This window comes from Actinocrispum wychmicini (genome assembly GCF_004345645.1).
Lineage (GTDB): Bacteria > Actinomycetota > Actinomycetes > Mycobacteriales > Pseudonocardiaceae > Kibdelosporangium > Kibdelosporangium wychmicini.
Genome location: NZ_SLWS01000001.1, coordinates 735,647 through 848,450 on the forward strand (window position 1 = coordinate 735,647; position 112,804 = coordinate 848,450).

Here is a 112,804-nt window from a genome sequence, read left to right on the forward strand (position 1 = left end):
TCGACTGGGGTCGGTGAACCTTCAGCACGCCGCGGACCTGCGGGACTACTTCGACACGATCACCGACCCGCGGGACGCACGGGGCGTGCGGCACTCGTTGGCCGCGATGCTGGCCAGGGCGGCGGTCGCGGTGGCTACCGGGGCGAGGTTGATCATGGCGATCTGGGAATGGGCCGCCGACGCGCCACAATGGGTGCTGCGTGCGCTGGGGGCGCGGTGGGATCCCCGCCGCACCCGGTACGTCGCACCTGGTGAGGCCACCCTGCGCTGAGCGTTGAGCCTGGTGGACGGCGACCTGCTCGACAGTGCGGTCAGTGCCTGGGTGCGCGACCAGTGCGGATCCAGTCAGCCCCCGACCGACGGTGTGCCGCATACCGCGATCGCGCTGGACGGCAAGTCACTGCGGGGCACCTTCGCTCGCACCGGCGGCGCCGGAGTGCACCTGCCCGTGCTCGACCATGTCGGGGATCTGACCGGGGTGGTGATCACCACGGACACCTTGCACACCACCCGAGATCACGCCCGGTACGACACCGGCCACGGCGGCCACTACGTGTTCATCGTCAAGAAACAACTCTTGCGCATGTTCGATCTGCTACACGCCCTGGACTGGACCCAGGCCGAGGTCCACACCAGCTACGACACCGCCACGGCCGAACCGAACACCGCACCCCGCGCCTCCTCCCCGCCCCTGAGGACGTCGGGTTTCCTGGTGCGGCACAGGTGTTGCGCATCACCCGCGAGCGCACCGACCACAGCAGCGGCAAGCGTGAGATCCACACCTGGGTCGGTGTCACCAGTCTCGCGGCCCACCAGACCGATCCCGCCCAGATCGCCCTACTGCTACGCGGGGCACTGGCAGATCGAAAACCGCTTATACGGGGTCCGCGACGTCACCTACAGCGAAGACCACTCCCGGGTCCGCACCCCGCGCCATGGCCACCCTGCACAACCTCGCCATCAGCGCCCTACGCCTAGCCGGCGCCACCAACATCGCCCAAGCCCTCCGCGGCATCACCCGACCACTCACACCGCTCGGAATCCCCCGCCTGGCCAGCACAAACCGACTTTGACGGAACCCTCCCGGAGAGGGTGGGGGCTGATCTGTTCGTCGATGTGGCGCCTGGCCATGCGTAGCGCGAGCGGGTGGATCGACCATGCGGTGTCGGTCCGTTCGGCAAGGAAGCGGTCACGGAGGTCCCCGAGGGCGATGGCCGCCGTCAGCGCCGGGTCGTGGTTTTCGTCGACCAGCCCGAGGCGTTCCACTTCGGCGGCAACCATGGGCGCCGGCACTGGCGCGCCGTTCAGCCGGAGCGCGAGTTGGAGCACCAGCCGCTGCGGTGCTGTGAGTTCGGCGATCGTGGAGCGGAAGACGCCGGCGACGTCGATCGTGTCCATCACACTGGACCGCTGAGTGACGGCCTGTTCGTACGAGATGATTCCGTGGCTGTCCCGGATGGCCCGGCCGATGTCGCTGAGGGCGCCGGCGTGGCCGCCCACAAGGTCGATGAGGCGATCCCTGGCCAGCCGGTCGCTGGGCCCCCGCGTCGGTCGCCAACTGTCCAGTAGCCCGGCGGCATCGGAACTCGCCAGGCCGCCGATCCCGATCACCGGCACGAGTTCGGCAAGATGCCGCTGGTCACTGATCAGCACGGTACGTACTCCCGGGCCCGCTGGGAGCACGAGATCATGGACGATCGAGGGGGCGAGAACGCCGGAAACGTCGTCCACGATCCACAATGCCGAACCCTTCTCGGCAGCGAGGTGATCCGCGACGGCGCCCAGTACCCGGTGGCGGTTGCCCGATCCGATGTCGAGCCCGAGGAACTGCGCGATGTCGAGCAACTGTCGGTCGTAGCTGGCGAGGGCTTCGCGCCCCTTGCCCGCCAGACGGGTCCAGTACACGCCGCGGTCGAAGGCGGACCCGAAGTTCCACGCGTACGCCGAGACCAGGCTCGTCTTGCCGGCTCCGGGCAGTCCGGCGACGCACACGACCGGACCGCTGGACTTCTCCTGGCTCAACGGCAGGTCGGCCGCGAACAGCGCGCTGTGGATGGCCCACTGTTCGCGGTACCGCCCGACAAAGCCGACCGCACCAGCGATCTTCCCGTAGTGACGACGGGGTCGACGCCGCAGGTTCACGTCCCCGATCACACCGGCCACGGCCGCGACGCGGTCGCAGATCAGCCGGACCTGGTCGGACACGGCAACGGACGCGGACATGTAGCGCGCGTCCGACAACTCGGCCGGGAACAGGTGGTCGTCGTCCGGCTCGGGGTTGATGACCAGGATTCGCCGGGTCGGGTCGCCCTCCGCCTGGCCGGCCAGGAACGCGGCGGTCAGTTCGAGTTGGCATGACGGCCGTTCCGGGTACGTACGCGAGTAGTAGGCGACGAACGTCTTCGACGAACGAAGCGCCTGCTCGATCTGGCCGGTGATGCCGCCGAAGTAGCCGATGTCGTCCTCGTCGACGAACACCCGCAGTCCGTGTTCGCGCAGCCGTGCGGCCAGATGCCTGCCCTGGTCGCGGTCGTTTCCGCCGAGCGACAGGAAGACGTCGTATCTGGCAACGCCGCTGCCGGTCACAGATGCCCGTCCCACGACTGTGCGCCGCCGTCGAACGCGTACGCCAGCGCCAGCCCGGTCAGCATGCCGACGAGGCCAGCCGCCGCGATGCAGACCACGATGACCCACACGCGCAGGCTCACCTGGTCGCGCCAACGCCGGATGACTCTGATGGCGACCAGGCCCACCAGCACGAACAGCGCGGTGGCGCCGATCGAGATCGCGATGGCCATGATGGTGCCTACGTATGGTGAGATGAGCTGCTGGAGGCCGATCGCGACCCCGAGGACCGTCAACACTTTGATCAAAGTGTTGACCTCGTCATCTCCGGGCGACGGCGAACGTCGCCCTGGTGTCCCGTCCGTGCCGGTATCGGTCATCGCGCACCTCTGTCTCTCTTCACGATCGATATCTCCAGAGTGGCGAGTCAACGTCGTGGCGGCTGGCGTTGCGGTTTGCGCGCTCAATGAGCAACACCGCGTGGTCGAGCAGGAGCCACCGGAGTAGCGGCGGTCACTGCGATAATGAAGCGGTTCCCGTGCTGGCACTGATCCCGGCGGATGGGGGTGGGCGACGTGACTGAACCGACCTTCGGTTCGCTTCTCCGGAAGTTGCGCGAGGAAACGGGGATGAGCCAGCGGGCACTGGCCGGGAAGATCTTTCGGGATCACAGCCGGATCAGCCGGCTGGAAAGCGGCGACATAGCGCCGACGGTCGAGTACGCGACACTGCTTGACGAGGTATTCGGGACCGCGCCCACGTTGACCGCCATCGCCAGAGAAGTGGAAGCCGGCGCACAGCAGGCACGGCGCCGGAAGTCGATCGGACGAAGATCAGAGCTTCCGCCAGTGCCGGCGAACCTGCTCGGCCGCTCCACGGAGGTCGCGGCGATCGTCGACCGACTGCGTCCCGACACCGCCTCCGGATCCGCGAGGTCAGTCCGGGTCTGCCTGATCTACGGCATCGCGGGCATCGGGAAGACCGCCTTGGCCGCTGTCGCGGCTGACCGCCTCCGCGAATACTTCCCCGATGGCCAGCTGTACCTGGACCTGTACGGGTACGCGACAAACGGGCCAGGCATGTCCGTCGAGGAGGCACTCGAAGCGCTCCTGATCCAGTTGGACGCTCCAGGAGGCAGCAGACGCGCGGGGCGGTCGAAACTGGTAGCCGACCTCCGTACCCAGGTATCGGAGCTGCGGTTGCTCGTGGTGCTGGAGAACGTCCCGGACGCCGAGCAGGTCCGACTGCTCACATCGGCGTTGCCGGGAAGCACTGTGATCGTGACCAGCCGCAGCCGTCTTACCGCTCCGGACGAGGTGTGCCGAGTCGCACTTGGTGTCCTGCCGTTCGAGGACGCCGAGGACCTGTTCAGGCTCATCGCCGGGCCTCGGGCGAACGGGGCGCCCGGTGACGGGACTCTTCGGCCACAGATCCGCAACATCGTGCGGATGTGTTACCGGCTTCCGCTGGGCATCCACCTCATCGCCACCCGGTTCCGGGACAACACCACGTTTACCTTGGACGACATCGAATCGGCACTGACGTCCAAGGACACGCGCCTTGACGAGATCGGCAACGGGGAACAGAGCCTGGCGGAGGTTCTCGCAGCGAGCCACGCGCTGCTTCCGGAGCGGGAACGTAGTGCGCTCGCGGGGCTGTCAGTTCACCCAGGAGTGCGGATCAACCGTTACTCCGCCGCGGTGCTCTTGGAAACCAGTCCGCGGGAAGCCGATGGCGTCCTCAACAGCCTGCTGCGAAGCAGCATGGTGGCCGACCACTCGTCCGGGGCATACGAGTTCCACGACCCCATTCGGGACTTCGTCCGGCACGGACCTGTCGGTGTCGTCCTGACCGACCGCGAGCGTCGCCGGCTCCTGCACGTGCTCTTCAACTACTATCTGAGCACCGCCGCGGCAGCGGAGCTGCAGATCTCGCCGCACCGGATCCAGCTCGACCTGTCCGGTGTTCCCGAATCGCGATTCGGTCCCGTTTTCGACTCCGCGCAGGCCGCGCTCCGCTGGATCGGCACGGAACAGGAGAACCTCCTGCCGCTGTGCCGCGAGATGCTGAACCGGGACTTCGCGGAGACCTGCTGGCAGTTCTGCTACTACCTGCGTGGTTACTTCTACACCACGATGCGGTGGGCGTCCTGGGTGCCGGTCTTCCGGCTCGGCGTCCAGGCCGCGGTCAAGCTGGGTCAGCGTGGCCCCGAGGGACTGATGCTCAACAATCTTGGTCTCGCCCTTGCCGAGAGCGGCGAACCGGACGAGGCCGCGCGGTACCACCTCGCCGCGCAGGCGGCCTTCGAAGCCGCCGGTGACCGGCCCGGCCAGGCGGTGGCAGAGGGACATTACGGTTGGGCCCAGTATCTGAGGCGTGACTACGGCGAGGCGTATCGATCCACCGCGAAGGCGCTGAGTTTCTTCCGTGCCAACGGCACTGACTGGCATGTCGCCACAACGCTGGAGTCCCTGGCGCACATCGCGGGGAAGTGCGACGACAAGGAGCAGGCAGCGGCCTGCTTCCGCGAAGCCGGGCGGATATTCCGTGAACTCGCGCTGTCCGGTGACGCGGCCAGGATGGAGGATCAACTGCGGGCACTGTGAGGACGGGTCAGGCGCGGACCATGCCGATGTTGTCCTCTTTTCGGTCGATGACCCAGCCTTCGGGCAGTTCGTTCTTCATGTCCAGGGAGATCGTCATGCCGTAGGTGTCGGCGGTGGCCGTCGCGGCGGCGGACATGTCGAGGCCGCCGCGGAACGAGCTGTGGTTGAGGTCGACCGGTTGGGCGAAGCGGCTGCCGCGCAACACGACTTTGCCGTCGAACTTGGCCTGGGCGAGTTTGGCCACGCCGTCGAACTTGGACTTGTTGAAGTCGACCAGTTGGTCGGCTTCGAAGTTGGCGAACCAGGCGCGCTTGTGGAAGGTGGTCTCCTGGGCGATGAACTTGCCCCAGCTGTGCGCCGCGGTGAACCAGGCGTCGCCGTAGATCTCCATGCCTCGGAAGGCGTTGGCCTCGTACAGGTTCACCGACCGGGCGGTGAGTTGGCCGACGACGCGCTCGGAGATGTCGAAGTACTCCAGGGTGGCGCCGGTCAGGTCGAGGTCGTAGGTGGGGCCGCGGCCGTTTCCGCTCTGCGGCAGCAGTTCGCCGATCAGCCGCTGGGCGGTCAGCCGGACCTGGCGTTCGCGGTCGGCGTCCGGGGAGTCGGCGATGGGGTTCTGGTCGCCGCGCAGGCGGGCGTAGTGGGCGTGGTCGAACGGGCGACGGAGGTACGCGCAGAGCACGTCCAACACCGTCTGGGTGTATTCGGGCCGGCTGCGGGACAGGCCGGCGAGGGCGTGCATCGAGCCGACCCGGACCTGGTCGGCGTCGCTGCCCATCAGCTCGATGGCACGGGCGAACCGCTCGTCCGTGGACCGTTCGCGGTCGTGCTGCGCGCGCTGGGTCTCCAGGTTCTGCCGGGACTGTTCGAGCTGGTGCCGTTGGGCTTCCAGGTCGTGTCGGCGGCGTTCGATGTCCTGGCGCTCTTCGTCGATCCTGCGCCTGCGGTCACTCAGCCACAGCGCGTACAGCAGGACGATGGCGGTCGCCGCGAGACCGCCGGTGCGCAGGGCTTCGCTGAGGGTCGCGCCGCCGTCGAGCAGCACCCAACCGGCGACGGTGGCCAGCACGCCGATCGCGCCGACCAGCGTGCCCGCCAGGGCACGGCCCTGTTGGGCGACGAGGAACCCGGCGCCGAACAACAGCAGGATGCCGACAATCACCAGGGCCAAATCCATCCGCACATCCTGGCGGCATCCGGCCCTGGCGGATAGAGCCGGATGCACCATAACTCAGGCGTTGTCCAGCTTGTCGATCTCCGCAGGGGACAGTTCCAGGTCACTCGCGGCCGCGGAGTCGCGGATGCTCTGCGGCCGGGACGAGCCCGGGATCGGGATCACCACGTCGGCCTTGGCGAGCATCCACGCCAGGCACACCTGCTGTGGGCTCACCTCGTGGGCCTGGCCGACCTCGGCGAACACCGCGAACCGGTCGCCCAGTCGGCCGGCGTTGTCGCTGCCGCCGAAGGGGCTCCACGGCAGGAACGCGATCCCCAACTCGGCGCACAGGTCCAACTCGGGTTCGCTGGACCGGAACGACGGCGAGAACTGGTTCTGCACCGCGGCCAGCCGGCCGCCGAGGATCGAGTTGGCGGCCCTGATCTCGGCCGGATCGAAGTTGGACACGCCCGCGTACCGGATCTTGCCCTCGTCCAGCAGGTCGCGCAGGGCGCCGACGGAGTCCGCGACCGGCACCCGCGGGTCCGGCCGGTGGAACTGGTACAGGCCGATCGCTTCGACGCCGAGCCGCTTCAGCGACGCCGCACAGGCCTGCTTGATGTGTTCCGGCGAGCCGTCGAGCGTCCACGCGCCGTCCGCGGTCCGCACGTGGCCGCCCTTGGTGGCGACCAGGACGTCCGAGGTGTCCGACCCGTACGTGGCCAGTGCCTTCGCGATCAACGACTCGTTGTGCCCGGTGTCCGCGCCGCTCAGGCTGTACGCGTCCGCCGTGTCGATCAGGGTGATGCCCGCGTCCAGCGCCGCGTGGACGGTGGCCAGCCCCTGTGGCTCGTCCGGCCGGCCCTCGACGGACAGTGGCATGGCCCCGAGGCCGATCTCGCTGACCTGCGTGTCGCCGATCCGACGAGTCCGCATCAATGTCACTCCTCTGTGGATGGGATTCCTGTCCAGTCTCGCCGCCCCGGTTTATTCTGTCCAACAGAACGAACTGATCCCATTCAGCAGTGTGAGTGATGAATCAAAATGGAGCTGCGCCAACTTCAGTACTTCGTCGCGGTAGCCAAGGATGTCTTAGCGCATACTTGAGCCATGAGTACTGCACCGTTGCGTCGTGAGCGGGGTCGGACGCTGATCGACCAGGCCCCTGACCAGCTAGTTTGGGCGTTGTCGGCTCGTGAGTCCAAGGTGCCATCCGGGCGCGGTGCGGACGAGCAGGGCCAGGTTGACCACCAGTTGAGTGATCTTCGCGAGTTCGTCGCGGGTATTGGCGGGCGGATCGAACGTGAGGTTCCTGAACCGAATGTGTCGTCGTTCAAGCGGAAGCGTGTTCAGTTGCCGGATGGCACGTTTGGTTATCGGGTTGTTCGACCGGATTGGGAAGCGATTCTGACCGCGTTGCGTCGGGGTGAGTGTAACGCGCTCGCGGTGGTGGATATTGATCGTGCGACGCGTGACCCGCGTATTTTGGAAGACCTGATCGATGTGGTCGAATTGTACGGCGTGTATGTCGTTAGTATGACGGGGAACGTCGATCTGTCGACGGATGCAGGTATTGCTACCGCGCGCAACCTGGTAAATCAGCGAAATTCCGAGTCTCGGAACACGTCTCGTCGGGTGATCGATGGAAAGCGGCGGGCGGCTTATGCGGGAAAGAATCATGGCGGACGGATGCGTCCGTTTGGCTGGCGGAAGGACCGTCTGACGTTGAATAAGCGCGAGTCCGCGCATATCAGGCAGGCGCTGCCACGAATTATCGCTGGGCTAAGTGCGTTGACATTGGCGCGTGAGTGGAACGAGCGCGGGATTAAGTCGGTCACCGGCGTGGCTTGGCGCGGGTCCACTATCCGTGCCATGTATTTCCGTCCGCGTATTTCCGGGCTGGCCGGTCGGTACGGTGAGGTGTTGCGGGACGAGAACGGTGAGCCGGTGCGCGGTCGGTGGGAACCGATTCTCACCGAAGACGAGCAGGCTGCCGTGATGCGGGCCTGGGCGCCTGCGCAGAAGGGGAGCGGGGAGCAGTCGCGGTTGACCGCGAAGGGGCGCGGCTACCGCACCACGTACTTGTTGTCCCCGTTTATTCGGTGTGGCAAGTGTAACGCTCGAATGGTGGGGGGAAAGCGCCGTGACCCTCGTTCCGGGGTACTCATTCCAACTTACCGATGCCCGAGTAAAGGCGCCGGGGGGTGCGCTGGCGTGGGACGTGTGGCTGAGCCGATCGACGCGTACATCAAGGCCCTGGTGATTGCGGACCAACAACGGATCGAGTCGCGCAAAGTCGAAGAGCTCCCACCGTGGTCGAAAGAGAAGGAACTAGCCGGTTACCTGTCTCGGATCGAGGAGTCTATCCGTCGATATGAGGCAGGCCAGGTTTCCGCCGAGAACCATTTCCCTAGCCTGGCGCGGATGGAGGCCCAGGTCGCGGAACTTCGCCGCGAGCAGCGTCGATACGACGCGCAGGTGGACGCGCGTAGGAGCTTCGTTGCGAATCTGGCGGATGAGTGGGAGAAGCCGACGTTCACGATGGAGCAGAAACAGGCCGCGATCGCGAAGAGTCTGACCGCTGTCGTGATCAATCCGGCAGGCAAGGGTGTCCGGTTCCATCCCGACCAGATTACGCCCGTGTGGCGGGAAGAAACCTAGAATCGCGGCGTAACCATGTCAATTCCGCCGTTGCCCCGATCCGGCGTCAGGAACTTGCCGGAACCACGCCGCCGGACCGGGGTCCCAACCGTCAACAAATCAGTCAGGAGAGACCAATGGTAGCGCAGCAACAGCCTGCGAAGATCTACCCGTTGGGGCACCCCGAGTGCGGGTGTGACAGCAGGTTCACGTTCGGCTTGGTGCTGGATGTCGCGGAGGTTCTTGCCAGGCACGGTTACCCGGACATCGTGTCGGCCAAGTCGGCCGCCGACCATGTGGATCTGCGCACGTTGCTGTTCCAGTTCATCTACGGCCCGGTAGGCAAGCAACGATGAGCAATGCGTCTTGCTGAGTTCCCCAGACTCAGAGAATTCGATGGCGAGAGGCCCCTGGCAGTGCGCCAGGGGCCTCTCGCTATCGGTGGAGCCCTCAGTCCTCGGTTGGGAGATCCAAGCCGTAGATCGCGGCCACCGATCGAGCCCACGCGGGGGAGCGTGGTGGCGCGTTCATCAGTTGTTGCCGTGCCCATTCCTCCGGCGTGGGTACACCGTCGGTCGCAGACTGCGCGTGTGAGCCCGACGCGGCGCTGGCCGGAGTAACTGACCTCCGACGCCTCTTCGCGCGCCGTGCGGCCGTCTGAGACCGTCGTAACGGGTCTCGCTGCCGTGCCTGCGTCGCGTCGCCCTGTCGTTGGTCGTGCTGATCGGTTTCCGTGTCACGGTGTGGTTCATCATCGCTTCCTAGGGTGTGGGGTGGCTCGGTTTCGGTCTGCTGTGGTGTCTGCGTGTCCTCAGATGGGGTTCGGTTACCCGTCATCGCTGCCCCAGTCGTCCGGGCTGTCGACGGCGGGGAGGGGATCAGGCGCGGACGTGCCCACTCCGTGTTTTCGGGGGTTTTCGGGTGTGTCAAAGAGGCGCGAATGTGCCTCCCCCGCCTCCCCCGATGGATGTTTGCGCTGGTCAGACCGTGGATTGCGGGACGGGGAGGTGCGGGGGTTGCCTCCCCGTGTCTCGGTGTCCTCCCCGTCCGACTCCCCGCCTGGTTCCCCGGTCGTGTCCTGAGCGCGTGCGGTGAGTTTGGCGGTGACGTCTTCGCTGCGGACGGCCATGTTGCCGTGTGACTTGACCGGGGTGATGCCCTGCTCCGTGAGTGCGGCGGTCAGGTCCGCGAACGTCCATCCTTCGTACTCGGCGGGGTTGTGTTCGGCCAGCCGGGAGAGCATGACTTGGGTACGGACTCGGCGTCCGTCCCGCATCACCGCAGCGATAGCGGCGAGATGATCGACCGGCGCGGCGTCGATCTCCAATCGGTCCGGCGTCTGGATCTGTATCTGTCGCCCGGTTTCCTGCATGATCGCCAGGGCACGGGCGATCACCGGTGACACGTCGTCGGTGCCGTCTTCGAACGGTACGTAGAACGTGCGGACCAGTTCGAACGTGGCGTCGGTGACGCCGACGGCGACGCAGGTTCCCCGGTCGGTGTTCATCCGTAGGTCGGTGGCCCGGATCCCGGCCCGGTACTTCCCGGACCCGAGCAGGCCGTCATTGGCGATCTGGTCGGCCACCGAGAACGCCACGCCGCAGGAGATGTTGCGGGTGACCTCACGCGGGATGCTGTCCTTGGTGGGCGACTGGGTGGCCAGCAACAACACGATGCCGTACTTGCGGCCTCGTTTGATCAACCGGATCGCCATCTCGGCGGCCTGCTTGCCGTACTTGGGGTGTTGGAACAACTCGTGACACTCGTCGATCGCGCAAACCAGGGGATGCAGCCCGAGATGACGTTGGTCGGCCAGCTTGCGAGACACCTTGGGTGGCCTGCCGGGCTGTTGCCCCAACACTTTCCCGCGTCGTTCCATCTCCTCCAACAAATCGGACAACCCTTGCAACGCGGCCTCGGCCACCGCGTCGTCCATCCCCATCCGGTAGCGGGCCAGCCGGGGCGTGAACGGGTCGAAGTCCGGCGACTCGCCCATCACGAACACCCACAACTCGGCCGTGGGGTCCAGCGCGGCACCCAACAGCAGGGTCCGCAGGCACGCGGACTTGCCCTGTCCTGGTCGGCCACCGACCAACCAGTTCGCGCCGATCAACGGCGCGTTGATGACGAGCCCACGTTGGGTGAGTCCGAACGGGACGCCGTCGAACAGGTCCACCTGACCGTCGGTCAGCAGCGGCCAGTCACCGGCGCCGCCGTTGAGGGCGCCTTTGTCGGCCACCCAGAGGTCCAGGAGCCCGTCTTCCTCACCCTTGGTGGGCCAGGTCTCCAGCGAGGCTCTACCGAGGTTGGCGGCGAGGGTGGGGCGGCGGGCGGCCACCATGTCGGCTGTGACGCCGAGCGGTAGCCGAATCTGGGCGTAGGTGCCGTCTCCGTCCTTGCGTGCCGCGACGGTGTAGGCGAGTGCGCCACCGTCCTTAAAGAACCGATTGAGCGGGGTGATTCCCAAGTGTGCCAGCGCGACCGAGATCATCCGCTCGTCGATCCACGAATCGTTGTCGTCTCGTTCGGGGTGGACCAGCCAGCCGGCGCCTGGGGTTTTGTCCCGTCCCTCGAACACCGCCGCGACGAGCCATGCCAGCGGTGCCAGCCAGAGCACGATCGGCCCGGCCACAGTCAGCACTGACCACACCGCGTCCATGCCGGTGTAGACGTCGGCCAGCCACGGCCACATGTCCGCGCGGTCCAGCCAGGAATCGGTCGCCCACAACACGATCGCGACCGGCCCGAGCACCCGCACCGCGACCACGATCCGGCGGACCGCGATACCGACCTTGGCCCATCGCGCTTTCGCGTCCGAGCGGATCAGCTCCTGTGCCGTGCGCCTGGCCTCAGTGTTGCCCGCGAGCCGGGCAGAGCGCGCGTCCGCGCGTAGATCGGCGTAGGTGGCCCAGTTCCAGAACTTGACCAGCCACCGCCAATGTCCCCGCGCCACGAACCACGCCAGCCGCGCTACATCCATCGGGAGCTTGCGCATCCGATAGGCGGCCACCGACCGGGCTCGGACGAACGGGCTGGACTGCCAGGCCCGCCGCAGCAGGCCCGCCAGCCACCGGGCGATCCGGGTCCGGGTGTGGCGTCGCCCGGCGGGTGTCCACCGCCGGATCCCGCTGGGTGCCGGACGCGGGGTGTCGTCGGTGACGAACTCGGCGTCGTAGATCTTGCGTTCCAACTCCGCCCCGGCAGGAGCATCGTTCACGGGGTGTTCGTCGGCGTTCATGGCCGCGCCCCCGGTCCAGGCACAGTGTCGCCGTCGCTGTTGGTGCGCTGGTCGACTTCGGCGTTCAGGGCGGCGGCCAGCCGGGAGGACAAGCCGCGTGAGCATCCGGTGACCTGACGGACCCAGGCCGGGGTGATCCGTATCCCCGGTTGCAAGGCGTGCCGTGCCCTGGCCAGGTACTCACCGGCCGACGTCCGCCGTGGCCGTTCATGAACCCCCGCAGTGTCCTGTGTGCACGCCATGGACGGGGTGGGGTCGTCCGTGGACGGTGTGGGCGGGGTGGCGTGTCGGGTGGCGTCGGTGAACGCCGCGTGGACGGCGTCGGTGAGCTTGTCCCGTAGATCGGTCACCGCTTCGGCGGCGGCGAACACCACCAGCGGCGGCACCGAGTGCAGCACCACCCCGGCCACCGACCCGGCCGCGTAGGAGGCCCAGGTGTTCATGACGTAGGTGGCCGTGAGGGTGAACCACTTCGCCCGTCGGACCCATGGGCCGGTACGGACCTGGTAGCGCGCGGTCACCTGTTCGGCCCGCAGGATCGCCAGCAGGACGACCGACACCGTGGGGTCGAGCAGCCAGGCGGCCAGCCAGGGCAGCGACCACGCCGACGACCCGGCGGCGGCGAAGGTCTGGACGTTGGTCATGGTGAACGCCAGACCGAGCATGATTCCGGCCCAGCACAACCGATCCACCTGTACCCGGACCCGTTCCACCCGCAACGCGATCACGTCCGGATGGGTCTGGTACGCCCGTAGGTCGGCGGCCTGTGCGGCGTCCCGCGCGAGCTTCGCCCCGCGTGACACCACCGCCTGTGCGTTGTGGGGTGTGGTCATCGTCGACCACCCCGCCGACGTGGTGCGTCCATCGTGGTCACCGTCAACGCGCGTGTCAGGGCGTAGGCGGCGAACAACGCCGGAAGCCCCAACACCGCCAGCAGCAGCCACTTGTTCGAGGCGGCATGGGCGATGACGATCCACTGAACGGCCACGATCAGTGCCGCCGTGAACATCACCCGCCCGGCCAGCGACAGCACCCGAGCACCCGCCCGCGCCGCATCGGCGGCAGCTCGCGCACGGCGCGCGCTGGCCCGCCAGGACACGAACAGCACGAGCAGGCCGCCCAGCCCGGCCAGAATCTCCGTCGGTGTCACCGTGATCGGATTCATGGCGCCACCCCTTCCCACCCGTCGGCGGGGTCAGTGGGGTCCTCGGCGCGGTCACCGCGTCGACGCCAGTGCGGGTACAGCGCGCGCCGGTCGTCCTGCGGGAGCGCGCCCCACACGCCGACGGTCTGTTCGCCCGCCGTCCGCAGTTCCAGTTCCAGACATTCGTCCTGGACTGGGCATCGGGCACACAGCCGCGTGGCCAGGGCGCGGTCCACGGTGTCGTGTCCGGTCCACCGGGGTGGCTCACCGTGGGGGTACTCCGAAGTGCACACCCCCTGGTCGGTCACGATGTCGGTGAGCACGTCCCGGGGCACGAAGCGCAGGCGATCCAGCCGCCAGGCGATGCCCTCCAGCCACATGTCACGGTCGGGGGTACTCACGGCCTACCCCCTGTCAGCGGGTCCGGCGTGCCGTTGTCGGCCACGGCCAGATGGGCCAGGGCATGAGCCGGGACCACCATGCGCGACCGGCGCTTGGCCACCGGCAGCACACCGACCCGGATCAACTGGCACACCCGCGACTCGTCAACCCCGAGAATCCAGGCGACTTCCGGGATGGAAAGCCATACACGCGAATCAACAGGAATAGTGTTTTTGGTGGTTTTCATGATGTGGTTTGGTCCTTACTCGATGGTTGCGATCCCCTTCTTGGAGGCCGCTGCCATCAAGTAAGCCGCCGCCGCGACATACCATCCATGTCGGCATCTGAATACGTTATTTTGTGTAGGAATAACCGCAGGTCAGGCAGGCCGCGGGACGCTCGATATTCCTAGAAAGAATGTCCCGCGGCAGGATTATTCTGGCCCAGAATATTCGATAACCCTGCCCCGCGCGGACCAGCTATGGGGCCATTCCTGCCGACTTCTGGACGGGGTGGACTGACCTGACTGGGTGATACGCGCGGGCAGTGAGTACCTGCCTGCCAGGGAATATTCCAAGGCTGACATGCGGCATGCCGACATCGATATAGATTCCGTCGCCCGGCGCGGTCACGGTGGGCGCACACGCCTAGAACCACCACAACAACCCCACGCTCGGCCACACCCGGTCAGCACGCACCCCTTCCGCTCAAGGGAAAGAACAGCGACCGCACGCATGATCCTCACCGCATCACTCAGCACCGGCGTGGCACGCGTCACCAACGGAATGCATGAATCCGTGCGCATGATTGACGAGATCCTGATCATAGAACACGCCGAATGGGAAACCACGCTCTCCGTCGGGGACACCGAGTTCCGCCGCACCAAGGATGGGCCGTACCCCAACCATCAACTCCGCATCAGCGTCAGTCCGTCCACTGGTTTGGCGGCCCTCAACTATATGGACCACGACGACCCACACATGCCGATCGCCAACTCCTACAACCCGAATCGCCCCCTGCCCGCCGTGGATCTCGTCTTCAACGGCAGCACAGGCGCGGTGTTTCCCCGCACGGCGGCGATCCCCATTCCCGCCGCTCGGACGGCATTACTCGAATGGCTCGAAACCCGGAAACGACCGACCTGTATCGAATGGCGCCCGTATGACAAGTATTAGAGTTCGACGATACGGCGCCTGCCTGACCGCAACCCCTGCAATACCAAGGAGATGCAGGCATGACTGCCCAGAAGTCACAGCACGTTGGGGAGAGCGTGGCCACTCTGCAACAGGCGTACAGCGTGCGGCCAGCACTGCCGCCAGCTAACGCGACAGTGCAACAAAAGCGCGACTTCTACAGAGACCGTGCGGCAATGTTCACCAGCGTAGCCAAGGCGGACCGAGATCACTACCACGAAGCAATGGCCTGTGCCTGGATTGAAAACGAGAACGCGGACCAGTTAGAGCATGGCGGTAGCAGCGCGAAAAGCAGGTAGTCAAGCCGTCGTAGGTTGTGGTGGAGATGTCAAAACGTTCGCGGTCATCGCGAAACCTGGCCGGGCTGCTGAGCAAAGTCACAGGTGTCTTCGTAATGGTCCGCTATCGGCACAGAAAGAGCCGGTACGAGGTTGTATGGGACGCAGATATCGGACCTGATGTTCTGCGGATGCAAGAGCTTGCATCTCCCTATCTGGTTGAACTTGCTCTGGGGCGCGTTGAAGATTTCGATTGGTCACGACGACAACCAGTTCGAGGGCAAAGCTTGGTAGCTTCTAGACCAGATTTCGGATCGGCAAAACGCGCCAAAACTATCTGGCGTCGAGAGGGGACTCAATGTCGTCGTCCATCCAAGTAACCGCGTCGATTACGTTGAAAAGTGACTTCGACATTGGCTATTCTATTCAAACCGAGGATGGATTTGTCGAATTCCTCATTGGCGAAATAGATAGCCCAGCCGTCAAGCTTATATTTACCAGAGAAGCTCTCCGTCGGTGCATGGCGCAATTCGCCAGTGCGATCGTTGACCTGGAATAGAATCGGTGATCTATGATGCCCGGTCGTATGGTTGTTGATTTGACAGCACTGTCGGACAGGGAGCTGGTAACGCTCGTGCAGGGCGACCAGTCAGCATACGGCGAACTGTACCTCCGACACCGACAGGTAGCACTGGCCCATGCCAGGAACATCTCACGTAGGCACGCGGAGTGGGAAGACCTAGTGGAGGAAGCGTTCGTCCACGTGCTTGCCAGAATCCAGGCAGGCTGTCATGTGAACCACTTCCGCGCGTATCTGATGACAGCGATACGAAATATCGCGATCACCGAGTCTCAGGCGTGGGATGCTCGATGGGAATCCTACGCCGTGGTGGACCTACCTCGGGTGGCCCACTGCCCCGAATCCATCGCGATGACGGCCCTAACGGTGCGTGCCGCGTTCGAGAATCTACCGGAGCGCTTCCGCTGGGCGCTGTGGTTGTCGGCAGTCGAGGGATGGAATCCGGGCCACCTGAGTACGCTATTGGGCCTCAGCGCAAATACGTGTGCGGCGCTGATGTATCGAGCGCGTACGAGGTTCAAAGCCGTGTACCAGTTGTCCTTCCCGGACTGAACTGGGCCGATGGTTGTGACAACCAAACTCTAGTCAACTTCGACGAATGGCTACGACAGAAAGAGAACGATGGTACGTAGTGCGCGGGACGGATGGGAATGTGAAGGCTGCAATGCGAAAACATTCCCTGACCGAGCGACAGCGGTAGCGCACGAAGACCAAGACCGGGCACAGAGAGACGAAAATCTAAATCGACTTGGCGGCAGCATGGACGACGACTGACCCGTCTGTCCAGACCAGACACCAACCAGACCGTCTGCTGTGGGTACAACTCGCCGATTGTGTCCGACTTTCGGAACACTTCAGAGTGTCCTAATGTGCGAGAAGTCAACGCTTGAGTTCGTTGAACAACTCGCGGAAGTCCACGCCCGCGCTTGCGCCGTAGGTGGCCAGTTCATGTTCCAATTCGGCAGCGACCAGCAGCAGAGACGGGCGGCTCTGCCTCCCGTACTGCAACGCCCGAATACCTAGTGTGGCTGCTTCCTCAACATCACCCTGTCGAGCGGCAATGACACCCAAAGTTAGTTGGGCTTCGGCGTTGCGCATAGGGGAAATAAGCGTGCCCTCCGGGCTGACGCTACGGCGGATCACCTCTTCGGCATTGCGCCTTGCCAGTTGGTCTTCACCGACAATGCGGTAGGTATCCATTGCGTAGAAGTCCCACTTGTCGGGATCGACCACAAAGTGGTTTTCAGGTCTATCCGGGTAGGGAAGCCTGTCCAGCAGTGCTCGGCCCTGTTCAAGGGCTTCGTGCACCTTTTCAGGCATCTGCATACGCGCGTAGGCTTTCGCCTGTTGGCCGTAGAGTTGCACCGCGACTGAATGAGACGGAGCTTCGCGGATACCCGCTTCAGCGGCTGGGATTACCGCACGGAAGTTGCCTGCTGTCAGATGGAACCATGCGAGCATCTCATGAGACCAGCCTACGATGCCCGGGTCGCCAGACTCTTTGCCAAGTGTCCACGCCATTCGGCGTGTCGCTTCTGCCGATCGCGTGTCGGCGAGATCGTATTCGAGACAACCGACGAGAAGGGCGAGCATTCCGGCATTGTGGAGTATTTCGCGGTGCTGAGCCAATGTAAGACGGTTGTCGAGTAGCTCGGTCACTTTACCAAGCCATTTCTTGCCCGTCGTTATCAACTCACCAGCGTCAGAGTGAGCATAGTCGCAACACAATTGCTCAACGGTGATGTTGAGCGCGTCGATTGTCGACGAGTCGATCGCCGATACACGTACACGTCGGAGCAGTTCGAGCGTGTCCATTCCCGTATTCGCGATCAGTATGTCATCCTGAGACGGAGGGACAATCAACCCGTCGCGCGCACCGTCAACGGTGCGTGGCGGTACAATGAATCGGCTTTGACCTGGAAAATCGAACCATAGCATGTGCTGAGGAAGGTGGAGGATTTTGGCGTAGTTCCGCAGCGTTTCGAGGTTCTGTTCTGGCTTGCCATTTTCAAGCTTGCTTACCTGAGCCTGTGTAAGGCCCAGCCATCGCCCGAGAAGTTCCTGATTGAGCGCCTTACCGTAGAGTTGAAGATGGCGAGGGTGATTCCGATATGCCTTGAGGACCTTACCTATATGTTGGCTCTCAAAGGCCGCCCTGAATTCGTTGGTCTCAAAGAATTCATTCCTGAGCTGAGCTGGTGGGGTGCGGAGTTGGTCCCGTTGCTCTCTGTGACACCTGCTGCACAGGCGCGCCGTGTTGTCGGCAGCGAGCACAGTCCCACAGCCCTGGCAACGGCGACCGCCGGGCATGCTGATTGATGACTGTTGCTGTGGGCCTACCGAACTCATTCGATCCCCACCCTTAGAGCCGATTCGCCTCATGTCCAGCGTATACCCGACGTTGATCCAGAACCGGCATATAGCCTGCCTACCGGGGGCATGCTGGTGCCGGTCGTCCGTGTCGCACCGAGACTGGTGCGTCTCGCCTGGTAGAGGATGATTGAAGAGTGCTGTAGAAAACTTGTGGTTGTCGCCGAGGAGAGCCATTTCACCCGCGCGGCCAAACGCATGCACGTCGCCCAGTCCGGTCTTTCCGCCGCGATCCGGTCGCTGGAGCGGGAACTGGGCGCGCCCCTGTTCGTTCGCAGCACCCGACAGGTCGAACTCACCCCGGCCGGCCGCGCCCTGCTGGTCGAAGCCCGCCGGGCACTGAGCGCGACCGACGCGGCCCGTGACGCGGTCGCCGCGGTGCAGGGCCTCGTCCGGGGCAGCCTCGCCATCGGCTCGCTGCAGTGCCTGCACGTGGTGCACCTGCCCGCCGTGCTCGCGACCTTCCACGCCGCCCATCCCGGCGTGGAGATCACTCTGCGTCAGGGCGGGTCGAACGAACTGTCCGAACAGGTCCGCGCGAAACGGCTGGACCTGGCGTTCGTGTCGTTGCCGATGCGGAGCACGGACAGTGTCATCGTCCGGCCCCTGCAGGGTGAGCCGTTGGTTCTGGCGTGCGGTCCGGACCATCCGTTGGCCCGGCGATCAGAGGTGGCGCTCGACGACCTCGCCGGCGAGCCCTTTGTGGACTTCCTGCCGGACTGGGGATCGCGGGACGCGGTCGACAGGGTGTTCGACGATCGCCGGATCGCGTTCGAGGTCAACGACGTGCACTCACTGCTGGACCTCGTGGCGTACGGCCTCGGCGTCGCCCTTGTGCCGCAGTCGTTCTCGGTCAAGACCGACAAGGTCAGGTTCATCGGTCTCGCCGGTCTGCCGCCGCGCTGGGAGACGGTCGTGGTCACCGCGCGTACGCCAAGTGCCGCGGCGATCGCGTTGCTCGACGCGATCGCCGCGGCCAGCCAGATGGCTACTTAGCCGTTGGCCAGTGCCTGCAGCCGGTCGTAGGCGCCGTTGAAGACGTCCTGGTCGATCGGGCTGTCGCTGTACTGCCAGAAGGTGTAGAAGCCCCACGCGAACGGCAGGGCGCCCGCGGAGGAGGCGTACCTGGCCACCCAGAGCGGGTTGGTGGACGTGAAGTCACCCTGGTTGCCGGTGCACTGCGACCACCAGGTGGTGGTGGTGTAGATGACCGGCCAGACCCCGGTGCGGGCGTGGTACTGGTTGCTGAAGCTCACGATCCAGTTCACCATGCCGCCGGCGGACAGGCCGTAACACGTTGCGCCACTGGGGTTGTACTCGATGTCCAGGGTGCCGGGCAGGGTCTTGCCGTCCCGCGACCAGCCGCCGCCGTGATCCACGAAGTAGTTCGCCTGCGTCGCGCCCGACGTGGTGTCCGGGTGGGCGAAGTGGTACGAGCCGCGGATCATGCCGACGTTGTAGGAACCGTTGTACTGCTGGGCGAAGTACGGGTTGGTGTAGTTGGTGTTCTCGGTCGCCTTGACGTACGCGAACCGCTTGCCGGCGTTCCACTGGCCGGCCCAGTCCACATTGCCCTGCCAGCCGCTGACGTCGATGCCGTAGACGGCGGCCTGGATGCTGGCGCTGTCCGGATGTACGAGGACCATCGGGGTGCCTTCGTGCAGCCGGATCTGGGAGCCCATGGGGTGGTCGTAGAGCCGGACCATCTCGTCGATCGAGCTTTGGTGATCTTCAATTGGCTGGGCCGTGGCTGGTAACTGGCCAAGGACCAGAACGGTGGCGGACACCGCCGCGGCTGCGGTCAGCAGTCGGCGGCCCCTTCGGATTGCAGGGATCTTCATGGGGATGCCCTTTCCTTGCCCTCACGGGAGGTGGCCCGCCTCGTAAGGTAGCCACCTGGTACGGGATTGTGAGCCTCTAACTACCTATTTGTCACGCATTGGTGTGAAAGAATCACTAACATTGCCGAACGGCCGACTTGCGCGGCTGAGTACCTTCCTGTTCAGAGCCGGTAAGGTTGCGCTCGGCCGGCCCAGTTGGATCGATCCCACGAGTGGGCGAAGGGTGTTGCACGGTGGAGAGCCCGAGCTGGCCCGCGGCCGAGGGGTCAGGCGGGTACGAGCGGTTCGCGCGAGCCTGGGCCGCGGCCGTCCGTACCACGAGCTACGTGGCCTTGGACAACGAGGAGATCGTCGACCGGCTGCGGGAGTTCACCAAGGTCCTGATCGACTCGACCGCGCAGGAGGCCTTCCTGCCGGAGACGGTGGAGTGGGTCGGCGTCGAGCTGGTACGAATGGGCTTCGCGGAAACGGAGTCACTGGCCGCGTCCGTTCGGGTGATCGGCGATGGTCTGTCCGCGATCTCCGGTTCCACCGATCGGGTGATAACCCGATTGCCGAGAATTCTCGCCGCACTCGTCACCGGATTCAACGAGGCGACGCGCGAACACGCTCTGGACGAGCGGGAAGACGTCCGAAATGCCGCGATGGACGCCCGCCGCGGCGCCCAGGCCGCCCTGCGCGCGAGCGAGGCTCGGTTCCAGGCGGTGTTCCACGAGGCCGCCGTCGGCATCGGCATCTGCGACATGCGCGGCAACGTGATCGACGCGAACCGTGCCATGTCCGAGCTGCTCGCCGTCCCGCTGACCGAGCTGCGGTCGATGAACATCGAGGAGTTCTTCGAGAAGGACATGCCGGTCGGGCTGCGTGCCGAGTACGACGAGGCGCTCGCCGGCCGGCGCGACAACTACCAGGTGGAACGCAGGTTCCACCGCCGTGACGGCGCTACCCTGCGGACCAACGTGAAGGTCTCGGTCGTCCGCGACGACCGGGGCCGGCCGCAGTACCTCGTCGGGATGATCGAGGACATCACCGAGCGGCACATCCTGCAGCGTCGCCTGCGCCACGAAGCCACCCACGACCCGTTGACCGGCCTGCCGAACCGCGCGTTGTTCCAGGAACGTCTCGCCGAGGTGTTCGCCGCCGGCCGGGACACCCGGGTCGGCCTGTGCTACCTGGACGTCGACGGCTTCAAAGTGATCAACGACAGCCTCGGCCACGACGTCGGCGACCAGCTGCTGGTGGCGGTCGGCTCCCGGCTCGGCGCGCTGGTGCACGGACACGACCGGATGGTCGCCAGGATGGGCGGCGACGAGTTCGTCGTCCTGGTGCAGAACTGTTCGTCCATCAAGGAACTGCAGTTGCTGGCCGAGAAGATCCTGGCCGCGTTCCGGGAGCCGGTCCGGATCGCCGGGCACGACCTGACGGTGTCGGCCAGCATCGGCATTGTCGAGCGGGGGATCGAGGGCACCACCCCCGCCGACACCATGCGCGACGCGGATGTGACGCTGTACTGGGCGAAAAGCGACGGCAAGGACCAGTACGCCACGTTCGACCCGGTGCGCAACGCGCACGAGGTCGCCCGGTTCACGCTCTCCGCGCGGATGCCCGCGGCGCTCGAACGCGAAGAGTTCTATGTGGACTACCAACCGATTGTTCGGCTGCCCGACGGCGAGCTGCACGGCGTGGAGGCGCTGGTCCGCTGGCGGCATCCGGAGTTCGGCACGCTGGGTCCGGACAAGTTCATCGGCCTGGCCGAGGAGACCGGCTTGATCGTCCCTTTGGGACGGTGGGTGCTGCGGACCGCGTGCGTGCAGGCGAAACACTGGTGGGACCGGTTCGGCGACGACGCCCCGTACGTCAGCGTCAACCTCGCCGTCCGGCAGTGCCGCGACGCCGGCCTGGTCGACGACGTCCGGAAAATCCTTGACGAGACCGGACTCCCGGCGCATCGCGTCCAGCTCGAGCTGACCGAGAGCGCGATCATGGGCGCCACCGGCGAACCGCTCGAAATGCTGCGCACCCTGGTCGACCTCGGGTTGACGATCGCGATCGACGACTTCGGCACCGGCTACTCGAACCTGGCCTACCTGCGGGTGCTTCCGGTGCGCACCTTGAAGATCGCCGGTTCGTTCCTGGAAGGGCTGCGCGATCCGGGCAACGCCAGCCTGGTCGACACCCAGATCGTCCGCACCCTGGTGTCCCTGGCGCACCTCTTGGGCCTGACCGTCACGGCGGAGGGCGTCGAGACCACCGAACAGGCCGAGCGGCTGCGCCGGATCGGCGCGGACTGCGCACAGGGCTGGCTCTACGCCAAGTCCGGCCCGCCCGAGGAGATCGAGCGCTGGCTCACGACACCAGGTGAGCCGGGAGGACCGCGCTGATTGGCCCGACCGGGTTGACCAGCAGCGGATAGCCGTCCAGCAACGGGCCGAGCTTCGAACCCGGCACCTCCCGCCACCCGGGCCAGGTCGCCGGCACGTGCTCCGCCGCGGTGCACACCGGCACATAGACGTTCCCGTCGGCGTCCGGGAAGCCCAGCACGTCGTACTCCGCCGCCGACCTGGCGTAGATGAGCAGCGTCGCGGCCCGCACGGCCGGCGCCAGCTCCTCCACCTCGCGGTGCCCGGTCCGGATCAGCTGCAGCAGCTCGTCCAGCGGACTCGGCGGAGGCGGCATCCGCAACGCCTGCGGCGACGGTCGGTACCGGTCGTTGGCCTGGAAGTCGTCCTCGATCTCGCCACCCGCGTCCACCGGGAACGCGCCGACCACACCCCACGGCGGCACGTCCACCTCGGACTCGAACAGCGGATCGATCACGTACAGCCATGTGTTCGGATTGGACTTCGCACTAGCCCGCATCTGGGGCGTGATGTCCGGCCGCTGCGCCATGCGGGGCATCGTAGGGGTGCATCTGGGCCGTTCGCCGGACGGGCACGCGTCCGTTCGGTACCGTGCTCAACCATGGGGAGCTTTCGGGTGGGTGCGGCGCTGGGGGCCGTACTGCTGGCACTGGTCGCGGGGTGCTCGACCAAAGAACAAGGATCACCCAGCGCCGGCGGAACCACCACCACGACGACGTCCCGCACGACCTCGTCGCCACCCGTCAGCTCACCAACATCGCCATCCGCCACCAGCAGCAGCAGTCCCCCGGTCAACCGCCCGAAAACGATCGACCTCAAAGGGACCACGAGCTGCAAGATCCTGAACGCCATGCCGGCGGCCGAGTTCGGCTGGGCGGGCCGGACCCCCTCCGAGGGCGACTCACTGGCATTCCCCGGCACAAAGGACTGTCTCGTGAACAGTCCGGCGAGCCACTTCGTCTTCAGTGTCACCGCTGTCGTCACCCAGGGCGTGGCGGAATACACCAGCAATGGCCAGATGCCCGGCATCACGCCGACGACCATCGCCGGATTCCCCGCGTTCGTCGTCCCGGGCGGCGTGGATGGGTGTGCGGTCACCATCGACGTGGCGGACGGACAACTGCTCGACGTGGGATGGGCACCCACTGGCACGCAGGCCAGCCCGCCGAGGGAGACGCAGTGCGCGAACGCCACCAAAGGGGCGGTCGGTGCGATGAAGGTGCTGGGCGCGTCATGATCATGAATTTGGCCGGTCATCTATTCACCAGATCGACTTACGAGGTTGCGGGAACCACTCCCCGGTTTCCGGCATCAGAGCTACAGTCATCGCAAATGCACAGGTACTTCTGGGAGACGAACCGTGATTCCAGCTGATGATGGGGGATCAGCTACCCCCTCGGGTCCGCAGACGCTGAAGGTTGAGCCGGCATCCATTCCGGGAGCACGGGACGCCTTCCTCTCCGCCGCCGACCAGGTCGACCTCCTCGTGGGTCGCTTGCTTCGCACGACTCCGTCATGGGCGGGCGACCCGGTGAGCCGCGAAACCGCCCAGCAGTTCGACTCAGGCAGCGCGGGCGGGGGTGGCATGGGGCAGCGTGCTGCTGTCGACGCACTGAAGGCATATGGCCAGCAGTTGCGCGACTCCGGCAATGCGCTGAACGACGCTTACAACCAGTATGTGGCCGTCGAGGGTGCGAACACCGCGAAGTGGAAGGGCAAGCCGGAGCCGGCTTGATCCACCGAGGACACCGAAGAAATCAGCTGAGGGGTAAGGACCATGGGTGACATTCGGTGGAAGGGCCTCAACCACGAGACCATCCACAAGATGATCAACGAAGGGCCTGGGCCGTCCGCGTCCGGGCCGTTCGCGGAGTTCTACGGAAAGCTGTCCGAAGGACTCGCGAACATCAGCAAGGACCTGCACGGCAAGCTCACCACGCTCAAGGTGAACTGGGAGGGCGCCTCGGGTGACGCGGCGCAGGCCGGCATGTCGCCGCTGAAGGACTGGGCGGACACCGCGCAGACCGGTGCGAATGTGATGAAGATCTCGTATGAGGAGCAGGGCACCTTCGTCGGCCAGGCTCGGGCTGAGGTGCCCAAGCCGGTCAAGGTGACCACTCCGTCGCCGTCCGGGTGGGATATCGCCGCCGCCGCTGCCGGGGTCGTCATGGGCAACCCTGGGCCGGCCGCCGCTGTCGCCGCGCAGGCCGCGGACCACGAAGGCCAGGAGCGCGCCCAGGACGAGGCCGCGCGCAAGGCCGTGGACGCGATGAACAAGTACCAGGACTCCAGCAAGTTCAACGCCGAGACGCTCGGCCGGTTCGAGGCGCCGCCGCAGGTGGTCGTGTCGACGCCGCCGCCGATCCCCGGCTACCACAGCGAACCCGTGGACACCGGCGGGCTGCACAAGAGTTCGACCTTCTCGCACAGCACCACGGACCCCAACCACTACACGCCGCCGACGTCGCACATCCCAGGCCCGCCGCCGCCGACGCACGTCCCAGGGCCGACGCCGCCGCCTGGGACCCCGCCGCAGCACGTGCCCACACCGCCGCCGCCGGGGACCACGCCGAGCCAGCACTTCCCGACACCCACGCCGACTCCGACGCCGGAGCCGCTGCCGCGCCCGCCGTACCCGAACCCGACCCCTGGGCCTGGGTTCCCGCCCGGCGAGGGTCCGTTCGTGCCCGGCCAGGGTGGCTGGAACGCCGGCGGTCAGAGCGGCAACACCTATGGCAACGGCGGTCTGAACGAGACCGGCGGCCGGGGTGGCACCGGCGGCCCGGGTGGCCAGGGTGGTCGCGGTGGGGTCGGCGGCCAGGGCAACTTCGGCGGCGCTGACGCCGAGGGCCGGCAGATGGGTCGTGGTGGCGCTGGTGCCGGCGCGAACCCGTTCGCCCAGGAGGGTGTCGGTCGTGGCGGCGGCATGGGTGGCAACGCCGCCGGTGGCCGTGGCGGGGCCGGTGGTCAGATGGGCGCCGGTGGCGGTCGCGGCCAGGGCGAGGACGACGAAGAGCACGAGACGCCGAGCTACCTGGTGGAGACCGAGGACGTGTTCGGTGACGACCGGATGGTGGCGCCACCGGTGATCGGTGAGCGGCCCGAGCAGTGATCGATCTGGGAGCACCGGTGCAACCCAGGCCCGTCACGATCTCGGCGCTGGAGTTCGACGTCCTGTGGGAGCACCTCGGGCTGGAGGACATGCCTCTGGCGGTGAAGGTGCCCTCACCGGGCGCGACGCACACCGAGCGGAAGCAGCTTGTGCAGCAGGCGTGGGCGGAGTTGGAACAACGTGGCCTCGGCCGGTCGGTCGACATCCACCCGGGGATCAGCACCGGCCTGCATGTGCTGGCCCGGCCGGACCGTGAGGTCGACGGCCGGACGTGGCTCGGCCGCAGTGTCCGCTTCCTCGCCGCCTCGCGCGGCGAGGACGCGGTGCTCGCGATCCTGGCCGACAACTACCTGACCATGCACAGCATCGCGCCGACCGCGTTGCCGAGCGTGTCGATCGGGGTGTTGGCGCAGGTCCCGGCCGGTCCTGGCCAGTCGGTGAGCCTGCTGTCGGCTGATTTCGAGACGGCCGCGAACCAGGGCGGCGGGACGCGGCGTGGCTTCGAGGACGCGCTACGCGGCCGTGGTGTGCGCGAGGACGACGTGGTCACCCTCGCGGCCATGATCAACGACGTGCAGGCGACCGGGAACTTCGGCGCCGCCGCGCGGGACAAGTGGGGCAAACGGCACCGGGCGGACCGGGTGGTGGCGTTCTTCGACACCGAAGAGGGCCGGTATGTGCAGCTCCGCCGCGCGTCCCAGGACGGCAGTGTCTGGACCACGATCGCGCCCACCGACAACCGGCGGCTCGTCCATCACGTCGAGCAGTTGCTGAACGAGATCGTGCAGAACTCCGAAAGCAGGTAGTTGCCCAGAAAGCCGGTCGACCCGCACGAGCTGCGGGCCGCGGTCGCCGCGGTCACGCCCTGGCTCGACGGCGACGAGGACACGCCCGCACGCCCGGTGCTCGCCACCGCCGTGCGGGCTTCGTTGCGCACACTTGAACAGATCGCGCCGGGTCACAGTGTCGAAGTTCGCGTTCCGCCGTTCGCGGCGATCCAGTGCGTGCCGGGCCCGCGACACACCCGGGGGACGCCGCCGAACGTGATCGAGACGGACCCGAAAACGTGGCTGGAGCTGGCGACCGGCCGGTTGGCGTTCGCCGACGCGGTGGCCGACGGCCGGGTCACCGCGTCCGGGACCAGGGCGGACATTTCCGGCCTGCTGCCGATCGTCAGGATCTGACAGAGTGGGGGGCACCACAGCTGAATCGCCCGAACGGACGCTGCCGCCCCTTACACTGCATAGGCAGCCTGCTTTCGTCCCCAGGGAGCCCCTGAAGTGGTCACGGACCAGTCAGCCCCCCCAGCCGGATCCGTCGACGCCGAACCCCGCGAGGAATGCGGGATCTTCGGGGTCTGGGCGCCGGGTGAGGAAGTCGCCAAACTGACCTACTACGGGCTGTACGCGTTGCAGCACCGTGGCCAGGAGGCGGCCGGCATCTCGGTCGCCGACGGCCGGCAGGTCGTCGTGTTCAAGGATCTCGGGCTGGTCAGCCAGGTCTTCGACGAGCAGGTGCTGCTGTCGTTGCGCGGCCACGTCGCGGTCGGCCACTGCCGGTACTCCACGACCGGGTCGGGGACGTGGGAGAACGCCCAGCCGACGTTCCGCACCACCGCGGCCGGCACCGGCCTGTCCCTCGGCCACAACGGCAACCTGGTGAACACCGCGGAGCTGTTGGAGCGCTCCCGGGCGGCCGGGATCAGCGTGAAGAACGGCGCGACCACCGACTCGGACCTGATCTGTGGCCTGCTGGCGGCGAACGCCGCGGACAAGGGCATGGAACAGGCCGCGATGGAGCTGCTGCCGACGTTGAGCGGCGCGTTCTGCCTGGCCTTCTCGGACGAGTCCACCTTGTACGCGGCGCGCGACCCGCATGGGGTGCATCCGCTTGTCCTCGGCCGCCTTGAGCGTGGCTGGGTGGTGGCGAGCGAGACCGCGGCGCTGGACATCGTCGGCGCCTCGTTCGTGCGCGAGGTGGAGCCGGGTGAGCTGCTGGCGATCGACGAGGGTGGCCTGCGGTCGTCCCGGTTCGCCGTGCCGGAGCCCAAGGGGTGTGTTTTCGAGTACGTGTACCTGGCCCGGCCGGACACGACGATCTCCGGCCGCAGTGTGCACGCGACCCGGGTGGAGATCGGCCGCCGGCTGGCCAGCGAGCACCCGGCCGACGCGGACCTGGTGATCCCGGTGCCGGAGTCCGGCACCCCGGCCGCGATCGGCTACGCCCAGGCGTCCGGCATCCCGTACGGCAGTGGCCTGGTGAAGAACGCGTACGTCGGCCGGACCTTCATCCAGCCGTCGCAGACCATCCGCCAGCTGGGCATCCGGCTGAAGCTGAACCCGCTGCGGGACGTCATCCGCGGCAAACGGCTGGTGGTGGTGGACGACTCGATCGTCCGCGGCAACACGCAACGCGCCCTGGTGCGGATGCTGCGCGAGGCTGGCGCGCTCGCGGTGCACATCCGGATCGCGTCGCCGCCGGTGCGGTGGCCCTGCTTCTACGGCATCGACTTCGCGTCCCGCGCCGAGCTGATCGCCAACGGCCTGGACCAGGACGGCATCCGCCGGTCGGTGGGCGCGGACTCGTTGGGGTACCTGTCGCTGGAGAGCCTGGTGGCGGCCAGCGAGCAGCCCCGTACCCGGCTATGCATGGCGTGCTTCGACGGCCGTTACCCGATTCCGTTGCCCGACGAGGCCATGATCGGCAAGCACTTGCTGGAAGGCCTGGAAAAGGGTGTCGCCGGGGCGGCCACACCTGTCATGGTCAACGGGTACGGTGCCGAGGACGCCCTGCAACGTCCGTGACGCCATGACAGACGAAGGTGGAGAGCCCGCAGTGACTACCCAGTCCGACGGTCCCAGGACGACGTACGCGGCCGCGGGGGTGAGCATCGACGCCGGTGACGAGGCGGTGGAGAAGCTCAAGCCGTGGGCGACCAAGGCGTCCCGACCGGAGGTGCTGTCCGGGATCGGCGGCTTCGCCGGGCTGTTCAAGCTGAAGCTGGACCGGTGGAAGGAACCGGTGATCGCGGCGTCCACCGACGGCGTCGGCACCAAGATCGCGGTCGCCCAGGCCATGGACGTGCACGACACGATCGGCCTCGACCTGGTCGCGATGGTCGTCGACGACCTGGTGGTGTGCGGCGCGGAACCGTTGTTCCTGCAGGACTACATCGCGGTCGGCAAGGTCGTCCCGGAGAAGATCGAGGCCCTGGTGAAGGGCATCGCGGCCGGCTGTGTCCAGGCCGGCTGCGCGTTGCTCGGCGGGGAGACGGCCGAGCATCCCGGACTGATGGCCGAGCAGGACTACGACGTGTCCGCGACCGGTGTCGGCGTGGTCGAGGCGGACAAGGTCCTCGGTCCGGACCGGGTCCGCCCCGGTGACGTGGTGATCGGCATGGCGTCGTCGGGCCTGCACTCCAACGGCTACTCGCTGGCCCGGCACGTGCTGCTGGAGATCGCCCGGATGCCGCTGGAGGGCCAGGTCGAGGAGTTCGGCCGGACGCTCGGCGAGGAGTTGCTCGAGCCGACCAGGATCTACGCCAAGGACTGCCTCGCGCTGGCCGCGGAGGCCGACGTGCGCACGTTCGCGCACATCACCGGCGGCGGCCTGGTGGCGAACCTCGCGCGGGTGATCCCGCCGGGCCTGGCCGCGGTGCTCGACCGGGGCACGTGGACCCCGGCGTCGGTGTTCGCGGTGATCGGCCGCCGTGGCCGGGTCGAACGCGACGAGCTGGAGCGCACGTTCAACATGGGCGTCGGCATGGTCTCCGTGGTCAGCCCGGAGGATGTGGACCGCGCGCTGGCGGTGCTCACCGCACGGCACGTGCCCGCGTGGGTGCTCGGCGAGATCACTGTCGCTGAGGTTGACTCACCCCGTGCGGTACTGCGTGGTGATCATCCGAGATTCTGAGGCAACCCTGGACGGAGTTGTCCCGTGTTAAGCGGTGTGCACGATCGGGACCGTGACTTCGGCGAGTACGTCGACGCCCGGGCCCTCGTCATGCGCAGGACCGCATACCTGTTGTGCGGTGACTGGCACCGCGCGGAGGACCTTGTCCAGACGGCTTTGGCAAAGATGTACGCGGTCTGGCCACGGCTCGTCCGGGTCGAGTCGCTCGACGCGTACGCCCGGAAGGTCCTGGTCCGGACGGCGATTGACGAGTCCCGCCTGGCGTTCCGACGTCGGGAGACCGCGGTCTCGGCCGTGCCGGACTCGGCTTTCGACAGTGCCGACGTGGCGTCCCGCCTGGACGTGCGCGCGGCCTTGGCCGCCCTGCCCGCCAGGCAGCGCGCGGTGGTGGTGCTGCGTTACTGGGACGACCAGTCCATTGAGGAGACAGCCCGAATTCTGGGCTGTAGCACGGGAACAGTGAAAAGCCAGGCGTCCAAGGGCCTCGCCGCCCTGCGCCGCCTGCTGGAACCAGCCGGGGAGGTGCGGTGAGCGACGACATCCGCGACTTGCTGAACACGGCGTTCACCAACGAGCCCCCGCTGCGGTTCGAGCGCACGGCGGTGATCACCCGGGGGCGTCGCGTGATCCGGAAACGCTGGATGATGGCCGCCGGCAGCGCGGTGATCAGCGTCATCGTGCTCACCGGCGGAATCCTGCTGGTCGCCGGCCTGCAGCAGGGCTCTTCGGCACCGCTTCAGCCCGGTACCGCCAAGACGTGTTTGACGCCGTCCCCGTCGGGTGAGCGCGGCGGGTCGTCGTCGGCCTGTCCGTCGTCCGACGCGAACTGGAACAATTCCTGGCCGGGCATCATCCCCTCGGACGACCTTTCCGGCAGCGACCACTCCACCGACGACAACAGCGCGCCGCCGAGTTGATTTTCGTTTCGAGTCCGGGAGCTTGTGCGTCACAATGGGGGCATGGCGGAGGACTTGATGGTGACCGGCGCGCTGGTGATCCCAGCGGCCGAGTTGCGCGAACGGTTCTCCCGGTCGTCCGGACCTGGTGGGCAGGGGGTGAACACCGCGGACAGCCGGGTGGAGCTGTCGTTCGACGTGGGCGCTTCACCGTCCATTCCAGACAGTCTGCGGCCGGCGATCATCGAACGCCTCGGGCGCCGGGTGGTGCATGGCGTGGTGACGGTCGCGGCCAGTGAGTTCCGCGCGCAGCTGGCGAACCGACGGGCGGCGCGGGAGCGGTTGGCGGCGCTGCTGAGGTCCGCGGCCAAGCCGCCGGCACCCGCACGGCGGCCGACCAAACCCGGCCGGGGCGTGCGGGAGCGGCGGCTCGCGGACAAGCGCAGGCGCAGCGAGACCAAGCGTGGCCGTCAGGCCGTCACCGACTGACGATCTTGTCGTACGCCTGCTGGTCGTGCGCGCCCTCAGTGTTGATCAGGACGACTGTGGCGGCCGGTGACACCCCCAGCGGGTCACCGGCCGCGAAGTAAGCCCGTGCCCCAGCGGCACTTGCGGCGCCGCACTCGCCGGCGACGATGTTCTCGTCGGCCAGTGCGCGCATCCCCCAGTGGGCTTCCTCGTCGCTGATCGTCACCGCGGCGTCGACGCCGCCTTTCAGGTACGGCCAGGCGGGTCCGTCGATCTCACCGGTGTTCAGACCGGCCATTGTGGACGGATGAGGCCCTGGTACGGCCACCGGTCGCCCGGCCGCCAGGGATTCCGCGAGGCACCCGGCCTTCTCCGGCTCGACCGTGAGGATGCGTGGCCTCGGCCCGGCGGTGCGGTAGTGGCTGACGACACTCGACCCCAACGTGCCGCCGCCCACCGGGACTACCACCAGGTCAGGCGCGCCGAGCTGCTCGTCGATCTCACGCATGATCGTGCTGTATCCCTCGCGCGCCCACAGCGGTGTCATCGATTCGCCCACATCGCCTACGAGCAGGGCTTTCCCGTGTGCGTGCGCAGTGGCCTTGCCGACCGCGACCTCGTAGTCGCCGTCAACCAGATGCACGTTCGCGCCCTCCGACCGGATCGCCTCGACGCGGGCCGGCGCCGTGCCGGCGGGGATGAAGATGTCCGCGCCTACCCCCAGCAGGCGCGCGACATACGCCACAGCTCGGCCGTGGTTGCCCGCGGTCGCGCTCACCAGTGTGGTCTCGGGATCCACGTCGATGTCGGCGAAACCGCCGGTGACCCCGCCCAACGCCCGGAATATCGCCCAGGACGCGCCCAGGATCTTGAACGACGGCAGCCCGGCGCGCAAGTGTTCGTCCTTCACCAGCACCCGCTTGACGTTCAGTTCGCGGGCCAGGGCCGGTGCTTCCAGCAGCGGCGTCGGCATGAAGCCGGGCAGGGTCCTGTGTAACTCCAGCGGGTCACCCGCCTGTGGGTGGGGCGGCGCTGACCAGGTGTTCGCCGTCGGATTGAGGTACATGATCCGCACTCTACATTCTGAATTCAGAGTGCGGTACTCTGTCCAGTGTGGCCATCATCAAACGCCCGCTCCGCGAGCAGATCCGCGACGAGGTCCTGCTGCGCATGGTCCGTGGTGACCTCGCCGTCGGCGGCCGGATCAACGAAGGCCACCTGGCCGACGACCTGGGCGTGAGCCGGACACCCCTGCGTGAGGCGTTGGCGAACCTGGCCCAGGAAGGCGTCCTCGAACTGCGCCCCAACCGGGGTTACTGGGTGGCCCCGGTCACCGCGGCCGAGGTCCGTGAGACGTACCCGGTGATCGGCGCGCTCGAGGTTTTGGCCCTGCGCGGCAGTTCACCGGCCGAACTGGTGGCGCACGCGCCGGAGCTGATCGAGCTGGCGGACGCGATGCTGGATGTGCCACCCGGCGAGGCGGGCGCCGCCGACGACCGGTGGCATGACGAGCTGCTGCGGTTCTGCCCGAACCAGCGGCTGCTGCACCTGATCAAGACCCAGAAGACCGTGGTGCACCGGTACGAGTTCGCGTATTTCTACGAGGAGGGCCGGATCGCCGAGTCGGCCGCGCAGCACCGCCGGATCGCCGAGGCCGTGCTCGCCGGTGACCTCGACCTGGCCGCCCGTGAGCTGCAGGACAACTGGGAGATTGGGATGCGCCTGCTGATCGACCTGATCACGTGACCACTAGTGTCGGGGCATGATCGAGGAGTTTCAGGTGGTGGGACCGGATGCCGGCCCGTACGGCGTGGTCACGGGTCCCGACGGCGCGTTGTGGTTCACCGTGGTGCACGCCGGCCAGGTCGGCAGGTTCGTCCCCGGTTCCGGCGCCGAACTGCACCAGCTCCCGTCCGCCGGCAGCGGGCCCACGGTGATCACGCCGGGCCCGGACGGCGCCTTGTGGTTCACCGAGTACCAGGGCCACCGGATCGGCCGGATCAGCACCGCGGGCGAGGTGACCGAGTTCGCGCCGCCCACACCCGACTCCGGGCCGTACGGGCTGGCCGCCGGCGCCGACGGGGCCCTGTGGTTCACCGAGATCAACGCCGACCGGATCGGCCGGATCACGCCGGAGGGCGCGATCACCGAGTTCCCGCTGCCCGTCAAGGGCGGGTTCCCGTCGATGATCACGGCCGGGCCCGACGACGGCCTGTGGTTCACCCTCAACCAGGCCAACAGCGTCGGCCGGATCGACCTCGGCGGCGACATCACCGTCCACCCCCTGCCCACGCCGAACGCGGCACCGGTCGGCATCACGGCCGGCCCGGACGGCGCCCTGTGGTTCGTGGAGATCGGCGCGGCCCAGATCGGCCGGATCGCGGTGGACGGCCACATCGACGAGTTTCCCTTGCCGGACAAGGCATCCCGGCCACACGCGATCGTCGCCGACGACACCGGCGCGCTGTGGTTCACCGAGTGGGGCGCCAACCGGGTCGGCCGGATCACCCAGGCCGGCAAGATCGACGAGTTCGACCTGCCCACGCCGTCGTCCGAGCCGCACGGCATCACCCTCGGCCCGGACAACGCGATCTGGACAGCGCTGGAAACCGGCTTCCTGGCCCGCGTCAGCGGCTAACCGTGCGTCGGGAAGCCCAGGTCGATGCCTGACTGCCTGGGCCACCGCGCGGTGATCGCCTTGGCGCGGGTGTAGAACTTCACGCCTTCGGCGCCGTGGACGTGGGTGTCGCCGAACAGGGAGTCCTTCCAGCCGCCGAAGGAGTAGTAGGCCATCGGCACGGGGATCGGCACGTTCACGCCGATCATGCCGACGTGGACGCGTCGCTGGTACTCCCGTGCGGCGAGACCGTCACCTGTGTAGATGGCCGTGCCGTTGCCGTAGGGGTTGGCGTTGACCAGGTCCACGGCCGCGTCGAAGGTGGGCACGCGCACGACGCTCAGCACCGGGCCGAAGATCTCGTCCTGGTAGATGGTCATGTCCGGGGTGACGTTGTCGAACAGGGTCGGCGCCAGCCAGAAGCCGTCGGCGTGGCCGGCGGGTGCGAAGCCACGGCCGTCGACGACCAGGGCGGCTCCTGCGGCGACGCCAGCGTCCACATAGGACGTGACGCGGTCCCGGTGCACGCCGGTCACCAGCGGCCCCATCTGGGCGGCGGGGTCCGTTCCCGGGCCAGTCGTGAGTTCGGTCGTCCGGGCGGCGATCGCGGACACCAGCTGATCGGCGATGTCACCGACCGCTACGACCACCGAGATGGCCATGCAGCGTTCGCCCGCACTGCCGTAGCCGGCGGAGACGGCGGCGTCCGCGGCCACGTCGACGTCCGCGTCCGGCAGCACGACCATGTGGTTCTTCGCACCGCCCAGGGCTTGCACACGTTTGCCGTTGGCCGTGCCGCGCGCGTACACGTGCCGGGCGATGGGTGTCGAGCCGACGAACGAGACGCCGGCCACGTCAGGGTGGTCCAGCAAGGCGTTCACGGCCATGGCGTCACCCTGCAGCACGTTGAACACGCCGTCGGGCAGCCCGGCTTCCGTGAACAACTCGGCCAGCCGGACCGACGCGGACGGGTCACGTTCGGACGGCTTGAGCACGAAGGCGTTCCCGGCCGCGATCGCCAGCGGAAACATCCACATCGGCACCATCACGGGAAAGTTGAACGGCGTGATGCCGGCGACCACGCCGAGCGGCTCACGTACGGAGTACGCGTCCACCCCACGGGAGACCTGCTCGGAGTGCTCGCCCTTGAGCAGATGTGGGATACCGCAGGCGAATTCGACCACTTCGAGCCCGCGCTGGACCTCACCGGCCGCGTCCGAGAGGACCTTGCCGTGCTCGGCCGTGATCAGGGCTGCCAGTTCGTCCCGGTGCGCGTGCAGCAGGTGCCGGTACTCGAACAGGATCTTGCTCCGGGTGGCCAACGACGACTCGGCCCACTCCCGGCCCGCCTTCACCGCGGCGGCCACCGCGAGGTCCACATCGGACGGTTCGGCCAGGGCGACCTGGCGGGCGACCGCGCCGGTGGCGGGGTTGAAGACGTCGCCGGTGCGCACGGACGCGCCTGTGGTCCGGGCTCCGTCGATCCAGTGCTGGACCAGTTCTGTCATGAAGTACTCCTGGCTTGAGTGGTCGAACGCACCACGAGCGACGGGTGCAGAAGGCATTGGACCGGAGATGTGCGTTCGCCACGGATCCGTTGCAGCAGAGCCTCGCCGGCGAGCCGGCCGATCTCGTGGCGGGGCTGGTCGACGGTGGTGAGCGACACGTGCCGCAGGCCGGCCAGCGACGTGTTGTCATAGCCGACGACCGAGATGTCGGCGGGCACCCGCAGCCCGGCCTCCTCCAGTTCGGAGATGGCGCCGACCGCGTTGAAGTCGTTGGCGGCGACCAGGGCTGTGGGCAGTTCGTCGCCGGCCAGCAGTTGGCGGACGGCCTTGGCGCCGGCGATGTCGGTGTACTCGCTGGGGATCACCCACGGGGTCAGGCCATGCCGTCGCATCGCGGCGATGTAGCCACGGCGGCGTTGCGGCGCCTGCGAGCCGACGCCGCCGTCGAGGTGGGCGATCCGGGTGTGGCCCAACGCGACCAGGTGGTCGACCGCCAGCCCGGAACCGGCTTCGCCGTCGTCGTTCACAGTGTCCAAAGTCGACAGACGGGACGACCGGGCGACCAGGACCACCGGGGACTGCTCGGCGGCCATCGCCAGGGTCGCCGGCGGCACGACCGGACCGAGCAGGGCCAGCCCGGCCGGCCGGAACCCCAGCAGGCTGGTCACGGCACGTTTCTCCCGGGACGCGCTGCGCCCGCCGGTGTTGATGATCAGCTCGAAGCCCTCGTCCCGGGCGACCGAGTCGAGACCGTCGACGATCTCGGCGAAGAAGGCGTTGTGCAGGTCGGAGACCATCACACCGAGCACGGTGGACGTTCGGCTGGCCAGTGACCGGGCCATCGCGTGCGGCGAGTAGCCGAGCTGCTCGGCCGCGTCCAGCACGGCTTTGCGCCGCTGCTCGCTGACCTTGGGCGACCCGTTCATCACCAGGGAGACCAACGCGCGCGACACCCCGGCGACACGGGCCACGTCCTCCATGGTCGGGCGGGTCACGGCACCCTCCGGCAAGTCACAAGCGGCTAACACGGTCTTGACACGACCAGACGCACGCTACAGCATTAGAGCGCTCCAACCAATAGAGCGCTCTAACAGATACTGATCTTGACCAGCGGATACCTTGGAGAAGCATTGCGTATCGGAGTAGCCGGGGTCGGTCGCATCGGCGCGATGCACGCCGGCAACCTGGCCTCGCTCGACACGGTCGACGAGGTGGTGTTGTTCGACCCGATCCCCGGCCGGGCCGCGGTGGCCGCGACCGCGATCGGCCAGGCCCGAGCCGTGGACGACCTGGACACGCTGCTCAAGGACAGCGACGGTGTCCTGGTGGCGACTCCGACGACAACGCACCCAGAGACGGTCCGCCGCGCGCTCGCCGCGAAGGTGCCGGCGCTGTGTGAGAAGCCGATCGCCAGCGACTACGACGAGATGAGCGCCCTGGTGGCGGACATCGAGGCGGCCGGGGTCGAGGTGCTGGTGGGTTTCCAGCGCCGGTTCGATCCGGCCATCGTCGAGTTGTACCGAAGGATCCGTGGTGGTGAGGTCGGCAAGCTGTACCTGGTTCGGTCGATCGGCAACGACGCCGAACCACCTGACTTCGGCTACCTGCCCGCGTCCGGCGGGATCTTCCGTGACCTGCTGATCCACGACCTGGACGCGGTGCCGTGGCTGGTCGGCGAACCGGTGGTCGAGGTGTACGCGGCCGGCTCGGTCCTGGTCGACAACGCCTTCGCGGAGGCGGACGACGTGGACAACGCCGTCGTCACGCTCCGGTTCGCCGGGGGCGCGCACGCGCTCCTCGCGTGCGGCCGTCACGACCCGCTCGGCTACGACCACCGCATCGAGGTCCTCGGCAGCAAGGACTCCCTTACCGTCGGCCTGGATCCACGCACCCCGTTGACCTCGCTCGAACCCGGCGGTCCGGTGGTGGGCGCGGACGCGTATCCCGGGTTCCCGGAACGCTTCCACCGCGCGTACGTCAACGAGATGGCCGTGTTCGTGGACGTTGTGGCCGACAAGGTGGCGAACCCGTCGCCCGCTCGGGACAGCCTGAAGAGCCTGGCCCTGGCGTTGGCGTGCGACAAGTCGCGCCGGTCGGGTGTGCCGGAGGTGGTCGCGTGAAGATCGCGGGTGCCCCCATTTCCTGGGGGGTGTGCGAGGTCCCAGGCTGGGGCCTGATGCTGGACCGGGACACGGTTCTCGCGGAGATGTCCGAGCTGGGCCTGACCGCGACCGAGCTCGGCCCGCCGGACTACCTGCCCACCGATCCGACCGAGCTGAAGGCGTTGCTCGGCAAGTACAACCTCACCCTGGTCGGCGGCTTCCTGGCGGTGGCGCTACACGAGGGCAACGCTGCCGAGGAAGCGAACCGTACGGCGTCGCTCCTGGCTGCTTGTGGCGCGGAAGTTCTTGTCCTCGCCGCCGCCACGGGTCTTGACGGCTACGACGAACGTCCTGCCCTGACCGACGAGCAGTGGCGGACACTGATCCGTACCGCGGGCGAAATCCGTGACACCGCGGCGAAGTACGGCCTGAAGACCGTGCTGCACCCGCATGTCGGCACGCACGTCGAGACGCGTGCCGAGGTGGAGCGGTTCGTCAAGGACTCGGACCTGCGGCTGTGCCTGGACACCGGGCACCTGATGATCGGCGGCACCGACCCGGTCGCGCTCGCCGAGCGGTACCCGGACCGGATCGGGCACCTGCATCTCAAAGACGTCCGGGCCGACCTCGCGGACGAGGTCCGCGCCGGCCGGCTCGGCTACACCGAAGCGGTCAGCCGGGGCATGTACGTGCCGCTCGGGCAGGGGGATGTGGACATCGCGGCGGTCGTCCGCCTTGTCCGCGAAGCGGGTTACGACGGGTGGTTCGTCCTGGAACAGGACACCGCTCTCGACGAGCGGAGTCCGGTCGACACACCCAGACTGGACACCGCTCGCAGCCTGCACCACCTCAACCAGACAGCAGCCGGCCGGTAAGGCCGCCCAGCGAGGAGAGACGATGACGTCCGATCGCTTCATGAAGTTCAAGCGCCGCATGCGGTACGCGGCCGTTGTGCTCGGTGGGGCGTTGGCGCTCGCCGCCTGCAACGGCCCAACCGCCGACAAACCCGCCGCGTCCGGTGCCGCGCCGGCCGGCAACACCAGCGGCGGGAACCTGCATTTCGCCGTTGTCAGCCACGGTTCCGCCGGTGACGCGTTCTGGAACGTGGTCAAGAACGGCGCCGAGGCCGCGGGCAAGCAGCTCGGCGTGCAGGTCGACTACAAGGCCGACGGCGACCCGGGCGCGCAGGCCAAGCTGGTCGACAACGCGATCGCCCAGAAGGTCGACGGCCTGGTGGTGTCCATGGCCAACCCGGACGCGCTGAAGACGTCGATCCAGAACGCGGTGAAAGCCGGCATCCCGGTCGTCACCATCAACTCCGGCGAGTCCCGCAGTGCCGAGTTCGGCGCGATCGCCCACGTCGGCCAGAACGAGACGATCGCCGGCGAGGGAGCGGGCAAGCGCCTCAAGGACGCCGGGAAGACCAAGCTGCTCTGCGTGATCCACGAGGCCGGCAACATCGGCCAGAACCAGCGGTGTGACGGCGCCAAGCAGGCCTTCGGCAACGTCCAGACGCTCCAGGTGGACATCAACAACCCGACCGACGCCCAGTCCCGGATCAAGGGCGCGGTCCAGGCCGACCCGTCGATCGACGCGGTGCTGGCGTTGAACTCGCAGGTCGCGGCGGGTGCGGTGACCGCGATCAAGGGTGCGGGCTCCAAGGCCCAGGTCGCCACCTTCGACCTGAACAGCGACGTGGTCACGGCCATCAAGTCCGGCGACATTCTCTTCGCGGTCGACCAGCAGCAGTACGAGCAGGGCTACCTGCCGATCGTGTTCCTCAAGCTGTACAAGGAGAACGCGAACACAGTGGGCGGCGGCCAGCCGGTGCTGACCGGTCCCGGCTTCGTCGACAAGGCCAATGTGGACACTGTCGCGCCCTACGCCAACCGAGGGACGCGGTGACATGACCTCGACGGCGGTACAGGTCGCGCCCGACGAGCGGCTCGCCAAGTCCGGGCTGTGGGACCGCCTGGTGGTGCGCCCGGAGATCGGCGCCCTGCTCGGCGCGCTGTTGGTGTTCGTCTTCTTCTCGGTGTTCACCAACGACTTCCTCAGCCCGCTCGGGGTGTCGAACTGGCTCGACGACGCCTCCACGCTCGGCATCATGGCGGTGGTCGTGGCGCTGCTGATGATCGGCGGCGAGTTCGACCTGTCCGCCGGTGTGATGACCGCGTCCACTTCGCTCGTCACCGCGATCCTGACCACTCAGGCCGGCATGAACGTGTGGCCGGCGCTGCTCATCTCCCTGGCGTTCGCGTTGGGTGTCGGCGCGGTCAACGGGTGGCTGGTGATCAGGACCGGACTGCCCAGCTTCATCGTGACCCTGGGTACTTTCCTTGCCCTGCAAGGGCTCAACCTGGGTGTCACGCGAGTGGTCACCGGGACCGTGCAGGTCTCCGGGATGCGGTCGGCCAGCGGGTACGAGTCGACCGGGCAGCTGTTCGCGTCCACCATCGACGTCGGCGGCACCGCGTTCCCGGTGTCGATCCTGTGGTGGATCGCCCTGGCCGCGGTGGCCGCGTGGATCCTGGTCCGGACCCGGTTCGGCAACTGGATCTTCGCGGTCGGCGGGTCGTCGCTCAGCTCGCGGGCGGTCGGCGTGCCGGTGCTGCGCACGAAGGTCCTGCTGTTCATGGGGACCGCGTTCGGCGCGTGGGTGGTCGGGTCGATCAACCTGCTGCGCAACGCCAGTGTGCAGGCCAACCAGGGGATCGGCCTGGAGTTCCAGTACATCATCGCGGCTGTGATCGGCGGCTGCCTGCTCACCGGCGGGTTCGGGTCGGCCGTGGGCGCGGCGATCGGCGCGCTGATCTTCGGTATGGCCCGCCAGGGCATCGTCTACGCGCAGTGGAACAACGACTGGTTCATGCTGTTCCTCGGCGTGATGCTGCTGGCCGCGGTCCTGGTGAACAACACCTTCCGGCGTCGAGCGGAAAGGGTTCGTCGATGAGCCTCATCGAAGTTCGCGACATCGGCAAGACGTACGGCAGTGTCATCGCGCTCGCTGACGTGTCCACTGTGGTCAACGCCGGCGAGGTCACCTGTGTGCTGGGGGACAACGGCGCCGGCAAGTCCACCCTGATCAAGATCCTGGCCGGCGTGCACCAGCACGACCATGGCGAGTTCCTGGTCGAGGGCGAGCCGGTCCGGTTCTCGTCCCCGCGCGAGGCCCTCGACCGGGGCATCGCCACGGTGTACCAGGACCTGGCCGTGGTCCCGCTGATGAGTGTGTGGCGGAACTTCTACCTCGGCTCGGAGCCCACGCTCGGTTGGGGCCCGTTCCGCCGGCTCGACCGGCGCAAGGGCCGGACCACCACCCGCAAGGCACTCGCCGACATGGGCATCGACCTGCGAGACGTGGAACAGCCCGTGGGCACGTTGTCCGGTGGTGAACGGCAGTGCGTCGCCATCGCCCGCGCTGTCCACTTCGGAGCGAAGGTGCTCATCCTGGACGAGCCCACGGCCGCGCTCGGCGTGAAGCAGGCCGGTGTGGTGTTGCGGTACGTCGCCCAGGCCCGTGACCGCGGGCTCGGGGTCGTGCTGATCACGCACAACCCGCACCACGCCTACCCGGTCGGCGACCGGTTCCTGCTGCTCAAGCGGGGCCGCAGCCTCGGGTCGTTCGACAAGGGCGACATCACGATCGAGGAGTTGACCCGCCAGATGGCCGGCGGCGCCGAACTCGAGGCCCTGGAGCACGAACTGCGGGCGGTCCAGTGAGCTTGGAAGCGCTGACCGTCGGCCGGGTCGGCGTCGACCTGTACCCGGAGCAGAGCGGGGTGCCGCTCGCCGAGGTACGGACGTTCGCGAAGTCGCTCGGTGGCACCGCGACCAACGTCGCGGTCGCCGCCGCGCGGCTCGGCCGCCGGTCCGCTGTGCTCACCAAGGTCGGCCCGGACGGCTTCGGCCCGTACGTCCGTGCGGCCCTGACCGGGTTCGGGGTGTCCGCGCAGTACGTCGGCACGTCACCGGACTTGCTGACACCAGTGGTGTTCTGCGCGCTCGACCCGCCGGAGGACCCGCCGCTGCTGTTCTACCGACTGCCTACTGCGCCGGACCTCACGCTGTCCGAGGCGGACGTCCCATGGGACGTCATCGCGGACGTGCCTGTGCTGTGGGTGACCGGCACCGGGGTGAGCACCGAGCCCGCGCGTGGCACTCAGCGCAAGATCCTGGAGGCACGTGTACGGCGTACACATACCGTGCTCGACCTGGACTACCGGCCGATGTTCTGGCCCGACCGGGCCGAGGCCCGCGCGCAGATCGGCTGGATGCTCGACCACGTCACGGTCGCGGTCGGCAACCGGACCGAGGCGGAGGTCGCCGTCGGCACGGCCGACCCGGACGAGGCCGCGCGCCGGATCCTGGACCGTGGCGTCTCCCTCGTCATGATCAAGAAGGGTGCCGAGGGTGTGTTGGTGGCGACCCAGGACGGTTCGTGGACCGTCCCGCCGCATCCCATCGAAGTGGTGTGCGGGTTGGGCGCCGGGGACGCGTTCGGCGGTGCGCTGATCCACGGGCTGCTGTCCGGCTGGGAGCCCCGGCGGATCGCGGAGTTCGCGAATGTGGCTGGCGCGATCGTCGCTGGCCGGCTGGCCTGCGCGGACGCCATGCCGTTCGCCGACGAGATCGAGGAGCGCCTCACCGGTGATCACTGACCAGCAGTGGGCGAATCTGGTGCACATCAGGGCGGCCGATCCGGAGGCCGTGTACCGGGCGTACGCGAACCGGATGCGACGCTCGTCCCTGTTGTCCGACAACGGAACCCTGTTCCTGGTGGCGGCCGACCACACCGCGCGCGGCGCGTTGGGCGTGCCCGGCGACCCGACCGCGATGGTGGACCGCCGGTCGCTGCTGGACCGCCTGACGGTCGCCCTGGCCAATCCCGCGGTCGACGGCGTGCTCGGCACTCCGGACGTGATCGAGGAACTGCTGCTGCTGGGGTGTCTGGACGACAAGATCGCGATCGGCTCGATGAACCGCGGCGGCTTGGCCGGCGCGGACTGGGAGATCGACGACCGGTTCACCGCCTACACCGCCCAGTCCATTGTGGACTATCGGTTGGACGGCGGGAAGATGCTGCTGCGGCTGGTGGACGACGATCCCGGCACGGTCCCCACCTTGAAAGCCTGCGCGGACGCGGTGACGGACCTGGCCAGGCACGGCGTGATGGCCATGGTCGAGCCGTTGCCGTACCGGCGTGAGAACGGCAAACTCACGCTGCTCAAGGACACCCAGTCGCTGGCGCGCGCGGTCACGATCGCCTCGGCTCTGGGCGTCACGTCCGCATACACGTGGTTGAAACTGCCGGCGCCCGAAGAACCGGACGCCGTGTTGAACGCGACGACCCTGCCCACGGTCGTCCTCGGCGGCGTGCCGTCGGCGCGGGTCGAAGACGACATCGCTTCGTGGGGACGGGCGTTGCGCCATCAGGTGGTTCGTGGGCTCGTCGTCGGGCGGGCGTTGCTGTACCCGCCGGACGGCGATGTCGCCGGCGCGGTCGAATCCGCCGCCAAGGTCCTGAGCGAAGGAGTACGCCGATGAACCTGCATCGTCCACTCGGGACGCTGGCGCACGGGGCCGACCCGGTCCGGCTGACCCCGGAGGACGCCGGCTGGGCGTACACCGGCCTGCGGGTACTGACGATTCCGGCCGGTGCCACCCGAACCGTGGCGACCGGCGACTCCGAGTGTTTCGTGCTGCCGCTCGCCGGTGGTCTCGCGGTCGAAGTGGACGGTCAACGGTTCGAGCTGGCCGGGCGTGAGTCGGTGTTCACCAGGGTCACCGACTTTGTCTACATCCCGAGAGATTCCTATATCACTTTGTCGACAAAGGACGGTGTCGAGGTGGCGCTGCCGATGGCGCGCTGCACCCGCCGGCTGGCCCCGAAGTACGGCCCCGCCGAGAACATCCCGGTGGAGGTGCGCGGCTCCGGCAACGCCACCCGTCAGGTGACCAACTTCGGCGTGCCCGGCGTCTGGGACCACGCGGACAAGCTCAACGCCTGCGAACTCATCACCCCGGACGGCAACTGGTCGTCCTATCCGCCGCACAAGCACGACACCGCCGCCGAGAACGAGGTCATCAACGAGGAGATCTACTACTTCCGGATAGCCGGCCGGGATGGCGTCACCCCGTCCCGCGAAGGCTTCGGCATGCACAGGACCTACACCGCGGACGGCTCGATCGCCGAGGACGTGACCGTGCGCGACGGCGACGTCTTCCTGATCCCGCGCGGCTACCACGGCCCGTGCGTCGCAGCCCCCGGATATCCCATGTACTACCTGAACGTCCTCGCCGGCCCGGCCGACGACCGCTCGATGGCCTTCTGCGACGACCCCAGCCACACCTGGGTGCGTCAGGAGTGGGAGAAACAGGTCGACGACCCGCGCTGCCCGGTGACGTCGGCCGACGGAAGGGTGAACCGGTGAGACTCACGACCGCGCAGGCACTCGTCCGCTGGCTCATCGCGCAGCGCACCGAGTTGTTCGATGGCAGTGAAGCGCCACTGTTCCCGGCGGTGTTCGCCATCTTCGGGCATGGCAACGTTCTCAGCCTCGGCGCCGCGCTGGAGGAGCACCGCGACGAGATCCCGGTCTGGCGCGGGCACACCGAGCAGGGCATGGCCCTCGCCGCTGTCGGCTATGCCAAGGCGACCCACCGGCGCCAGGTCGGCGTGGCCACGTCGTCGATCGGGCCGGGCGCGTTGAACATGGTCACTGCGGCCGGCGTGGCCAACGCCAACCGGCTGCCACTCCTGTTGCTGCCCGGCGACACGTTCGCCAACCGCGCACCCGACCCCGTGCTGCAGCAGATCGAACCGTTCACCGACGGCACGGTCAGCGTGAACGACGCGTTCAAACCCGTGAGCCGCTACTTCGACCGGATCACCCGGCCCGAACAACTGCTGTCCGCCTTGCCCCAGGCCGTCCGCGTGCTCACCGACCCGGCCGACTGCGGGCCGGTGACATTGGCGCTGCCGCAGGACATCCAGGCCGAGGCGTTCGACTTCCCGGAGTCCTTCTTCGACCCGGTCGTCCACCACGTGCTGCGCCCCCGGCCCGACTCCCGCGCCCTGTCGCGGGCGGCTGACGTGCTCTCCAACGCGCGACGACCGCTTATGGTCCTCGGCGGCGGGGTCCGCTACTCCAACGCCACCAAGACCGCGGTCGAATTCGCTGAACGCCACGGCATTCCCGTCACCGAGACCACCGCGGGCCGTACGTTGGTGCCGCATGCCCACCCGCTGCACGCGGGCCCGTTGGGCATCACCGGCTCGTCGTCCGCCAACACGCTCGCGGCCGAGGCGGACGTGGTGCTCGCGGTCGGCACTCGTTTGCAGGATTTCACGACCGCGTCGTGGACCGTGTTCTCCCCTGAGGTCCGGATCGTCACCGTCAACGCCGCCCGCTTCGACGCGATCAAACACGGCGCCGTCCCGGTCGTCGGCGACGCGCAAGCCACCCTCGCCGAGCTGGACCTCGGCTCCTGGCGGGCGCCCGTCGAGTGGTCCGACCGTGCGCCGGTCGAGTTGGCCAAGTGGGACGCACACATCCTGGGCCTGCGTGCCGCACGCGCCGAACTGCCGACGTACGCGCAGGTCGTCGGGGTCGTCAACGAGCTCTCCGGTGCCGACGACTACGTCATGACGGCCTCCGGTGGGTTGCCCGGCGAGCTGATCGGCGGCTGGCGAGCCGTTCATGAATCCACAATGGACGTTGAATACGGCTTCTCCTGCATGGGTTACGAAGTAGCCGGCGCTTGGGGAGCGGCGATGGCCCGGCCGAACGGAGTGGTCACGACGCTGCTCGGCGACGGGTCGTACCTGATGCTCAACTCGGAGCTGTTCTCCGCCGCGTTCGCCGGCCACGGCTTCGTCGCGATGGTCTGCGACAACGACGGATACGCCGTGATCGACCGGCTGCAACGCGGCCAAGGCGGAGCCGGCTTCAACAACATGTACGCCGACGTCCGCACCCAACTGCCCACCCCGCCCCGCGTCGACTTCGCCGCCCACGCGGCGGCCCTCGGCTGCGCGGTGCTGACCGCCGACACCGTCGACGACCTCAAAGCCGCCTACGCCAAGGCCCGCGAACACGCCCAGGGCGGCCGCCCGGCGGTGGTCGTGATCAGGACCCGCCCGGACTCCTGGACCGAGGCCGGCGCCTGGTGGGAGGTCGGCGTCCCGCAGGTCGCGCACCGCCCGGCGATCACCCAGGCCCGCGCCGACCTGGAGGCGGCCAAGACCCAGCAGGTCCGTTACCTACGCGGCTAGCCGTGCACCCCGCCGCCAAACGTCCCGAATGGACAGTGTGGCCGAGATGTCCGTGGTGGGATCGCCGTCCACCAGAACGAGATCCGCGCGGGCGCCGGGCGCGATCGTGCCCCGGTCGGTCAGCCCGAACCGGCGCGCGGAGACGGTCGTGGCGGCCCGCAGCGCCTCGATCGGGGTGAACCCGGCGCGGACCAGCAGTTGCAGCTCGTGGTGGACGCTCGCGCCGTGCGCGTGACCGCCGATGGGGCCCGAGTGCTCGTGGGCGTCGGTGCCGACAAGGACGTCCACGCCGGCGTCCCGCAGCGCGACGACCGTGGCGAGGACGTCGGCGAAGTCGCCTTCCGGGTAGGCGTTGAAGGTCCCGGACAGGGTGGTGAACCACTCCGGGCTGAGCTTGTTCCGAACGCGCTCGTCAGCGGCGAACGCGGCAGCACTGTGGCCCAGCAGGGACGCGTTGATCATCAGGCACGGCGTGACGAACATGCCCGCGTCCGCGATGGCCGCGATGATCTCGGGCGTGTGCGGGCGGTCGACGAACAGGTGCGCCAGGCCGTCCACGCCCGCGTCGACGGCCTGCTGGGTGGCCTCAAGGGTCAACGTGTGCGCCACGACCTGCTTGCCCAGGCGGTGCGCCTCCTCGACACCGGCGGCGAGCGTCTCGGCGCTCATCTGCGGCAGCCCAGGAGACTTGAGCACACTGCCTTCTTCGATCATGACCTTGATGTAGTCCGCGCCTTCGGCGACGCGCTGGGCCACGAGTTCCTTGGCTTCCCGGGGCGTGGACACGGTCGGCAGCACCCATTCGCCGTGGGACTCGTCTGCCAGCTGCGTCGGATGGCCGCCCGGCGCCGTGAGGCCCAGCAACGCCGAACGGACGTCGGCGACGCCGTCGTCCGCCGCGACCTGCGCGCGCTGTTCAACTGTCCAGTACCCCATCATCTCCAGCTCGGTCGTTACCCCGAAGGTCAGCGCGAGCCGCAGGCACTCGACCGACGTGTGCACGTGGGCGTCGATCAACCCGGGCAGCAACGTGCCGCCGCGACCGTCCACGACGGTCGCGTCTTCGGGCGGCGGGCCACCGACGGCGGTGATGTCATGTCCGTCGACCACGACAGTGTGGTGCGGCAGGACCTGTTCGCCGTCGAAGACGCGGACGTTGGTGATGGCAGTGGACATGCTCGGCTTCCGTTCTGTGCATCTGACATATGTATGACTGCATGCACATGTTAGCGGTTCGGCAAACGAATTACGATCTCGTTCGTGAACGATGACGAACTGCTCGACGCGGTCGGCCCGGCCTTCTCCCGGCTGCGGCGCACCCAGCTGCTGCACGCCGAACCGTCGATCACCCGCAAGGACCTGACCAGGACCCTGGTGCTGAACATCGTCGCGGAAGGCGAACCCGACCAGGAGATGACGATCGGCGGCGTGGCCGAACGCCTCGCCGTCGACCCGTCCGTCGGCAGCCGGATGGTCAACGACTGCATCACCGCGGGCCTGCTGCTCAGGGTCGCCTCACAGAGCGACGGCCGTCGAACCGTCCTGCGGCTCACCGCCTCCGGTCGCGCGCTGACCGCCCGCTTCCGCAAGCTTCAGCGCCGGGCCTTCGAGAACATCACGCGTGACTGGTCCGCCACGGAACGCCGCGAGTTCGCCCGCCTCCTGCTCAAGTACGTCGACTCGGTGGCCACCGTGTGACCTGCATCACTCCAGAGGCAGTGGGTGACGGGTTTTCCGACGTCGGCCGGTCTTGATCCGGACTCGAATCCGACCACCCGAGGAGTGTCCGATGTCCCACCAGACCGCCGTCGTCACCGGTGCCAGTCGCGGCTTCGGCCGCGCGATCGCCACCGCGCTCGTGGCCGCGGGCACCAACGTCGTCGGCATCGCCCGCGACAAGCAGGAACTCCTCGCAGTACGGGACGAACTCGGCGACGCGTTCATACCCGTCGCCGCCGACGCGACGGACGAAACGCTCGCGCGGAACGTGATCCGCGAACACCGACCCACCCTGCTCGTGCTCAACGCCGGGGTCGTACCGCACATGGCGCCGGTGCACGAGCAGACCTGGGAGACCTTCAGCCGCAACTGGCACGTGGACACGCGGCACGTGTTCACGTGGACCGGAGCGGCGCTCCGGGAGCCGCTGGCGCCGGACAGTGTGGTCCTCGCCATGTCGAGCGGCGCTGCGCTCGCAGGGTCCCCACTCAGCGGCGGATACGCCAGTGCCAAGGCCGCGATCCGGTACATCCGTGGGTACGCGGCGGACGAGTCGAAGCGCGCCGGGCTGGACATCAGGTTCGTCGCGCTGCTGCCCCAACTGACCCCGACCACCGGTCTTGGCACGATCGGTGTCGCGGGCTACGCGGCGCGCCAAGGGGTCGAGCCGGCCACCTTCGTCCAGAACCTGCAGCCGATCCTCACCCCGGACCAGGTCGCCAAGGCCGTCCTTGACCTCGCCGCCGACTCCGACAGCGCGCCGGAGTACCAGGTCGACGGCGCCGGACTGCGCGCGCTCGTACCCTGAACCGATGCCGTCGGACGTCGAGTTCGCCGCTCTGGCCGAGCCGTTCCGGCCCGAGCTGCTGGCGCACTGCTACCGGATCCTCGGCTCGATCCACGACGCCGAGGACCTGGTGCAGGAGACCTATCTCCGGGCCTGGCGCGCGTTCGACCGGTTCGAGGGCCGCTCCTCAGTGCGGCGGTGGCTGTACAAGATCGCCACCATGGCCTGCCTGACGGCTTTGGAAACCCGCTCCCGACGGCCGCTTCCGTCGGGGCTGGGCGCGCCGTCGGACGACCACCGGGTGGCCGTCGCCGCCGCCGAGCCGTCGGTGTCCTGGCTCCAGCCGATCCCGGACGCCCTGCTGGACCCCGCCGCGGTGGTGGCCGGTCGGACCGGGGTCCGGCTCGCCTTCATCGCGGCACTCCAGTTCCTGCCCGCCCGGCAGCGGGCCGTGCTGACCCTGCGGGACGTGCTGGCGTTCCGGGCCGCCGAGGTCGCCGAGATGTTGGACACGACGACGGCCGCCGTCGACAGCTTGCTGCGTCGCGCCCGGACCCGTCTCGCCGAAGCCGGACCGGTCGAGGAGGACCTGGCCGAGCCGGCCGAGGAAACCCGGCGAACCCTGCTCGACAACTACGTCAGCGCGTTCACCCGGGCCGATCCCGCGGCACTGGTCGACCTGCTGCGCGCCGACGTCGAACTGGAGATGCCGCCGATCCCGACCTGGTTCACCGGCCGCGACGCGGTGATCGGATTCCTGACCAACCGGGTGCTACGCCACGGCAACCAGTGGCGCATGGTGCCCACCTACGCGAACAACCAGCCCGCGTTCGTCGAGTACGAGCGCACCGAGCCGCACGGCATCCAGGTCCTGACGTTGATGGGCGCCCGGATCGCCCGCATCACGGCCTTCAACGACCCGAGCCTGGTGCCGACGTTCATCCCGGTGCCGGCGCGTTGATCCCGGTCCGCAGGGCGGCCACGGCGCCGGCCAGATCCGGGCTCGCCGTCGCCTTGTCCAGCGCGGCCGTCAGGGTCTCCCGGTAGGTCGGCTCGGCCTCGACGAGGCGGGCCTGGCCGGCGGGCGTGATCATCGTGTAGATCCCGCGTCGGTCCAGCTCGCAGATGTCCCGTTCGGACAGGCCGGCGTCCTCCAGGCGGGCCACCAGCCGGCTCACCGAGCTCTGGTTCAGGCCCAGCGCCTCGGCCAGCTCCTGCATCCGGACCGAGCAGTTGCTCTCCTCGCTCGCCGCGAGGTGGCTGAGCGCGCGGTACTCCGACAGGCCAAGGCCGTGCCTGCGGTGCAGGGCCTTGGTCAGCTCGTGCTCTATCCGGGCGTGCAGCACCACGAACCGGTCCCACACGTGCTCTTCGGTGCTCACTTGACGAAGTTTACATGCAGTGACAACATCTGCATGCACATACAACTTCTTTCACTCCTGGAGAGACCACGTGAAGATCCTGTTCTTGCTGGGCAGCTCCCGGGCCGGTGGCAACACCGAGACGCTCGCCCGTCGCGCGGCCGAGACCCTGCCGGCGGACGCCGAACAACGCTGGCTCAACCTCAACGACTTCCCGCTGCCGGAGTTCCGGGACGTGCGGCACACGATCCGCATCCCGCCGGCGCCAACCGGGCACGAGAAGACGCTGCTGGACGCCTCCCTGTGGGCGACCGACATCGTCATCGCGTCCCCGCTGTACTGGTACAGCGTGTCCGCCCCCGTCAAGCAGTACCTCGACTACTGGAGCGGGTGGATGTACCTGCCGGACACGTCGTTCAAGCCGCGCATGCGCGAGAAGACCCTGTGGGGCGTCTCGGTCGCCGAGGAGCTCGGCATGGAGGAACACCTGGTCGGCACGCTTCAGCGGTCAGCGAACTACCTGAAGATGCGCTGGGGTGGTGTGCTCGTGGGAAACGGCAACCGGCCGGACGACGTGCTCAACGACGCATCGGCTCTGGTCGCCGCCAAGAGCTTCTTCCAGACCGTCTGACCCACCGGACGGGCACTCGGCACACGGACACCAGGGCGCTGGCCGCGCCCTGGTGTCCGCGTGGCAAGTCAGCGACGGTAGTCGTCGTATCCGTCGTCGTAGTCGTCGTTCTGGTCCTCTTCGTGAGCGTCGTCCGTCTTTCCCGACAGCTCACGTTGCAGAGCGTCGAAGTCCGTGTTCCGAGTGCTGTACTTGAGCTCTCGGGCCACCTTCGTCTGCTTGGCCTTAGCCCGGCCGCGCCCCATGGCTCGACCCCCTCGCACAGGGATGGGGCGGCCGGGGGAAACGGCGGCCCCACTCATCTCGACAACTGATTCCTGCCAACTACCGTACCGTGCCGATGGGGTTCGACGCGACGCGGCACCGTGTGCCGGTGATGACAGATCCGCCTCGATCGGGTGGTCGTCCGCTCACCGTCCGGGCGTGAAACCATGCTGGGCGTGCCTCGTCCGTTCGTCGCCTACCTGCGGGTGTACGAACCGTTGTCGGCTTTTGACAGTACGTTGTCGGATCGGCTACGGAACGTCATCGAAACTGGTCCACTGGCCCGGTCGGCCGCCGGTGACCACGAACGGGAAATGTGGTTCAGGTCACAACTTTCCGTGCCACCACGGCTGTTCCCGGGCGAGTCGGCCAGCGGCGCACCGGCCTCGCGGTCCGTGTACGACGCCCTCGTCCTCAACTCCAAGGACGTCCCAGGCGCCGACCCCCGCCGCGGTCCCCTGGTGTGTCCCCTGGACGTCATGCCACGCTCCGCGGCAGCTCTTGTGGGCTTCCTCACCACCGCCCATCCGTCGCTGCGTGAGGCGGCGATCACGGCCTCTGTGGACAGCGTGCGCGCCCGCGCGGCCCGGATCCTGTCCGAACAGTCCTCCGGCGCCGTACACGCCGTGTCGACGACGTGGACGGTGCCGTTGCCGTGGTTCGTGATGTTCGACTCCACCCACCGCCGGCTCGTGCTCGCCACCCGCGAAGCCAAGGAACGCGAATGCTCCTACCGGGCGACCATGGCCGACGCCCGCGACCGGGTCGCCCACGCCTATGAGCTGACCATCGGCACCTTCGGTGAGCAAGGCCCCGCCAAGGTCCTCGCGGACACCGCCGGCTGGCTGGAGCACTTCGACGACGACTCGGCGGTCGAACTGGACTACGGCGGCCTGGTACAGCTGCTCGACGACGAGGACCTGACCGCGGACAGCTCATGCGAGGACGTCAACGCGATCGTGGCGGCCCTCGAAGCCGGCGACGCCGAAGAGGTCGCGGAACGCTTCGAACGCCTCCGCGAGTTCTGGGGCGAACTCGCCATCAAAGAGCGCTTCAACTAACTCGGGCGGAGGTCAGCGACTGCCGAGGCGTCGAGTGACTTGGGGACGTCCTCGGGTTGGCGGCCGCCCCATTCACTGGTCGCCAGCTTCCGGTAGACCTCGGCCATCCCGTCGAACAACGCCGGGGTCAGCCCCGCCTCGGCCTGGGCGGCGGAGATCTGCTCCATCTCGCCGACGAACCGCCACGCCTTCGTGGCCGCCTGCACCGGCCACCAGAGCGCGTTCGGGATCAGCCCGGTCACGTCATCGAGCACATGGGACGTGACGCCATGCCGATCGGCGGTAAGCAGTGCGTGCGCGAGCAACGCGGACAGGCCCTTGTAGACCGATCCGGTGCACATCTTCACCGCGCTCGCCGCGCCGATCTCGGACCCGACCGTGATCCACCGGATGCCCGGCGCCGGCAACTCGGCCAGTTCGGCCACTGCCGGGCCGGACAGGAAGATCCGGGTGTCGGTGTCCGGCCGGGGCGGCGGTCCGGAGATCGAGCCGTCCACCCCGATGTCCAGTGCGCCGGCGATGGCGTCCAAGGTGCTCGGCGCGATCGCGTTCAGCTCCGCGACGATCGGCTGCCGGCCGGTCCGCGCGATCGACGCGGCCAGCGCGGAGGCCACTTGGACGGCGGACTCCGGCGGCACGATCGAGAGGACCACATCGGCCTCGGACACCACCGCGTCGATGTCCGGCACCAGTTCGAGGCCGGCCTCCTCGGCGAACCTGGCGGACCGGGCACTGCGCCCGGCCAAAGTCGTGATCACTCGCCGGCCACCGGCCCGCAGACTCCCGCCGACGGCACTCCCCATCGCCCCCGGGCTGAGCACCCCAATGGTTTTCATGGTGGGTAAGCCGATCATCTCCGACCCGTCCCACGCAACCGTCAGGATTCGGGCTGTTCGCGTTCCCGCTCGGCGGCGAGCAGCTCGTCCACGGACGCCCGGCCTTCCCGGTAACGCTTGGCGATCTCCGCGTTGAGCAGGTCCATCACCACTTGGACCTGACGGCGGCGCTGGGAGACCGAGGACTCCTCCTTGGCGTACGTCTGTAAGGCCAGCTCGAGCCGGTCGTCCGGCAGGGAACCGACGTCGGACAGGTCCGCATCGGAGACGAGGGCCTCCACGTGCCGGCGGTGCGCCTCGGCCCGGGACGGCTCCAGGGTCTGGTAGCGGCCCATGCCGGTGGCCGGGCCGACCGCGTTGTCCGCCAGGATCGAGGCCAGCTGTTCGACCACCGAGGCCGAACCGCCCTCGGTCCGGCGCTTCTGCTCGGCGCGCACGATGTCGATCCGACCGTGCAGCAGCCGGCGCAGATAGGACAGGTCGGTCTCCTCCTGCGCGGCATCGTCCCGCCGGCTCCGGACCTCGGCGAGGCCGAGCCGGTCCAGGCCCTCGATGTAGTCCGGGTCGAGCACGCGGTCGATGCGTCGGCGCCCACCAGGTCGGACTTCGATCACGGGATCATCCTCCGGCAACCGCGCCTAGACCGCCACATCGGCCAGCCCCTTTTCACCCTTGACCCCCAGTAGTTCTCGGACCTGACCGGCCGCCAGCGGCGGCCGCTGGGCGATTCGGGCCAGCCCGGCCGCCCTCGCCACCAGTTGGGCGTTGTCCTTCACCCGCTCACCCCGGGCGTAGGTGATGGTGTCCTCCATCCCCACGCGGAGGTGACCACCGGCCGACAGGGACGCCAGCATCACCGGCAGGGTGGCCCGCCCGACGCCGGTGGCTGAGAACGTTGCGCCGTCCGGGACGAGGCGCATCGCGGCCACCAGGGTCTCGGCGTCGCCCGGCATCCCGCCGGGCACACCCATCACCAGGTCGACGTGTACGTGCCCGCCGGCGGGCAGGCCGTGCTTGTCGAGCAGGCGGCGCAGGGTGGACAGTTGGCCGAGGTCGAAGATCTCGTACTCCGGGACGATCCCGCGCTCCAGCATCCGCTGGTGCAGCTCGACGATGAACTCCCAGCGGTTGAGGAAGACGTCGTCGCCGAAGTTGACCGTGCCCATCGTGCAGGAGGCCGAGTCCGGCAGCGCGTCAAGCACTCGCAGCCGGTCGGCCTCGGGGTCGGTCACCGCGCCGCCGGTGGACAGTTGAACGATCAGGTTCGTCTGTTCGCGCAGCGCGGCCACGGTGTCCTTGAGCCGACCGAGATCCAGGGTCGGCCTGGTGTCCTCGCCGCGGATGTGCACGTGGATCATGGCCGCGCCGACGCGCTCGCAGTCCTGTGCGGTGCTGACCAGCTCGGCCAAGGTCACCGGTAGGTTCGGCACGTCCGGCTTGGCGTGCTCGGCCCCGGTCGGCGCCACTGTGATGATCGTGCCTGTCGACTGGGGCATGGGTGGATAGTGACACAGCCACAGGGCGCCTGTCGTCGGGGAGGGGCCCTCGACAGACCTGCAGAACCCGATTGTTGCAATCGTTCGCCGTATTACTCAAGAGCTCAACCAGTTTCTGGCCGCACTGTCGGACTTCTTGCTGACGAACGGATGTGCCGGCTCGTCCGTTCGGCTGTCACACGACAAGGCCAAGCCGGACCGCCAGAACCGCGAGCCGGACCCGGTTGTCGCACCGGGTCTTGGTCATGATGTTGGCCACGTGCGTCTTCACCGTCGTCACCCCGACATGCAGCTCCTCGCCGATCTGCGCGTTGGACATCCCGGCGCCGAGCAGGGCGAGCACGTCCAGTTCCCGGTCGGTCAGGTCCGGTTGGGCCGGTGCCGGCCGGGTCGCGGTCATTGCCCTGTCAACGATCCTGCGCAACACGGCCGGGCTGAACGGGCTCTCGCCCGCGACCACCTTGCGGATCCCGTCGAGCAGATCCGCCGGGGCGACGTCCTTGGCGAGGAACCCGCACGCGCCCGCGGTGAGCGCCGGGTACACGTGGTCGTCATCGTCGAAAGTGGTCAGCACGAGCACTCTGGTCGCCGGCCGGATCTCCAGAATTCGTCTGGTGGCAGTGATTCCGTCCATTCCCGGCATCCTCAGGTCCATCAGCACGACATCCGGGACCGCGGTGGTGGCCACCGTGACGGCGTCCCGGCCGTTGTCCGCCTCGCCGACCACTTCGATGTCCGAAGTGGACTCACACAGCATCCGCAGCCCGGCCCGCGCGAGCTGTTGGTCGTCCACGAGCACCACCCTGATCATGCCGGCATCCTCGCGTGCACCAGCCAGCCCCGTCCGGTCGGCCCGGTGGTGAGCTGCCCGCCGACGAGCTCGACCCGTTCCCGCATCCCGATCAGGCCGTGTCCCGGCTCCGCCGGGACCGCCTGGCCGTCGTCGGACAGGGTCACCTCCACGGCATCGCTTTTCTTACACACCAACAGGGTGACCTTCGCCCGCTCGCCGACGTGTTTGAGGACGTTCGTGAGTCCTTCTTGGACGACCCGGAGCACCGCCAGCCGCAGCACCCCCTCCAGATCCGCCACGTTCGTGTCGATGTGCGCGGTGACCCTGGGCCCGGCGGCCTCGATCCGGTCGACCGTGGCCCGCAACGCGGACGGCAGGTCGGTGACGGCTTCCTGGCCGCCTTCCGTGTCCCGCAACACGGTGACCAGCGTCCGCAGGTCGGCCATGGCCGCGATGCCGGACTCATGCACCTCTTTGAGGACCACGGCGACCTCCGGGTCCGGGTCCAGGGCGTGCCGCGCGGCGCCGATCCGCAGCACCATCGAGGCCACATGGTGCGCCACCAGGTCATGCAGTTCGCGGGCGATGGCCGTGCGCTCGTCGGCACGTGCCGCCTGTGCGTCGGCAGCCGCGCGTTCCTTTGCCTGCCAGGCGATCTCCTGCACGGACCGCAGGTGCAGGCCCACCAGGACGGGCAAGCCGATCAGCAGGATCGCGCGGAACAACATCGGCGCGACTCCGTCGAAGGGCGGTGTGAGCACGTTCGCCGAGAGGACAGCCGCTGTTCCCACCCACACCTGCCAGCCGCTGCGGCGCCATGTCAGCTCGCCCAACGCGAAGAAACCGGCCATGTTCGCCACACCGGCACCGAGCGTGCCGCCCGGTGCCACGGCGAACAGGAAGGTCTGTAGCAGGGTGATCGCCAGCGGCCACTGGCCCTGCCGCACGATGAGGAGCGTCGAGACCGCCGTCAGCACCCAGTCGTTCGGTGTCGCGGCGACCTTTCCGTTGAGCAGCACCAGATACCCCATGGCCATGACCAGGGGGATCAGCCTGATGGGCTGGATCCATCGGCCGAGTGGTTCGCGTCGCACCCTTCGACGGTATGTCCGCCAGTAGGGGGCGCGCGTCCTCCCCAGGTAGGAAGGATCACGGCTCCTCGGCTGAGGTCACAGCGTCTGACCTCGACGAATGTGGCGGCATGACCTCGCCGTACCAGACGTTCCTGTCCGCCGCGCTGCGCAGGCCGGCCACGATCGGGGCCGTCGCCCCCAGCTCCACCGGCCTGGCCGACCTGCTGGCCGCCGTCACACCCACCACTGGCCGGCCGGTGGTGGTCGAACTCGGTCCGGGCACCGGCTCGGTCAGCGAGGCGATCCAACGCCGGCTGCCGTCGGACGGCCGGCACGTCGCGGTGGAGATCGACCCGGAGATGGTGGTTTACCTGCGGTCGGCGCATCCCAAGTTGGAGGTTGCCCACGGTGACGCCGCGGACCTGCGTGCGGTTCTGGAAGGCCGTGGGGTGACGTGCGCCGACGCCGTGGTGAGCGGGTTGCCGTGGTCGCTGTTCCGGCCGGAGCGGCAACGGCAGATCCTGGACCACGTGGCCGCGCTGCTGACGCCGGGCGGGGCGTTCACCACGTTCGCCTACCGGCACGCGGGCGCGATGGCCGGTGCGCGTAGCTTCCACCGGCTGCTGGACGCCATGTTCGACGAGGTCATCGTCAGTCACACGGTGTGGTGGAACATGCCACCCGCCCGGATCTACGTGTGTCGCAGGCCACTCCTATGAGCTGTGCAGCCGTTTGACGGCTTCCCGGCCGAGGCCCGGGGTGTCCGGCGGAATCGAGTCGGGATCGATCGCGGCCGGGCCACCGGCCGCGGTCAGCTCGGTGTCCGGGGTCACCGACCGCTTGAGCAGAGCCAGCGCGATGGGGCCGAGTTCATGGTGCTGCGCCACGGTTCCCACCCGGCCGACGCTCTTCTCGCCGGCCAGCACCGGGTCACCGGTCACCGGCAACGCGTCCGCGGAGCCGTCCAGGTGCAGCAGCACCATCCGGCGCGGCGGCCGGCCGATGTTGTGCACTTTGGACACTGTCTCCTGGCCGCGGTAGCAGCCCTTCGCCACGTGCGCGGCCACCGGGACCCAGTTGACCTCGTGCGGGATCGTCCGGTCGTCGGTGTCCACACCGACCCGTGGCCGCAACGCCTCCACGCGCAACGCCTCGTAACCCCAACTGCCCATGGGCCGGGCGCCGGCCGTCGTCAGCCGCTCCCACCAGTCGACCCGGGAACCGCTTGGCACCAACAGATCGAACGACCCGGGCATCCGGCGGACCAACACGTCGGTGCCTGACACGGCGTACGTGTCGGCCGGCACGTCCAGCCCCACTGACGTGAGCAGGTCCGTGGCCGACGGGCCGATCAGGGACAGCACGGCCTTCTCGGCGGTCGCGTCGCGGGGTTCGACCTTCGTCCAGAACACCATGGACCGCAGGTATTCCAGCAACGACTGACGGTCACCGCGGGCTCCGGTCGCGGTCGCGCCCGGTTCGGTGTCCAGCCACACCGTGTCACCGACGTGCGCCAGCACCATGTGCGCGTCCACCCGGCCCTGGCTGTCGAGCACCAGCGCCTCGGTGCCCATGCCGGCTGGCAGGTCGCTGACGTGCTGGGAGATCATCAGGTGCAGCCAGCTCAGCCGCTCCTCGCCGGGGACCGCGATCACCTCCCGGTTCGACCGGTCGACCACGGCCACCGAGCGGGCCGCCGCGCGCTGCTCGCCGAACGGGTCACCGAAGTGCCAGGGGACGCCGAGGTCCGGTGTCGGCTCCTGCGGCGGCACGGCTCCTGGCAACGTCACTTAGTTCTCCCCGTTCAGGCAGTTCCGGCACGTGCCGGACAACGCGACATGGCTCGCGTCGAGTTTGAACCCGTACCGCGCGCTCAGTGTTCCCGAGAGCTCGTCGAGCAGGCCGCATGGCACCTCTTCGACACTGTCACACCTGTGGCACACCAGGTGCACATGCTCGTGGTCACGGGCCGAGTACGTGGGCGCGCCGTGGCCGATGTGCGCGTGCCGCACCAGCCCGAGCTGTTCCAGCAGGTCAAGGGTGCGGTAGATGGTGGTGATGTTGACCGTGGGTGTGGTCTGCTGCACGTGCTTGCAGACCTGTTCCGGCGTGGAGTGGTCGAGCGCCACGACCGCGTCCAGCACAAGTTGACGCTGTGGCGTCATCCGCATACCGCGCTGATGTAGCGTCGAACGAAGCGCGGCTCGTTCGTTGTGAGTTACCTCCACACCGTTACATGGTAGGCGTGAGTAGGGTCAAGGTCATGCGCGTGCTCGCTCTCCTCGACGGAACACTGGCCGATCCCGAGACTCCCCTGATCCGGGTGGACGACCTTGGGCTGATGCGCGGGGACGGGATCTTCGAAACCGTCCTCGTCGTCGACGGCAAGCCCCGCGAGCTGGGGCCGCACTTCGACCGCCTGGTCCGCTCCGCGGCCATGCTGGACCTGCCGACCCCGGACCGCGCCGCGTTCGACCGCGCCACCCAGGCCGTCATCGACGCCTGGACCGGCGGCAGCGAAATGGCACTCAAATGGGTGTACACCCGGGGCATCGAAGGCGGCGACGGCACCCCCACGGGCTTCGCGCTCGGCCTCGAGATCGCCGAGAAGGTCAAGCGCCAGCGCGCCGAAGGCATCGCCGCGATCACCCTGGAACGCGGCGGCGACCAAGACCTCGCCAAGCGGGCCCCATGGCTCCTGCTGGGCGCCAAGACCCTGTCGTACGCGGTCAACATGGCCGGCCTCCGCGAGGCCGACCGGCGCGGCGCGGCCGAGGTCATCTTCACCACGTCCGACGACTTCGTGCTGGAAGGCCCCACATCAACCCTGGTCGCGGCCACCGGCAAGACCCTGCGTACACCGCCAACCGGCCTCGGCATCCTGCCCGGCACCACCCAGGCTGCCCTGTTCCGGGCGGCCGAGCGGGAAGGCTGGGCGGTGAAGACCGAGCCGCTGCGCATCGCCGAGCTCAAGGAGGCGGACGGCCTGTTCCTGGCCTCCAGCGTCCGCAAGGTCACCCGGATCCACACCCTGGACGGCGAGCAGCTCGCCGACAGCACGGAGCTGCACGGCGAGCTGACCCGTCTCTACAACTCGGAGTACTAGTTCCGCAGACCGGTGTCGACGGCGGTGAGCAGGGAGCCCGGGTCACCGGACATCTCCCATGCCATCGCGCCGAGCAGGCCCTTGCTCTTGATCCACGCCGTCTTCTGGCCGATCGACCACGTGTCGTCGAACGTCCACCACTGGTTGCCGGTGTAGCAGTACGACGCTACGGCGACCGTGTCGTGGAAGACCGTGCAGCCGGGGACCGAGGAGACCAGGTTCGCGTAGCCGCGGGTGCCGGCCTCTTCGGCGAACTGGCCGGGTGCCGCGCCGTTCGCGGCCTGCCAGGCGCCGTGCTTGGCGCCGTCGGTCACGCCCTGCCAGCCTCGGCCGTAGAACGCCAGGCCCACGGTCAGCTTCCGGGGATTGACCCCGGCGTCGGTGTACGCCTTGATGGCCGACTCGACGCTGAAGTGGAACGAGTACGGGTCGGCCGGGTCGGCGAACAGGTTGGCCTGGTGGCCGGTCCGGTTCGGCTCCCACGAGTTGTCACTGCCGGAGCCGTGGAAGTCGTAGCCCTGCACGTTCGCGATGTCCAGCGAGTTGAACACCTTGGTGACGTCCCAGCCGGCGGCCACCTTGGCCGGGTCGGCCGGGGTGAACGCGGTCAGCTGGTAGCGCTTGCCGGTGGTGGCGCCGTACGCGTCGAGTTGCGTGCGGAACTCCGCCAGCAGTGCGGTCAGGTTGTTCTTGTCGTTGGCACTGAAGTGGTTGCCGGGGTGTCCTTCGGCGCCCGGCCACTCCCAGTCGATGTCGATGCCGTCGAACACGCCCGCGCCGGAACCCGGCCCGCCGGCGCCGCCGGCCGAGACGAGGTTGCCCTTGATCCAGGTGTCGATGCAGGACGACACGAACTTCTTCCGGGACGCGTCGGTCGCGGCCAGGTCCGAGAAGTACTTCGAGTAGGTCCAGCCGCCGAGGGAGACCAGCACCTTCAGGTTCGGGTTGAGCTTCTTCAACTTCTTGACCTGGTTGAGGTTCCCGCGCAACGGCTCGAACCCGGTGTCGCCGACCCCGTCCACCGACTGACCCGCCGCGAACCCACGGCCGTAGTCGGCTTCCGCGTCACCGGCGCCGTCACCCTGGTTCGGGTCCTCCGGGTCCGCGGTCGTGCCCTTGGTGACACCGGACAGGCACGTCAGGTTCTTCGGGTCGACGTTCTCGAACGCGTACAGCAGGTGCGTGAGTTTCGCGGCGGCGCCGGACGTCTGCAGGTTGCGCACGAAGTACTGCCGGCCGTAGATGCCCCACTGCACGAAGTACGCCACCTTCGCGTACCCGCTCACGATGTCCGCTGTGGACGCGGTGACCGTGTTGCTCGCGGCCGAGGTGTTGTCGAAGCCGTCCCGGGCACGGACCGCGAAACTGTACTGAGTGGACGGTGACAGGCCGCTGACCTTCGCCGACGTTCCGGTGACGGTCATGGCGAGCGTGGTGCCGCGGTACACGTCGTACGCCACGACCCCGGTGTTGTCCGTGGACGCGGTCCACGCCAACGAGATACTGCCCGCGTCCACCCCGGTGGCGCGCAGGCTGCCCGGCGCGGTCGGCGCCTGGGTGTCGTCACTCGGGTTGTTCGTCGTCACTGACAACGGCGCCGAGTTGGCTGACTTGTTGTTCTTCCGGTCCTTCGCGAGGACCGAGAACGAGTACGCGGTGTTCGGCGTGAGACCGGTGATGGTCGCCGTCGTGTCCGTCGGTGACGCGACGAGCGTGGTGCCGTTGTACACCTCGTAGCCGACGACCGGGAGTGAACCGGCTCCGGCGGCGTTCCATGTCAACGTGACCGTCTTGGTCGTCTTGACGGTGGCGCGCAGGTTCGTCGGCGCGGACGGTGGGGTCTCGGCCGACCCGTCACAGTTGCCGTCGTCGATCCGGCACTGGGTCGGTGTCACCGCGCTGGTGAACCGGACGGTCGGGCTGTACGGGTACGTGGACCGGCCGGCCCCGAGGGAGTTGATGTAGTACGCCGGGGTGACGGTCACGGACGTGCCGGACTGGCTGACGGTGTCGTTCTCACCGGTGGACGCGGTGACGCCGGCCGGGACCTCGAACGTGATCGCCCATCCGGTGACGGTCGCCGAACCGGCGTTGGTGACTGTGTACGTGCCCACGTTGCCGGACAAGGCGAAGGCGGCCCGCAGGCTGCCGGCCGCCAACGCGGGCGTGCTCAGGGCGACCGTGCCGGCTATGGCCAGCACCAGCGTCGCCAACAGGGACAGGACTCTGGAGCGAGGTGGTGAAGACATGGCAGGGGTTCCTCACACCTTGATGATCCCAACAGTGGTCTAGACCAGATTGCGGGGATGTGAACATCCGCACAACGGGACCCCTGAGTTGTGCTGCATAGCGAAACGCTCGTCAGCCCGTTGGCCGGAAGTGGACCTTCACTCCGGGTCTGGCCTGCGCCAACAGGGGGAGGGATCGGGGGTCCACCACGGCGACGACGGGGTAGCCGCCGGTGGTCGGGTGGTCGGCGAGGAACACCACCGGCAACCCGTTGGGCCGCACCTGAATCGCTCCAGTGACCAGTCCCTCGCTGGCCAGTTCGACGTCCTGGAACGCCGGCGCGCGGCGGAGCACGGTGCCGATCAGCCGAACCCCGACCCGGTTGCTCTCCGGCGACACTTTCCACTCGCCGGCCGCCAGCCGCGCCTCGGCGCCGTCGAACCAGTCGTCGCGCGGTCCAGTGAGGACGGGGATCACGAGCTCGTCCGCGACCCTGGTCGGCGGCAGCTCGTCCGCGCCGATCGGGAGCCCGGCGGATGCGCCGAGGGGGAGCACGTCACCTATGGCGAGCGGGTCCGGGCCGATGCCGGAAAGCACGTCCGTCGCGCGTGACCCCAGCTGTGGCTCGACCGCGATCCCGCCGGACACGGCCAAGTAGCAACGCAGCCCTTCGCTTGGGTTGCCGATCGTGAGCACGTCGCCCGCGGACAGGTGCACGGGCGCGTGCGAACCGCCTGGGGTGACACGCACCTGGGGCCCGGTGACAGCGACCGTGCATGACGCCTCGGCACGGACTGACAGCCCGCCGAGAACGGTCTCAATCCCCGCTGCGGACTCGGGATTCCCGACCAGACGGTTCGCCAGGCGCAGTGCCGGCTGGTCCAACGCGCCCGACGGCGGCACACCGAGATGCCCGTGCCCAGGGCGCCCGAGGTCCTGGATCAATGCCAGCGGGCCCGTTGCCAGGACCGTGAGCGCCCTCATCGCACTGCCTCGAACCGGACGAGATCGCCTGGTGCCAGCAAAGCGGCCGGGTCGCGGTGCGAGTCGAACAGGACCGCGTCGGTGTGTCCTAACAGCCGCCAGCCGCCCGGCGACGCGGTCGGGTACGCGCCGGTGAACTCCCCTGCGATGCCGACGGATCCCGGCGGCACCCGCTTGCGGGGGTTGTCCAGGCGGGGCTGCCGCAGCTCGTCCGGCAGTCCCACCAGGTAGCCGAAACCGGGCGCGAACCCGCAGAACGCGACTTTGTACTGGGCGCCCGTGTGCAACGCGACCACGCCGTCGACATCCGTGCCCGCGGTCTGCGCGACCAACTCGAGGTCGGGGCCGTCGTAACGCACCCGCAGGACGACCTCGCGGGGCTCGGCCACGGCTCGCCGGGCCAGGTCGACCTCGGCCAGCAACGGGCTGAGCCGGGCCGCGTCCGCCGAACCGGGGCGGAACGCCGCCAGCACAGTGCGCGCCGCCGGAACGAGTTCGACCAGGTCAGGCAGGTCGGCGGCGGCCAGGGCGGACCGGACCGCGTCCACCTCGTCCAACGAGGAGACCTCGATCAGGACAGCGTCAGGCCCGCACCGCCGTAGCCGCATACATCAACCGACGACGCGCGTGAGGTACGCCGACGTGTGCGGTTGAAGGTCCTGACCCACCATGGCGCGCTCCTCGACGTACGCGAGATCGCCGTTGTTCACCAGGCCGTAGAGCCGCTTGGCGCCGTTGACCTCCTTGGCGCTCGCGGTCCGCACCACCGCGTCCGTGCTCAGCTCCCAGGAGGTCTGGGTGCGCGGCTTGCCGTAGAAGATCTCGACGATCCCGGTGGCGTGCGCCAGGAGAAGCTCGACGGTGTCATCCGGCCGCGCCCGCCACCAACCGACCTCGCGGGCCGCCGGGCGGATCACATTGCCTTCGTCGTCGAGCAACCAGGCCCGTGCCTCGTAGTAGAGGAAAGGTCGCCCGTCGTGCGCGAACGTGACCTGCTGCCCGAACTTGTGGGTCTGGCTGAGCGTGGGGTACACCACTTCACCCTCACCCCGCCACACCCCGACCAGGGGCAGCAACGCCAGCAGGGCGTCGTTCAGGTTCGGGCCCTCCCGCAGGTTCGCGGTGTCGGCCGGGATCGGCAGGTCGTCGAACTGGGGCAGGTTGAGGTGGCGGGTCGCCTTGGCCCGCTCGGCCGCCGCCTGCACGGCATCGTCGCCAGTGCTCATCAGCGCTGGTCGCTGTACAGCCGGTAGACGACATAACCAGCGAACCACAGGACCGCGAGGCCGATGACCACCAGCAGCGAGGTGAAGAACAGTTCCACGCCCAAGAGGATAACCAGCAGCGGCGGAGGGACCCGCCGTGACGTGCCCCTCCACCCCGTGGGTCAGCAGCGGACGGTCATGGCGCTGGCCGCCTCGATGAGCGCCTGGCTGGTCTTCGGGCCGACGATGCCGCTCGCCTTGATCCCCGCGCGGCGCTGGAAGTCCTGCACTATCCGCTGAATGCTCGGCTCGTAGGTGCCGCTCCAGGGAACGCCCGTGACGCTGTACGGGTAGATGTCCGAGAGCAGGTCCCACAGGGCGCTGACCTGGTCCCCGTCGTGCTCACCAGGGTTGAGGTAGATGGTGAAGCCCGGCTGACGGGCCAACGACTTGTTGTCCATGAGCGCGTGCCACGTTTTCGAGCCGACAATTCCGCTGTCCTTGATGCCGTGCTTGCGCTGGAAATCGCGGACCGCGTGCAGAGTGTTCGACGCGTAATTGCCGGTGCCCTGCAGCTCCTGGTATCCGGCGTCGCGAAGGGCCAGTTGCAGCAACAGGACGGAATGGCCGTGGTTGCCATAACGTACTTGCGGCAGCGCGGACACGAACTGCACGACCTTTGAGTGATCGAATACTCGGCCCCAGCATGTCGCGGCGGACGCGGTGCCGGTGGTCGCCATCGCCGTTCCCCCGATGAGGGTCAGGAAAACGGCAGCGCGAACTAACGTTCTCTTCATGATTGTTTTCTCCCCGAACGGTTTCGGACTCCCCAGCAAGTCCTTGTCAAGAGAGACGGATGTCGGCGTGGTTGGTTGGTCACGAGGTGATCACGAACATGAAATGGACGTGCTCAGCAACCCCAGCCACCGCTGGCCGAAGCCGCCTCCATCATCGCCGCCCAGGTCTTCTGGCCGACGATGCCACTGGCCTTGATCCCGGCCCGCCGCTGGAAGTCCTTGACCATCTTCTGCAGGGTCGGGCCGTAGACGTCGCCGTCCGGGAGGGTGCGCGCGCTGTACGGGTGGATTCGCTGGATGATGAGCCCGAGGGTGTCGACCTTGTCGCGGTTCCGCTCGCCGGGCGTGATGCTGTACTTCGGTGCCTGACCGCCGAAGGTCTGATACTCCGGCATGGCACCGACGAGCGCGTGCCAGGTCTTCGAGCCGACGATTCCGCTGTCCTTGATGCCGTGCTTGCGCTGGAAGTCACGGACCGCCTTCAATGTGTTCGTGGCGTAATTGCCCGTGCCCTGCAGGCTGGTGTAGCCGGTGTGGCGAAGAGCCAACTGCAGGGCGAGTACATGCTGACCGTGCTGGCCATAGTGGACCTGCGGCAGGCCGGACGCGAATTCGTCGGAGCGTGCGCTGCCGTCGCATGCCATTGCGTTGCCTGCGCTCGCAATTCCGACACCGGTGGTGAGGATCGCGAAAATGGCAGCCCGAACAAGCATCTTCTTCATGGGTTTCTCCCCAGCTGATTCAGAACTCCGAGTGGGTTCTTTCGCTAGAGAAGACGGGCGGTGCCGGGGGAGGTTGCCCACCCGGGAGAAACAAAGAGCCGGGTGGCCCCGCTGGGGGACCACCCGGCTGGACAAGCGGGGCTACGCGACCGCGACGGCCACTTCGTGGATGCCGGGGCCGTCGGCCTGGATCGAGGCCTCGCCGTTCCCGGTGCGGTGCAGGGCGCGGACAGTCCAGGCGCCCGGCGCGGCGTAGAAGCGGAACTCGCCGTTCGGTGAGGACACGACCTCGCCGGTGAAATCGCCGTTGCCGTCGAGCAGGCGCACGAACGCGCCGCCCACAGGGGCCTCACCGGACACCACGCGTCCGGTGAGGACGGTCTGCCCGTTGGCGTCCCCGATCGGGGCCGACTGGTCAGGTGCTCCGCAGTTGTCGCTCATTTGCCCGCTCCCAGTTCCACGGGCACGCCGACCAGCGACCCGTACTCCGTCCACGATCCGTCGTAGTTCTTCACGTCGCCGTAGCCGAGCAGCTCGTGCAGGGCGAACCAGGTGTGCGAGGAACGCTCGCCGATCCGGCAGTAGGCGATGGTCGACTTGCTCTCGTCGATGCCGGCTTCCTGGTAGATCTCGCGCAGTTCGTCGTCCGACCGGAACGTGCCGTCCTCGTTCGCGGCCTTGGCCCACGGCACGTTGATCGCCGACGGCACGTGGCCGCCGCGCTGGGCGGATTCCTGGGGCAGGTGGGCGGGGGCGAGGAGCTTGCCGCTGAACTCGTCCGGGGACCGCACGTCCACCAGGTTCTTGGTGTTGATGGCCGCCACGACCTCGTCGCGGAAGGCGCGGATCGAGTGGTCCTGCTCCTGGGCCTTGAACGTGGTCTCGTCCCGCTTGACGTCGTCCGCCGACAGCGGGCGGCCGTCGAGCTCCCACTTCTTGCGGCCGCCGTCGAGCAGTTTGACCGCCTCGTGGCCGTACAGCTTGAAGTACCAGTACGCGTACGCGGCGAACCAGTTGTTGTTGCCGCCGTACAGGATCACCGTGTCATCGTTGGAGACACCCTTGGTGGACAACAGCTTCTCGAAGCCGGCGCGGTCGACGAAGTCGCGGCGTACCGGGTCCTGCAGCTCGGTCTTCCAGTCGATCCGGACCGCGCCGGGGATGTGCCCGGCGTCGTATGCGCTGGTGTCCTCGTCGACCTCGACGAACACCACCCCCGGCGTCTCGAGGTTGTCCTCGGCCCACTGCGCCGAAACCAGCACGTTCTCGCGGCTCATCGAGCGCCTCTCTACTTGCGATGGATTAGTTGGTTGAAGTGACGGACGGGGTGAACCTGCGGAGCAGCAGGTACGTCTCACAGCCGAGGCAGAAGCCGAACGCCGCGTTGAGGAACGCGGCGGCAAGGGCGAACGCCGTGGCGACAACGCCGAGCACGGTCAGTTCAGTGGCGAACGCGACGGTGCCGACAGCGGCGAACACGAACCCGACCGCCTGGGCGAACCGCAGCGGCGCCGCGTCCTCCCGCTCGTCGGTCGGCCCCAGCCGGGGTGCCACGAGGTAGCGGTAGATCAACGAATAGGGCGCGTACTTCAAGCCGGCGAAGGCGCCGATCGCGAACACGACGGCCTGCAGGGCGAGCAGCGGCCACCATTGGGTGACCAGCACGACGGCGAGTACGACGGTGGTGATCCATGCCGCGAGGCGCGGGCCACGCGGGTCTACAGGGGGGCCTGCGGACATGGTGTGTCCTCCTGACCTGGATGGGGAAACGCAACAGGGCGTGCTCGAAGCACGCACGAGATCGCCGGGTCAGATGGTTGCTTGACAGAGGCTCGAGTCGACGCGGCAGAAATCCACCGCGCGGCGCCTGGTCAGCAACGTATACACGGCCCGAGACTACCTCGGTCCCACATTTCAGAGCACGGCCGTCCACCTGATGGGATACACGTTCGGGTGACAGGGGTACGTCCGACCATCCGGACGTCCGTTGGGACGGTCATGACGAAGTACCTGGTCATGGTCCTGCTGCTGGCCGCGTGCGGCGCACCGGACAGTCGCCCGCCGTCGCCGGCCGAGGCGCAACGGCTCGCGCACATCCGGTCGATGCCCGCCGCGGCGATCACAGCCCGTGTCCCCACCGGTGCCGGTGTGGTCGTCCTCACCGGCCGGGTCGACTTCGCCAACCGGGTCGGCGACACGACGATGACCACCGAAGGCCGCACCGACCCGGCCGCCACCGGCCTGTTGCACTGGGACCGGACGGAGCTGACGTTCCAGGGGTGGACGCGCCCGCTGCGCCGGGACGGCTCGGAACTGGACACCACCCTGCTCCTGCTGGCGAGCCTGCACACGGCCGGCCCGGACGATCCGGCCGCGCTGCGGCGAACGGTCACCTGGCTGCGTTCGACCCAGCTGAACGGCACCCCGGTGGACGTCTTCCAGGGCGACCACCTCACCTACTGGGTGGACCCAGCCGGCAACCTGCGCCGGCTGGAGGCCCACCTCGCAGGCAACTCGGCGCCCGCGGTCGTCGACGTCACGCCTTAGGTCCTGTTACGCCGGTAGAGCAGCAGCAACAAGCCGAGCGCGAGGACCGCGACACCACCTGTGACGAGCCAGCCGACGGACGCACCCGTGCTGGCCAACGCCTTCGGTGGCAGCAGTCCGATGTCGACGGTCAGCACCTCACGGGCGGACGGGCCGACGGTGACCGGGCGTCCGCAGCCGGTCTGTTTGTCCACACCGGACCCGATGGTGTAGCCCTTCAGGTCCGTCGGCACGACACAGACCACGTACAAGCCGTCGTCCAGCGAGTCGAACAGGTACGCCCCGAACCGGTCAGTGACTGTCCTGCTCAGTTCAGCGCCGGTGGCGGACCGCAGTAGGACGGTCACGCCCGGAGCGCCGGACTCGGTCGGGTCCTGCATGCCGTCACGGTCCGTGTCGATCCACACACGGTCGCCGATCCGGTTGGCCGGCGGCACGATGCCGACGTCCTGCGTCAGGTCCTCGTACTTGCCCGCGAACAGCCGGGTCGGCGGCGCGCACCACGTCGACTGGTCGACCGGGCCCTTGGTGAGCTGGTACAGCGCGTACTGCGTGGGCAGTGTCGTGCGGTCGAAGCACACCGTGTGCAGGCCGTCCGCGAGACCGTTGAACAGGTACTTCCCGTCGTTGTCGGTCTTTGTCGTCGGGCCGGCGGTGAGGCGGACCTGCACCCCGGCGACACCGGGCTCGCCCGGGTCCTGCACGCCGTCGCGGTTCGTGTCCACCCAGACGCGGTCGCCGAGGGTGTTCGGCGGCCGGATGCCGAGGTCGACGTCCAGCCGCGACCGGCTGCCCGCGCCGAGGGTGACCGCCGGGACGCAGCCGTCCGGCAGGGCACTGGAGGACTTCCCTTGTGCCGTCGGCAGATAGCCGGCCTTCAGGTCGAAACAGACCCGGTAGTCGCCGTCCGGCAAGCCGTCGAACACGTACTTGCCGTCCGGTCCGGTGACGGTCTTGGCGTTACCGGCCGTGACCGTCACGCCAGCGATGCCCGGCTCGCCGGCGTCCTGGACGCCGTCGCGGTTCGAGTCCAGCCAGACGAAGTCGCCGAGTTTGTTCGGCGGCGGCATGAACGTGAAGTCCACCGCCAGGTTCTCCCGGTGGCCCGGACCCAGCGTCACGTCCGGTGCACAGCCGCCGGGGTCGCCCAGCGGCGGCGCGAAGCACACCTTGCCCGTCCCGTCCGGCAGGCCCTCAAGCAGGTACTTGCCGTCCGGTCCGGTGACGGTCCGCGCGCCACCCGCGGTGACAGTCACACCGGGCACGCCAGCGGCCTTGTTGAGAGCGATCGTCCCGCCGACCCGGTTCACGGGTGCGCCCATGCCCGCGTCGATCGTCATGTCGGACCGTTTGTTCACGCCAAGCGTGACAGGCGCGGCGCACCCCGTCGCAGGGTCGGCGTCGGAGTCCCTCTCCCGTTCGCTCGCATGCGGTTTCGTGAACTGCAGGTCGTCCTTGCGTCCGAAACACACCGTGTACGTGCCGTCGGTCAGGTCGGGGAACACGTACTTGCCGTCAGCCCCGGTCACCGTTTTCCAGCTGCCCACTGTGACCGTGACGCCGGCGATGCCCGGCTCGCCAGCGTCCTGGACGCCGTTGTGGTTGACGTCGTTCCACACGAAGTCGCCCACGGTGTCCGGCGGTGGCACCAGTCCGACGTCAATCGTCAGCACCTCCCGGTGATCCGGACTGACGGACACGGCCGGTGCGCAGCCCGTCACGGCGTCCACACTGGACTTTGGCAGCGTATAGCCGGTAGGCAGCGTCTTCACGTCGACGCAGACCGTGTACGTGCCGTCCGGCATGCCCTCGAACAGGTACTTCCCGTCGGCTCCGGTCACGGTTTTCCAGCTGCCGGCCATGACCGTCACTCCAGGCATGCCCGGCTCGCCCGGATCCTGGACGCCGTTGTGGTTCGCGTCCGTCCACACCAGGTCGCCCAGCCGGTTCACCGGCGTCGCGACACCCGCGTCGACCGTCATGTCCGACCGGTGGTTCGCGCCGAGGGTGACCGGGGTCGAGCAGCCGGTGGCAGGGTCGGCGTCCGAGTCAAGGCCGTCGTCGCCCACGTTCGGTTTCGTGGCTTGGAAATCACCGGCCTTCTTCAGGTCGAAGCAGACCGTGTACGGGCCGTCCGGCATGTTGTCGAACACGTACTTGCCGTCCGGGCCGGTCGTGGTGCGCAGGTTTCCGACGGTTACCGGAACGTCGGGAACGCCAGGCTCGCTGGGATCCTGCAGGCCGTTGCGGTTGAGGTCGTTCCACACGAAGTCGCCGAGCTTGTTCGGCGGGACCGTGAAACCGGCGTCGATGGACGTCACCGACCGGTTGCCCGGCGCGAGCGTCACCGGCGGCGCGCACCCGGACACCGGGTCGGCGTCCGAGTCCTTCTGGTCGTCGCCGGTCTTCGGCGTGGTGAACACGAAGTCCGAGTAGTGCCCGAAGCAGACGGTGTACGTGCCGTCCGGCATGTCCGAGAACTCGTACCGGCCGTCCTTGCCGGTGAACGTCTTCTTGTCACCGAGCGCCACCGGCACGTCCGGCAGGCCCGGCTCACCCGGGTCCTGCAGGCCGTTGTGGTTCAGGTCGGTCCAGACCAGGTCGCCGATCCGATTGGCCGGCGGCACCAGCCCGGCGTCCATGGTCATGTTCTCCGCGTCGGCGGCGGCCAACGTCACCGGCGGCGCACAGCCGGTGTCCGGGTCGATGTCCGAGTCCCTGGCGTCGTCGCCCGCCTTCATCCTGGTGGCCTGGAAGTCCACAAAGGACGCCGGCAGGGTCTTCAGGTCGACACAAACCGAGTACGTGCCGTCCGGCAGGGTGCCGAACAGGTACTTGCCGTCCAGGCCGGTGACAGTCTTGCGGTCACCCAGAGACACCGTCAGGCCCGGCACCGGCGGCTCGCCCGCGTCCTGCTGGCCGTTGCGGTTCAGGTCCGCCCACACGTAGTCGCCGACCGTGTTCGTGGGGGCGACCACCCCGGCGTCCACGGTGGTGTCGACCGATCCGGCCGGGCCGAGGGTGACGGTCGCCAGTCCGGTGCGGGGGTCCACATTGGAGTCCGCGGCGCGGTCCGGGCCGGCACCCTTCGCCGTCCATCTCAGTGACGAACCCGGTGGTGCGCCCGGGATCACCGACGTGGTCGCGCCGGTGAGGTCGAACTTGAGGTTGTAGCAGGTATCCGGCTTCAGGCCGTCGGCCGTCGCGAACGCATACTCGCCCTTGGCGTTGGTGGTCTTCGACGGCAGGGCGGCGCCACCCACGCACGGCGTTGCCGTGACCTTCACGCCGGGCAACGCGGGTTCGTCACCGTCCTGGAAGCCATTGGTGTTCTGGTCGAACCACACCCGGTTGCCCAGTTGCACGGGCGCGAGGTCGCACAACGCCTCCAGGTCGCCCAGGCCGGTGGACCAGCCTTCCTGCGGATCGCTCATCACCTGGAAACCGTTGCTGTGCTTGTCGTTCTGCATGGTTCCGGTGGTGCGGTCGAACCAGCCGACCCCCGAGGTGTCGTCGGCGAGCGGGTCCATCACTGTGGCGGGCATCCGGTCGGCGCCGGGGACGAGCGCCACCGCGCCCATCGCGGTCTCGGCGTTGGTCTTGAAGTACTCACCGGGGTAGAACTCGGCCACCGAGGCCGACTCGCCGTCCGCGGCGCCCTTGTGGTTGTTCGGGCAGCTGCCCGTTCCCTCCCACACGAACGTCCCGTCGCCCTGCCGACACGCGCGGTTCACGTCCCCGCCGACGACCGCGTCGTCCACCTGGTCGCCGAACCTGTCCCGGAACCCCAGCACCAGGTCGCCGTCGTTCTCCACGGCGATGTTCGCGAGCAACGGCTGGGCGACCGAAGATCTGCTTGCCGGGTCGAGCCTTGATGCCGCACCCTGGTCCGGTGGCTTGTCGGTCCACGGGTGCCAGTGGGTTTCGCCGCCCTGCACCACAGCGCCGCGCTCGAAGTCGAGCGTCCGCGACAGCACGGCCGGCCCGAAAGCGTTGTCCCTGAACGGCAACACCACGGCCTTCATGTCGGTTACTTTGTTCGTGGACTGCCCGTCGCACACGCCGCCGACGTACACCACGCCGTCCCGGCCACCCAAGGCAGCCGGCCGCCAGTCTGTCGCGTTAGGACAGCCCGGGTTCGGGACGGGGTACAAGGCGACCGGGGCACTCGCTGTCGGGACGGTGGCGTCATACACGTACAACGTCTTGTTCGCCAGGTTTACAGTGTAAAGTGCGGTGCCGTCCTCGGAGATCATGATGTCCCCCAGGCTTTCCTTGCCCGGCACCGAGACGAACGACTCGTCGTCGCCCGAGTGCTGAGTGGCGCCCGAGCCGGGCACGGTCGCGAACTGGGTCGTGACACCGGCTTTGGTGGCGTAGATCGCGCCCGAACCGCCCGGCCCGTACGGCGAGAACCGTTTGGCGAACGCGGCCGAGAACAATCGCTTGTCCTGCCGGCGATACGCGAGCCCGTACACCGAGCCCGTGTCGGCCTGCTTGGCCAGCCGTGTCGGCGTGGGTGTCGTGCCGCGCGCGGCGAACGGAACGCTCACCACCGAGCGAGCCTCGCCTTGGGCGCCGGCCTTGCGCGTGTTGCGTTCGCACGCCACCGCGAGCGCGGGCGTGGACTGGCAGTAGTCCGCCGGATTCCACACACCCATGGTGACGCTCGGGTTCGGCCCGGACACGAACTCCGTCAGGCTGGACAGGCCGTTCCCGGCAGGCGCGGGCTTCAGGTGCGGCATCGACGCCGGGATGGTGGCCTGGACCCGGTAGCCGTCGCCGGCGACCGGCCCGAGATCGATCTTGACCACGCCGTCCTGGCCGGTCGTCCCCTTCGCGGTCGCGCCACCTGGGGCGGTCACCACCACCGGGATGCCGCCGACACCCACCTCCAGCGCGGGGTCGTAGTTGCCGTTGCCGTTCACGTCGCGGATCACCCGGACCGTCAGGGTCCCGTCGGCCGGAGCGGCCACCGCGGACGTCAGGGGAACCCCGGCCAGTACAACCGCCCCGGCCAGGGCCAGCCCCACCACTCTGCACACAACAGCTCCCTTTCGGCGACACGTGTCCGCCGAAAAGTTAGGCTGTTGGTGATCATTTTCAGGACGCCCAGTGCCGGCGGCGCTACGGAACGTGGCCGATCCGCCTCGGCCGGCGGCGCTCCCGAAGGGGACCGCAGCGGCACGTGGCCGGCGGATGGTGATCAAGAGCAGCTGTCAGCGCCGCTACGGGCTAGCCCGTACGGGGGAAATTCGCTCGATCAGGGCAGGTGTGGCCGCAGCGCGGCCAACAGTGTGTCGCGCTTTGGCACACCGCCCACGCGCATGATCTCCACACCCTGGGCGTCCACCGCGAGGGTCGTGGGCGTCCGCAGCACGCCTAGGGACGTGGCGACTTCCGGGTGCTCGGTCACGTCGTAGTCGACGTGCCGCAGGCCCGAGGTCTTCGCCGCCAGGTCCGACAGCAGCACCCGGGTCTGCCGGCAGGGCGCGCAGAACGTCGTCGAGATCTGCAGCAGCGTCACCGGGCTCGCCGGGTCGACCAGGTCGAGCAACGGGTCAGGCAGGGCCGAGCGCCTGGCGGCGCGTACCTGGCCCTGGCGGGCACGCCAGAACAGGCCGAAGGCGGTCGCCACGGCCAGCGTGCCCACCAGCACCAGGACCTGGGTCACCGGGACACCGTGTGCAACGGCACGTTCGTCGCCTTGCCCTTCAACGAGATCGAGCCGGGATCGACGATCACCGCGGTCGGCGTGATCGCGACCGGCAGCTTGCCGGGGTCGAGCGGGGGCGGCGTGAACAGCTTCAACACCTGTGCCTGCAGGGTGGGTGCCAGCAGGGTGCTGCCGATCGAGCCGTTCAGCTCGACCCGCTTGGCCGCCACTTCGATCTTACCGCTCACCAGGCTCGCGATGGCGAACACGGCGATGTCGACCTTCTGGCCGGCGATGTTGACCGTCGCGCCGACCCGCATGCCCGCGGTGGTGCTCTCGGTCTCCTTCTCCTGCTTGAGCGCCTGCTGGTCGGCCTTCTCGTCGTCCGGGTCGGTGCTGGTCGAGTCGGTGGCGTTCACCCGCTGCTTGCTGGCCGGGGCGATGGTCACGTTCGTGATGTCCGCGGTCTGCACCCGCTGGTTGTTGACCTGCAGCGCCCGGTTGAAGTCGGCCTCCTTGACCCGGACCTGGGCGTCCATCTCGCCAACCACGATCTGGTCGGTCCGGCCGGCCAGCAGGTCCGACAACGGCGCCCGCACGTCCCGCAGGTCCGCGTGGATCTCGACGTCCTTGAGGATGTCCCGGATCGGCACGCCCTTCGCGTCGACCGTGATGTGGGTGTAGTCACCCCCGATGGCCTGGGTGAGGAACGGGAAGCCGTTGATGGTCACCGCCGGGTCGTCGGTCAGGTCGAACGCGGCCCTGGCCCGTTTCGCGACCTGGTACTCGGCGATCGCCGCGGCGCCGAAGTCGGCGCCGACCAGCAGCGCGAGGAACACCACCAGGGTGATGACGAGCGGACGGGTGCGGGACCGCCTGCGCTTCGGGGCCCGCCGGGAATCTGCCCTGTTCGTCACGGTCGTCATGCCACCACCCGAGTAGAGGTTTCCTTGTTGGACGCGTCGCCGCGGGTCCGGTTGAGCCACGTGCCGATCCGGTCTACCAGATCCGGGGTGACGGACGTCTCGGCGTGCGCCATCCCGGGTTCCAGCCAGAGCTCGGCCCGCCCAGCGGCCCGGTGCAGGGCCATGCCGTGCTCCACCGGGAAGTAATGATCCCGCTCGCCGTGGACGATCAGCAGCGGGGGCTCGATCCGGTGGACCACCTCGATCGGGCTGGTCGGTAACAGCGCCCAGGGCTGCTCCATACGTACCCCGAGCAACGGCGCGAGTAAACGTGCGTGCGGCGCCTCGACCAGCCAGTGCAGCCGGCGCATCGCCGCCGTCTGCCGGACGTACCAGCGGGATGGGGAGCTCACCGAGACGACCGCGTCAACCGGGTACCGGGCCGCGTGCAGCAAGCTCACCGCGGCGCCCATGGAGAAGCCGAGCGTGGCGACCTTGGGGTAACCGAGCTCACGTGCCAGGTCGACACCGGCGGCCAGGTCGGCCACCTCGGCCGGCCCGATCGACGTCCGCCCGCCCGATCTGCCGTGTCCGCGAAAGCTCAGCGCGACAATTCCGAAATGCCCGGCCAACTGCGCGGCAATGCGCTGGAACGCCGGCTTTCGGACGTGGTTGGAGAACCCGTGAGCGATGACTATCGCCAGGTCGGAGGGGGTCCGCGGGGTGCTGGTGAAGCCATCGAGCCGCACCCCGTCTGCGGTGATTCGGCCCACGTGTGTGAACCGCGTGTTACGAACAGGCGATTTCCCGGCCACGCTCGCTATTCTGCTGGAACGTTCCCATCGAGAGGCGGTGGCCCGTGAGCCTTGACCTGCTGCTGCTGACGTCCGACCCCGAGCCGGGCTCGGTACTGCCATCGCTGATGCTGCTCCCGCACGCCGTACGCATCCAGCAGCCCGAGGTGACCGCCCTGCTCGAAGCCGGCTCCCGGGACGCGGTCCTGCTCGACGCCCGGATCGACCTCGCCGGCGCGAAGAGCCTGTGCCGCCTGCTCGCCAGCGGCGGCGACGCCGGCCCGGTCATCGCCGTGGTGAACGAGGGCGGCCTGGTGGCCGTGACCTCGGACTGGCGGGTCGACGAGATCCTGCTGCCGACCGCCGGCCCGGCCGAGGTGGACGCCCGGCTGCGCCTGCTGACCTCGCGCGGCGCCCCGAGCGGCGGGGGCGTCGACGGCGCGATCCGGCTCGGCGAGCTGGTGATCGACGAGGCCACGTACATGGCGCGCCTGCGCGGCCGTCCGCTCGACCTCACCTACAAGGAGTTCGAGCTGCTGAAGTACCTCGCCCAGCACGCCGGCCGGGTCTTCACCCGCGCCCAGCTGCTGCAGGAGGTCTGGGGCTACGACTTCTTCGGCGGCACCCGCACGGTCGACGTGCACGTCCGTCGGCTGCGCGCCAAGCTCGGCATCGAGCACGAGCAGATGATCGGGACCGTGCGCAACGTCGGCTACAAGTTCGTGCAGCCGCCCAAAGGCGCCATTCCCGCGCAGCTGGCCGAGCCGATGAGCATGGACGTGATTCAGTAGACGGGTGACCGCACTGCGTTGGCTGCCCGACCTGACCGACAACGAGGCCGCGCAGGCACGTGCGGTGTTCCAGGACGATCTGCCCAAAGGTGGCCTGCACCTGCTGGCCGAACGGGAAGAGATCGTGGGCTACGCGCATCTGGACACCCGGGGCGACTCGTTCGGCAACCAGGTAGCCGAGCTGGTCGTCCGCCCGGAGGTCCGCAACCAGGGCATCGGCGGCGAGATGCTGCAAGCGCTTGCGCAGCGGGCTCAGCCGCTGCGGGTGTGGTCGCATCTGGACGACCCAGCGGCGGCCCGGCTGGCGGCGAAGTGCGGCTTCAAGCGCGTCCGCGAGCTGCACCGGATGGGCATGGATTTCGGTCCTGGGCTGGGCGAACCGGTGTTCCCCGGTGGAGTGGCGGTGCGGACGTTCGTGCCCGGCCAGGACGAGGAGGCGATGGTCGCGGTCAACGCGCGGGCGTTCTCGTGGCACCCGGAGCAGGGCCGGCTGACCGTCCAGGACGTCCTGGCGACCGAGGCTGAACCGTGGTTCGACCCGGCCGGCTTCTTCTTGGCCACTGACCTGGACGGCAGGATCCTCGGCTTCCACTGGACCAAGGTGCACCCGGACTCGACCGGTGAGGTGTACGTCGTCGGCGTCGAACCGGACGCGCAGGGCGGCGGCCTCGGCAAGGCCCTCACCCTGGTCGGCCTGCGGCATCTCAAGGCGCTCGGCCTGCCCCGCGTGACGCTCTACGTGGAGAGCGACAACACCCCGGCGATCGCTGTTTACGCGAAGCTCGGGTTCACGTTGCTCGACGTTGGTGTCCAATACGAACGGTAACCGTGGTCGCGTCGTCACGGACGGCAAACCCACAGGTCGCGGGAAGGTCACGGGGTCGTTCCAATGGGGTAGCCCTGCTCACAATGGGTGCCTTGTTCACCTTCCGTTCACCGCTAGAGGGTCGTTCGTTCCTTCGCGCTGCCTAGCGTCCCCGACGAGCGGCGAGCTCGTCGCGAAACGGACGAAACTCCTCGACTGGAGGAACAGGTGAAGATCAAGCGGCACTTTGCCGTAGCCGGTCTCATCGCGGCCGGCGCCCTCGCGCTCACCGCGTGTGGATCGGACGCGACGAACACTCCCTCGGGCAACGGCGGCGGCTCAAGCTCGTCGAGCGGACCGACCGGGACCTCGTCGGTCGAGTGCGGCGGCAAGCAGAAGCTCGTGGCCGAAGGCTCCAGCGCCCAGAAGGGCGCGATGGACGTGTTCATCCAGGCCTACGGCCAGAAGTGCTCGGGCCAGCAGTTGGCCTACTCGCCGTCCGGTTCCGGCAACGGCGTGAAGCAGTTCAACGGCGGCATCACCGACATCGGTGGCTCGGACTCCGCGCTGGACGCGGCCAAGGGTGAGACCGACGCGGCCAAGAAGCGCTGCAAGGACAACGCGGCCTGGAACCTGCCGATGGTGTTCGGTCCGGTCGCGCTGGCCTACAAGCTGGACGGCGCCACCGGCGACGTGAACCTGACCAGCGACGTCGTGGCCAAGATCTTCACCGGCGGGATCACCAGCTGGGACAACGCCGACATCACCGCGGCCAACGGCGGCAAGGCGCTGCCGGCCAAGCCGATCAAGGTCATCTACCGCGGTGAGGACTCGGGCACGACCGACAACTTCCAGACCTACCTGGGTGCCGCCTCGCCGAGCGTGTGGGGCAGCAAGGGCGCGGGCAAGAAGTTCGTCGGCGGCGTCGGCCAGGGCGCGCAGGGCTCGGCCGGGGTGGCGGACGCGATCAACGCCGCCGACGGCACGATCGGCTACATCGAGTGGTCGTTCGCCCAGGACAAGAAGCTGAAGATGGCCAAGCTCAACGGCTCCGCGCTGACCGCCGACACCGCCGGCGCGGCCATCAAGAGCGCCACGGTCAAGGGCCAGGGCAACGACCTGGTGCTCGACCTGAAGGGGCTCTACGCGAGCAAGACCGAGGGCATCTACCCGCTGGTGCTGGCGACCTACGAGATCGTCTGCTCGAAGGGCTACGACGCGGACACCACCAAGGCGGTCAAGGCGTTCCTGACCGTGGCCGCGACCGACGCGCAGTCACAGCTGGCCGACGCCGGCTACGTTCCGCTCCCCTCGGACTTCCAGGCCAAGATCCTGACGGCCGTCAAGGCCATCGGCTGATCCGACAGTAAGGGCTGGCACTATTCGCCATGAGTGAGATCCGCCCGAGGTCTCCACGCCCCGTCGCCACCGGTGAACCCGGTGAGCGGCGGGGCGGTTCGGTGACCGAACCCCCTTCGGAGGCTCCGATTTCAGCGAGACCTCAAGATCCAGGCCCGGCTCCGGCCGCCGCGAAGACCGTGACCCGGGCCGGCGACAAGCTGTTCAGCGGCATCGCCAAGGGGTCCGGCATCCTGATCGTCGTCCTGATCGTGGCGATCGGTGCCTTCCTGCTGGCCCAGGCCATCCCCGCGCTGTCGGCGGACAACGCCAACTTCCTGTTCAGCCGCCAGTGGTCGGCCGGCGACGCGAACAACCTCGCGTTCGGTGTGCTCGACCTGCTGCTCGTCACCGTGTTCAGCTCGGTCTTCGCGCTGATCATCGCGATGCCGGTGGCACTGGGCATCGCGCTGTTCCTGACCCAGTACGCGCCCCGGCGGCTCGCCCGGCCGTTCGCGTACGTCATCGACCTGCTCGCCGCGGTCCCCTCGATCATCTACGGCCTGTGGGGCGCGGTCGTGCTCGCGCCCGTGCTGGAGCCGATCACCGGCTGGCTGAACCGGGCGCTCGGGTTCATCCCGATCTTCGCCACCGGCAACGTCGACCGCAGCATCGGCCAGACCATCTTCACCGCCGGCATCGTGCTCGCCGTGATGCTGCTCCCCATCGTCACCGCCATCACCCGTGAGGTCTTCGACCGCACGCCGACCATGCAGGTCGAGGGCGCGCTCGCGCTCGGCGCGACCCGCTGGGAGGTCATCCGGACCACGGTGTTGCCGTTCGGCAAGGCCGGCTACATCAGCGCGTCCATGCTCGGCCTCGGCCGTGCCCTCGGCGAGACCATCGCGGTGATGATCATCCTCGCGACCACCACCAACAACTTCGGCTGGAGCCTGTTCGACGGCGGTGACACGATCGCCTCGAAGATCGCCCGCGCCGCCGCGGAGTTCAACAACGCGAAGGTCGCGGGCGCGTACATCGCCGCGGGCCTGGTCCTGTTCCTGCTGACGTTCGTGGTCAACGCGATCGCCAGGTCGTTCATCGTGGGCAAGAAGGAGTACGAGTGAGCGCTCCCGTCTCCGACCTGGAACGGCCGGCCGCGACGCCCGCGTTCCAGCAGATCAGCACCGCTCGCAAAGCCAAGAACAGCATCGCCACGGTGCTGGTGGTCGGCGCGTTCGTCGTCGCCGTCGCGCCGCTGATCTGGTTGCTGTGGACGGTCATCGAACGCGGCCTGCCGCACGTCCTCAACGCCACCTGGTGGCAGAAGTCGCTGGGCACCCTCACCGGCAGGCAGTCCGGCGGCGGTGTCTACAACGCCATCTACGGCACCCTGATCCAGTCGCTGATGTGCGCGGTGATCGCCGTGCCGGTCGCCATCATGGTCGCCATCTACCTGGTGGAGTACGGCAAGCGGTCCCGGCTGGCCAAGGCGATCACGTTCACCGTGGACATCCTCTCCGGTGTCCCGTCGATCGTGGCCGCGCTGTTCATCTACGCCCTGTGGGTCACCACGTTCGGCCTGCCGCGCAGCGCGTTCGCCGTGTCGCTCGCCCTGGTGATGCTGATGATCCCGGTGGTCGTGCGGACCACCGAGGAGCTGCTCAAGATCGTGCCGGACGAGCTGCGTGAGGCGTCCTACGCGCTGGGCATCCCGAAGTGGAAGACGATCGTGAAGATCGTGCTGCCGACCGCGCTGTCCGGCATCATCACCGGCATCATGCTGGCCATCGCGCGGGTCATGGGTGAGACCGCGCCGGTGCTCATCCTGGTGGGCTACACCAGTTTCATCAACTACGACCCGTTCGGCGGGAACATGGCCTCGCTGCCGTTGTTCATGAACGTCCAACGGAACACCATCAACGAGATCGGTGACGCCCGGGTGTGGGGTGCCGCGGTCACCCTGATCGTGATCATCACCGTGATCAATCTGTTGGCTTCGTTGATTTCCAAGCTAACCTCGGTGAAGAGCAAGTGAGGCGGCCATGGCCAAGCGCATCGATGTGAAAGACCTGAACCTGTACTACGGCAAGTTCCACGCCGTGGACCGGGTGACCCTGTCCGTGCCGCCGCGCAACGTGACCGCCTTCATCGGACCGTCCGGCTGCGGCAAGTCGACTGTGCTGCGTTCGCTCAACCGGATGCACGAGGTCATCCCGGGTGCCCGGGCCGAGGGCAAGGTGCAGCTGGACGGCGAGGACATCTACGCGTCCACCGTGGACCCGGTGTCGGTCCGCCGCACCATCGGCATGGTGTTCCAGCGGCCCAACCCGTTCCCCACCATGTCCATCCGGGACAACGTGGTGGCCGGCCTGAAGCTGGCCGGGGTGAAGGAGCGCAAGCGGCTGGACGACGTGGCCGAGCGGGCCCTGCGGGGCGCGAACCTGTGGGCCGAGGTCAAGGACCGGCTGAACAAGCCCGGCGGCGGGTTGTCCGGCGGCCAGCAGCAGCGGTTGTGCATCGCCCGCGCGATCGCGGTGCAGCCGGACGTGCTGCTGATGGACGAGCCGTGCTCGGCCCTCGACCCGATCTCCACGCTGGCGATCGAGGACCTGATCACGGAGTTGAAGAAGGACTACACGATCGTGATCGTCACCCACAACATGCAGCAGGCCGCCCGGGTGAGCGACCAGACCGGGTTCTTCAACCTGTCCGGCGTCGGCCAGCCCGGCCGGCTGATCGAACTGGACGACACCGAGAAGATCTTCTCCAACCCCAGCGAGAAGGCGACTGAGGACTACATCTCCGGCCGCTTCGGCTGAGCGAGTGGGGTGTCCGCCGTCTTCGGGCGGCGGACACGCCGTTGGGCGGGTTTTGGCGGTCTCGTCGGTCACGGACCGCTCTCGGGTAAGGCCCAACTGGGTGGAACTCCGTGGGCACTAGGGACACGCTCGGTGGCTGGTTGGTACCGTGCGGTCAGATCCGGTGCGAACCCGAGGGGTCTTCATGTATGACGATGTCGATTCCGACGTTCCGGCTGCCTGGAACGACCCGGCGCGCAACGCCATGGACCAGATGCTGGAAAACATGAAGAACTTCAAGGAGTCCGCTGCGTCCGGGCACTTCGCGGTGAGCGAGTCCGGCGGGTACGGCCTGCTGGCCGCGCTGCGGGCGCTGGCGGACTATGTCGCGGCGGCCGAGGCCAAGCAGCTCGACCAGCAGCCGATGCTCGGCGGCAGCTACGGCGCGCGGGCGATGGCGCCGTTCGTCCAGGACGTCGCCTGTGACCAGCAGGGATTCCTGACCCAGCTGACCCGGTTGCGGGACGTCCTGGCCGACGCCGAGTCGGGGGTGCGCCAGGCAATGGCGAACTACCGCCAAAACGAGCACAGCGTCGCGGCCACGTTCCGCGGGTGACCAGTGTCCCAAGGAGAGGCGGCCATGCCGAACGAGGCCGACGGCGTCTACCAGCCTGATCATGCCCGGTCCACGCCGACCGTCGGCGAGATGATCGCGACGATCGCCGCCCACGCGGGCAGCGGCCCGCCCAGCGCGGTGTCCGGGGCGGACCTGCGGGTGGCTCCGGTCCCGGCCGGGGCGCTGTACGAGAACGTCGACCATCCGACGCTCAAGGCGATGGTCACCGACGGTGTGGACCCCGACCAGGTCGGTGCGCTCGCCGAGGCGTGGCGGACCGCAGGCGCGAAGCTGACCCAGTTCCAGACCGACGTGGCCGGCGCGGTCGACGCCAGCCGCGGTGAATGGCAGGGCGAAGCCGGCGACCTGGCCAGGCAGTTCATCGCCGGCGTCGGCCGGTGGGTCGGCGACGCCGGCCGCGGCGCCCAACTCGCCGGCACCCAGGCGGCCAAGCACTCGGAGGCCCTGGCGACGGCCCGCAACGCCATGCCCGAGCCGGTGCCGTTCGACGTGGACGCGGCCAACGCGGAACTGCGCAGCATCACCGACCCGGTCCTGTGGATCACGCGGTATGCCGAGCACATGAAGGCGTACGCCGAACAGCAGGCCGCCCAACGCCAAGCGGCCGAGGTGGTCACCAATTACGACACCGCGTTGGCGGACTCGTCGACCATGCCGGCCTTCGCGCCGCCGCCGGCGATGTCCCACCAGTCCGCGCCCGTGCCGCCGATGCCGCGGGTGTCGCACGAGATCCCGATGGTCCAAGTGTCCACTTCGGACGAACGAGCGGATCCGGGTGTGATCGGCTGATGCCGGCGTCGTTCACGCTGTCCGCGGCGGCGGTGGACATCGTCGCCGAGGCGCTCGGTGTCGACTGCCGGCGATACCCGTTCCAGGTCTCCGGAATCGGCGACTTCGTCGAGGAACGGGTCAGGATCGCGCAGGCGGTGTTCGCCGACCTGGCCCGCCGTGGCCTGGTGCGCGACGAACGCCTCGACCCGGACGTCGCCGAAGCACTGCGGCTGATGGCCCGCTACCGCGTGGCGATCGCCGTGATGGGCACGTTGGACGACGAAAGTGGGCTCTACGCAAGGGTTTCCGCGGGAACGGACCGTGGCCTGCTGGTGATCCAGGAAGGCCAGATGTTCCGCTTCGAGTTCATCAGCCCCGAGTCACTGGCGCGCGTCGCGGTGAGCCTGCTGCCGCGGCTGCGTCCCGGTCACGGCCAGTCCGTCACGATCACCACCGCGGCGCCGAAACCCGTTGCCACGGAAGAACATCGCGGCTTCGCCAAGCCGCTGCGGCCGGCCAGGACACCGTCGGAGTCCCAACTGGTCGCGGCCCAGGAGATGCTCCGCAAGCCCCGGACGGGCGCGGGCTACTTCGTGGTGTCCGCAATGGACTCCACCGGCCGGGAGACCCGGGCGCCCGGCCTGAGCTGGCTGGACACCGAAGAAGGCCGTTACATGGCACAGGCGAACCCGGATCAGGACGGCGGAACGTTCGCCCCCGCCGACACGGTCCGCCTGATCCAACAGCTGGATGACCTGATCGAGTCGGTCACCCAGTAGGCGCGGTCAGAACTCGTCCGTGCTGTAGTTGGGCATCTTGCCCGTCACGACGAACACGACGCGGTTGGCCACGGACACCGCGTGGTCGGCGAAACGCTCGTAGAAGCGGCCCAACAAGGTCACGTCGACCGCGGCCGCGACGCCGTGCGGCCATTCGCGATCCATCAACACTGTGAACAGGTGCTGGTGCAGGTCGTCCATCTCGTCGTCGGCGTCGTCCAGCGCGCGGGCGAGCGCGACGTCCTGAGTACGGATCACCTGTTCGGCCTCGCCGGCCATCTTGCTGGCGACCCGGCCCATCTCCGAGAAGTACGGGCGCACCGCCTCCGGGAGCACCGGCTTGGGGTGGCGGCGGCGCGCGGCCTTGGCCACGTGCAGCGCCAGGTCTCCCATCCGCTCCAGGCTTTCCGCCGCGTGGATCACCGCGAGCACGGTCCGCAGGTCGGTCGCCACCGGCGCCTGCAGCGCCAGCAGGGCGTACGCCGCCTCTTCGGTCTGGGCCCGCGCGTCGTCCACTTTGGCGTCGTCGCCGATCACCTGTTCGGCCAACGCCAGATCGGCTTCCAACAGCGCCCGGGTGGCGAGCTCCATCGCCTCGCCGACCATGGAACACATGTCCGCCAGTTGGTCCGCCAGCTGACCGAGCTGGTCGCGATAAGCCTCACGCATGGCGCCAGCCTAAGGCCAGGTGTCGCTTCTTACCGAATCGTGAAGTGAACCGTTAGTGAACCGCCGTCAACAACTAGGCGCACGTGGTGTCGCCGGCGTTGACCGTGGAGAGGCCGCCGGGCAGCGGAGCGGGCTGGCTCTGGCTCGGCGCGCCACCGTTGTTGGGCGGCGGGGCGGCGCCGTTGGCCTTCACGATGCTGCCCTTGAAGTCCGGGCCGAGGATCAGGATCACGGCGTTTCCGGCGGACGCCGTCTTCTCCAGCTGCGCGCCGGGAACCGCGGACGCCAAAGTGCGCGCGCCCGCCTCGTTGTCGCTGTACCGGACGACCGTGTTCGGCACCCGGTCCGGGCTGTTGTCCGTCCACACGACCTGGAAACCCTGGTTACGCAGGGCGGTCGCGGCGGGGCCGGCCTTGCCGTCGGCGGCACCGCCGTTGAGCACCTGCACCTTGACGGTCTTCGGGTCGACCGGGCCGGCCGGCGGGGCCGCCTGCTCCGGCGGCTTGTTCTGCGCCTGGCCCTGCGGGGCGCCCGCGTCGGTCTCGCCAGGCAGCGCCTGCCCGTTGATGATCGCGGTGAACAGGTTCTTGTTGTCCTTGTCGCGCAACACCTCGTTGCCGCGTTCGTTCGCACCCGTGAGAACGGTGGGCACCGTGATGAAGGTGACTTTGCCGGCACCGACGCTCTGCAGCGACCGGCCGAGTGTGATCAGGTCCTGGGAGGCGATGCCCTCGCCGAACGTCGCCTTGGTGAAGGCGTTGATGAAGCTCGTCAGCTTGCCGGGGTCGAGCAGCACCTGGTTGGACATCGCCTTGCGCAGCAACGACGACAGGAACCGCTGCTGGCGCTTCATCCGGCCGTAGTCGGACGTGGGGTCGCCGTTCTTGGACGTGGGGCTGTCGTGCACGTGCCGGGCGCGCACGAAGTTCAGTGCCGCGTCGCCCTCCAGTTTCACGTTCTGGCCGGGCGTCTGCACGATCCAGGTCTTCAGCTCGGTGTCATACATCGGACGTTCGACGCACACCTCGACGCCTTGTACGGCGTCGACCATTTCCTTGAAGCCGTTGAAGTCGATGCCGACGAAGTGGTTGATCTTCAGGCCGGTCAGGCTCTGGATGACCTTGGTCACACACAGCGGGCCGCCGACCTGGAACGCCGTGTTGAGCTTCTGGTTCTTGGCGGGCTTGACCTGTTCGTTGCTGTACGTGCTCTTCTGGGAGTCGTAGCGCTGGCACTGCGGCCGCTGGATCTCCAGATCGCGCGGGAACGACACCATGACGACGCGTTTCCGGTCCTTCGGGATGTGCGCGACGATCACCGTGTCCGAACGGGCACCGGGGACCTGGTCAGCGGTGCCGACACCTTCCTCGGCGTCCGCACCGGCCCGCGTGTCCGAGCCGACCATCAGGAAGTTCTCGTCGCCCAGCTGGGCGGGCGCGTTCTGGATGTCCGTGGAGTTCTCGTCGAGCGCCTGAACCTTGTGGACCTGATCGTCCACGTACTTCTGGCCGCCCCACACCACACCAGCGGCCACCAACAGGATCGCCGCCACCGTGATCGCGGAGATCCTGCCGGCTAAGACCAGCGGACGGTGCTTGCGCTTGGTGAGCTTGGGCTGCGACGGCGGTCGCACCAGTTCAGTGGGGAGCTCGGCCAATTCGAGCTCGTCCTGACTGAGGATGCCTGGCAGGTCTTCGGCGAGGGCGTCAGGCTCTTCTACGCCCCCGCTTTCGGCTTTTAGCCACGGCATCATGCGCTCGCGCTTCTCCTTTTTCAGACGTTCCTCTTCGGCGAGCTCGTCATGGACCGCGGAGAAGCGGGCGAGAGTGGCGTCGACCCGGCGGATCTCCTGCACGCTCTCCGAGATGGCCTCCATCTCGGTGGTCATGCTGATCGGGTCGAGCTCACGGACCGGCGGCGTTGGCCGGTCAGGTTTCGGGCGCTGCAACGCCGGCGGCACGGCCGGGTTGGCCCCGGTCTGCTGGTTCGGCGGCAGCTGCGGGATCGGCAGCTGAACCGACGCCTGGCCCGGCGACTGCTGGACGGGCAACGGTCCGGACGACTGTCCCGGCGGAATCGGGAGCTGCACGGACGCCTGTCCCGGACCGGGGGGGATCGGCAGCTGGGCGGACGGCTGGGGCGCCGGCCGTCCGTTGGCCGGCGGCCGCTGCTGCGGACGGGGCAGTGTTCCGGTTCCCTGCGGCATGGGCCGTGGCCCGGACGAATGACCGCGCGGCGGCGGCGGAACCTGATATGTACCGGATGCTTGCGGGTTCAGTCGCGGGCCCGTCGTGGCGGGTGTCCCGTTGGTGGTGCCGGGCGCCGGGCGCGGTGGCTGGGGCCTGCGCGGCTCGGGCCGGGGCAGCTGGACCGAGTCCTGCCGGTCCAGTCGCTGCACCTGTGCTGAGTCGTGGCGGTCCAGCTGCGGAAGCTGGGCCGAGTCATGCCCGTTCGGACGGGGCAACAGCGCCGAGTCCTGGCGGGGCGACCCGGCTGGTTCGTGGCGGTCGCCGCGCGGCATCTGGGCCGAGTCGTGGCGGTCCGGCCTGGGAAGGACGGCCGATTCCTGGCGGTCCGGTCTGGGCAGCGGCTGTGCGCGCTGCGGTGGCTCGACCCGTGGCGGTTCCATCCGCTGGCGCGGCTCGACCCGGGGGGGCTGGGCCTGCCTGCGAGGCTGTGCGGCCCGTCTCGGCGGTGCGGCCGGCATGACCGGCTCCGCCGAGCGCGCGGCCCGTTGCGGGCCTCGCGGGGGCTGCGGCGCCGGAGCTACCGCTGTCGTCTGAGGAATCGGCAGGTCAGTGCGGGTGTGCCGCTTGACCAGATCCGAGACGCTGACCCCGCCCGAGTCCTCCATTGACCGTCTGCGACGGCGCGGCTGCTGTTCGGGTGACGCTTCCTCGGTCGAGTGACGACTGCGGCGGGAACCAGTGCCGTACGGGTGATCTTCCTCTGGCACCAGGTCTCCCTCCAATCTCAGTCACGTCACGATATCAACACGGTCCCGCTTGTCTAGACGCGCGGGGGAACAAACAGTGTCGCAGACCCTCTGTGGTCGCTGCCCAGGGATAGTACGGGCGGTGTCCACCGATGACGACAGTCCGAGGGTTTTTGCTCACTTTCAGTACGCAGAACCGCCCATGCCAGTAGGCCGAACGGGGGATGGTGTCGCTCTGTGAAACAACGGCTCAGAACGCCAGCGCCCGCGGCTCCGTCACAGCTCTGCGGCCTGCGGCGGGCCCGGCGAGGAACGTCCGGCCACCCACTTGGTACGCCACAGCGTTCCGTCCGGACTGCTTGGCGGTGTACAGCAGACCATCCGCTTGGCGCAGTTGCCGCTCCGGTCCGACCCCGATGCCCGGCATGGGCTCGTAGGCGATGCCGATACTCACAGTCACCCGCAGGCCCAGCACGATCTTGGTCCACGGGTGGTTCTCCACCCTGATCCGCGCGGCCTCGGCCATCGCGACCGCGGCCGGACCGTCCACACCGGGCAGAACCAGTGCGAACTCCTCGCCGCCGTACCGCGCGCAGAACGCGTCCTCCGGCAGGCCCTCCTGCAGCAGTTCGACCACGTGCTGCAGCACCCGGTCGCCGATCAGGTGGCCGAACGTGTCGTTCACCTGCTTGAACCAGTCCAGGTCGACGAGCGAGACCGCGAGGCCGCCGGACCGGCCGTGCCACTCGGACAGCAACGTCACCAGGCGCTGGTCGAGATAGCGGCGGTTGTAACTGGCCGTGAGGCTGTCCCGGATGCTCTGTTCCCGCGCCTCGGCGTGCTCCCGGCGCAACCTGTCGACCTCGCGGCGAAGCTGTTCGGGAATGTGCGGCGGTTCGGTCCGGTCCGCGTGCACGAGTTCAAGGGCGGACCGCAGATGCTGGTACGCCTGCCGCCACTGGCCACGGGACGCCAGCAGCGTGGCGATCGACTCGTGCAGCTGCACCAGGCTCGCGCCGTCGGCCGTGCTCGCGCCGCCCGGGCCCTGGTCCGGCCATTCCGCCGCGTCCGATACAGGGTCCGATACGGGCTCAGGCTCGGCGACCCCGCGTCCGAGTCCGGTCACCGCCTTCACCTCCCTCATCTACCTCTGTCGACCGGATGGCGGCCAGGCTTGAGACGCAGAGGCGAGGACAGCGTGGATTTCCCTCTACCGGTGGATGAGTGGTTGCTCCAACCAAGTGATGTTGTGTGACACGCCTCGCAGTCACCGCGGGCACGGCATGAAGCCGTACACCGACCCGTCGAGGACGACCACCCGCTCGGACCCGATCTGCTGGCCGAGGGTCTGTCCGTTCTTCAGGACCGTCAGCGAGACGGCCACGACATAGACGTTTCCGCGCGGATGCGTTCCGGACTGCGGTGCCCACGCCTGGTCCGGCCGCAGGGTGCGCAGCGCGGGGTCGGCGTCGATGGTGAGGCCGCCGAGGTCGCACAGCAGGTTCTTGAAGTCCGGATGCTGTGTTCTCCGCAGGAACTCCACCTGCGCGTCGGGTCCGGTGGCGCCCGCCTCGTCGAGTGCCTTGAAGTAGCCGGCCACAAGATCCGGGTCCGACGGCTGGACGGGCGTGCCGCGAACAGCGATCGAACACCCCACGAGCAGTAACGCCAGCGGTAACGCCCCCACCAGGCCGCGCATGCGATCAGCCGCCCGAGTGCATCACGTCCGCGGCGAACGGGACCGACGTGTCGTCCGGGTCGTCGAGCCACCCTGCCGGCAACGTCACCTTCCCCGGCGATCCCTGCCGGCCCCGCGGCCCCTCGGCGTCGGCGGGGAACGGCGCGTCGTGGTCGAGTTCCCCGATCAGGTCCTCGATCTCACCGACCGTGGCGACCAGGGCGAACCGTTGCCGCAGATCGGACCCGACCGGGAAACCCTTGAGATACCAGGCCATGTGTTTCCGTAGGTCCCGAACTCCCTTGTCCTGACCCAGATGCGCGGCCAGGAGCGTGGCATGCCGGTGCAGGATCTCGGCGACCTGCCCCAACGACGGCGGCTCCGGCAACGGCTCCCCACGGAACGCGGCCTGCAGCTCGGCGAACAACCAAGGCCGCCCAAGGCATCCACGCCCCACCACAACGCCGTCACATTCGGTCTCGCGCACCATGCGTTGCGCGTCCTCGGCACTGAAGATGTCCCCGTTGCCCAACACCGGAATGCTCGTGACAGCCTCCTTGAGCCGCGCGATCGCAGTCCAGTCGGCTGTACCGCTGTATCGCTGAGCAGCCGTGCGCGCGTGCAAAGCGACCGCCCGCGCCCCTTCGGCCTCCGCGATCCGCCCGGCGTCAAGGAACGTGTGATGGTCGTCGTCGATCCCGATCCGGAACTTCACCGTCACCGGCACATCCCCGGCGGCCTTGACCGCGGCCCGGACAATCTCCCCGAACAACCGCCGCTTGTACGGAAGCGCGGCGCCCCCACCCTTCCTGGTGACCTTGGCCACCGGGCACCCGAAGTTCATGTCGACGTGGTCGGCCCGGTCCTCACCCACGACGATCTTGGTGGCCTCCGCGACAGTGGCCGGATCCACCCCGTAGAGCTGCATGGACCTCGGGTGCTCGGCGGCGCCGAACGTGATCATGTGCATGGTCTTCTCGTCACGTTCGACGATCGCGCGCGCCGTGATCATCTCGCAGACGTAGAGCGAAGTGGGGCTGCCGAACTCCCGACACAGCTGCCGGAACGCCACATTCGTGATGCCCGCCATGGGAGCGAGCACAACGGCCGGATCGACCACATACGGGCCGATCCGCAGCGAAGGAGTCCCGACAGGCACGCACATAGGCTAGCTGGCGACAGCCACCTCCCCCGTTGTGGCTCGCCAGCTCGTTCGGCAGATCCACGGCCGAACTCTCGGCAGATGAGCGACGATTCCTTCGGCAGATCCACGACGGCCAGGTATGTCCGGGCCGGCGAGGTTGTCGTCAACCGGGTCCTCTTCGGACGTTCACACGGTGAACAACCCCCAGTAGACGGCCCACGGCAGGAACGCGGCCACACCGGCCAACAACAGGCCGCGTTGGACCCGGGCGTGCCGCCAGCCCCGCACGGCAAAGCCGGCGCCGACCACGACTCCCACTGCGACAAGCTGTAACAGCAGCCAGGTTGGCGGCCGGCCGAGGACGGCGGTGTCGACGTCGACCGCCCCGGTCGACACCACGGAGAACAGGTAGCCGAAGGTTCCGAAGACCGCGATCAGGCCGGCAAGCGCGGTCAGCCTGGCCGGCCAGCGTCCCGGCGGGCGGTGGGTCGTCCGGCGCAGTCGGCGGACGGCCGCGCACACCGGATACGCCAGGAAACCGACCAACATCACCGCGAACAGCCCCAGTTGCACCACAAGTCCCTCGTACCAGGCGAGCGGTTCGGTTGGCGAACTGGCCAGTGGTTGGGCGGGTGGTGGGTCCGCGCTCGCTGATGGCGGGCCGGCGGCCAGTCCGTTGACCCAGGTGGTGACCAGGTCGACGAACCCGGGAGCGAACTCGGTGGCGGCGGCTTTGTTGAATCCGTCCGCGCTGCGGCGCATGTTGTGGTTGGCGTCCTTGACGACTCGCAAGGTGTAGTGCTGGTTGCCGCCTCGGTCCAGCGACTCGCGGAACAGCGCCAGGCTTTCCCCCGGCGCGGTCGACCGGTCGTGGTCGGCGAACACGCCCAGCAGCGGTTGGCGGACGCGCTGCAGAACCGCTGTCGGTTCGTAGGCCGTGTCCCCGAACAGGCCCGCGGCGACAAGCATTCGGCTGGCGTTCAATCCGATTGGACCGACCAGCGCTCCGGAGATCCCGGCGTGGGCCAGGTACGTCCGGTCGCTCCACAGTTGTGTCCGGTCCGCCGGCAGGGCGCTGGCGCTCGCGGTGACCACGAACGCGATGTCGGCGGACTTGGTGGCGGCCAGCGGGGCGACCCAACCGCCCTGGCTGTGCCCCCAGAGCCCGACCCGGGACGGTGTCACGTCCGGTCTGGTCCGCAGGAGTTCGACGCCGGCGATGGCGTCGTCGGCCAGCGTGGTGAAGGAACTCGTGGCCCGGGAGTAGTCGCTGCGTTTGTCGTAGATCAGCACCACGATCCCGGCCCTGGCGAACGCCTCCGCCTCCGGCCGGTAGGCGTCCCGGCCGCGGGCGCCGGCCCCGGCGAGCAGGACCATGCCCGGATGGCCGGTCCCGTTCGCGGGCGCGACGATGGTGCCGTGCAGATTCTGGTAGCTGACGTCGGTGTTGGTGATGTCGTCGGCCGCGGCGACCGGCGGGGCCATGGCCAGCAGCGGCCCGGCGACCAGGCCGGCGAGTTTGCTTTTGAGCAGCACGAAGTGCTCTCCTGTCTTCGGAAGTGACCGCATTGCTTCCCACCAGCTGGGCCGTTGAGTTGCCGCTCGACGGCCCAGCGCTCGTTACCTGCCGGCCTCCTTGGGATCGGGGAAGGCGATGAAGCGGGTCAGCACGGTCCGCGCACCCGCGGGGGTGTCCTCGTCCGGCCGTTGAAACCGCTTGAGCAAGTCGAGGTACGCGTCGAAGAACTCGGCCAGCTCGTCGAGGCTGACCCGGATCGCTCCCCGCGAGTAGGGCAGCGCGTCCCCCCACGGCCCCAGCGTCTCCCTGGAATCCAGGAACTCGCCGAAAGTCGCCATGTCCTCGGTCAACCACAGCTGGTTCAACCGCTCCAGTTCGGCGCGCAGCTGTGGCTCCTGCTCGCCGCGCGGCGGGAAGCGCAGGCTCTTGCGGGCCGGCCGCCACCAACGTTCTTTGCCCTTGGCCAGCTCCGGCGCCTCCTCGACGAGGCCGTGCTCGGCGAGGACGCGCAGGTTGTAGCTGGTGCCGCCGGTGGTCACGCCGAGTCGGTCGGCCAGCGTCGTCGACGTGGCCTCGCCAAGGCGGCCCAGCTCACGCAGGATGCGCTGGCGCAACGGGTTGGCCAGCGCCCTGGCCGTGGACAGGTCGACGAAGTCGTCGGGCATGGTTGCACGATAATTGATGCATCACTTCTCGTGCAACTAGGCCGTCCTCGATCGTCGCACAGCGCGCGACCCGGTTCGGTTGTCATACTGGGCTGATGGCAGAGACGATCGTTGAGCCGTGCCCGGACTGCGGGTCCGACGGCATCCCCATCCTGTACGGGCTGCCCACCTACTACGCGCAGGTGGCCGCCGATGAGGGGAAGATCCGTCTGGCCGGCTGTGTCGTCCGCGGGCCGGACCAGCAGCAGTGGGTGTGCACCGCGGACGAAAGGCACGAGTGGACGAACGGGCCGCGTTGGCTGGCCGTGATCGACGCCATCTTCGACGACTACGAGAACAGGTCCCGTTCGTAGCGAGCCGTCCTTAGTGGACGTCAGTCCGTGCGGGCGCGGCTGGGTGCGACCCGGTCCGGTTCGTTGGGCTGTTTGGGATACACCGGTGGCCAGGGCGCGTCCATCAGGCCGGCGGCCATGTCCCGCTCGTGCATCGCCAGCAACGGTTCCAGCGACTGGGGGTGGGCGTTTATCTCCGCCCACGGGTCGCCCAGGGCCGCCAGCCGGCCCGGAACCGACGCCAGGTCAAGGGAATCCGGTGTCACGTCGTCGAATTCGTCCCAGGACAGCGGGGTGGAGACCGGGCCGGTGACCCGGTCGCGGACCGACCACGCGCCGAACACGGTTTTGTGCGGCGCGTTCTGGTTGTAGTCGACGAAGATCCGCTTGCCGCGCTCCTCTTTCCACCAGGCGGCGGTGATCAGGTCCGGTCGTCGGCGTTCCAGTTCCCGTGCGACGGCCACCGCCGCCGCGCGCACCTGGTAGGAGTCCCATCGGGGCTGCAGGCGCATGTAGACGTGCAGTCCGCGCTTTCCGGTGGTCTTCGGGTACGCCACCAGGCCCAGTTCGGAGAGCAGTGCTCTCAGTTCGTGGGCCGCCTTGACGGCCTGGGCGAACCCGGTTCCTGGTTGCGGGTCGAGATCCAGGCGGAGTTCGTCCGCGTACTCCGGGGTGTCGGCGAGGAACGGCCACACGTGGAAGCCGAGGCACGCCAGGTTCACCGCCCACGCCACGTGCGCCAGGTCGGCGATCACGAGCGCTCGTGACGGTGTTCCGTTGACGGTCGACACGGTCGTGGTGACCAGCCAGTCCGGGATGGTGTCCGGGACCCGTTTCTGGAAGAACGACGGTCCGCCGGCGCCGCGCGGGAACCGTTGCATCAGCACCGGCCGCCCGCCCATCGTGCGCATCAGCGGCTCGGCCACCGCGAGGTAGTACTCCACCAGGTCGAGTTTGGTCTCCCCGCGAGAAGGGAAGAACACCTTGTCCGGGCTGGAAATGGCGACGTCATGCCCGGCGACCAGCACAAACGTCAACCTACCCCGCCTGACAGGAACTGTCAGTCTCTCGATGCAGAATTGACCCTGTGCGAGCGAGCCGGTTGTTGTCCGCCCTCCTGCTGTTGCAGGCCCGGGGCCGGATGACCGCGCAGGAGCTCGCCGACGAGTTGGAGGTCTCGGTCCGGACCGTCTACCGGGACGTGGAGTCGCTCAGCGCCGCCGGGGTGCCGGTGTACGCCGACCGTGGCCCGGCCGGCGGCTACCGGCTGCTGGCCGGCTACCGGACCCGGCTGACCGGGATGACCACGGCCGAGGCCGAGTCGCTGTTCCTGGCCGGCATGCCCGACCAGGCCGCCGAACTGGGTCTTGGCCAGGTCCTGGCGGCCGCCCAGCTGAAGCTGCTCGCCGCGTTGCCGCCGGAACTGCGGGACCGGGCCGACTCGATCCGTTCGCGGTTCCTGCTGGACGCGCCCGGCTGGTTCCGGGAGCAGGCTTCGCCGCCGCTGCTGGCCCCGGTCGCCGCCGCGGTGTGGGAGCAGCACCGGATCGCCGTGCGCTACCGGCGGTGGAACTCCTCCGAGGTGGACCGGGTGCTGGAGCCGCTCGGCCTGGTGTTGAAGAACGGCACGTGGTACCTGGTCGCGACGGCGGTCGGCTCGGCCGAACCGCGGACGTTCAGGGTCTCCCGCGTGCTCACCATCGAACAGCGGGAGAGCTTTCTGCGGCCGGCCGGATTCGACCTGGCCGCGCACTGGGAGACCGCGGCGGAACGGGTCGAGACCACGTTGTGGCGGGGCCGGGCCAAGGTCCGGCTGTCCCCGCACGGCCTGCGGATGGCGTTCCTGCTGGGGCCGGTCGTCGGCCGGGCGCTGCGGGAGACGGACCACAGTCCGGACGGGGACGGCTGGACCACGGTGACGCTGCCGATCGAGACCAACCGGCACGCGCTGCACTCGATCCTGCAGCTCGGCCCGGACGCCGAGGTCCTGGAGCCGGTCGAGTTGCGGGAGATGTTCGCGCAGGCCGCAGCCGAGCTGGCTCGCAGGTACACCTAGCCCAGGTCGCGGGCCAGCAGGTCGTCCTCGGTCTCCCGTCGGACAAGCAGGCGGGACTGGCCGTCGCGGACGGCGACGATCGGCGGCCGGCACACCTGGTTGTAGTTGGAGGCGAGCGAGTGGTGGTACGCGCCGGTCATCGGCACGGCCAGCAGGTCGCCCGCGTGCACGTCGGTGGGCAACGGCACGTCTTCGGCGATCACGTCGCCCGCCTCGCAGTGCCGCCCGACGACCGTGACCGTCCTCAGTGGAGCGTTCGACTGCCTGCCGGCGAGCCGGACGCAGTACTTGGCTCCGTACAAGGCGACCCGCATGTTGTCGCTCATCCCGCCGTCGACCGCGACGAAGCCGTTCTTCACGGTCACCACCCGGTAGAGCGTGATCCCGGCGGGTGCGACGACCGCGCGGCCCGGTTCGATCGTCAGGTGTGGCACGGGAAGCCCGACCGTGGCGGCGGTGTAGCTGACGGCCACCCGGACGCGTTGCGCGTAGCCGGTCAGGTCGAAGGTGGGCTCGCCGGGCAGGTACGGCACCGCGTGGCCGCCGCCGAGGTCCAGTTCGCGCAGCACGATCCCGTGGGTGTCCCGGATCTGCCCCATGAACGTCACCATCCGGCGCGCGGCCTCCTCGTAACCGGCCACGGTCGACACCTGTGAGCCGATGTGGCAGTGCAGGCCGGCCAGCCGCAGGCTCGGCTGCGCCAACACCGCGGCGACGGCCTCGGCGGCGGCACCTCCGCTCAGCGGGAAACCGAACTTCTGGTTGTCCACCCCGGTCGTGATGGCCTTGTGGGTGTGTCCGTCCACTCCGGGCGTGACCCGGACCAGGACGCGTTGGGGGTAGCGGGCGAGGGCGCCGAGTTGGGCGATCTCGTCAAGGGAGTCGACCACGATCCGGTCCACCTCGTACGCCAACGCCGCCTTGAGGTCCTCGGGTGTCTTGACGTTGCCGTGCATGAGGATCCGGGTGGCCGGGAAGCCGACCGACCGGGCCACGGCCAGTTCGCCCGCCGAGCACACGTCCAGCGACAGGCCCTCCTCGGCGACCCACCGCAGCACGGCCTTGCAGGTCAGCGACTTGCCCGCGTACGCGACCTCCACCTCGGGCAACGCGGTCCGGTAGGCCCGGCAGCGGCGCCTGACCTCGTCCTCGGCCAGGACGTACACGGGCGTGCCGAACCGCGTGGCGAGTTCGTTCGCGGACACGCCCGCGACGCACAGGCCGTCCGGTCCGATGCTCGTGCCGAGCGGCCAGACGTCCTGGTCCAGCTTGGCACGCAACGACTTGCCCATACTTGGCAGTACGTCCGCGAGGGTCACCGTGTCCTCCTTTGTGGTCGGTACGTCAACCACAACGCCGATCCGGCGGCAGAGCGCCCGGCGCGGACACAGTCATGACGACCATGCGGACCTTGTTAGCGCGATCCTGATGGCGGGGTGGCGTGGGCCACTACGTCATCGACTTGTTGGCCGCTGTTTGTTGGCCGCCGTGTGCCGGACCAGCCCGGCCACCATGTCCGAGGTGATCTTCTGCAACGCCCGCCGGTACACCCAGCCCATCCCCGGCACCTTGCACCGGAACGTGGTGTGCCAGTGGATGTCAGTGCCGCCGTTGGCCGCGGACAGGTCGATGATCGCTCGGTAACCCCTAAGGGGGAGCCCTTCGAGCAACTCGTAGCTGAACCGTTCGTTCTCGACCAGCTCGGCGACCCGTTCCCGCATCTTGTACCTGCCGGTGTGGAAGTTGCGGATGGCGCCGACGCTCTCCGGTTCGGGTGATCCGGGCCGTTCCAGTACGAACCGTTCGACCGTGCCCCAGGTCGGCCAGGTCGAACCGGCTTTCAGTAGCGCGTAGACCGCGGCCGGCTCGGCATCGGAGTGGCCACGGGCCGCCAGGCGTTGAAGTCCCATGTACCACATGGTACATGTACCATGTGGTCCAGTGAACGCGAAAGAACGCCTGCTTGCCGCCGCCGTCGACTACGTCGCCGAACACGGGGTCGGCGACCGGAGCCTGCGGCAGATCGCCGGTGCGCTCGGCACCAGCCACCGGATGCTCATCTATCACTTCGGCTCGAAGGAAGGGCTGCTGGTGGCGATCATCCGGACGGTGGAGGCGCGCCAGTTGGAGATCATGGCCAGCATGGCGGCGGTGCCGGGCGAGTCGCCGGGTGACGCGGCCCGGCGCTACTGGCAGGGGCTCGCCAACCCGGCGCTGTGGCCGAACGAGCGGCTCTTCTTCGAGGTGTACGGCCAGGCCCTGCAAGGCCGCCCCGGAACCACCCACCTCCTGAACGACATCGTCGACTCGTGGGTGAAGCCCCTGACAGCGATGATCGTCTCGCACGGCTTCAGCGAGGCGGACGCCATGGCGCACGCCCGCCTCGGCTTGGCCGTCACCCGCGGTCTGCTGCTCGACCTGCTCGCGACGGGGGACCGCGCGGCGACCGACGCGGCGATGGACAAGTTCATCGAGATGTACGAAGGTCAGCTGCCTGGCCGCGCCAACCCGCTCTCGTAGGCGAGGACGGCCGCGTGCGTGCGGTCCCTGGCGTTGATCCTGGTGAACAGCCGGGACACGTACGTCTTGACCGTCGCCAGGGTCAGGTCGAGCTCACGCGCGATCTCCGAGTTCGTCCGGGCCCGCGCGATCAGTTTGAGCAGCCGTACGTCCTGGTCGGACAGTTCAGGCAGCCGTGCCCCGGGAATGCCGACGGTGTTCAGGAGCCGCCGCGTCACCGACGGCGACAGCAGCGCGCCACCCTCAGCGACCGCACGAACGGCCTCGACGACACGCTCCGGCGGCGCGTCTTTCACCAGGAACCCGCTGACCCCGGCCCGCAGTGCCGCGTGCACGTTCTCGTCGTGGTCGAACGTGGTGAGGATGAGGACCCGGGACTCGATCCGCCGGGCCGCCGTGATGCCGTCGACACCGGGCATCTGGATGTCGAGCAGAACCACGTCCGGCCGGTCGACCCGGGCCGCGCTGATCGCTTCCTCGCCGCTGGCCACCGCGCCCACCACGGTCATGTCCGGCTCACTGTCGATGATCATCCGCAAACCCATGCGCGCGATTGGCGAGTCGTCGCAGATCAGTACGGTGATCACGCCGGGAACACCGCCCGCACCGACCAGCCGCCGTCGGGAGCTGGACCGGCCGTCAGCTCACCGCCGGCGAGGCAGGCCCGTTCGCGCATCCCTTTCAGACCGTGCCCGAACTCCGCCGACCCACCGCATCCGTCGTCGTCGACGCGGACCTCCACCACGTTCGGCAGGTAGCGGACGTACACCCGAGCAGTCGCCGGTCCCGCGTGCCGCAGCACGTTCGTCAACGACTCCTGGACGATCCGGTAGGTCGCCAGGTCCACGTCCAGCGGCAGCACCCTGGCCTCCCCGCTGATGGTGACCTGGACCGGCAGCCCGGTCCTGCGGATCCGATCGACCAAAGTGGACAGATTGGCGAGGGTCGGTCCGCGCAACGAGTCGACCAGCGCCCTGGTCTCGGCCATGCCCTGCCGGCCGGCCTGTTCGATCTCGGCGAGCACCGCGACGGCCGCGGCCGGATCGGTTCGCGCGGCCCGGCGCCCGCCACCGGCGAGGATCACCATGCCGCTCATCGTGTGCGCCAGCATGTCGTGCAGTTCCCGCGCGATCCGCGTGCGTTCCTCGGCCGTTGCCTGTGTCCTGGCCTGATCCTGCAGAACCCGGTGGTACAGGCCGAGAGCCCAGGCTGAGCCGAGGTAGCCCACCATGGTCACCACGGCGAGCATGACGCCGCCTTGGGATTTCTCCTCGGTAACCGGCACCATCGCGGCCAGCACCGCCACTGCGACGACGATCACCGCGACACCGGTGATGTTGGCGTGCCGGCGCGGGGCATAGGCCGGCACGCCGTACAGCGCGATCCACGCGACGAACACCAGCCCCAGCCCCGAGTCGAGATGCCAGAAGACCGACGCCACCAGGGCGGGCGCGATCGTCGCGAGCACCAGGACCGGACGCCGGCGCCGCCAGATCAACGGCACACACCCCAGGACCATGGCACCCAAAGCGAGCCAGGACATGCCGCAACGCTAGGTCGATCGGCCGCGGTTGACTTCCGGGAGATACCCGGGTCGATCACCGGCCCGACCCTGAGGCGGCATGGCCGCCCGACCCGGTGTCAGGGCTGGGAACGGATGTCCAGGTCCGGGATGAACGGCAGCTGCGGCCAGACCGACCGGTCGTACAGGTTGTACGGGTGGTGCGGTTCGGGCTTGCTCAGTTCGGTGAGCTCGTCGTGCGGCACGTCGAAGTCCAGTGCGCCGAGGTTGTCGTCGAGTTGCTTGCGGGTGCTGGCGCCGATGATCGTGGACGTCACCGTCGGGCGGTTCGCCACCCAGTTCAGCGCCGCCTGGGCCGGCGTGCACCCGACCTCGCCGGCCACTTTCACCAGCTGGTCGAGGATGGCCCACTTCTGGTCGCCGTGCCGCTGGCGCCGGAAGTGCTCGAACCGGGTGAAGCGACCGTCGCCGCTGAGCCTGCCGTCCTCGGCCCGGGTGTACTTGCCGGTCAGGAAGCCGCCGCCGAGCGGGGACCACGGGATCAGGCCCATGCCCATGTCCCGCATGGCGGGCACGTGTTCCCGTTCGATGTTGCGCTCGACCAGTGAGTACTCCATCTGCAGCGCGTTCACCGGCTCGAGGCCGCGGCTGACGGCCAGGGTGTGCGCCTTGGCCGCGTACCACGCGGGCACGTCGCTGAAGCCGACCGCGCGGACCTTCCCGGCGCGCACCAGGGTGTCGAGAGTGGACACGATCTCCTCGACCGGGGTGTACGTGTCCCAGAAGTGCAACCAGTACAGGTCGATGTAGTCGGTGCCCAGCCGGCGCAGGGAGGTGTCCAGCGACCGCAGGATGTTCTTGCGGCCGTTGCCCCAGCCGTTCGGGTCGGTGGCGTCGACCGCGCCGGTGAACTTGGTCGCCAGCACGATCCGCTCGCGCGACCCGGTCTCGGCGAGGAACTTCCCCAGCAGTTCCTCGCTGGCGCCACCGGCGTAGTTGACGGCCGAGTCGACGAAGTTGCCGCCCCACTCCAGGTAGCGCTGGAAGATCGCGCGGGACGTGTCCTCGTCGCTGCCCCAGTCGGGCGCGCCGAACGTCATCGTGCCCAGGGCGAGCGGGGAGACTCGCAGACCTGTGCGGCCCAGCAGGTGGTAGTGCGTCATGACCTGACCTTCGCCGAGGGTGAACCTACAATCGGGGGAACCGTGCCGATATCCCACGATACGGAGGATCCTCCGGTTGTCAACCGAGTCCGCTCGCCCGCAACGCGCCGACGCCCGCCGCAACCGTGCGCGGGTGCTGGCGGTCGCCCAGCAGGTCTTCGAGGCCGAGGGGCTGGGGGTCACAGTCGACGATGTGGCGCGGCGGGCAGGTGTCGGCGTTGGCACGGTCTACCGGCACTTCCCCACCAAGGAAGCCCTGTTCGAGGCGATCGTGGCGGCCCGGGTGGCGCAGCTCGCGCAGGACGCCAAGGCGTTGGCGGCGGCCGACGACCCCGGCGCCGCGTTCTTCGACTTCTTCGAGATGATGATCAAGAAAGTGGCGCTGAACAAGGCGTTCGGCGAGGCGCTCAGCGCGGCCGGGCGCGACCTGAGCGAGATCTCCCGGACGTCCGGCCAGATGGTCCAGGAGGCACAGGCCCTGCTGTTGAAGCGCGCTCAGGACGCCGGTGCCGTGCGGGCCGATCTCACGCCGGCCGAACTCAAGGCGGTGGTGGTCGGCATCGTCACGATGGAACGCCACCTGGACGGTGAACCCGGCCGGCTGACCAAGATCGTGCTGTCCGCGCTCAGAACTTAGTGTCCGCCAACGTGTTCCAGAACATCAGCTCGTATTCCAGCAGCAGCTTGCCGTGCCGGCGTGCCTCGTCCGGACGCCAGCCGGTGTCGAGCGCGGCCTGGATCGCCGCGAGCGCGTGCTGCTCGGGCTCTGCCACGGGGGTGGCGAAGAAGTCGAAGAACGCGGCGCCATGGTCGTCGAAACCGTAGTTCGCGCGCAGTGACTTCGCGATCTCCGCGCAGAACTCGCCGAACGCGGCGAAGTTCGCGAACAACGCGAGCACCGCGTCGACCGGCTCGGCATTCAGGGCGAGCGAGGCCACATATGCCGCATACGCCTGACAACCGGCCTGTGATTCATATGAACTTTCGTCGAACTTGGCCGCGTCGATCAACGGCTGTACGAGGTCCAGCGCGAGCCCCTCGCCGCCGGCGAGCCCGCTGAAGAACTGCCGCGCGCCCGGCTCGGTGGCCCGCGCGGCCAAAGTGAGGAATGCCCGCCAGTCGCTTTGGATGATCCAACGTTCCTCGGCGGCCAACGCGCCGATCACGGCCACTGGCGCGGCACCTTCGGCCAGGTGCGCCAAAAGGCGGTTCGCGCCGGTCGGAGGGGTGAGATCGTTCTGCAATTCGGACAAAACTGCACGTGCGGAAGACGTCACGGGGCTAACGTTACGCGAATACTGAATGGTCATTGTCACGCCGGGGGCGGCGTAAGGATGTAGGTTCGCCGCACGTCTCTGTGTCGACCTGGGGGTCAACCTGAGAAGGTGAGCAGACGTAAGGAGAGACATGGACCTACACGACCTGGTCGCGGCGCAGGTCGAGCGGGCGTGGCAGGCCGAGGTGGCGTACGACCGGCTCGTCGCCGACCGCGGCATCAGCCCTGACCACGCCGGCCACCTGCTGCGGTTCGCCGTACAGCGGATCGCCGAGGGCACAACGTCCACGATGGACCCGTACGCGCTGGCCACCACGTGGCTCAACGCCCGATGAGGACAGTCGGGCGCGCGCAAACGTTTGCACTTGTGTCGGTGTGACGTTGGCGTTCTTTCGCCACCCGTTCCGCCGTTTGCCGGAACCTGTTAACAGACAAGAAGATCGATCCCACGATGCGATCGTCGCTCGCTGTTACGCCATTCGTGTCGGCACCGACGTCCGAAGTGGTCCCTCCGGGTCAAGCCGTTGCGGCGTTCGAGCCAGTCATCGATCGCGGACCCCGTTGTCGCGCCTGACAGGCACATGATCGCGTGTGTCCGCGTCAGTCCCTCCACCAGCACGACCCCTAGACATGCTGCTGTTCTGACGCGGACACGCCTGTTACGTTCCGTACGCCTCAACGATTGACTGTGGCGCCCGCGGTTTGCAGAGGTGACTTGTCGACTCTTTTGGGAGACACCGTCAGGAGGGCCTTGGTGGTCGAGCTCGCGGAGACTGGCTGGCGGATCGAACAGAAGGGCATCGACTGGGTCGGCGAGGGCGAGCGCCACGGCCGGCCGCCGGGCTTGTTCTGGCCGTGGACCGCGGCGAACTTCAGCTTCTTCACCGTGGCGTACGGCGTTTTCGTCGTCGGTCTTGGACTGAGCCCTTGGCAGGGGGCCATCGCCGTGCTCATCGGGCTCGCCCTCTCCTACCCCGTCGTGGGTCTGGTCGCACTGGCGGGCACGCGCGGCGGCGCGCCGACCATGACGCTCAGCCGGGCCGCGTTCGGCTACCACGGCAACAAACTGCCCACCCTGTTCGTCTACCTGTCGCTGGTGGGATGGGAAACAGTGAGCGTCACCCTCGGTGCGCTCGCCACCCGCACGATCCTCAGGCGGATCGACCCGGCCCTGGCCACCACCCAGATGATGGTCGTCGGCTTCCTCGTGACGGTCGCACTGGTCATGGTCGTCGCGATCTACGGCTACGACGTGATCCTGCGCGTGCAGAAGTGGATCACGGTCGCGGTGGCGGTCGCGGTGGTTGGCTACCTCGTGATCATCGTCCCGGACCTGGACTTCAGCAGCACCGCCAACGGCGGCGGCTTCGCGCTGATGGTCGGCGGGGTCACCCTGGTGGTCGCCAACGGCATCGGCTGGACACCCGGCGGCGCCGACTACAGCCGCTACACCAAGGGCTCGCCGAAGTCCGTGGTGTGGTGGACCACGTTCGGCGGCGCCACCGCGCCCGGCCTGCTGATGCTCTTCGGTGTTCTGCTCACCGCGGGCGACCCGAAGCTGGCCGGGGCCGCGGCGGCCGACCCGATCGGCGCGTTCGCCACCGCCCTGCCGACCTGGTTCATGATCCCGTTCCTGCTGGCCACCATCCTCAGCGTGGTCGCGGGCGCGGTGTTCAACCTCTACAGTTCGGGCCTGAACCTGCTCGCGCTCGGCGTGCGGATCCCGCGCTGGGCGGCGGTCGCCGTCGACGGCGTGCTGATGGTCCTCGGCGGCATCTACCTGATCTTCGTCTCGCCCAGCTTCTTCGCGCCCGTCCAGTCGTTCCTGATCGTGATCGGCGTCATCATCGCCGCCTGGTCCGCGATCTTCGTCACCGACCTGTTCCTGCATCGCAAGAACGGTTACGACAAGGACGCGCTGTACGTGCCCGCCGGCTACGGCGGGATCAACCTCGCGGGCGTGGTGTCGCTTGTGGTCGCGATCGTCGTCGGCCTCGGCCTGGTGACGTCGGCGGACGCGAACATCAGGTCCGTCCTCGGATACCTGCTGACACCGTCCGCGGCGGCCGGCAGCGTCGGCGCGAGCAACATCGGCGTGGCCGTCGCGTTCGTCATCGGCGCTGCTCTGTACGGGTTGCTGAGCACGACACTGCTGCGTCCGGCGGAGCGGTCTGGTTGAGTCGGGTCTCGTGCGCATCATCCTGGACACCGACCCGGGGATCGACGACTCGCTCGCCATCCTCTACCTGTCCGCCCAGCCGGACGTCGACATCGTCGCCGTCGGCAGCGTCCATGGGAACGTTCCCGCGCCGGTCGCCGCCGCGAACGCCTTGCGCGTGCTCGACGTAGCCGGGCTGGATGACGTGCCGGTGGCCGTGGGTGCGCACAGACCCTTGGCTCAGGAACTGCGCACGGCCGAGTTCGTGCACGGCGACGACGGGCTGGGTGGACACGCGGGACCGCCATCACCGCGTGCTGTCGTCGACTGCTCCGCGGCCGAACAGCTCGTCCGGTTGGCGCGGGCGAACCCCGGCGAGCTGTCCGTCCTCGCGCTGGGTCCGTTGACGAACATCGCGCTGGCCGTCCTGCTCGAACCGCGGCTGCCGGAACTGCTCGAATCCCTGGTCGTGCTCGGCGGGGCGTTGGGCGTGCCCGGCAACGTCACCGCGCACGCGGAGGCGAACATCTGGCACGACCCGGAGGCCGCGGATCTGGTCTTCGACACCGGCTTCGACAATCTCACCCTGGTCAGCCTGGACGTCACCGAGACCGCCCGCGCCGACTCGGCGTGGCTGGACAGCCTGGCCCAGGTCGCCAGTCCCCGGGCGCAGTTCGCGAGCGCCCTGCTGGACCACTACGCGGCCTTCTACTCCAACATGTTCGGCGTCCGCGTCGCGACCATGCATGACCCGTTGGCGGCTGCGTTGCTGTGTGACCCGTCCCTGGCTACGTACCGGGAAGTCGCCGTGTCGGTCGAAGTCCACGGCACGTACACGCGCGGGCAACTCGTCTCGGACTGGCGTTCGATCGCCGACGACAGCCACATCGAAAGCGAAGCCGGACGTGGCCGCCGTCCGGTCCGCGCGGCCGCGGCCGTCGACGCGGAGGAGTTCCTCACCCGGCTGTTCGAGGCGTTGAAGTGAGCAGCTGACGGACGTCCTCGGCGCGTGGATCGTCCAGTTCGGTGAAGATCGCCAACGCGTGCCGCCAAGCCTCGCGCGCCGCGACCGGGTCGCCCGTCGCCAGCAGCACCCGGCCGCGGCTGTGCTGCGTCTCGGCCTCACCCCACCGGTCGCCGATCTCCCTGCGGGTGGTCAGTGCCTCCTCGAAGCTGGTCAGCGCGTCCTGCGGGCGGCTCATCCTGGCGAACGTGTCGCCGAGTTTCACCAGCGTGTAGCCCTCGCCGTGCCTGTCATGGATGTCACGGAAGATCCGGAGTGCCTCGTGCAGCTCGGTCAGCGCCTCGTCGAACCGGCCGAGTTCGCGGTACGAGTCGCCGAGGCTGGCGCGGGCGATGCCCTGGCCGTGCCAGTTCGCCACCGTGATCGCCTCGTCGTCGCCGTGTTCGCGTTGGACGTCCTCGCGGATGCGGAGCGCTTCGGTGAACCGGGACACCGCCGAGGAGTAGCGGTGCACATCGCATTCCACGAAGCCCAGCGCGGTCACCGTCCAGGCCAATCCGACCAGGTCGTCGATCTCCTTGCGGATCTCCAACGCCTGTTCCAGGTGTTCCCGGGCGTCCTTGAACCGGCGCAACTCCCGGAAGCCGTGGGCCACGTTGTTCAGCGTCCACGACTCGCCGAACTTGTCCCCGATCCGCCGCGCGCCGGCCAGGCCCAGCTCGTGCGCGCTGATCCACGCGGTCCACCGCTTGCGCAGGAACACGTAGTTCCAGCAGCCGACCGGGATCTTCCACGCGATGGCGTCCTCGCCGAACTCCAGCGCCAGCCGGGTGGCGGCGATCAGGTTCGCCATCTCGTCCTCAAGCCAGGCCAGCGCTTCGTCGTAGTCGGCGAACTCCAGGAGTGGCAAGGAGAACTGGGACGGCTCGATCGGCGGGTCGAACCGCTGCGGGGACAAGGTGTGGTTGGCCGCGTAGGCGGTGTGCAGATACCAGTGCAGAACCCGTTTCACCGCAAGGTTTTGCTCAGCCTGCGGCTCCTCGTCGTGCGCGCGTTCGGCCGCGTACACGCGAAGCAGGTCGTGGCATCGGTAGCGCTCGGCGCCGATGCCCTGCAACAGATGCACGCTCACCAGCCGGTCCAGCAGCCGTCGGGCCTGGGTCGTGGTCACGCCGGTGAGCGCGGCGGCCGCGTTGACACTCAGGTGCGGGCCGCGATGCAGGCCGCACAGCCGGAACATCCGCGCCGCTTCGCCGGAAAGGTCGCGGTAGGACCAGGAGAACACCGTTCGGACCGCGATCGAGTCCTCAGTGGACAGAATGTCGAGCCGTTCCTCCTCGGCGCCCAGCTCCTCGGCGAGCTCGTCCACCGAGTGGTGCGGGTGCGTCGCGACACGTTCCGCGGCGATCCGCAACGCCAGCGGCAGATACCCGCAGCGCCGTGCCAGCCCGGCCGTGCCCTCGGGCTCGTCGTCCGCGCGCTCCTTCCCGATCACGGTACGCAGCAGCGCGATGGACTCCTCTTCGCTCAGCGGTCCGAGGGTCATCCGCTGGTCCTGGCGCATCTGCAGGCCGGACAACCGCCGCCGGCTCGTCACGATCACCCCGCACCCCGGCGCGCCCGGCAGCAACTGTTCGATCTGCCGCGAGTCGTGCGCGTTGTCCAACACGAGCAGGATCCGGCTCCCCGCGAGCAGCGAGCGGAACAACGCGGCGCGCTGGCCCGTGCCGGACGGGATGGCGCTCGCGCTCGTCCCCAACGCGACGAGGAACTCCTCCAGCACCACGTCCGGCCGGGACGGCTGCGCGTCCGGCGAGTATCCGTGCAGGTCCACGTACATCTGGCCGTCCGGGAACCGCTCCTTGACCTGGTGCGCGAGCCGCAACGCCAACGCGGTCTTGCCCACCCCGGGCGGCCCGTCCACGGCGACGATCCACGGCGCACCCGGTTCCTCGCCGACCATCGCCACGTCCAGCTGATGCAGGTGGTCCTCGCGGCCGACGAACGTGGCAGCGGCCGCCGGCAGTTGGGCCAGCCGCGGCAGCCCCATCGACGTGGACAGCGCGACGAGCTTCCCGCCCGCTTCCAGCACGTCGTCGCACCGGCGCGCCAGTTCCGCGGTCGGCGGCTTGTCGCCGGTCTCCACCTTGCCGATGTAGCCGCGGGTGTAGTTGACCAGTTCGGCCAGCTTCTGCAGGGAGAGCCCGCGTCGGGTGCGCAGCCGGCGCAGTTCCCGGCCGAACGGCGAGCTGTCGTCCCCCAGCTTCACCTGTGGCATCCCGAACCCAATCCGTAGCGCTCCTCCGGCAGGATTTCAGGGCCAACCCCACCTGGACAAACCCGGATGATCAGCGTCGCTCGAACGGAGTAGCCGGGGTCTATCCGCGCGGGGTTGCCACCGTGACCAGGCGACCCCAGCCGTGGCCGGCGGACGCCCAGGACAGGTCGCTTTCGACGACCGCGATGGACGAGGTCCGGAACTCCGGCCGGTCGCCGGTGAGCAGGTCGACCAGGTCGGTCAGGTCCGGGTTGTGGCCCACCACCAGCGCTGTCCCGACGTCCGGCAGTTCGCGCACGACGTCGAGCAACGGGCCGTAGTACATCTTGGACGCCTCGTGCACCAGAGGCGCCTTGGTGAGCTGGGTGGACGCGTTCTCCCAGGTCTGGCGGGCCCGGCGGGCGGGCGAGCACATCACCACGTCCACGCTCGGGACGTGCTCGTTCAGCCATCTGCCGGCCGCCGGGGCGTCCCGCAGGCCGCGTTCGCCCAACGGTCGCTCCAGGTCCGGCACACCTTCCGGCCACGCCGACTTCGCGTGCCGCAGGACAACCAACGTCACCACGCTGTGGAGATTAGCCGCCCACCGCGCGCATCAGCCCGCTGAGGGAGTCAGTCCGTTCGGACGGTAGTCAGATCGGCCAGTTGTTTGTACTTTGGGCGCCCGGTACACCCATTTGGGTTAACTCCAAGGAGTGGTCTGGTTGTCCTTCCCTGCACGAGTCATCGCCGTCGCCGCCGTCCTCGCGGTCGGCGCCGTCGTGGCCCCTGCCGCCTCCGCCGACCCTCTGTTCGACCAGCCACGCCCGTTGTCCGAGGTGTCGCCGTTGGTCGCCGCGATCGTCAACGACCTGCCGATCGCCCAGGTGCGCCAGATGGCCAGGAGCGACCACTTCCAGGTCGACGAGCACGGCCGGATCCGGTCGGTCGAGAAGCACGCCGCCCCGACCGGGAAGACAGCCCGTTCGTCGTTAGCCGTGCCGCCGGGTACGGACGTGTTCAAGCTGCACAGCCGTCCCGGCTCGAACCGCACGATCTACCTGGACTTCAACGGCCACACCGTCCAGGGGACCGCGTGGAACGGCGGAGCCCTCATCAACGCGCCGGCCTGGGACGCCGACGGCGACCCGAGCACCTTCAACGCCGCCGAACGCGACACGATCTACCAGGCGTTCCTGTCGGTGACCGAGGACTACAAGACGTTCGACGTGGACGTGACCACCGAGGAACCCACCGACGACCGCCTCGACCGCGCCGACACCAACGACCAGGTCTACGGCGCCCGCGCGGTCATCACCCCCACCGACGTCACGAACTGCGGCTGCGGCGGGCAGGCGTACATCGGCACCTTCAACCAGGCCGGCAACCACGCCAAATACCAACCCGCCTGGGCGTACGCGAACGGCTCCTACGACGGCAAGTCGATCGGCGAGATCGTCGCCCACGAGACCGGCCACAACCTGGGCCTGTCCCACGACGGCCAGACCGGCGGAGTCGAGTACTACGGCGGCCACACCAACTGGGCCCCGATCATGGGCGCCGGCTACGGCCAACCAGTGACCACCTGGAGCAAAGGCGAATACACCAACGCCAACAACAAAGAAGACGACCTGGCCGTCATCCCGCAACACGGCGCCGTGACCCTGCCCGACGACTACCCGGACGACCCAGCGAACGCGGCGCCGCTCACCGCAGGCACCCCGGTCAACGGGCTCATCACCACCGACGCGGACGTCGACGTCTTCGCCATCGACCACCCCGGCGGCACCCTGAAAGCAGCAGCGGTCCCCGCCGAATTCGCCCCCGACCTGGACATCAAGATGACCATCCGAGACGCGTCCGGCACCATCGTCGCCACCGTCGACCCACCGGTGCACCGCGTGTCCGAGACCAAGGCCGACGGCCTGGACGCCCACTTCGCCCAGAACCTGCCCGCCGGCCGCTACACGATCCAAGTGGAAGGCACCGGCTACGGCGACCCAGGCAAAGACGGCTACACGGGCTACGCCAGCATCGGCGACTACACCCTGACCGCGGAGTAGCGGTCACGGCCCCTAGATTCCGGTCGTCCCGTCAACGCGTTCCCGCAACAGGTCGGCGTGCCCATTGTGCCGTGCGTACTCCGCGATCATGTCCACCAACAGCCACCGTAAGGAGAACGGCTCACCCGTGGAGCGGCGGATGCCTGTGTCGTCCAGGGAAGCCGACGCCACGATCTCCCGTGACCGCGCGCATTCCGCCTGCCACAGGGCGAGTGCTTCGGCGGGATCCCCGGCCAGGTCGTCGAAGTCCTGATTCGGGTCGTCGTCCGAGTAGTGCAGCGTCGGCACGTCCTCGCCGAGGAACTGTTGGCGGAACCACCAGCGTTCCACCCCGGCCAGATGTCGGGCCAACCCGTGCAGGCTCAGCCCGGACGGCGGCACTCCCCGCACCGACATCGCCTCGGCCGGCACCCCCGCGCACTTCAGCGCGAACGTCTCGCGGTGCCAGTCGAGGAAAGCCGTCAGTACTTCCCGCTCGTCGCCGAGTCGGGGCAGGGTGATCCGGGAGTCCGTCATGCCCGGAGCATCGCACCCGCCACCGACAGTTTCAGGTCAGTTGGTACACGTTGGTCAGTCCGAACGGCGACCCCTCGACGCGCCGCCGGGCATGCCGCAATGTGCGCAGCAGTTGGGCCCGCCCGGTGTCCAGCACGGTCTGCTGCTCGACCGGGTTGTAGTAGATGATCTTGAGCTGCCGGGGATTCCGGTCGAGCGTGGCCACCAGCCGGTCGATCACGGACGTGAAAACCGTTCCCTGGAACGGGTTGTTGAAGAACACCACGGTCACGTCATCAGGGATCTCGAACGTGAGCGCGTCGCCGTGCACCAGCCTGATGTCGTCGCAGCGCAACCGTTGCCGGGTGTTGCGCACGTTGGCCTCGGCGATTTCGTGCAGTTGCTCGGACAGTTCGATTCCGTACACCCGTCCGAACGGGAACCGGGCCGCTTCGAGGACCATCCGGCCCATCCCGGAGCCGAAGTCCACGAACACGTCCGTCGGTCCGATCTCCTTGCGGGACAGTGTCCTGCGCAGGATCCGCCAGCTGGCGGGCACGTAGTAGCCGCGGCCTTCGGCGGCGATACCGAGCTGGTCGAGCTCGATCAGCTCAGCGGTCCGCACCCCGTACCGGCGTTCATAGGCGAGCTGGCTCACAGTTCGCCGAAGTAAGTCGTAGGGACCTCGCACCTGATCCTCCCCGGGCTCACTGTCCACTTCATGTCGAAGGGTCCGGTTCGATCTGAGATGCGTTACAGATCAACTCGTTCGGGCCGCTGCCCGGCGGGGACTTTCACCCGTTCTGGGCAACAGTTCGTCGCTGCTTAGGCCGCTCGCGTGAATGCGGCGTAGTCCTTGAGCCTGATGGTGTTGGCGGCCTTCAGGGCGACCTTGGTGAAGAACCCGCTGAACGGCTTGAGCCGCAGCAGCCGGTAGTTCCAGTTGCGGAACCTGATCATCGCGTTGCTGCCGGGCACGAGCCACATCCCCGCTCCCGCCGCCTGGGCGTGGCAGGCCTTGATGTAGCCGCGCATCTCGTCCTCGTAGCGCGCGAACGCGGTCTGGTGGTCGACGGCGGACGCCAACTCGCCGGCCAGCACGTAGGCGCCGACAAGCGCCAGGCTGGTGCCCATTCCGGACAGCGGCGACGCGCAGTACCCGGCGTCACCCAGCAAGGCGACGCGTCCGTGCGTGAAGTGCTCCATCTTGATCTGGGTGATCGAGTCGAAGTAGAAGTCGGGCGAGCGCCGGATCTCGTCGAGGATGCGCGGCACCTCCCAGCCCTCCCCGGCGAAGGCCGTGTTCAGGAGTTCCCGCTGCCGTGCGGTGTCGCGGCGGCCGTAGTCCAACTCGTCCGCGGTGAAGAACATCAGCGCCTTGGCCTCGGTGTTGCCGCGCGCCGGGTACATCCCGGCCATCCGGCCCGGCGTGTTGTGGCACCGGCCCCGGTACTCCAGGCCCAGGTAGTTGGCGACAGTGCTGACCGACACGTACATCCCCAGGTGGTGCGCGAACTTCTCCTCCGCGCCGAAGACCAGGGACCGCACGTTGGAGTGCACGCCGTCGGCGCCGATCACCAGGTCGAACTCGCGCGGCGCACCCCGTTCGAACGTGACGGCCGCACCGTGCCCGGACTGCGTGATGCTGGTGATCGAGTCGTTGAAGATGTACTCGACGTCGTGCCGGGTCCGTTCGTAGAGGACCTTGACCAGGTCGCCGCGCAGCACCTCCAACTCGCCGCTGAACACCACGGGCGGCGTGCTGCCGACCCGTTTGCCCGCGCTGTTCACGTAGTCCATGTCGCCCATCTGCGTGGCGTACTGCTTGACCTCGTCGAGGATGCCCATCCGCGCGAGGGCCTCAAGTGCGGCACCACGGAAGTCCACCGCGTAACCACCTTCACGTGGCGCGGGTGCGCGCTCCACAACCGTCGGGTTGAAGCCGTAGCGGCGGAGCCAGAACGCGAGTGCGGGGCCGGCCACGCTGGCGCCGCTGATCAGGATGTTCTTGGTCATGACGGAACTGTACAACTGTATTAGGCGATCGCGCAAGGCGTTCGCCTAAGGCGGTCGTGCAAAGATCGGCTACCCTGGTCGACATGGGAAACCGCGAGGACCTACTGGCCGGCGCCAAGCGCTGCCTGTACGAGAAGGGCTACGCCCGCACGTCCATCAGGGACATAGCCACCGCGGCGGGGGTCAGCATGGCCGCCGTCGGCTACCACTTCGGCTCCAAGGAAGCCCTGCTCAACGAGGCGTTCCGGCAGGCCAACATCGAATGGGCGGACGACATCGGCGCGGCCCTCACCTCAGCGGGCGACGCCCCCGACCGCTTCGAACAGATCTGGACCCGCATCATCGAGTCCTTCGCCGCCCACCGGGCCCTCTGGGCGGCGAACTTCGAAGTGATCGGCCAGGTCGACCACCTGCCCGAAATCCGCGAGGACCTGGTCCGCGACCTCGCCGACGCCCGCCAAGGCCTCGCCTACCCCTTCGAGAACGACCGCGACCCCACCCCGGACGACCGCACCAGATGGGCCATGGGCTCGGTCTACCAAGCCCTCCTGACCGGCCTGATGGCCCAACTCCTGATCGACCCGGACCACGCCATGACCGCCCACGACCTGGCCATCGCCCTGAAAGCCATCGGCGCCGGCATCCCACCGACCAGTCCATGAAAATCAGCTGGGCCCCACTAGGTACCCTGTCCTCAGCAGGGGCCTCTAGCTCAATTGGCAGAGCAGCGGACTTTTAATCCGCGGGTTCGGGGTTCGATCCCCCGGGGGCCCACAACGTTTCACAACCCGAACTCTGGGCGGTTTGGACGGGCACCAGCGATACGTTGACTCTTCGTTACGGAGACTGTCTCGATCAGTGCGCCAACCAGGAGCTTTGGGAGCGGGCGATCACGACGACCTTCTCCAGATAGGCAACCTCCTCGTGACCTAGCTCTCCACCCAGGCAGGGCCGAGCCGCATACCGGCGGCTGGCCTGTTACTGGATCCGCCCGACGAGCAGTGGTGATGAAACTCAACCACGACGGTGGTTAACAAAACTCCGTGTACTGCAGTGCGCTTGCGTAGAGCATGTGTCTGATCTATGGTTGGTCTCGCGCCGGTATGGAGTGTCGACTGCCGCAAATAGAGACGGCCCCGTTGCCGGGGCCGTCGGGCCAGGGCTGCTCACCCTGGCGTGGTGTGTCTTCAGCATACCTCATGATCAACCCATGCAGAGAGGTGTGCCGTGGTCCGCGTCGCTGTCTACGTCGACGGCTTCAATCTGTACTTCGGCCTGCGCGCGAAGTATGACCGCAAGTACCTGTGGCTCGACCTGCAGACACTGGCGGCAAGCCTGTTGCGGCGCGATCAGACTTTGGAGCAAGTCACGTACTTTACCGCGCGCGTTCGTAACGACCTGCAGGGTGAGCAGCGACAGTCCGACTACCTTGATGCTCTCCGAGAGCGCAGCCCGCTAGTAGAGATCAAAGACGGCCGTTTTCAGGAGAAGAGCAGACGGTGCCATCGATGCGGCAGCGCGTGGTCGGTCTTCGAGGAAAAGGAGACCGATGTCAACATCGCCGTTGCGCTGCTGGCCGACGCCGTGCGGGACTGTTTCGACACTGCGCTTGTAGTCTCGGCCGACAGCGACCTGTGTCCTGCCGTTCGGGAAACGAAGAACCTGTTCCCAATGAAACGGATCATCGCGGCCTTCCCACCCAGCCGACACTCCGCTGAACTGAAGCGGGTGGTCGACGGTTTCATGTTCATCGGCGATGACAAGATCCGTCAGGCTCAACTGCCGGATGAGGTCGTCACCAAGGCCGGCATCATTCTGCGGCGACCGAAGCACTGGTCCTGAGAGGACTGTCGACATGCCCGATCGCCAGGTGAGTATGTCCGACGTTGCTCGGCAGTTGGAAGTGACGCTTTCTGCGGTAAGTAACTGGCGCCGTCGGCATCCGTCGTTTCCCTCGGCGGAAAAGGTGAATGGTCAGGAAATGTTCTTGGTCCGAGAGATCGTCGACTGGCTCGACGGCCGGAAGATCTCGAAGAAAGACCTCAAGCCCGGTGAATTGCCAGGTACTACCTACGGAACCCGGTTTCGCGGAGCTATGAGGATCGGGCACGCATCCCACGTCGCGATCGCTGACGCCTTGTGGGATGAACTCATCCAGTTCCGCGGAGCCGAGGACGTCGCCATGTTCGCCGATCTCGTGTTGGGCCTGCTCTACCTTGCAGTGTCGAATGACCGCCATTGGAACGATATCGTAGCGACCGAAGGTTCCCGGCGCTTGCAACTCATGGAACTGGCGGCGTTGGATCACAGGCCCGTACTTCATGTCCTTCACCGTGCCCGTAGCTCGTTCTTCAATGACACACGCGGGGAAACTCGGCTCACTGAAATCATTCGACTGGTTGAGCGGATGCGCCGGTCTGGTCAAGGTCCGGACATGTTCGAATTCCTGTTGAATCAGTTCGCGGCTGCGGAGGGGCGGCGGGGCTCAGGTGTGCACACACCTGCAGCACTGGTTCGGCTTCTCGTGGAGTTGGTCGCCCCTGCGCCAGGAACCAGCGTGTTCGATCCCTGCTGCGGTTCCGGGGGCTTTCTGCTCGGTGCCGCGAAGTACATCGCAGCGCACGCTGGGCATGACTTCGACGCGTCTTTCACCGGTCATGCCCTCTCTGAACGTTCCGCGTCTTTGGCTTATATGAACTTGCAACTTCACCACGTCCCAGCCGATGTCGACATACGTGCAGACGCTCTCTTCCGCAATGATGGAATGCTGATCGCGAACGAGCGTTTCGACGTGGTCCTGTCGAATCCTCCGTTCGACCTAAAGGAACCGATGTGGTCAGCGTCTGTGTCGGAGCTACACGGTCGTTACGGTACCCTCCCGAAAAAGAGGACCAACTTCGCCTGGTTGCAGTACGTGATGTCCTCACTCACGAATAGTGGCAGGGCTGCTGTGGTTATGCCGGGCGGCACGCTGTTCAGGGGAGGCGCGGAAGGTCAGGTCAGAGCCAATATGATTGAGGAGGGGGTCGTCGAAGCGATCATTGCACTTCCTTCACAGATGTTCGTTTCGACTGGTATTCCTGTCAATGTGTGGTTGCTGCGTCCATCCGAGCGGCGTGAGGGCGAGATTCTCCTCATAGACGCGAGTGATCTCGGACATCTGACCAGTCGCACGCAGCGGAGCCTGTCTGACGAGGACCAGAGCAGGATTGGGGACACTGTCAAGCAGTGGCGAGCGG

Annotated in this window: 118 protein-coding genes and 1 tRNA gene (2 of these 119 cut by a window edge); 60 read left to right on the forward strand and 59 right to left on the reverse strand. The window is 68.1% G+C overall.

Annotation, left to right across the window (positions count from 1 at the left end; genetic code table 11):
- On the forward strand, nt 1–271 hold the 3' portion of the coding sequence (locus tag EV192_RS55485) for a transposase family protein (RefSeq protein ID WP_243726608.1). It extends 50 nt beyond the left edge of the window; only the last 271 of its 321 coding nucleotides appear in the window; the start codon falls outside the window, past its left edge; its stop codon occupies nt 269–271.
- A 126-nt stretch (nt 272–397) separates the two neighbouring features.
- Here the strand turns inward: EV192_RS55485 and EV192_RS55490 are convergent, their stop codons facing one another.
- From EV192_RS55490 to EV192_RS53625, 4 genes are all read right to left on the reverse strand, one after another.
- Entirely contained in the window at nt 398–541 is a 144-nt protein-coding gene (locus tag EV192_RS55490; protein WP_243726609.1) for a hypothetical protein, read from the reverse strand.
- A gap of 95 nt (nt 542–636) precedes the next feature.
- On the reverse strand, nt 637–813 hold the full coding sequence (locus EV192_RS55495; RefSeq protein WP_243726610.1) for a hypothetical protein: 177 nt from the start codon (nt 811–813) through the stop codon (nt 637–639).
- A 213-nt stretch (nt 814–1,026) separates the two neighbouring features.
- A complete protein-coding gene (locus EV192_RS03730) occupies nt 1,027–2,586 on the reverse strand; it encodes a tetratricopeptide repeat protein (RefSeq protein ID WP_165960194.1) in 1,560 nt (519 codons plus the stop codon).
- Complete coding sequence (locus EV192_RS53625) at nt 2,583–2,945, reverse strand: hypothetical protein (protein WP_165960195.1); 363 nt, start codon at nt 2,943–2,945, stop codon at nt 2,583–2,585. Before EV192_RS53625 ends, EV192_RS03730 begins: the two co-directional genes overlap by 4 nt.
- Nucleotides 2,946–3,140: 195 nt before the next feature.
- On the opposite strand from EV192_RS53625, the gene EV192_RS03735 reads away from it, so the two are divergent.
- Nucleotides 3,141–5,171 carry a helix-turn-helix domain-containing protein gene (locus EV192_RS03735; RefSeq protein WP_165960196.1) on the forward strand — a complete coding sequence of 677 codons (2,031 nt, stop codon included), beginning with the start codon at nt 3,141–3,143 and terminating at the stop codon, nt 5,169–5,171.
- A 7-nt stretch (nt 5,172–5,178) separates the two neighbouring features.
- On the opposite strand, the gene EV192_RS03740 is transcribed toward EV192_RS03735, so the two are convergent.
- Nucleotides 5,179–6,348 (reverse strand): pentapeptide repeat-containing protein, encoded by a 1,170-nt coding sequence (locus tag EV192_RS03740; protein WP_132111083.1) that lies wholly within the window; start codon nt 6,346–6,348, stop codon nt 5,179–5,181.
- A gap of 54 nt (nt 6,349–6,402) precedes the next feature.
- Nucleotides 6,403–7,263: an aldo/keto reductase gene (locus tag EV192_RS03745; protein WP_132111085.1), complete on the reverse strand. Its 861-nt coding sequence runs from the start codon at nt 7,261–7,263 to the stop codon at nt 6,403–6,405.
- 174 nt (nt 7,264–7,437) lie between these two features.
- Here EV192_RS03745 and EV192_RS03750 point away from each other — a divergent pair, with 174 nt between their 5' ends.
- Both EV192_RS03750 and EV192_RS03755 read left to right on the forward strand, forming a co-directional pair.
- The gene (locus EV192_RS03750; protein ID WP_132111087.1) at nt 7,438–8,988 is read left to right on the forward strand and encodes a recombinase family protein; all 1,551 of its coding nucleotides are present in this window, start codon (nt 7,438–7,440) and stop codon (nt 8,986–8,988) included.
- Nucleotides 8,989–9,104: 116 nt separating this feature from the next.
- The gene (locus tag EV192_RS03755; RefSeq protein ID WP_132111089.1) at nt 9,105–9,323 is read left to right on the forward strand and encodes a hypothetical protein; all 219 of its coding nucleotides are present in this window, start codon (nt 9,105–9,107) and stop codon (nt 9,321–9,323) included.
- Nucleotides 9,324–9,793: 470 nt separating this feature from the next.
- On the opposite strand, the gene EV192_RS03760 is transcribed toward EV192_RS03755, so the two are convergent.
- The 5 genes from EV192_RS03760 to EV192_RS57110 are packed head-to-tail and all read right to left on the reverse strand — an operon-like array spanning nt 9,794 to nt 13,977.
- Nucleotides 9,794–12,205: an FtsK/SpoIIIE domain-containing protein gene (locus EV192_RS03760; protein WP_132111091.1), complete on the reverse strand. Its 2,412-nt coding sequence runs from the start codon at nt 12,203–12,205 to the stop codon at nt 9,794–9,796.
- The gene (locus EV192_RS03765) at nt 12,202–13,038 is read right to left on the reverse strand and encodes a hypothetical protein (RefSeq protein ID WP_132111093.1); all 837 of its coding nucleotides are present in this window, start codon (nt 13,036–13,038) and stop codon (nt 12,202–12,204) included. Before EV192_RS03765 ends, EV192_RS03760 begins: the two co-directional genes overlap by 4 nt.
- Complete coding sequence (locus tag EV192_RS03770; protein WP_132111095.1) at nt 13,035–13,370, reverse strand: hypothetical protein; 336 nt, start codon at nt 13,368–13,370, stop codon at nt 13,035–13,037. The genes EV192_RS03765 and EV192_RS03770 overlap by 4 nt, the downstream gene beginning before the upstream one ends.
- Nucleotides 13,367–13,750: a WhiB family transcriptional regulator gene (locus EV192_RS03775; protein ID WP_341770835.1), complete on the reverse strand. Its 384-nt coding sequence runs from the start codon at nt 13,748–13,750 to the stop codon at nt 13,367–13,369. Before EV192_RS03775 ends, EV192_RS03770 begins: the two co-directional genes overlap by 4 nt.
- Nucleotides 13,747–13,977 (reverse strand): MerR family transcriptional regulator, encoded by a 231-nt coding sequence (locus EV192_RS57110; protein WP_341770836.1) that lies wholly within the window; start codon nt 13,975–13,977, stop codon nt 13,747–13,749. The genes EV192_RS03775 and EV192_RS57110 overlap by 4 nt, the downstream gene beginning before the upstream one ends.
- A 487-nt stretch (nt 13,978–14,464) precedes the next feature.
- Here EV192_RS57110 and EV192_RS03785 point away from each other — a divergent pair, with 487 nt between their 5' ends.
- From EV192_RS03785 to EV192_RS03795, 3 genes are all read left to right on the forward strand, one after another.
- Nucleotides 14,465–14,905, forward strand: coding sequence for an Imm1 family immunity protein (locus EV192_RS03785; RefSeq protein ID WP_165960197.1), 441 nt, complete (start codon nt 14,465–14,467; stop codon nt 14,903–14,905).
- A 59-nt stretch (nt 14,906–14,964) separates the two neighbouring features.
- Nucleotides 14,965–15,222, forward strand: a complete 258-nt coding sequence (locus EV192_RS03790) for an AMED_5909 family protein (protein WP_132111099.1) — start codon at nt 14,965–14,967, stop codon at nt 15,220–15,222.
- A 577-nt stretch (nt 15,223–15,799) separates the two neighbouring features.
- Entirely contained in the window at nt 15,800–16,333 is a 534-nt protein-coding gene (locus EV192_RS03795) for an RNA polymerase sigma factor (RefSeq protein ID WP_165960198.1), read from the forward strand.
- Between the two features lie 327 nt (nt 16,334–16,660).
- On the opposite strand, the gene EV192_RS03800 is transcribed toward EV192_RS03795, so the two are convergent.
- Entirely contained in the window at nt 16,661–17,824 is a 1,164-nt protein-coding gene (locus tag EV192_RS03800; protein WP_481728491.1) for a helix-turn-helix domain-containing protein, read from the reverse strand.
- Here EV192_RS03800 and EV192_RS03805 point away from each other — a divergent pair.
- Together EV192_RS03805 and EV192_RS03810 are read left to right on the forward strand one after the other, a co-directional pair.
- Nucleotides 17,732–18,100 carry a hypothetical protein gene (locus EV192_RS03805; RefSeq protein ID WP_132111105.1) on the forward strand — a complete coding sequence of 123 codons (369 nt, stop codon included), beginning with the start codon at nt 17,732–17,734 and terminating at the stop codon, nt 18,098–18,100. The two genes, EV192_RS03800 and EV192_RS03805, sit on opposite strands and share 93 nt — an antisense overlap.
- A gap of 204 nt (nt 18,101–18,304) precedes the next feature.
- The gene (locus EV192_RS03810) at nt 18,305–19,147 is read left to right on the forward strand and encodes a LysR family transcriptional regulator (RefSeq protein ID WP_243726611.1); all 843 of its coding nucleotides are present in this window, start codon (nt 18,305–18,307) and stop codon (nt 19,145–19,147) included.
- Here the strand turns inward: EV192_RS03810 and EV192_RS03815 are convergent.
- Nucleotides 19,144–19,992, reverse strand: a complete 849-nt coding sequence (locus EV192_RS03815; RefSeq protein ID WP_132111109.1) for a lysozyme — start codon at nt 19,990–19,992, stop codon at nt 19,144–19,146. The genes EV192_RS03810 and EV192_RS03815 overlap by 4 nt on opposite strands.
- 233 nt (nt 19,993–20,225) lie before the next feature.
- Here EV192_RS03815 and EV192_RS03820 point away from each other — a divergent pair, with 233 nt between their 5' ends.
- A complete protein-coding gene (locus tag EV192_RS03820; protein WP_132111111.1) occupies nt 20,226–22,373 on the forward strand; it encodes a putative bifunctional diguanylate cyclase/phosphodiesterase in 2,148 nt (715 codons plus the stop codon).
- On the opposite strand, the gene EV192_RS03825 is transcribed toward EV192_RS03820, so the two are convergent.
- Nucleotides 22,339–22,881: a type VII secretion system-associated protein gene (locus EV192_RS03825; protein ID WP_243726612.1), complete on the reverse strand. Its 543-nt coding sequence runs from the start codon at nt 22,879–22,881 to the stop codon at nt 22,339–22,341. The genes EV192_RS03820 and EV192_RS03825 overlap by 35 nt on opposite strands.
- A 72-nt stretch (nt 22,882–22,953) precedes the next feature.
- On the opposite strand from EV192_RS03825, the gene EV192_RS03830 reads away from it, so the two are divergent.
- The 10 genes from EV192_RS03830 to arfB all read left to right on the forward strand — a co-directional run bounded on the left by EV192_RS03830 (nt 22,954) and on the right by arfB (nt 30,761).
- Entirely contained in the window at nt 22,954–23,589 is a 636-nt protein-coding gene (locus EV192_RS03830; RefSeq protein WP_132111114.1) for a DUF3558 family protein, read from the forward strand.
- Nucleotides 23,590–23,712: 123 nt separating this feature from the next.
- Nucleotides 23,713–24,087, forward strand: coding sequence for a hypothetical protein (locus tag EV192_RS03835; RefSeq protein ID WP_132111116.1), 375 nt, complete (start codon nt 23,713–23,715; stop codon nt 24,085–24,087).
- A gap of 42 nt (nt 24,088–24,129) precedes the next feature.
- Nucleotides 24,130–25,464, forward strand: coding sequence for a PPE domain-containing protein (locus EV192_RS03840; protein ID WP_132111118.1), 1,335 nt, complete (start codon nt 24,130–24,132; stop codon nt 25,462–25,464).
- Nucleotides 25,465–25,481: 17 nt separating this feature from the next.
- A complete protein-coding gene (locus tag EV192_RS03845; RefSeq protein WP_243726613.1) occupies nt 25,482–26,270 on the forward strand; it encodes an ESX secretion-associated protein EspG in 789 nt (262 codons plus the stop codon).
- Complete coding sequence (locus EV192_RS03850) at nt 26,271–26,648, forward strand: sterol carrier family protein (RefSeq protein WP_132111120.1); 378 nt, start codon at nt 26,271–26,273, stop codon at nt 26,646–26,648.
- Nucleotides 26,649–26,744: 96 nt separating this feature from the next.
- Nucleotides 26,745–28,268, forward strand: coding sequence for an amidophosphoribosyltransferase (gene purF / locus EV192_RS03855; protein ID WP_132111122.1), 1,524 nt, complete (start codon nt 26,745–26,747; stop codon nt 28,266–28,268).
- 31 nt (nt 28,269–28,299) lie between these two features.
- The gene (gene purM, locus EV192_RS03860; protein WP_243726614.1) at nt 28,300–29,376 is read left to right on the forward strand and encodes a phosphoribosylformylglycinamidine cyclo-ligase; all 1,077 of its coding nucleotides are present in this window, start codon (nt 28,300–28,302) and stop codon (nt 29,374–29,376) included.
- 36 nt (nt 29,377–29,412) lie between these two features.
- Nucleotides 29,413–29,907, forward strand: a complete 495-nt coding sequence (locus EV192_RS03865; RefSeq protein WP_132112962.1) for a SigE family RNA polymerase sigma factor — start codon at nt 29,413–29,415, stop codon at nt 29,905–29,907.
- Nucleotides 29,904–30,293 (forward strand): hypothetical protein, encoded by a 390-nt coding sequence (locus tag EV192_RS03870; protein WP_132111126.1) that lies wholly within the window; start codon nt 29,904–29,906, stop codon nt 30,291–30,293. Before EV192_RS03865 ends, EV192_RS03870 begins: the two co-directional genes overlap by 4 nt.
- A gap of 42 nt (nt 30,294–30,335) precedes the next feature.
- Nucleotides 30,336–30,761 carry an alternative ribosome rescue aminoacyl-tRNA hydrolase ArfB gene (gene arfB, locus EV192_RS03875; RefSeq protein WP_132111128.1) on the forward strand — a complete coding sequence of 142 codons (426 nt, stop codon included), beginning with the start codon at nt 30,336–30,338 and terminating at the stop codon, nt 30,759–30,761.
- On the opposite strand, the gene EV192_RS03880 is transcribed toward arfB, so the two are convergent.
- The gene (locus tag EV192_RS03880) at nt 30,751–31,806 is read right to left on the reverse strand and encodes a pyridoxal-phosphate dependent enzyme (RefSeq protein ID WP_132111130.1); all 1,056 of its coding nucleotides are present in this window, start codon (nt 31,804–31,806) and stop codon (nt 30,751–30,753) included. The two genes, arfB and EV192_RS03880, sit on opposite strands and share 11 nt — an antisense overlap.
- Nucleotides 31,807–31,853: 47 nt before the next feature.
- On the opposite strand from EV192_RS03880, the gene EV192_RS03885 reads away from it, so the two are divergent.
- Both EV192_RS03885 and EV192_RS03890 read left to right on the forward strand, forming a co-directional pair.
- Entirely contained in the window at nt 31,854–32,486 is a 633-nt protein-coding gene (locus EV192_RS03885; protein WP_132111132.1) for a GntR family transcriptional regulator, read from the forward strand.
- Nucleotides 32,487–32,502: 16 nt separating this feature from the next.
- Nucleotides 32,503–33,378, forward strand: coding sequence for a Vgb family protein (locus EV192_RS03890; protein WP_132111134.1), 876 nt, complete (start codon nt 32,503–32,505; stop codon nt 33,376–33,378).
- On the opposite strand, the gene EV192_RS03895 is transcribed toward EV192_RS03890, so the two are convergent.
- Both EV192_RS03895 and EV192_RS03900 read right to left on the reverse strand, forming a co-directional pair.
- Entirely contained in the window at nt 33,375–34,865 is a 1,491-nt protein-coding gene (locus EV192_RS03895) for a CoA-acylating methylmalonate-semialdehyde dehydrogenase (RefSeq protein WP_132111136.1), read from the reverse strand. The two genes, EV192_RS03890 and EV192_RS03895, sit on opposite strands and share 4 nt — an antisense overlap.
- On the reverse strand, nt 34,862–35,860 hold the full coding sequence (locus EV192_RS03900; RefSeq protein WP_132111138.1) for a LacI family DNA-binding transcriptional regulator: 999 nt from the start codon (nt 35,858–35,860) through the stop codon (nt 34,862–34,864). The genes EV192_RS03895 and EV192_RS03900 overlap by 4 nt, the downstream gene beginning before the upstream one ends.
- A 135-nt stretch (nt 35,861–35,995) precedes the next feature.
- Here EV192_RS03900 and EV192_RS03905 point away from each other — a divergent pair, with 135 nt between their 5' ends.
- Genes EV192_RS03905 through iolD form a run of 9 tightly spaced genes read left to right on the forward strand, consistent with a single transcriptional unit; the run spans nt 35,996 to nt 45,245 of the window.
- Nucleotides 35,996–36,985: a Gfo/Idh/MocA family protein gene (locus EV192_RS03905; RefSeq protein WP_132111140.1), complete on the forward strand. Its 990-nt coding sequence runs from the start codon at nt 35,996–35,998 to the stop codon at nt 36,983–36,985.
- Between the two features lie 56 nt (nt 36,986–37,041).
- Nucleotides 37,042–37,842 (forward strand): sugar phosphate isomerase/epimerase family protein, encoded by an 801-nt coding sequence (locus EV192_RS03910; RefSeq protein ID WP_132112964.1) that lies wholly within the window; start codon nt 37,042–37,044, stop codon nt 37,840–37,842.
- Nucleotides 37,843–37,882: 40 nt separating this feature from the next.
- Nucleotides 37,883–38,872 (forward strand): sugar ABC transporter substrate-binding protein, encoded by a 990-nt coding sequence (locus tag EV192_RS03915; RefSeq protein WP_132112966.1) that lies wholly within the window; start codon nt 37,883–37,885, stop codon nt 38,870–38,872.
- A gap of 1 nt (nt 38,873) precedes the next feature.
- Nucleotides 38,874–39,920: an ABC transporter permease gene (locus EV192_RS03920; RefSeq protein ID WP_132111142.1), complete on the forward strand. Its 1,047-nt coding sequence runs from the start codon at nt 38,874–38,876 to the stop codon at nt 39,918–39,920.
- Entirely contained in the window at nt 39,917–40,690 is a 774-nt protein-coding gene (locus EV192_RS03925) for an ATP-binding cassette domain-containing protein (RefSeq protein ID WP_132111144.1), read from the forward strand. The genes EV192_RS03920 and EV192_RS03925 overlap by 4 nt, the downstream gene beginning before the upstream one ends.
- The gene (gene iolC, locus EV192_RS03930; protein ID WP_132111146.1) at nt 40,687–41,628 is read left to right on the forward strand and encodes a 5-dehydro-2-deoxygluconokinase; all 942 of its coding nucleotides are present in this window, start codon (nt 40,687–40,689) and stop codon (nt 41,626–41,628) included. The genes EV192_RS03925 and iolC overlap by 4 nt, the downstream gene beginning before the upstream one ends.
- Entirely contained in the window at nt 41,618–42,514 is an 897-nt protein-coding gene (locus tag EV192_RS03935) for a Cgl0159 family (beta/alpha)8-fold protein (protein WP_132111148.1), read from the forward strand. The genes iolC and EV192_RS03935 overlap by 11 nt, the downstream gene beginning before the upstream one ends.
- Nucleotides 42,511–43,401 carry a 5-deoxy-glucuronate isomerase gene (gene iolB / locus EV192_RS03940; RefSeq protein WP_132111150.1) on the forward strand — a complete coding sequence of 297 codons (891 nt, stop codon included), beginning with the start codon at nt 42,511–42,513 and terminating at the stop codon, nt 43,399–43,401. Before EV192_RS03935 ends, iolB begins: the two co-directional genes overlap by 4 nt.
- Nucleotides 43,398–45,245, forward strand: a complete 1,848-nt coding sequence (gene iolD / locus EV192_RS03945; protein ID WP_132111152.1) for a 3D-(3,5/4)-trihydroxycyclohexane-1,2-dione acylhydrolase (decyclizing) — start codon at nt 43,398–43,400, stop codon at nt 45,243–45,245. The genes iolB and iolD overlap by 4 nt, the downstream gene beginning before the upstream one ends.
- On the opposite strand, the gene EV192_RS03950 is transcribed toward iolD, so the two are convergent.
- Complete coding sequence (locus tag EV192_RS03950; RefSeq protein ID WP_132111154.1) at nt 45,234–46,421, reverse strand: amidohydrolase family protein; 1,188 nt, start codon at nt 46,419–46,421, stop codon at nt 45,234–45,236. The two genes, iolD and EV192_RS03950, sit on opposite strands and share 12 nt — an antisense overlap.
- Nucleotides 46,422–46,505: 84 nt before the next feature.
- Between EV192_RS03950 and EV192_RS03955 the strand changes: the two genes are divergently transcribed.
- From EV192_RS03955 to EV192_RS03965, 3 genes are all read left to right on the forward strand, one after another.
- Entirely contained in the window at nt 46,506–46,943 is a 438-nt protein-coding gene (locus tag EV192_RS03955; protein WP_243726615.1) for a MarR family winged helix-turn-helix transcriptional regulator, read from the forward strand.
- 91 nt (nt 46,944–47,034) lie between these two features.
- Nucleotides 47,035–47,772 (forward strand): SDR family oxidoreductase, encoded by a 738-nt coding sequence (locus EV192_RS03960; RefSeq protein WP_132111158.1) that lies wholly within the window; start codon nt 47,035–47,037, stop codon nt 47,770–47,772.
- Between the two features lie 4 nt (nt 47,773–47,776).
- Complete coding sequence (locus EV192_RS03965) at nt 47,777–48,712, forward strand: sigma-70 family RNA polymerase sigma factor (RefSeq protein ID WP_132111160.1); 936 nt, start codon at nt 47,777–47,779, stop codon at nt 48,710–48,712.
- On the opposite strand, the gene EV192_RS03970 is transcribed toward EV192_RS03965, so the two are convergent.
- The gene (locus EV192_RS03970; RefSeq protein ID WP_132111162.1) at nt 48,690–49,133 is read right to left on the reverse strand and encodes a MarR family winged helix-turn-helix transcriptional regulator; all 444 of its coding nucleotides are present in this window, start codon (nt 49,131–49,133) and stop codon (nt 48,690–48,692) included. The genes EV192_RS03965 and EV192_RS03970 overlap by 23 nt on opposite strands.
- 70 nt (nt 49,134–49,203) lie before the next feature.
- Here EV192_RS03970 and EV192_RS03975 point away from each other — a divergent pair, with 70 nt between their 5' ends.
- Nucleotides 49,204–49,743 carry a flavodoxin family protein gene (locus EV192_RS03975; RefSeq protein ID WP_132111164.1) on the forward strand — a complete coding sequence of 180 codons (540 nt, stop codon included), beginning with the start codon at nt 49,204–49,206 and terminating at the stop codon, nt 49,741–49,743.
- A 68-nt stretch (nt 49,744–49,811) separates the two neighbouring features.
- Here the strand turns inward: EV192_RS03975 and EV192_RS03980 are convergent, their stop codons facing one another.
- Nucleotides 49,812–49,988: a DUF3073 domain-containing protein gene (locus EV192_RS03980; RefSeq protein WP_132111166.1), complete on the reverse strand. Its 177-nt coding sequence runs from the start codon at nt 49,986–49,988 to the stop codon at nt 49,812–49,814.
- A gap of 186 nt (nt 49,989–50,174) precedes the next feature.
- On the opposite strand from EV192_RS03980, the gene EV192_RS03985 reads away from it, so the two are divergent.
- The gene (locus EV192_RS03985; protein ID WP_341770838.1) at nt 50,175–51,068 is read left to right on the forward strand and encodes a DUF8083 family protein; all 894 of its coding nucleotides are present in this window, start codon (nt 50,175–50,177) and stop codon (nt 51,066–51,068) included.
- On the opposite strand, the gene EV192_RS03990 is transcribed toward EV192_RS03985, so the two are convergent.
- The 5 genes from EV192_RS03990 to EV192_RS04010 form a co-directional block, all read right to left on the reverse strand.
- The gene (locus tag EV192_RS03990) at nt 51,065–51,904 is read right to left on the reverse strand and encodes an NAD(P)-dependent oxidoreductase (RefSeq protein WP_165960199.1); all 840 of its coding nucleotides are present in this window, start codon (nt 51,902–51,904) and stop codon (nt 51,065–51,067) included. The genes EV192_RS03985 and EV192_RS03990 overlap by 4 nt on opposite strands.
- A 41-nt stretch (nt 51,905–51,945) precedes the next feature.
- Nucleotides 51,946–52,518 (reverse strand): RsiG family protein, encoded by a 573-nt coding sequence (locus EV192_RS03995; RefSeq protein WP_132111172.1) that lies wholly within the window; start codon nt 52,516–52,518, stop codon nt 51,946–51,948.
- A gap of 24 nt (nt 52,519–52,542) precedes the next feature.
- Nucleotides 52,543–53,400 (reverse strand): beta-keto acid cleavage family enzyme, encoded by an 858-nt coding sequence (locus EV192_RS04000; RefSeq protein WP_132111174.1) that lies wholly within the window; start codon nt 53,398–53,400, stop codon nt 52,543–52,545.
- A 175-nt stretch (nt 53,401–53,575) separates the two neighbouring features.
- Nucleotides 53,576–54,211, reverse strand: a complete 636-nt coding sequence (locus EV192_RS04005) for a response regulator (protein ID WP_132111176.1) — start codon at nt 54,209–54,211, stop codon at nt 53,576–53,578.
- The gene (locus EV192_RS04010) at nt 54,208–55,287 is read right to left on the reverse strand and encodes a sensor histidine kinase (protein ID WP_132111178.1); all 1,080 of its coding nucleotides are present in this window, start codon (nt 55,285–55,287) and stop codon (nt 54,208–54,210) included. The genes EV192_RS04005 and EV192_RS04010 overlap by 4 nt, the downstream gene beginning before the upstream one ends.
- 107 nt (nt 55,288–55,394) lie before the next feature.
- Here EV192_RS04010 and EV192_RS04015 point away from each other — a divergent pair, with 107 nt between their 5' ends.
- A complete protein-coding gene (locus tag EV192_RS04015) occupies nt 55,395–55,985 on the forward strand; it encodes a class I SAM-dependent methyltransferase (RefSeq protein ID WP_132111180.1) in 591 nt (196 codons plus the stop codon).
- Here the strand turns inward: EV192_RS04015 and ygfZ are convergent.
- A complete protein-coding gene (gene ygfZ, locus EV192_RS04020) occupies nt 55,980–57,056 on the reverse strand; it encodes a CAF17-like 4Fe-4S cluster assembly/insertion protein YgfZ (protein ID WP_132111182.1) in 1,077 nt (358 codons plus the stop codon). The genes EV192_RS04015 and ygfZ overlap by 6 nt on opposite strands.
- Complete coding sequence (locus EV192_RS04025; RefSeq protein ID WP_243726616.1) at nt 57,057–57,431, reverse strand: Fur family transcriptional regulator; 375 nt, start codon at nt 57,429–57,431, stop codon at nt 57,057–57,059.
- A gap of 98 nt (nt 57,432–57,529) precedes the next feature.
- Between EV192_RS04025 and EV192_RS04030 the strand changes: the two genes are divergently transcribed.
- Nucleotides 57,530–58,372 carry an aminodeoxychorismate lyase gene (locus tag EV192_RS04030; protein WP_132111186.1) on the forward strand — a complete coding sequence of 281 codons (843 nt, stop codon included), beginning with the start codon at nt 57,530–57,532 and terminating at the stop codon, nt 58,370–58,372.
- Here EV192_RS04030 and EV192_RS04035 read toward each other — a convergent pair.
- The 9 genes from EV192_RS04035 to EV192_RS04075 form a co-directional block, all read right to left on the reverse strand.
- Nucleotides 58,369–60,621 carry a glycosyl hydrolase family 18 protein gene (locus EV192_RS04035; RefSeq protein ID WP_165960200.1) on the reverse strand — a complete coding sequence of 751 codons (2,253 nt, stop codon included), beginning with the start codon at nt 60,619–60,621 and terminating at the stop codon, nt 58,369–58,371. The two genes, EV192_RS04030 and EV192_RS04035, sit on opposite strands and share 4 nt — an antisense overlap.
- A 112-nt stretch (nt 60,622–60,733) precedes the next feature.
- Nucleotides 60,734–61,585, reverse strand: coding sequence for a 5-oxoprolinase subunit C family protein (locus EV192_RS04040; RefSeq protein WP_132111188.1), 852 nt, complete (start codon nt 61,583–61,585; stop codon nt 60,734–60,736).
- Nucleotides 61,582–62,193 (reverse strand): 5-oxoprolinase subunit B family protein, encoded by a 612-nt coding sequence (locus EV192_RS04045; RefSeq protein ID WP_132111190.1) that lies wholly within the window; start codon nt 62,191–62,193, stop codon nt 61,582–61,584. The genes EV192_RS04040 and EV192_RS04045 overlap by 4 nt, the downstream gene beginning before the upstream one ends.
- Before the next feature lie 3 nt (nt 62,194–62,196).
- On the reverse strand, nt 62,197–62,811 hold the full coding sequence (locus EV192_RS04050; protein ID WP_132111192.1) for a heme-binding beta-barrel domain-containing protein: 615 nt from the start codon (nt 62,809–62,811) through the stop codon (nt 62,197–62,199).
- 161 nt (nt 62,812–62,972) lie between these two features.
- Entirely contained in the window at nt 62,973–63,587 is a 615-nt protein-coding gene (locus EV192_RS04055) for a peptidoglycan-binding domain-containing protein (protein WP_132111194.1), read from the reverse strand.
- Nucleotides 63,588–63,700: 113 nt separating this feature from the next.
- Complete coding sequence (locus EV192_RS04060) at nt 63,701–64,309, reverse strand: peptidoglycan-binding domain-containing protein (RefSeq protein WP_132111196.1); 609 nt, start codon at nt 64,307–64,309, stop codon at nt 63,701–63,703.
- 141 nt (nt 64,310–64,450) lie between these two features.
- Nucleotides 64,451–64,750 (reverse strand): DUF1416 domain-containing protein, encoded by a 300-nt coding sequence (locus EV192_RS04065; RefSeq protein WP_132111198.1) that lies wholly within the window; start codon nt 64,748–64,750, stop codon nt 64,451–64,453.
- Nucleotides 64,747–65,586: a sulfurtransferase gene (locus tag EV192_RS04070; RefSeq protein ID WP_132111200.1), complete on the reverse strand. Its 840-nt coding sequence runs from the start codon at nt 65,584–65,586 to the stop codon at nt 64,747–64,749. The genes EV192_RS04065 and EV192_RS04070 overlap by 4 nt, the downstream gene beginning before the upstream one ends.
- Before the next feature lie 25 nt (nt 65,587–65,611).
- On the reverse strand, nt 65,612–66,049 hold the full coding sequence (locus tag EV192_RS04075) for a DUF4395 domain-containing protein (RefSeq protein ID WP_132111202.1): 438 nt from the start codon (nt 66,047–66,049) through the stop codon (nt 65,612–65,614).
- Nucleotides 66,050–66,307: 258 nt separating this feature from the next.
- On the opposite strand from EV192_RS04075, the gene EV192_RS04080 reads away from it, so the two are divergent.
- Nucleotides 66,308–66,856, forward strand: a complete 549-nt coding sequence (locus EV192_RS04080; protein ID WP_132111204.1) for a hypothetical protein — start codon at nt 66,308–66,310, stop codon at nt 66,854–66,856.
- Here EV192_RS04080 and EV192_RS56730 read toward each other — a convergent pair.
- The 4 genes from EV192_RS56730 to EV192_RS04100 form a co-directional block, all read right to left on the reverse strand.
- On the reverse strand, nt 66,853–71,901 hold the full coding sequence (locus EV192_RS56730) for an SdrD B-like domain-containing protein (protein WP_132111206.1): 5,049 nt from the start codon (nt 71,899–71,901) through the stop codon (nt 66,853–66,855). The two genes, EV192_RS04080 and EV192_RS56730, sit on opposite strands and share 4 nt — an antisense overlap.
- Nucleotides 71,902–72,119: 218 nt before the next feature.
- Nucleotides 72,120–72,530 (reverse strand): TlpA family protein disulfide reductase, encoded by a 411-nt coding sequence (locus tag EV192_RS04090; protein WP_132111208.1) that lies wholly within the window; start codon nt 72,528–72,530, stop codon nt 72,120–72,122.
- The gene (locus tag EV192_RS04095) at nt 72,527–73,438 is read right to left on the reverse strand and encodes an LmeA family phospholipid-binding protein (RefSeq protein ID WP_132111210.1); all 912 of its coding nucleotides are present in this window, start codon (nt 73,436–73,438) and stop codon (nt 72,527–72,529) included. Before EV192_RS04095 ends, EV192_RS04090 begins: the two co-directional genes overlap by 4 nt.
- Nucleotides 73,435–74,190 carry an alpha/beta hydrolase family protein gene (locus EV192_RS04100; RefSeq protein WP_243726617.1) on the reverse strand — a complete coding sequence of 252 codons (756 nt, stop codon included), beginning with the start codon at nt 74,188–74,190 and terminating at the stop codon, nt 73,435–73,437. The genes EV192_RS04095 and EV192_RS04100 overlap by 4 nt, the downstream gene beginning before the upstream one ends.
- An 86-nt stretch (nt 74,191–74,276) precedes the next feature.
- Here EV192_RS04100 and EV192_RS04105 point away from each other — a divergent pair, with 86 nt between their 5' ends.
- The 9 genes from EV192_RS04105 to EV192_RS04145 all read left to right on the forward strand — a co-directional run bounded on the left by EV192_RS04105 (nt 74,277) and on the right by EV192_RS04145 (nt 82,133).
- A complete protein-coding gene (locus EV192_RS04105) occupies nt 74,277–75,002 on the forward strand; it encodes a winged helix-turn-helix transcriptional regulator (protein ID WP_132111214.1) in 726 nt (241 codons plus the stop codon).
- A gap of 64 nt (nt 75,003–75,066) precedes the next feature.
- Complete coding sequence (gene mshD / locus EV192_RS04110) at nt 75,067–75,828, forward strand: mycothiol synthase (RefSeq protein ID WP_243726705.1); 762 nt, start codon at nt 75,067–75,069, stop codon at nt 75,826–75,828.
- A 207-nt stretch (nt 75,829–76,035) separates the two neighbouring features.
- Entirely contained in the window at nt 76,036–77,166 is a 1,131-nt protein-coding gene (gene pstS, locus EV192_RS04115) for a phosphate ABC transporter substrate-binding protein PstS (protein ID WP_132111218.1), read from the forward strand.
- Nucleotides 77,167–77,345: 179 nt separating this feature from the next.
- Nucleotides 77,346–78,272 (forward strand): phosphate ABC transporter permease subunit PstC, encoded by a 927-nt coding sequence (pstC, locus tag EV192_RS04120; protein ID WP_424923335.1) that lies wholly within the window; start codon nt 77,346–77,348, stop codon nt 78,270–78,272.
- Entirely contained in the window at nt 78,269–79,183 is a 915-nt protein-coding gene (gene pstA / locus EV192_RS04125; RefSeq protein ID WP_132111222.1) for a phosphate ABC transporter permease PstA, read from the forward strand. The genes pstC and pstA overlap by 4 nt, the downstream gene beginning before the upstream one ends.
- 7 nt (nt 79,184–79,190) lie before the next feature.
- Nucleotides 79,191–79,967, forward strand: a complete 777-nt coding sequence (pstB, locus tag EV192_RS04130) for a phosphate ABC transporter ATP-binding protein PstB (RefSeq protein WP_132111224.1) — start codon at nt 79,191–79,193, stop codon at nt 79,965–79,967.
- 184 nt (nt 79,968–80,151) lie between these two features.
- Nucleotides 80,152–80,562 carry a hypothetical protein gene (locus EV192_RS04135; RefSeq protein WP_132111226.1) on the forward strand — a complete coding sequence of 137 codons (411 nt, stop codon included), beginning with the start codon at nt 80,152–80,154 and terminating at the stop codon, nt 80,560–80,562.
- Nucleotides 80,563–80,586: 24 nt separating this feature from the next.
- The gene (locus tag EV192_RS04140) at nt 80,587–81,372 is read left to right on the forward strand and encodes a WXG100 family type VII secretion target (protein ID WP_132111228.1); all 786 of its coding nucleotides are present in this window, start codon (nt 80,587–80,589) and stop codon (nt 81,370–81,372) included.
- Nucleotides 81,372–82,133 (forward strand): ESX secretion-associated protein EspG, encoded by a 762-nt coding sequence (locus EV192_RS04145; protein ID WP_132111230.1) that lies wholly within the window; start codon nt 81,372–81,374, stop codon nt 82,131–82,133. The genes EV192_RS04140 and EV192_RS04145 overlap by 1 nt, the downstream gene beginning before the upstream one ends.
- A gap of 6 nt (nt 82,134–82,139) precedes the next feature.
- Here EV192_RS04145 and phoU read toward each other — a convergent pair whose 3' ends face one another.
- The 7 genes from phoU to EV192_RS04180 all read right to left on the reverse strand — a co-directional run bounded on the left by phoU (nt 82,140) and on the right by EV192_RS04180 (nt 90,743).
- Nucleotides 82,140–82,802 (reverse strand): phosphate signaling complex protein PhoU, encoded by a 663-nt coding sequence (phoU, locus tag EV192_RS04150; RefSeq protein ID WP_132111232.1) that lies wholly within the window; start codon nt 82,800–82,802, stop codon nt 82,140–82,142.
- Nucleotides 82,803–82,875: 73 nt separating this feature from the next.
- Nucleotides 82,876–85,509 (reverse strand): LCP family protein, encoded by a 2,634-nt coding sequence (locus EV192_RS04155; protein WP_132111234.1) that lies wholly within the window; start codon nt 85,507–85,509, stop codon nt 82,876–82,878.
- 478 nt (nt 85,510–85,987) lie between these two features.
- Complete coding sequence (locus EV192_RS04160; protein ID WP_132111236.1) at nt 85,988–86,863, reverse strand: GGDEF domain-containing protein; 876 nt, start codon at nt 86,861–86,863, stop codon at nt 85,988–85,990.
- A gap of 141 nt (nt 86,864–87,004) precedes the next feature.
- Complete coding sequence (locus EV192_RS04165) at nt 87,005–87,436, reverse strand: hypothetical protein (protein WP_132111238.1); 432 nt, start codon at nt 87,434–87,436, stop codon at nt 87,005–87,007.
- Between the two features lie 4 nt (nt 87,437–87,440).
- A complete protein-coding gene (gene dusB, locus EV192_RS04170) occupies nt 87,441–88,574 on the reverse strand; it encodes a tRNA dihydrouridine synthase DusB (protein WP_243726618.1) in 1,134 nt (377 codons plus the stop codon).
- 171 nt (nt 88,575–88,745) lie between these two features.
- Nucleotides 88,746–90,128, reverse strand: a complete 1,383-nt coding sequence (locus EV192_RS04175; protein WP_132111242.1) for an alpha/beta hydrolase family protein — start codon at nt 90,126–90,128, stop codon at nt 88,746–88,748.
- 51 nt (nt 90,129–90,179) lie between these two features.
- Nucleotides 90,180–90,743 (reverse strand): winged helix-turn-helix domain-containing protein, encoded by a 564-nt coding sequence (locus EV192_RS04180; RefSeq protein WP_132111244.1) that lies wholly within the window; start codon nt 90,741–90,743, stop codon nt 90,180–90,182.
- 95 nt (nt 90,744–90,838) lie between these two features.
- Here EV192_RS04180 and EV192_RS04185 point away from each other — a divergent pair, with 95 nt between their 5' ends.
- Nucleotides 90,839–91,096 carry a hypothetical protein gene (locus EV192_RS04185; RefSeq protein ID WP_132111246.1) on the forward strand — a complete coding sequence of 86 codons (258 nt, stop codon included), beginning with the start codon at nt 90,839–90,841 and terminating at the stop codon, nt 91,094–91,096.
- Between the two features lie 20 nt (nt 91,097–91,116).
- Here EV192_RS04185 and ligD read toward each other — a convergent pair whose 3' ends face one another.
- Nucleotides 91,117–92,112 carry a non-homologous end-joining DNA ligase gene (ligD, locus tag EV192_RS04190; protein WP_132111248.1) on the reverse strand — a complete coding sequence of 332 codons (996 nt, stop codon included), beginning with the start codon at nt 92,110–92,112 and terminating at the stop codon, nt 91,117–91,119.
- Between the two features lie 50 nt (nt 92,113–92,162).
- Here ligD and EV192_RS04195 point away from each other — a divergent pair, with 50 nt between their 5' ends.
- Entirely contained in the window at nt 92,163–93,131 is a 969-nt protein-coding gene (locus tag EV192_RS04195) for a helix-turn-helix transcriptional regulator (RefSeq protein ID WP_132111250.1), read from the forward strand.
- On the opposite strand, the gene lysA is transcribed toward EV192_RS04195, so the two are convergent.
- Both lysA and EV192_RS04205 read right to left on the reverse strand, forming a co-directional pair.
- A complete protein-coding gene (lysA, locus tag EV192_RS04200) occupies nt 93,128–94,450 on the reverse strand; it encodes a diaminopimelate decarboxylase (RefSeq protein WP_132111252.1) in 1,323 nt (440 codons plus the stop codon). The two genes, EV192_RS04195 and lysA, sit on opposite strands and share 4 nt — an antisense overlap.
- Before the next feature lie 135 nt (nt 94,451–94,585).
- On the reverse strand, nt 94,586–95,041 hold the full coding sequence (locus EV192_RS04205; RefSeq protein WP_132111254.1) for an SRPBCC family protein: 456 nt from the start codon (nt 95,039–95,041) through the stop codon (nt 94,586–94,588).
- A gap of 31 nt (nt 95,042–95,072) precedes the next feature.
- Here EV192_RS04205 and EV192_RS04210 point away from each other — a divergent pair, with 31 nt between their 5' ends.
- Nucleotides 95,073–95,651, forward strand: coding sequence for a TetR/AcrR family transcriptional regulator (locus EV192_RS04210; protein ID WP_243726619.1), 579 nt, complete (start codon nt 95,073–95,075; stop codon nt 95,649–95,651).
- Here the strand turns inward: EV192_RS04210 and EV192_RS04215 are convergent.
- The 3 genes from EV192_RS04215 to EV192_RS04225 form a co-directional block, all read right to left on the reverse strand.
- Nucleotides 95,618–96,238 (reverse strand): response regulator, encoded by a 621-nt coding sequence (locus EV192_RS04215; RefSeq protein WP_207925876.1) that lies wholly within the window; start codon nt 96,236–96,238, stop codon nt 95,618–95,620. The two genes, EV192_RS04210 and EV192_RS04215, sit on opposite strands and share 34 nt — an antisense overlap.
- Nucleotides 96,235–97,194, reverse strand: a complete 960-nt coding sequence (locus tag EV192_RS04220) for a sensor histidine kinase (RefSeq protein ID WP_132111258.1) — start codon at nt 97,192–97,194, stop codon at nt 96,235–96,237. Before EV192_RS04220 ends, EV192_RS04215 begins: the two co-directional genes overlap by 4 nt.
- 98 nt (nt 97,195–97,292) lie before the next feature.
- Nucleotides 97,293–98,336, reverse strand: a complete 1,044-nt coding sequence (locus EV192_RS04225; RefSeq protein WP_132111260.1) for an aldo/keto reductase — start codon at nt 98,334–98,336, stop codon at nt 97,293–97,295.
- Between the two features lie 76 nt (nt 98,337–98,412).
- On the opposite strand from EV192_RS04225, the gene EV192_RS04230 reads away from it, so the two are divergent.
- A complete protein-coding gene (locus tag EV192_RS04230; protein ID WP_132111262.1) occupies nt 98,413–98,973 on the forward strand; it encodes a TetR/AcrR family transcriptional regulator in 561 nt (186 codons plus the stop codon).
- Here EV192_RS04230 and EV192_RS04235 read toward each other — a convergent pair.
- Nucleotides 98,963–99,646, reverse strand: a complete 684-nt coding sequence (locus EV192_RS04235; protein WP_341770839.1) for a TenA family protein — start codon at nt 99,644–99,646, stop codon at nt 98,963–98,965. The two genes, EV192_RS04230 and EV192_RS04235, sit on opposite strands and share 11 nt — an antisense overlap.
- A 97-nt stretch (nt 99,647–99,743) precedes the next feature.
- On the opposite strand from EV192_RS04235, the gene EV192_RS04240 reads away from it, so the two are divergent.
- The 3 genes from EV192_RS04240 to EV192_RS04250 all read left to right on the forward strand — a co-directional run bounded on the left by EV192_RS04240 (nt 99,744) and on the right by EV192_RS04250 (nt 102,755).
- Entirely contained in the window at nt 99,744–99,947 is a 204-nt protein-coding gene (locus EV192_RS04240) for a hypothetical protein (protein WP_132111264.1), read from the forward strand.
- Between the two features lie 419 nt (nt 99,948–100,366).
- Nucleotides 100,367–101,791 (forward strand): purine-cytosine permease family protein, encoded by a 1,425-nt coding sequence (locus tag EV192_RS04245; RefSeq protein WP_165960201.1) that lies wholly within the window; start codon nt 100,367–100,369, stop codon nt 101,789–101,791.
- 10 nt (nt 101,792–101,801) lie between these two features.
- The gene (locus EV192_RS04250; RefSeq protein ID WP_207925877.1) at nt 101,802–102,755 is read left to right on the forward strand and encodes a nucleoside hydrolase; all 954 of its coding nucleotides are present in this window, start codon (nt 101,802–101,804) and stop codon (nt 102,753–102,755) included.
- Here the strand turns inward: EV192_RS04250 and EV192_RS04255 are convergent.
- Both EV192_RS04255 and EV192_RS04260 read right to left on the reverse strand, forming a co-directional pair.
- A complete protein-coding gene (locus EV192_RS04255) occupies nt 102,727–105,003 on the reverse strand; it encodes an ATP-binding protein (protein ID WP_207925878.1) in 2,277 nt (758 codons plus the stop codon). The genes EV192_RS04250 and EV192_RS04255 overlap by 29 nt on opposite strands.
- Before the next feature lie 109 nt (nt 105,004–105,112).
- Nucleotides 105,113–105,577, reverse strand: coding sequence for a SixA phosphatase family protein (locus tag EV192_RS04260; RefSeq protein WP_132111270.1), 465 nt, complete (start codon nt 105,575–105,577; stop codon nt 105,113–105,115).
- Nucleotides 105,578–105,716: 139 nt separating this feature from the next.
- On the opposite strand from EV192_RS04260, the gene EV192_RS04265 reads away from it, so the two are divergent.
- Nucleotides 105,717–107,054, forward strand: a complete 1,338-nt coding sequence (locus tag EV192_RS04265; RefSeq protein WP_132111272.1) for a zinc-dependent metalloprotease family protein — start codon at nt 105,717–105,719, stop codon at nt 107,052–107,054.
- Nucleotides 107,055–107,066: 12 nt separating this feature from the next.
- Here EV192_RS04265 and EV192_RS04270 read toward each other — a convergent pair whose 3' ends face one another.
- The 3 genes from EV192_RS04270 to EV192_RS04280 all read right to left on the reverse strand — a co-directional run bounded on the left by EV192_RS04270 (nt 107,067) and on the right by EV192_RS04280 (nt 109,565).
- A complete protein-coding gene (locus tag EV192_RS04270) occupies nt 107,067–107,570 on the reverse strand; it encodes a DinB family protein (protein WP_132111274.1) in 504 nt (167 codons plus the stop codon).
- A 31-nt stretch (nt 107,571–107,601) separates the two neighbouring features.
- A complete protein-coding gene (locus EV192_RS04275) occupies nt 107,602–108,240 on the reverse strand; it encodes a methyltransferase domain-containing protein (RefSeq protein ID WP_132111276.1) in 639 nt (212 codons plus the stop codon).
- A gap of 134 nt (nt 108,241–108,374) precedes the next feature.
- Nucleotides 108,375–109,565, reverse strand: coding sequence for an FAD-dependent monooxygenase (locus EV192_RS04280; protein ID WP_132111278.1), 1,191 nt, complete (start codon nt 109,563–109,565; stop codon nt 108,375–108,377).
- An 83-nt stretch (nt 109,566–109,648) separates the two neighbouring features.
- Here EV192_RS04280 and EV192_RS04285 point away from each other — a divergent pair, with 83 nt between their 5' ends.
- The 4 genes from EV192_RS04285 to EV192_RS04300 form a co-directional block, all read left to right on the forward strand.
- The gene (locus EV192_RS04285) at nt 109,649–110,227 is read left to right on the forward strand and encodes a TetR/AcrR family transcriptional regulator (protein WP_132111280.1); all 579 of its coding nucleotides are present in this window, start codon (nt 109,649–109,651) and stop codon (nt 110,225–110,227) included.
- A gap of 39 nt (nt 110,228–110,266) precedes the next feature.
- Nucleotides 110,267–110,339, forward strand: a tRNA-Lys gene (locus EV192_RS04290).
- 453 nt (nt 110,340–110,792) lie between these two features.
- Nucleotides 110,793–111,407, forward strand: a complete 615-nt coding sequence (locus EV192_RS04295; RefSeq protein ID WP_132111282.1) for an NYN domain-containing protein — start codon at nt 110,793–110,795, stop codon at nt 111,405–111,407.
- Nucleotides 111,408–111,420: 13 nt separating this feature from the next.
- Nucleotides 111,421–112,804: the 5' portion of an N-6 DNA methylase gene (locus tag EV192_RS04300; RefSeq protein WP_165960202.1), read on the forward strand. The gene runs 221 nt beyond the window's last position; only the first 1,384 of its 1,605 coding nucleotides appear in the window; the start codon lies at nt 111,421–111,423; the stop codon falls past the right edge of the window.

Bases quoted from the DNA above. Each gene is read 5' to 3' on its own strand.
- EV192_RS53625 (WP_165960195.1), bottom strand. From the start codon at position 2,945: ATGACCGATACCGGCACGGACGGGACACCAGGGCGACGTTCGCCGTCG.
- EV192_RS03740 (WP_132111083.1), bottom strand. From the start codon at position 6,348: ATGGATTTGGCCCTGGTGATTGTCGGCATCCTGCTGTTGTTCGGCGCC.
- EV192_RS03745 (WP_132111085.1), bottom strand. From the start codon at position 7,263: ATGCGGACTCGTCGGATCGGCGACACGCAGGTCAGCGAGATCGGCCTC.
- EV192_RS03750 (WP_132111087.1), top strand. From the start codon at position 7,438: ATGAGTACTGCACCGTTGCGTCGTGAGCGGGGTCGGACGCTGATCGAC.
- EV192_RS03755 (WP_132111089.1), top strand. From the start codon at position 9,105: ATGGTAGCGCAGCAACAGCCTGCGAAGATCTACCCGTTGGGGCACCCC.
- EV192_RS03760 (WP_132111091.1), bottom strand. From the start codon at position 12,205: ATGAACGCCGACGAACACCCCGTGAACGATGCTCCTGCCGGGGCGGAG.
- EV192_RS03765 (WP_132111093.1), bottom strand. From the start codon at position 13,038: ATGACCACACCCCACAACGCACAGGCGGTGGTGTCACGCGGGGCGAAG.
- EV192_RS03770 (WP_132111095.1), bottom strand. From the start codon at position 13,370: ATGAATCCGATCACGGTGACACCGACGGAGATTCTGGCCGGGCTGGGC.
- EV192_RS57110 (WP_341770836.1), bottom strand. From the start codon at position 13,977: ATGAAAACCACCAAAAACACTATTCCTGTTGATTCGCGTGTATGGCTT.
- EV192_RS03785 (WP_165960197.1), top strand. From the start codon at position 14,465: ATGATCCTCACCGCATCACTCAGCACCGGCGTGGCACGCGTCACCAAC.
- EV192_RS03790 (WP_132111099.1), top strand. From the start codon at position 14,965: ATGACTGCCCAGAAGTCACAGCACGTTGGGGAGAGCGTGGCCACTCTG.
- EV192_RS03815 (WP_132111109.1), bottom strand. From the start codon at position 19,992: ATGAAGATCCCTGCAATCCGAAGGGGCCGCCGACTGCTGACCGCAGCC.
- EV192_RS03825 (WP_243726612.1), bottom strand. From the start codon at position 22,881: ATGGCGCAGCGGCCGGACATCACGCCCCAGATGCGGGCTAGTGCGAAG.
- EV192_RS03830 (WP_132111114.1), top strand. From the start codon at position 22,954: ATGGGGAGCTTTCGGGTGGGTGCGGCGCTGGGGGCCGTACTGCTGGCA.
- EV192_RS03840 (WP_132111118.1), top strand. From the start codon at position 24,130: ATGGGTGACATTCGGTGGAAGGGCCTCAACCACGAGACCATCCACAAG.
- arfB (WP_132111128.1), top strand. From the start codon at position 30,336: ATGGCGGAGGACTTGATGGTGACCGGCGCGCTGGTGATCCCAGCGGCC.
- EV192_RS03880 (WP_132111130.1), bottom strand. From the start codon at position 31,806: ATGTACCTCAATCCGACGGCGAACACCTGGTCAGCGCCGCCCCACCCA.
- EV192_RS03890 (WP_132111134.1), top strand. From the start codon at position 32,503: ATGATCGAGGAGTTTCAGGTGGTGGGACCGGATGCCGGCCCGTACGGC.
- EV192_RS03895 (WP_132111136.1), bottom strand. From the start codon at position 34,865: ATGACAGAACTGGTCCAGCACTGGATCGACGGAGCCCGGACCACAGGC.
- EV192_RS03910 (WP_132112964.1), top strand. From the start codon at position 37,042: ATGCTGGACCGGGACACGGTTCTCGCGGAGATGTCCGAGCTGGGCCTG.
- EV192_RS03915 (WP_132112966.1), top strand. From the start codon at position 37,883: ATGAAGTTCAAGCGCCGCATGCGGTACGCGGCCGTTGTGCTCGGTGGG.
- EV192_RS03920 (WP_132111142.1), top strand. From the start codon at position 38,874: ATGACCTCGACGGCGGTACAGGTCGCGCCCGACGAGCGGCTCGCCAAG.
- EV192_RS03925 (WP_132111144.1), top strand. From the start codon at position 39,917: ATGAGCCTCATCGAAGTTCGCGACATCGGCAAGACGTACGGCAGTGTC.
- iolB (WP_132111150.1), top strand. From the start codon at position 42,511: ATGAACCTGCATCGTCCACTCGGGACGCTGGCGCACGGGGCCGACCCG.
- EV192_RS03950 (WP_132111154.1), bottom strand. From the start codon at position 46,421: ATGTCCACTGCCATCACCAACGTCCGCGTCTTCGACGGCGAACAGGTC.
- EV192_RS03960 (WP_132111158.1), top strand. From the start codon at position 47,035: ATGTCCCACCAGACCGCCGTCGTCACCGGTGCCAGTCGCGGCTTCGGC.
- EV192_RS03965 (WP_132111160.1), top strand. From the start codon at position 47,777: ATGCCGTCGGACGTCGAGTTCGCCGCTCTGGCCGAGCCGTTCCGGCCC.
- EV192_RS03980 (WP_132111166.1), bottom strand. From the start codon at position 49,988: ATGGGGCGCGGCCGGGCTAAGGCCAAGCAGACGAAGGTGGCCCGAGAG.
- EV192_RS03985 (WP_341770838.1), top strand. From the start codon at position 50,175: ATGCTGGGCGTGCCTCGTCCGTTCGTCGCCTACCTGCGGGTGTACGAA.
- EV192_RS03990 (WP_165960199.1), bottom strand. From the start codon at position 51,904: ATGAAAACCATTGGGGTGCTCAGCCCGGGGGCGATGGGGAGTGCCGTC.
- EV192_RS04000 (WP_132111174.1), bottom strand. From the start codon at position 53,400: ATGCCCCAGTCGACAGGCACGATCATCACAGTGGCGCCGACCGGGGCC.
- EV192_RS04005 (WP_132111176.1), bottom strand. From the start codon at position 54,211: ATGATCAGGGTGGTGCTCGTGGACGACCAACAGCTCGCGCGGGCCGGG.
- EV192_RS04015 (WP_132111180.1), top strand. From the start codon at position 55,395: ATGACCTCGCCGTACCAGACGTTCCTGTCCGCCGCGCTGCGCAGGCCG.
- EV192_RS04025 (WP_243726616.1), bottom strand. From the start codon at position 57,431: ATGACGCCACAGCGTCAACTTGTGCTGGACGCGGTCGTGGCGCTCGAC.
- EV192_RS04030 (WP_132111186.1), top strand. From the start codon at position 57,530: ATGCGCGTGCTCGCTCTCCTCGACGGAACACTGGCCGATCCCGAGACT.
- EV192_RS04035 (WP_165960200.1), bottom strand. From the start codon at position 60,621: ATGTCTTCACCACCTCGCTCCAGAGTCCTGTCCCTGTTGGCGACGCTG.
- EV192_RS04040 (WP_132111188.1), bottom strand. From the start codon at position 61,585: ATGAGGGCGCTCACGGTCCTGGCAACGGGCCCGCTGGCATTGATCCAG.
- EV192_RS04045 (WP_132111190.1), bottom strand. From the start codon at position 62,193: ATGCGGCTACGGCGGTGCGGGCCTGACGCTGTCCTGATCGAGGTCTCC.
- EV192_RS04050 (WP_132111192.1), bottom strand. From the start codon at position 62,811: ATGAGCACTGGCGACGATGCCGTGCAGGCGGCGGCCGAGCGGGCCAAG.
- EV192_RS04055 (WP_132111194.1), bottom strand. From the start codon at position 63,587: ATGAAGAGAACGTTAGTTCGCGCTGCCGTTTTCCTGACCCTCATCGGG.
- EV192_RS04060 (WP_132111196.1), bottom strand. From the start codon at position 64,309: ATGAAGAAGATGCTTGTTCGGGCTGCCATTTTCGCGATCCTCACCACC.
- EV192_RS04065 (WP_132111198.1), bottom strand. From the start codon at position 64,750: ATGAGCGACAACTGCGGAGCACCTGACCAGTCGGCCCCGATCGGGGAC.
- EV192_RS04070 (WP_132111200.1), bottom strand. From the start codon at position 65,586: ATGAGCCGCGAGAACGTGCTGGTTTCGGCGCAGTGGGCCGAGGACAAC.
- EV192_RS04075 (WP_132111202.1), bottom strand. From the start codon at position 66,049: ATGTCCGCAGGCCCCCCTGTAGACCCGCGTGGCCCGCGCCTCGCGGCA.
- EV192_RS04080 (WP_132111204.1), top strand. From the start codon at position 66,308: ATGACGAAGTACCTGGTCATGGTCCTGCTGCTGGCCGCGTGCGGCGCA.
- EV192_RS04095 (WP_132111210.1), bottom strand. From the start codon at position 73,438: ATGACGACCGTGACGAACAGGGCAGATTCCCGGCGGGCCCCGAAGCGC.
- pstB (WP_132111224.1), top strand. From the start codon at position 79,191: ATGGCCAAGCGCATCGATGTGAAAGACCTGAACCTGTACTACGGCAAG.
- EV192_RS04135 (WP_132111226.1), top strand. From the start codon at position 80,152: ATGTATGACGATGTCGATTCCGACGTTCCGGCTGCCTGGAACGACCCG.
- EV192_RS04140 (WP_132111228.1), top strand. From the start codon at position 80,587: ATGCCGAACGAGGCCGACGGCGTCTACCAGCCTGATCATGCCCGGTCC.
- EV192_RS04145 (WP_132111230.1), top strand. From the start codon at position 81,372: ATGCCGGCGTCGTTCACGCTGTCCGCGGCGGCGGTGGACATCGTCGCC.
- phoU (WP_132111232.1), bottom strand. From the start codon at position 82,802: ATGCGTGAGGCTTATCGCGACCAGCTCGGTCAGCTGGCGGACCAACTG.
- EV192_RS04155 (WP_132111234.1), bottom strand. From the start codon at position 85,509: ATGCCGGCCGCACCGCCGAGACGGGCCGCACAGCCTCGCAGGCAGGCC.
- EV192_RS04165 (WP_132111238.1), bottom strand. From the start codon at position 87,436: ATGCGCGGCCTGGTGGGGGCGTTACCGCTGGCGTTACTGCTCGTGGGG.
- EV192_RS04175 (WP_132111242.1), bottom strand. From the start codon at position 90,128: ATGCGGTCACTTCCGAAGACAGGAGAGCACTTCGTGCTGCTCAAAAGC.
- EV192_RS04180 (WP_132111244.1), bottom strand. From the start codon at position 90,743: ATGCCCGACGACTTCGTCGACCTGTCCACGGCCAGGGCGCTGGCCAAC.
- EV192_RS04185 (WP_132111246.1), top strand. From the start codon at position 90,839: ATGGCAGAGACGATCGTTGAGCCGTGCCCGGACTGCGGGTCCGACGGC.
- EV192_RS04205 (WP_132111254.1), bottom strand. From the start codon at position 95,041: ATGGGACTTCAACGCCTGGCGGCCCGTGGCCACTCCGATGCCGAGCCG.
- EV192_RS04220 (WP_132111258.1), bottom strand. From the start codon at position 97,194: ATGTCCTGGCTCGCTTTGGGTGCCATGGTCCTGGGGTGTGTGCCGTTG.
- EV192_RS04225 (WP_132111260.1), bottom strand. From the start codon at position 98,336: ATGACGCACTACCACCTGCTGGGCCGCACAGGTCTGCGAGTCTCCCCG.
- EV192_RS04235 (WP_341770839.1), bottom strand. From the start codon at position 99,646: ATGACCATTCAGTATTCGCGTAACGTTAGCCCCGTGACGTCTTCCGCA.
- EV192_RS04240 (WP_132111264.1), top strand. From the start codon at position 99,744: ATGGACCTACACGACCTGGTCGCGGCGCAGGTCGAGCGGGCGTGGCAG.
- EV192_RS04270 (WP_132111274.1), bottom strand. From the start codon at position 107,570: ATGACGGACTCCCGGATCACCCTGCCCCGACTCGGCGACGAGCGGGAA.
- EV192_RS04280 (WP_132111278.1), bottom strand. From the start codon at position 109,565: ATGACCAAGAACATCCTGATCAGCGGCGCCAGCGTGGCCGGCCCCGCA.
- EV192_RS04285 (WP_132111280.1), top strand. From the start codon at position 109,649: ATGGGAAACCGCGAGGACCTACTGGCCGGCGCCAAGCGCTGCCTGTAC.